106 protein-coding genes and 2 pseudogenes (2 of these 108 running past the window's edge) are annotated in these 114601 nt (G+C 58.1%); 65 read left to right on the top strand and 43 right to left on the bottom strand.

The features are described from left to right. From hrpA to POR16_RS06185, 3 genes are all read right to left on the bottom strand, one after another. Positions 1–574, bottom strand: the 5' portion of a protein-coding gene (gene hrpA, locus POR16_RS06200; RefSeq protein WP_122381069.1) for an ATP-dependent RNA helicase HrpA. 3338 nt of this gene lie to the left of the window's left edge; the window shows 574 of its 3912 coding nt (coding positions 1–574); the start codon lies at positions 572–574; its stop codon lies off the left edge, out of view. 291 nt (positions 575–865) lie between these two features. After that, positions 866–2557 (bottom strand): long-chain-fatty-acid--CoA ligase FadD1, encoded by a 1692-nt coding sequence (gene fadD1, locus POR16_RS06190; protein ID WP_024669274.1) that lies wholly within the window; start codon positions 2555–2557, stop codon positions 866–868. 366 nt (positions 2558–2923) lie between these two features. Next, positions 2924–4612 (bottom strand): long-chain-fatty-acid--CoA ligase, encoded by a 1689-nt coding sequence (locus tag POR16_RS06185; RefSeq protein ID WP_122381068.1) that lies wholly within the window; start codon positions 4610–4612, stop codon positions 2924–2926. A 403-nt stretch (positions 4613–5015) separates the two neighbouring features. On the opposite strand from POR16_RS06185, the gene POR16_RS06180 reads away from it, so the two are divergent. Then, positions 5016–5486 carry a MaoC family dehydratase gene (locus POR16_RS06180; protein ID WP_005889461.1) on the top strand — a complete coding sequence of 157 codons (471 nt, stop codon included), beginning with the start codon at positions 5016–5018 and terminating at the stop codon, positions 5484–5486. 173 nt (positions 5487–5659) lie between these two features. Continuing rightward, on the top strand, positions 5660–7258 hold the full coding sequence (locus POR16_RS06175) for a pectate lyase family protein (RefSeq protein WP_005889459.1): 1599 nt from the start codon (positions 5660–5662) through the stop codon (positions 7256–7258). Between the two features lie 232 nt (positions 7259–7490). Here POR16_RS06175 and POR16_RS26245 read toward each other — a convergent pair whose 3' ends face one another. Next, positions 7491–7646, bottom strand: a complete 156-nt coding sequence (locus tag POR16_RS26245) for a hypothetical protein (protein WP_005889457.1) — start codon at positions 7644–7646, stop codon at positions 7491–7493. An 87-nt stretch (positions 7647–7733) separates the two neighbouring features. After that, positions 7734–8072, bottom strand: coding sequence for a hypothetical protein (locus tag POR16_RS06165; RefSeq protein ID WP_005889456.1), 339 nt, complete (start codon positions 8070–8072; stop codon positions 7734–7736). A gap of 231 nt (positions 8073–8303) precedes the next feature. Here POR16_RS06165 and rapA point away from each other — a divergent pair, with 231 nt between their 5' ends. Further along, the gene (gene rapA, locus POR16_RS06160; RefSeq protein WP_005889454.1) at positions 8304–11150 is read left to right on the top strand and encodes an RNA polymerase-associated protein RapA; all 2847 of its coding nucleotides are present in this window, start codon (positions 8304–8306) and stop codon (positions 11148–11150) included. Positions 11151–11445: 295 nt separating this feature from the next. Next, complete coding sequence (locus tag POR16_RS06155; protein ID WP_122381067.1) at positions 11446–13728, top strand: putative bifunctional diguanylate cyclase/phosphodiesterase; 2283 nt, start codon at positions 11446–11448, stop codon at positions 13726–13728. Between the two features lie 143 nt (positions 13729–13871). Here POR16_RS06155 and POR16_RS06150 read toward each other — a convergent pair whose 3' ends face one another. Then, entirely contained in the window at positions 13872–14177 is a 306-nt protein-coding gene (locus POR16_RS06150; RefSeq protein ID WP_005889449.1) for a DUF2288 domain-containing protein, read from the bottom strand. Between the two features lie 326 nt (positions 14178–14503). Here POR16_RS06150 and POR16_RS06145 point away from each other — a divergent pair, with 326 nt between their 5' ends. From POR16_RS06145 to POR16_RS06115, 7 genes are all read left to right on the top strand, one after another. Further along, complete coding sequence (locus POR16_RS06145; RefSeq protein WP_122381066.1) at positions 14504–15628, top strand: branched-chain amino acid ABC transporter substrate-binding protein; 1125 nt, start codon at positions 14504–14506, stop codon at positions 15626–15628. Between the two features lie 223 nt (positions 15629–15851). After that, positions 15852–16775 (top strand): high-affinity branched-chain amino acid ABC transporter permease LivH, encoded by a 924-nt coding sequence (gene livH, locus POR16_RS06140; protein WP_005889445.1) that lies wholly within the window; start codon positions 15852–15854, stop codon positions 16773–16775. Continuing rightward, positions 16772–18037, top strand: coding sequence for a high-affinity branched-chain amino acid ABC transporter permease LivM (locus POR16_RS06135; protein WP_005889444.1), 1266 nt, complete (start codon positions 16772–16774; stop codon positions 18035–18037). Before livH ends, POR16_RS06135 begins: the two co-directional genes overlap by 4 nt. Further along, entirely contained in the window at positions 18034–18801 is a 768-nt protein-coding gene (gene livG, locus POR16_RS06130; RefSeq protein WP_005889442.1) for a high-affinity branched-chain amino acid ABC transporter ATP-binding protein LivG, read from the top strand. The genes POR16_RS06135 and livG overlap by 4 nt, the downstream gene beginning before the upstream one ends. Next, a complete protein-coding gene (locus POR16_RS06125; protein ID WP_024690233.1) occupies positions 18802–19503 on the top strand; it encodes an ABC transporter ATP-binding protein in 702 nt (233 codons plus the stop codon). Positions 19504–19726: 223 nt separating this feature from the next. Next, a complete protein-coding gene (locus POR16_RS06120) occupies positions 19727–20407 on the top strand; it encodes a COG3650 family protein (protein ID WP_005889438.1) in 681 nt (226 codons plus the stop codon). Between the two features lie 95 nt (positions 20408–20502). After that, complete coding sequence (locus POR16_RS06115; protein WP_005889437.1) at positions 20503–22116, top strand: NAD(P)/FAD-dependent oxidoreductase; 1614 nt, start codon at positions 20503–20505, stop codon at positions 22114–22116. Positions 22117–22398: 282 nt separating this feature from the next. Here the strand turns inward: POR16_RS06115 and POR16_RS06110 are convergent, their stop codons facing one another. The 5 genes from POR16_RS06110 to dinG all read right to left on the bottom strand — a co-directional run bounded on the left by POR16_RS06110 (position 22399) and on the right by dinG (position 28627). Further along, positions 22399–22863, bottom strand: a complete 465-nt coding sequence (locus POR16_RS06110) for an outer membrane lipoprotein (protein WP_024669263.1) — start codon at positions 22861–22863, stop codon at positions 22399–22401. Positions 22864–23010: 147 nt separating this feature from the next. Then, positions 23011–23658 carry a pyridoxamine 5'-phosphate oxidase gene (gene pdxH / locus POR16_RS06105; RefSeq protein ID WP_005889435.1) on the bottom strand — a complete coding sequence of 216 codons (648 nt, stop codon included), beginning with the start codon at positions 23656–23658 and terminating at the stop codon, positions 23011–23013. Positions 23659–23900: 242 nt separating this feature from the next. Further along, complete coding sequence (locus POR16_RS06100; protein WP_005889433.1) at positions 23901–25070, bottom strand: OmpA family protein; 1170 nt, start codon at positions 25068–25070, stop codon at positions 23901–23903. Positions 25071–25223: 153 nt separating this feature from the next. Beyond that, positions 25224–26372: an EstA family serine hydrolase gene (locus POR16_RS06090; RefSeq protein ID WP_005889431.1), complete on the bottom strand. Its 1149-nt coding sequence runs from the start codon at positions 26370–26372 to the stop codon at positions 25224–25226. Between the two features lie 110 nt (positions 26373–26482). After that, positions 26483–28627 carry an ATP-dependent DNA helicase DinG gene (dinG, locus tag POR16_RS06085; RefSeq protein WP_024669259.1) on the bottom strand — a complete coding sequence of 715 codons (2145 nt, stop codon included), beginning with the start codon at positions 28625–28627 and terminating at the stop codon, positions 26483–26485. A 107-nt stretch (positions 28628–28734) separates the two neighbouring features. Between dinG and POR16_RS06080 the strand changes: the two genes are divergently transcribed. The 3 genes from POR16_RS06080 to POR16_RS06070 all read left to right on the top strand — a co-directional run bounded on the left by POR16_RS06080 (position 28735) and on the right by POR16_RS06070 (position 31402). Next, a complete protein-coding gene (locus tag POR16_RS06080; protein ID WP_005889425.1) occupies positions 28735–29199 on the top strand; it encodes a CopD family protein in 465 nt (154 codons plus the stop codon). Between the two features lie 194 nt (positions 29200–29393). Beyond that, complete coding sequence (locus POR16_RS06075) at positions 29394–30353, top strand: nucleoside-specific channel-forming protein Tsx (protein WP_005889423.1); 960 nt, start codon at positions 29394–29396, stop codon at positions 30351–30353. A 26-nt stretch (positions 30354–30379) separates the two neighbouring features. Then, positions 30380–31402: a purine-nucleoside phosphorylase gene (locus POR16_RS06070; protein ID WP_005889421.1), complete on the top strand. Its 1023-nt coding sequence runs from the start codon at positions 30380–30382 to the stop codon at positions 31400–31402. A gap of 66 nt (positions 31403–31468) precedes the next feature. On the opposite strand, the gene POR16_RS06065 is transcribed toward POR16_RS06070, so the two are convergent. Next, positions 31469–32227: a hypothetical protein gene (locus tag POR16_RS06065; RefSeq protein ID WP_005889419.1), complete on the bottom strand. Its 759-nt coding sequence runs from the start codon at positions 32225–32227 to the stop codon at positions 31469–31471. Continuing rightward, on the bottom strand, positions 32220–32495 hold the full coding sequence (locus POR16_RS06060; protein ID WP_005889417.1) for a DUF1145 domain-containing protein: 276 nt from the start codon (positions 32493–32495) through the stop codon (positions 32220–32222). Before POR16_RS06060 ends, POR16_RS06065 begins: the two co-directional genes overlap by 8 nt. Positions 32496–32712: 217 nt before the next feature. Between POR16_RS06060 and POR16_RS06055 the strand changes: the two genes are divergently transcribed. The 3 genes from POR16_RS06055 (at position 32713) to POR16_RS26985 (ending at position 34966) form a co-directional block, all read left to right on the top strand. Next, a complete protein-coding gene (locus POR16_RS06055; protein WP_005889415.1) occupies positions 32713–33210 on the top strand; it encodes a DUF6231 family protein in 498 nt (165 codons plus the stop codon). A gap of 227 nt (positions 33211–33437) precedes the next feature. Beyond that, the gene (locus POR16_RS06050) at positions 33438–34703 is read left to right on the top strand and encodes a site-specific integrase (protein ID WP_005889405.1); all 1266 of its coding nucleotides are present in this window, start codon (positions 33438–33440) and stop codon (positions 34701–34703) included. Further along, positions 34700–34966 carry a Rha family transcriptional regulator gene (locus POR16_RS26985; protein ID WP_081023803.1) on the top strand — a complete coding sequence of 89 codons (267 nt, stop codon included), beginning with the start codon at positions 34700–34702 and terminating at the stop codon, positions 34964–34966. Before POR16_RS06050 ends, POR16_RS26985 begins: the two co-directional genes overlap by 4 nt. On the opposite strand, the gene POR16_RS06040 is transcribed toward POR16_RS26985, so the two are convergent. After that, a complete protein-coding gene (locus POR16_RS06040) occupies positions 34959–35153 on the bottom strand; it encodes a hypothetical protein (protein WP_005889403.1) in 195 nt (64 codons plus the stop codon). The two genes, POR16_RS26985 and POR16_RS06040, sit on opposite strands and share 8 nt — an antisense overlap. Positions 35154–35270: 117 nt before the next feature. Between POR16_RS06040 and POR16_RS06035 the strand changes: the two genes are divergently transcribed. The 6 genes from POR16_RS06035 (at position 35271) to POR16_RS06010 (ending at position 40160) form a co-directional block, all read left to right on the top strand. Further along, entirely contained in the window at positions 35271–35870 is a 600-nt protein-coding gene (locus POR16_RS06035; protein ID WP_005889401.1) for a hypothetical protein, read from the top strand. A gap of 165 nt (positions 35871–36035) precedes the next feature. Next, the gene (locus tag POR16_RS06030; protein ID WP_005889398.1) at positions 36036–36359 is read left to right on the top strand and encodes a hypothetical protein; all 324 of its coding nucleotides are present in this window, start codon (positions 36036–36038) and stop codon (positions 36357–36359) included. A 285-nt stretch (positions 36360–36644) separates the two neighbouring features. Beyond that, positions 36645–37043, top strand: a complete 399-nt coding sequence (locus tag POR16_RS06025) for a hypothetical protein (protein ID WP_005889397.1) — start codon at positions 36645–36647, stop codon at positions 37041–37043. A 42-nt stretch (positions 37044–37085) separates the two neighbouring features. Further along, positions 37086–38354, top strand: coding sequence for an Ig-like domain-containing protein (locus POR16_RS06020; protein ID WP_005889396.1), 1269 nt, complete (start codon positions 37086–37088; stop codon positions 38352–38354). A 198-nt stretch (positions 38355–38552) separates the two neighbouring features. After that, positions 38553–39287: a hypothetical protein gene (locus POR16_RS06015; protein ID WP_005889395.1), complete on the top strand. Its 735-nt coding sequence runs from the start codon at positions 38553–38555 to the stop codon at positions 39285–39287. A 399-nt stretch (positions 39288–39686) separates the two neighbouring features. Beyond that, positions 39687–40160, top strand: coding sequence for a YchJ family protein (locus POR16_RS06010; RefSeq protein WP_005889394.1), 474 nt, complete (start codon positions 39687–39689; stop codon positions 40158–40160). 45 nt (positions 40161–40205) lie between these two features. Here the strand turns inward: POR16_RS06010 and POR16_RS06005 are convergent, their stop codons facing one another. Then, complete coding sequence (locus tag POR16_RS06005) at positions 40206–40757, bottom strand: hypothetical protein (RefSeq protein WP_005889393.1); 552 nt, start codon at positions 40755–40757, stop codon at positions 40206–40208. Between the two features lie 113 nt (positions 40758–40870). Between POR16_RS06005 and POR16_RS06000 the strand changes: the two genes are divergently transcribed. Next, positions 40871–41365: an LEA/WHy family protein gene (locus POR16_RS06000; RefSeq protein ID WP_005889392.1), complete on the top strand. Its 495-nt coding sequence runs from the start codon at positions 40871–40873 to the stop codon at positions 41363–41365. Positions 41366–41373: 8 nt separating this feature from the next. Here POR16_RS06000 and POR16_RS05995 read toward each other — a convergent pair whose 3' ends face one another. From POR16_RS05995 to POR16_RS05985, 3 genes are all read right to left on the bottom strand, one after another. Continuing rightward, complete coding sequence (locus POR16_RS05995) at positions 41374–41703, bottom strand: hypothetical protein (RefSeq protein ID WP_005889391.1); 330 nt, start codon at positions 41701–41703, stop codon at positions 41374–41376. A gap of 290 nt (positions 41704–41993) precedes the next feature. Continuing rightward, on the bottom strand, positions 41994–42245 hold the full coding sequence (locus POR16_RS05990; protein ID WP_005889390.1) for a DUF1654 domain-containing protein: 252 nt from the start codon (positions 42243–42245) through the stop codon (positions 41994–41996). Between the two features lie 129 nt (positions 42246–42374). Then, complete coding sequence (locus POR16_RS05985; protein WP_005889388.1) at positions 42375–43028, bottom strand: LexA family protein; 654 nt, start codon at positions 43026–43028, stop codon at positions 42375–42377. 174 nt (positions 43029–43202) lie between these two features. On the opposite strand from POR16_RS05985, the gene POR16_RS05980 reads away from it, so the two are divergent. The 11 genes from POR16_RS05980 to pdeM all read left to right on the top strand — a co-directional run bounded on the left by POR16_RS05980 (position 43203) and on the right by pdeM (position 57160). Further along, positions 43203–43409: an SEC-C metal-binding domain-containing protein gene (locus POR16_RS05980; protein ID WP_032618888.1), complete on the top strand. Its 207-nt coding sequence runs from the start codon at positions 43203–43205 to the stop codon at positions 43407–43409. A gap of 241 nt (positions 43410–43650) precedes the next feature. After that, positions 43651–46125: a penicillin acylase family protein gene (locus tag POR16_RS05975; RefSeq protein WP_005889383.1), complete on the top strand. Its 2475-nt coding sequence runs from the start codon at positions 43651–43653 to the stop codon at positions 46123–46125. 264 nt (positions 46126–46389) lie between these two features. Next, entirely contained in the window at positions 46390–47436 is a 1047-nt protein-coding gene (locus POR16_RS05965) for a ligase-associated DNA damage response exonuclease (RefSeq protein WP_005889381.1), read from the top strand. Then, complete coding sequence (locus tag POR16_RS05960) at positions 47433–49148, top strand: ATP-dependent DNA ligase (RefSeq protein WP_005889379.1); 1716 nt, start codon at positions 47433–47435, stop codon at positions 49146–49148. Before POR16_RS05965 ends, POR16_RS05960 begins: the two co-directional genes overlap by 4 nt. A gap of 344 nt (positions 49149–49492) precedes the next feature. After that, the gene (locus POR16_RS05955; protein WP_005889377.1) at positions 49493–50275 is read left to right on the top strand and encodes a transporter substrate-binding domain-containing protein; all 783 of its coding nucleotides are present in this window, start codon (positions 49493–49495) and stop codon (positions 50273–50275) included. A gap of 79 nt (positions 50276–50354) precedes the next feature. Further along, positions 50355–51083 (top strand): ABC transporter permease, encoded by a 729-nt coding sequence (locus POR16_RS05950; protein ID WP_005889375.1) that lies wholly within the window; start codon positions 50355–50357, stop codon positions 51081–51083. Beyond that, positions 51080–51790: an ABC transporter permease gene (locus POR16_RS05945; protein ID WP_005889373.1), complete on the top strand. Its 711-nt coding sequence runs from the start codon at positions 51080–51082 to the stop codon at positions 51788–51790. Before POR16_RS05950 ends, POR16_RS05945 begins: the two co-directional genes overlap by 4 nt. Positions 51791–51802: 12 nt before the next feature. Beyond that, positions 51803–52921: a succinylglutamate desuccinylase/aspartoacylase family protein gene (locus tag POR16_RS05940; RefSeq protein WP_122381065.1), complete on the top strand. Its 1119-nt coding sequence runs from the start codon at positions 51803–51805 to the stop codon at positions 52919–52921. A gap of 9 nt (positions 52922–52930) precedes the next feature. After that, the gene (locus POR16_RS05935) at positions 52931–53695 is read left to right on the top strand and encodes an ABC transporter ATP-binding protein (protein ID WP_002554833.1); all 765 of its coding nucleotides are present in this window, start codon (positions 52931–52933) and stop codon (positions 53693–53695) included. Positions 53696–54014: 319 nt separating this feature from the next. Continuing rightward, the gene (locus POR16_RS05930; protein WP_005889368.1) at positions 54015–56507 is read left to right on the top strand and encodes a ligase-associated DNA damage response DEXH box helicase; all 2493 of its coding nucleotides are present in this window, start codon (positions 54015–54017) and stop codon (positions 56505–56507) included. Further along, positions 56504–57160, top strand: a complete 657-nt coding sequence (pdeM, locus tag POR16_RS05925; protein ID WP_005889367.1) for a ligase-associated DNA damage response endonuclease PdeM — start codon at positions 56504–56506, stop codon at positions 57158–57160. The genes POR16_RS05930 and pdeM overlap by 4 nt, the downstream gene beginning before the upstream one ends. Before the next feature lie 75 nt (positions 57161–57235). Here pdeM and POR16_RS05920 read toward each other — a convergent pair whose 3' ends face one another. Further along, the gene (locus tag POR16_RS05920; RefSeq protein WP_005889366.1) at positions 57236–57460 is read right to left on the bottom strand and encodes a hypothetical protein; all 225 of its coding nucleotides are present in this window, start codon (positions 57458–57460) and stop codon (positions 57236–57238) included. Between the two features lie 112 nt (positions 57461–57572). Next, positions 57573–58139, bottom strand: coding sequence for a dCTP deaminase (gene dcd / locus POR16_RS05915; RefSeq protein WP_005889365.1), 567 nt, complete (start codon positions 58137–58139; stop codon positions 57573–57575). A 319-nt stretch (positions 58140–58458) separates the two neighbouring features. Between dcd and POR16_RS05910 the strand changes: the two genes are divergently transcribed. After that, positions 58459–58668 carry a cold-shock protein gene (locus POR16_RS05910; RefSeq protein ID WP_002554837.1) on the top strand — a complete coding sequence of 70 codons (210 nt, stop codon included), beginning with the start codon at positions 58459–58461 and terminating at the stop codon, positions 58666–58668. A gap of 141 nt (positions 58669–58809) precedes the next feature. On the opposite strand, the gene apbC is transcribed toward POR16_RS05910, so the two are convergent. Further along, positions 58810–59904, bottom strand: coding sequence for an iron-sulfur cluster carrier protein ApbC (gene apbC, locus POR16_RS05905; protein WP_005889364.1), 1095 nt, complete (start codon positions 59902–59904; stop codon positions 58810–58812). Between the two features lie 174 nt (positions 59905–60078). On the opposite strand from apbC, the gene metG reads away from it, so the two are divergent. From metG to POR16_RS05885, 4 genes are all read left to right on the top strand, one after another. After that, a complete protein-coding gene (metG, locus tag POR16_RS05900; RefSeq protein ID WP_122381064.1) occupies positions 60079–62127 on the top strand; it encodes a methionine--tRNA ligase in 2049 nt (682 codons plus the stop codon). A 124-nt stretch (positions 62128–62251) separates the two neighbouring features. Further along, positions 62252–63127 carry an electron transport complex subunit RsxB gene (gene rsxB, locus POR16_RS05895; protein ID WP_005889360.1) on the top strand — a complete coding sequence of 292 codons (876 nt, stop codon included), beginning with the start codon at positions 62252–62254 and terminating at the stop codon, positions 63125–63127. After that, positions 63124–63762 carry an endonuclease III gene (nth, locus tag POR16_RS05890; protein ID WP_005889358.1) on the top strand — a complete coding sequence of 213 codons (639 nt, stop codon included), beginning with the start codon at positions 63124–63126 and terminating at the stop codon, positions 63760–63762. The genes rsxB and nth overlap by 4 nt, the downstream gene beginning before the upstream one ends. A gap of 108 nt (positions 63763–63870) precedes the next feature. Then, entirely contained in the window at positions 63871–64053 is a 183-nt protein-coding gene (locus POR16_RS05885; protein WP_005889356.1) for a PA3496 family putative envelope integrity protein, read from the top strand. A 125-nt stretch (positions 64054–64178) separates the two neighbouring features. On the opposite strand, the gene POR16_RS05880 is transcribed toward POR16_RS05885, so the two are convergent. Then, positions 64179–64805, bottom strand: a complete 627-nt coding sequence (locus tag POR16_RS05880) for a response regulator transcription factor (RefSeq protein ID WP_005889354.1) — start codon at positions 64803–64805, stop codon at positions 64179–64181. Positions 64806–66077: 1272 nt separating this feature from the next. On the opposite strand from POR16_RS05880, the gene POR16_RS05875 reads away from it, so the two are divergent. Next, complete coding sequence (locus POR16_RS05875) at positions 66078–66638, top strand: hypothetical protein (RefSeq protein WP_080267873.1); 561 nt, start codon at positions 66078–66080, stop codon at positions 66636–66638. Positions 66639–67061: 423 nt separating this feature from the next. Here the strand turns inward: POR16_RS05875 and POR16_RS05870 are convergent, their stop codons facing one another. Together POR16_RS05870 and POR16_RS05865 are read right to left on the bottom strand one after the other, a co-directional pair. Next, positions 67062–68279 (bottom strand): argininosuccinate synthase, encoded by a 1218-nt coding sequence (locus POR16_RS05870; RefSeq protein WP_003412906.1) that lies wholly within the window; start codon positions 68277–68279, stop codon positions 67062–67064. Between the two features lie 118 nt (positions 68280–68397). Beyond that, entirely contained in the window at positions 68398–69303 is a 906-nt protein-coding gene (locus tag POR16_RS05865) for a flagellar protein MotY (RefSeq protein ID WP_024671652.1), read from the bottom strand. 149 nt (positions 69304–69452) lie between these two features. On the opposite strand from POR16_RS05865, the gene pyrC reads away from it, so the two are divergent. From pyrC to bfr, 4 genes are all read left to right on the top strand, one after another. Next, positions 69453–70496, top strand: a complete 1044-nt coding sequence (gene pyrC / locus POR16_RS05860; protein ID WP_005889346.1) for a dihydroorotase — start codon at positions 69453–69455, stop codon at positions 70494–70496. Next, positions 70493–71170, top strand: a complete 678-nt coding sequence (gene rnt / locus POR16_RS05855) for a ribonuclease T (protein ID WP_005889345.1) — start codon at positions 70493–70495, stop codon at positions 71168–71170. The genes pyrC and rnt overlap by 4 nt, the downstream gene beginning before the upstream one ends. A gap of 204 nt (positions 71171–71374) precedes the next feature. Then, positions 71375–71593 carry a bacterioferritin-associated ferredoxin gene (locus POR16_RS05850; RefSeq protein WP_005889343.1) on the top strand — a complete coding sequence of 73 codons (219 nt, stop codon included), beginning with the start codon at positions 71375–71377 and terminating at the stop codon, positions 71591–71593. A gap of 200 nt (positions 71594–71793) precedes the next feature. Further along, positions 71794–72264: a bacterioferritin gene (bfr, locus tag POR16_RS05845; protein WP_005889341.1), complete on the top strand. Its 471-nt coding sequence runs from the start codon at positions 71794–71796 to the stop codon at positions 72262–72264. Between the two features lie 207 nt (positions 72265–72471). Here bfr and grxD read toward each other — a convergent pair whose 3' ends face one another. The 3 genes from grxD to POR16_RS05830 all read right to left on the bottom strand — a co-directional run bounded on the left by grxD (position 72472) and on the right by POR16_RS05830 (position 75433). Beyond that, positions 72472–72810: a Grx4 family monothiol glutaredoxin gene (gene grxD, locus POR16_RS05840; RefSeq protein WP_005889339.1), complete on the bottom strand. Its 339-nt coding sequence runs from the start codon at positions 72808–72810 to the stop codon at positions 72472–72474. Between the two features lie 88 nt (positions 72811–72898). Next, positions 72899–75007 (bottom strand): molybdopterin oxidoreductase family protein, encoded by a 2109-nt coding sequence (locus tag POR16_RS05835; protein ID WP_005889337.1) that lies wholly within the window; start codon positions 75005–75007, stop codon positions 72899–72901. A gap of 132 nt (positions 75008–75139) precedes the next feature. Then, positions 75140–75433, bottom strand: coding sequence for a hypothetical protein (locus tag POR16_RS05830; protein WP_005889335.1), 294 nt, complete (start codon positions 75431–75433; stop codon positions 75140–75142). 449 nt (positions 75434–75882) lie between these two features. On the opposite strand from POR16_RS05830, the gene argF reads away from it, so the two are divergent. Further along, positions 75883–76803, top strand: a complete 921-nt coding sequence (argF, locus tag POR16_RS05825; protein WP_005889333.1) for an ornithine carbamoyltransferase — start codon at positions 75883–75885, stop codon at positions 76801–76803. Then, positions 76800–77873, top strand: a complete 1074-nt coding sequence (locus tag POR16_RS05820) for an ABC transporter ATP-binding protein (RefSeq protein ID WP_005889331.1) — start codon at positions 76800–76802, stop codon at positions 77871–77873. Before argF ends, POR16_RS05820 begins: the two co-directional genes overlap by 4 nt. A 9-nt stretch (positions 77874–77882) precedes the next feature. Here POR16_RS05820 and ybaK read toward each other — a convergent pair whose 3' ends face one another. Further along, entirely contained in the window at positions 77883–78353 is a 471-nt protein-coding gene (gene ybaK, locus POR16_RS05815; protein WP_005889329.1) for a Cys-tRNA(Pro) deacylase, read from the bottom strand. Between the two features lie 351 nt (positions 78354–78704). Here ybaK and POR16_RS05810 point away from each other — a divergent pair, with 351 nt between their 5' ends. The 10 genes from POR16_RS05810 to aauR all read left to right on the top strand — a co-directional run bounded on the left by POR16_RS05810 (position 78705) and on the right by aauR (position 90722). Next, complete coding sequence (locus POR16_RS05810; RefSeq protein WP_024671656.1) at positions 78705–79562, top strand: MIP/aquaporin family protein; 858 nt, start codon at positions 78705–78707, stop codon at positions 79560–79562. 46 nt (positions 79563–79608) lie between these two features. After that, entirely contained in the window at positions 79609–81114 is a 1506-nt protein-coding gene (glpK, locus tag POR16_RS05805; protein WP_005889324.1) for a glycerol kinase GlpK, read from the top strand. A 100-nt stretch (positions 81115–81214) separates the two neighbouring features. Beyond that, positions 81215–81970 (top strand): DeoR/GlpR family transcriptional regulator, encoded by a 756-nt coding sequence (locus POR16_RS05800; RefSeq protein WP_005889322.1) that lies wholly within the window; start codon positions 81215–81217, stop codon positions 81968–81970. Positions 81971–82301: 331 nt separating this feature from the next. Continuing rightward, positions 82302–83840, top strand: a complete 1539-nt coding sequence (gene glpD, locus POR16_RS05795; protein ID WP_005889320.1) for a glycerol-3-phosphate dehydrogenase — start codon at positions 82302–82304, stop codon at positions 83838–83840. 377 nt (positions 83841–84217) lie between these two features. Beyond that, on the top strand, positions 84218–85144 hold the full coding sequence (locus POR16_RS05790; protein WP_005889318.1) for a glutamate/aspartate ABC transporter substrate-binding protein: 927 nt from the start codon (positions 84218–84220) through the stop codon (positions 85142–85144). A 118-nt stretch (positions 85145–85262) separates the two neighbouring features. After that, on the top strand, positions 85263–86009 hold the full coding sequence (locus tag POR16_RS05785; RefSeq protein WP_005889317.1) for an amino acid ABC transporter permease: 747 nt from the start codon (positions 85263–85265) through the stop codon (positions 86007–86009). After that, a complete protein-coding gene (locus POR16_RS05780) occupies positions 86006–86674 on the top strand; it encodes an amino acid ABC transporter permease (protein WP_172678951.1) in 669 nt (222 codons plus the stop codon). The genes POR16_RS05785 and POR16_RS05780 overlap by 4 nt, the downstream gene beginning before the upstream one ends. Beyond that, positions 86671–87405 (top strand): amino acid ABC transporter ATP-binding protein, encoded by a 735-nt coding sequence (locus POR16_RS05775; protein WP_005889315.1) that lies wholly within the window; start codon positions 86671–86673, stop codon positions 87403–87405. Before POR16_RS05780 ends, POR16_RS05775 begins: the two co-directional genes overlap by 4 nt. A 61-nt stretch (positions 87406–87466) precedes the next feature. Further along, positions 87467–89383, top strand: coding sequence for a two-component sensor histidine kinase AauS (gene aauS, locus POR16_RS05770; protein WP_005889314.1), 1917 nt, complete (start codon positions 87467–87469; stop codon positions 89381–89383). Between the two features lie 10 nt (positions 89384–89393). Next, entirely contained in the window at positions 89394–90722 is a 1329-nt protein-coding gene (gene aauR / locus POR16_RS05765) for a two-component response regulator AauR (protein ID WP_005889313.1), read from the top strand. A 158-nt stretch (positions 90723–90880) separates the two neighbouring features. Here aauR and POR16_RS05760 read toward each other — a convergent pair whose 3' ends face one another. The 3 genes from POR16_RS05760 to POR16_RS05750 form a co-directional block, all read right to left on the bottom strand. Beyond that, a complete protein-coding gene (locus POR16_RS05760) occupies positions 90881–91528 on the bottom strand; it encodes a DsbA family oxidoreductase (RefSeq protein ID WP_005889312.1) in 648 nt (215 codons plus the stop codon). 69 nt (positions 91529–91597) lie between these two features. Then, positions 91598–92590 (bottom strand): alpha/beta fold hydrolase, encoded by a 993-nt coding sequence (locus tag POR16_RS05755; protein WP_080267872.1) that lies wholly within the window; start codon positions 92588–92590, stop codon positions 91598–91600. Positions 92591–92712: 122 nt separating this feature from the next. After that, complete coding sequence (locus POR16_RS05750; protein WP_005889308.1) at positions 92713–93474, bottom strand: uroporphyrinogen decarboxylase/cobalamine-independent methonine synthase family protein; 762 nt, start codon at positions 93472–93474, stop codon at positions 92713–92715. A gap of 106 nt (positions 93475–93580) precedes the next feature. Between POR16_RS05750 and metR the strand changes: the two genes are divergently transcribed. Further along, positions 93581–94498, top strand: coding sequence for a transcriptional regulator MetR (gene metR, locus POR16_RS05745; protein WP_005889306.1), 918 nt, complete (start codon positions 93581–93583; stop codon positions 94496–94498). A 37-nt stretch (positions 94499–94535) separates the two neighbouring features. Here the strand turns inward: metR and POR16_RS05740 are convergent, their stop codons facing one another. From POR16_RS05740 to POR16_RS05730, 3 genes are all read right to left on the bottom strand, one after another. Then, positions 94536–94946, bottom strand: coding sequence for an NUDIX hydrolase (locus POR16_RS05740; RefSeq protein WP_005889303.1), 411 nt, complete (start codon positions 94944–94946; stop codon positions 94536–94538). Then, a complete protein-coding gene (gene ddlA, locus POR16_RS05735; RefSeq protein ID WP_005889301.1) occupies positions 94943–96034 on the bottom strand; it encodes a D-alanine--D-alanine ligase in 1092 nt (363 codons plus the stop codon). The genes POR16_RS05740 and ddlA overlap by 4 nt, the downstream gene beginning before the upstream one ends. Positions 96035–96185: 151 nt before the next feature. Beyond that, positions 96186–96467: a type B 50S ribosomal protein L31 gene (locus POR16_RS05730; protein WP_005889299.1), complete on the bottom strand. Its 282-nt coding sequence runs from the start codon at positions 96465–96467 to the stop codon at positions 96186–96188. A gap of 293 nt (positions 96468–96760) precedes the next feature. Here POR16_RS05730 and POR16_RS05725 point away from each other — a divergent pair, with 293 nt between their 5' ends. The 3 genes and pseudogenes from POR16_RS05725 (at position 96761) to POR16_RS05715 (ending at position 99577) form a co-directional block, all read left to right on the top strand. After that, positions 96761–97891, top strand: a complete 1131-nt coding sequence (locus POR16_RS05725; RefSeq protein WP_005889297.1) for an OpgC domain-containing protein — start codon at positions 96761–96763, stop codon at positions 97889–97891. A 155-nt stretch (positions 97892–98046) separates the two neighbouring features. After that, a pseudogene (locus POR16_RS05720) lies at positions 98047–98666 on the top strand (hypothetical protein). A gap of 212 nt (positions 98667–98878) precedes the next feature. Then, positions 98879–99577 carry a hypothetical protein gene (locus POR16_RS05715; protein ID WP_162880321.1) on the top strand — a complete coding sequence of 233 codons (699 nt, stop codon included), beginning with the start codon at positions 98879–98881 and terminating at the stop codon, positions 99575–99577. A gap of 135 nt (positions 99578–99712) precedes the next feature. Here the strand turns inward: POR16_RS05715 and POR16_RS05710 are convergent. Continuing rightward, positions 99713–100614: pseudogene (locus POR16_RS05710) on the bottom strand (hypothetical protein). Between the two features lie 365 nt (positions 100615–100979). Between POR16_RS05710 and POR16_RS05705 the strand changes: the two are divergent. From POR16_RS05705 to POR16_RS05695, 3 genes are all read left to right on the top strand, one after another. After that, entirely contained in the window at positions 100980–104099 is a 3120-nt protein-coding gene (locus tag POR16_RS05705; protein WP_162010127.1) for a transglycosylase domain-containing protein, read from the top strand. A gap of 77 nt (positions 104100–104176) precedes the next feature. After that, positions 104177–104776: a PadR family transcriptional regulator gene (locus POR16_RS05700; RefSeq protein ID WP_005889290.1), complete on the top strand. Its 600-nt coding sequence runs from the start codon at positions 104177–104179 to the stop codon at positions 104774–104776. After that, the gene (locus POR16_RS05695; protein ID WP_005889289.1) at positions 104773–105540 is read left to right on the top strand and encodes a siderophore-interacting protein; all 768 of its coding nucleotides are present in this window, start codon (positions 104773–104775) and stop codon (positions 105538–105540) included. The genes POR16_RS05700 and POR16_RS05695 overlap by 4 nt, the downstream gene beginning before the upstream one ends. A 16-nt stretch (positions 105541–105556) precedes the next feature. On the opposite strand, the gene POR16_RS05690 is transcribed toward POR16_RS05695, so the two are convergent. After that, a complete protein-coding gene (locus POR16_RS05690; RefSeq protein WP_005889288.1) occupies positions 105557–106216 on the bottom strand; it encodes a Pr6Pr family membrane protein in 660 nt (219 codons plus the stop codon). 55 nt (positions 106217–106271) lie between these two features. After that, positions 106272–106499 (bottom strand): VF530 family protein, encoded by a 228-nt coding sequence (locus tag POR16_RS05685; protein ID WP_004658220.1) that lies wholly within the window; start codon positions 106497–106499, stop codon positions 106272–106274. A gap of 456 nt (positions 106500–106955) precedes the next feature. On the opposite strand from POR16_RS05685, the gene POR16_RS05680 reads away from it, so the two are divergent. After that, positions 106956–109376 carry a glucose/quinate/shikimate family membrane-bound PQQ-dependent dehydrogenase gene (locus POR16_RS05680; protein ID WP_005889286.1) on the top strand — a complete coding sequence of 807 codons (2421 nt, stop codon included), beginning with the start codon at positions 106956–106958 and terminating at the stop codon, positions 109374–109376. A 214-nt stretch (positions 109377–109590) separates the two neighbouring features. Here POR16_RS05680 and POR16_RS05675 read toward each other — a convergent pair whose 3' ends face one another. The 6 genes in view from POR16_RS05675 to POR16_RS05650 are tightly spaced (at most 31 nt apart) and all read right to left on the bottom strand, a layout consistent with a single transcriptional unit that may run on beyond the window. Continuing rightward, positions 109591–110787 carry an ABC transporter substrate-binding protein gene (locus POR16_RS05675; RefSeq protein ID WP_024671670.1) on the bottom strand — a complete coding sequence of 399 codons (1197 nt, stop codon included), beginning with the start codon at positions 110785–110787 and terminating at the stop codon, positions 109591–109593. Beyond that, positions 110784–111791 (bottom strand): CobW family GTP-binding protein, encoded by a 1008-nt coding sequence (locus POR16_RS05670; RefSeq protein ID WP_005889281.1) that lies wholly within the window; start codon positions 111789–111791, stop codon positions 110784–110786. Before POR16_RS05670 ends, POR16_RS05675 begins: the two co-directional genes overlap by 4 nt. Beyond that, positions 111788–112087: a hypothetical protein gene (locus POR16_RS05665; protein ID WP_005889279.1), complete on the bottom strand. Its 300-nt coding sequence runs from the start codon at positions 112085–112087 to the stop codon at positions 111788–111790. The genes POR16_RS05670 and POR16_RS05665 overlap by 4 nt, the downstream gene beginning before the upstream one ends. A 22-nt stretch (positions 112088–112109) precedes the next feature. Further along, positions 112110–112859, bottom strand: a complete 750-nt coding sequence (locus POR16_RS05660; protein WP_005889278.1) for an SDR family NAD(P)-dependent oxidoreductase — start codon at positions 112857–112859, stop codon at positions 112110–112112. Positions 112860–112890: 31 nt separating this feature from the next. Then, the gene (locus POR16_RS05655; protein WP_005889277.1) at positions 112891–113652 is read right to left on the bottom strand and encodes an SDR family NAD(P)-dependent oxidoreductase; all 762 of its coding nucleotides are present in this window, start codon (positions 113650–113652) and stop codon (positions 112891–112893) included. Positions 113653–113663: 11 nt separating this feature from the next. After that, positions 113664–114601, bottom strand: the 3' portion of a protein-coding gene (locus POR16_RS05650) for an MFS transporter (RefSeq protein ID WP_005889276.1). It continues 403 nt past the right edge of the window; 938 of the gene's 1341 nt are visible here — the last part of the coding sequence; its start codon lies beyond the right edge, outside the window — the gene reads right to left on this strand; it ends in the stop codon at positions 113664–113666.

Genomic DNA, 114601 nt, shown 5'->3' with positions numbered 1-114601 from the left:
CGACGATGATCGTGTCGTAGCGCTCGAGGAAGCGGTCATGCTGGGTTTCGGCCAGCAGAATGCCGTCGGTCATCAGTTTGATCAGTGTGTTGCTGTCGCTCTGATCCTCGAAACGCACCTGGTAACCGACCAGCGCCCCCAGTGGCGTGCCGATTTCTTCGGCAACCCGGCTGGCTACGCTGCGCGCTGCAATCCGGCGCGGCTGTGTATGCCCGATCAGGCCATGCTGACCACGACCGATTTCCAGGCAGATCTTCGGCAACTGAGTGGTCTTGCCCGAGCCGGTTTCACCCGCAATGATCAGCACCTGATGCTTGAGCAACGCCTCTTTGATTTCGTCACGCTTGGCGGCAATCGGCAGGTTGTCGTCATAACGAATCGCCGGCACGCTCTCCCGCCGCGCCGTGGCCTGCGCGCACGACGCCTGAACCCGGGCAACCCATTGCGCGAGCTTCGCCTCGTCAGGCTTCTTGCGCAGCTCGTGCAACTGACGACGCAGGCGATGGCGTTCGCTGATCATCGCTTGGTCGAGGTTTTTCAGGAGTTGGTCGATAGAGGGCGATTCGTCGGTCATCAGGCGCGCAGGGTCTTTTTTCAAATGGCAGATGCGGATTGTCGCAGATTGCGGTGGGTCGTGACGAGACGCGGAGCATCGGCACAAGAATCGGCGGGGCTTGTGCATTGATGATCGCTCCCACGCTCAGCGTGGTAACGCCTTGGGTGACGCTCCGCGTCGAGGCACACTCAAGATCGGACGCGGAGCGTCCGGAAATGCATGCCCACGCTGGAGCATGGGCACGATAATCAGTTGGATGACGTGATGAATAAAGCGCGTGACGGCGAAGGCGGTTTCAGACCCACGACCTTACTTCTTCACACCCAGCTTTTTCAGTTCTTCATCACGCAACTCGCGACGCAGAATCTTGCCGACATTGGTGGTGGGCAGGATGTCGCGGAATTCGACACTGCGTGGCACTTTATAGCCGGTCAGGTTGGCGCGCATATGCTCCATGACCTTGTCCTTGGTCAGCGTGACGCCCGGTTTGGCGACGACAAAGACCTTGATGCTTTCACCCGACTTCTCGTCCGGCACGCCAATGGCCGCGCATTGCAGCACGCCGGGAAGTGTGGCGAGTACGTCTTCCAGTTCGTTGGGGTACACGTTGAAGCCGGAGATCAGGATCATGTCCTTCTTGCGGTCGACAATCCGGATATAGCCATCAGGCTGAATGATCGCGATGTCGCCGGTCTTGAGCCAGCCATCGCTGCCGATCATTTCATCGGTAGCATCCTGACGCTGCCAGTAGCCTTTCATGACCTGCGGGCCTTTGATGCACAGTTCGCCCGTCTCGCCAAACGCCAGCTCGTTGCCGGCATCATCGATGACCTTGCACAGCGTCGACGGCACAGGAATGCCGATAGTGCCCATCTGGATGTATTGAGAAGGATTGACCGTCGCCACCGGGCTGGTCTCGGTCATGCCATAGCCTTCACAGATGGGGCAGTCGGTAACCTGCTTCCAGCGCTCGGCGGCAGCCTGCTGCAAGGCCATGCCACCCGACAGAGTGACTTTCAGTGCCGAGAAGTCGAGGTTGCGAAAGTTCTCGTTATTGCACAACGCCACAAACAGGGTGTTGAGGCCGACAAAACCGCTGAACTTCCATTTCGACAACTCCTTGACCATCGCCGGCAGATCGCGCGGGTTGCTGATCAGGATGTTGTGATTGCCCAGCAGCATCATCGCCATGCAGTGAAAGGTGAACGCGTAGATGTGATACAGCGGCAGCGGCGTGATGAGGATTTCACAGCCCTCATCCAGGTTGGAAGCCATCAATGCCCGACATTGCAGCATGTTGGCGATGAGGTTGCGGTGGGTCAGCATGGCGCCCTTTGCTATACCGGTGGTGCCGCCGGTGTATTGCAGCACGGCAACATCGCTGCTGCCTGGCGCTACTTCGGTAACCGGCTGACCTCGGCCTTTGCCGAGCACTTCGTTGAACCTGATGGCGTGCGGCAGGTGATAGGCCGGGACCATTTTCTTCACGTACTTGATGACGCTGTTGATCACCAGCCTTTTGAGCGGCGACAACATATCGGCCACTTCAGTGACGATGACCTGCTGTATGTGGGTCTTGGGCACGACCTTTTCGGCCAGATGCGCCATGTTTGCCAGGCACACCAGCGCCTTGGCCCCGGAATCGTTGAACTGGTGTTCCATTTCCCGCGCGGTGTACAGCGGGTTGGTATTGACCACGATCAGGCCGGCGCGAATGGCACCGAAGACGGCGATCGGGTATTGCAGCACGTTGGGCAACTGCACGGCGATACGGTCGCCCGGCTGCAGATCGGTGTGCTGCTGGATCCAGGCGGCAAACGCACCGGACAGCTCGTACAGCTCGCCGTACGTGATCGTCTTGCCCAGATTGCTGAATGCCGGTTTGTCAGCGAAACGCTGGCAGGACTGTTTCAGAACCGCCTGGACGTTGGGGTACTCGTCGGGGTTGATATCGGCAGGAATGCCGGACGGGTACTTATCCTTCCAGAAGTTTTCAATCATTCAGCCAGCTCCGTAGCGATCGCGAATTCTACACACCGCTTCGAGCGATGATTTTCTTGTGTCTGGGCTAATCCAGTAGACGCTTTTGCGCTTTATGACTGATCAAAAAGCGCGCCGAGAGTAGCAGCTTTGTAAAAGGCCGCCTAGATGCAATAAAGGGCCTGACAGTCACTAAAAAGACCAGAAAATAAAATCCAGTCATTTTAGAGGCGTTAAGCCTGCGATGACTGATTGAGTGGAAACCCCCGGAGCAGAGGGTTTAGCGCCTTGCTCATGCCATTTGCGAGGCGCTGCCCCGTGCCTGTCGACACTCTAACGTCGCGTCGGAGGGTATAAACACCTTCAGAATAAGGACGATTCCTACGATCAAGCGAGATCTCTGAGCGCCCTTCGCAGTATCTTGCCTACCGGCGTCATGGGCAAAGAGTCACGCAGGACGATTTGCCTGGGGACCTTGTACGCCGTGAAGTTCTCTTTGCAGAAGGTCTTGAGTTCTTCGACACTCACTCCCCCGTCCAGCGGCACTACAAACAGCTTCACCGCCTCTCCGGAGCGCTCGTCCGGCACACCGATGCACGCACAACTGGCGACTTTCGGGTGAGTCATGACCACGTCTTCGATTTCGTTGGGATAGACGTTGAAACCCGACACGATGATCATGTCCTTCTTGCGATCGACGATGCTGACAAACCCGTCGGCTGCGATAACTGCAATGTCACCGGTCTTGAACCAGCCATCGGCATCCAGGCATTCGGCAGTGGCGTCCGGTCGGTTCCAGTAGCCTTTCATCACCTGCGGCCCCTTGATGCACAACTCGCCGCGTTCGCCGAATGGCAGCTCGGCGCCCTCATCGTCAATGATCTTCATGGCGGTGCCCGGCACCGGAATACCGACCGTGCCCAGGCGCGCGAGTGAGCCATATGGGTTGGCGCTGGCGACCGGAGACGTCTCGGTCAGGCCGTAACCCTCGACAATCGTGCAGCCGGTAATTTGTGCCCAGCGCTCGGCAGTCGTTTTGACCAGTGCAGTGCCACCGGAATTGGTGCTTTTCAGCGTCGAGAAATCCAGCTTGCTGAATGCCGGGTGGTTCATGAGCGCCACGAACAGGGTATTGAGGCCCACCATCGCGGTGAATTTCCACTTCCCCAGTTCTTTGATGAAGGCGCTGATATCACGAGGGTTGGTGATCAGGATGTTGTGGTTGCCGCTGAGCGTCATGCACATGCAGTGCGCTGTAAATGCGTAGATGTGATACAGCGGCAACGGCGCAATCATCACTTCGCAGCCCTCTTCAAACGCCAGACCGCCCTCGGGAAGTTGCTGGCGCATGCAGGCATACACCTGCTGCATGTTGGCGACCAGATTGCCGTGGGTGAGCATCGCGCCCTTGGCCAGCCCCGTAGTGCCACCGGTGTATTGCAGCACGGCAACATCGTCCAGCCCCTGCGGGACGACATTGATCGCGCTATTGCGTCCGAGGCGCAAGGCGCGTTTGAAGCCGACCGCCTGGGGCAACTGATAGTCGGGCACGAGCTTCTTGACCTTGTCGACGATGGTGTTGAACAACCACCCTTTAGCCGCCGACTGCATGTCACCCATTTTGACTTCGATCAGGTATTCGATAGCCGTGTCAGGAAGCACTTCCTGCACCAGCTTGCCGAACAGGTTGAGGTACACCAGCGCCCTGGCGCCCGAGTCCTGGAACTGATGGCGCATCTCGCGCGCGGTGTACAGGGGGTTGGTGTTGACCACTATCAGGCCGGCACGCATGGCCCCGAAGACTGCGATCGGGTATTGCAGAAGGTTGGGCATCTGCACCGCAATGCGGTCGCCAGGCAGCAACTGCGTATGCTGTTGAAGATACCCGGCAAATGCTGCGGAATGCCGATCCAGCTCAGCGTACGTCAGGGTTACGCCCATGTTGCTGAACGCGGGGCGATCCGCAAACTTGCGGCAGCTGCGCTCAAAAACATCGATGACCGATTGATAGGCTCGAAGATCCACATCGGCATCAACGCCAGCGGGCCGTTCGTCGGTCCAGAAATCAGCATTCATTATTTTTATCCTCTTCCCTGCATAGGCCTGGCCCGACGTTAGCAGTTAAAACGCATCAGGCAAATCGCCATCCGCGTGGTATCAGCAGCATGAATCTCGTCGCTGTTCAGGCTGCGATCAGCCGCTCGCTATACACTGGCGGGCGGACGCCCGGCAGTCACCATCGCCCCGTAACACTTCAACGCTTCGAGCGCCCTGTTTATCAGCCCGTGGCTTATTATTCACGGCGGATGTGATCCGATGAGTGTCGGCAAACGTCTGACTGATCTTGCCGGTGTATTGGCAGTAGTGAGTCATCAAGTGTTACAAAACACGGTCTATCAAAGACGCGACCCAAGGGCGCGGCTACGCAGGTCGAATCAACCGGCCAGTTTCAATTCTTTTTCATTGTCAGGACAGCCACATGACTCAAGTCACCAACACGCCATACGAAGCCCTTGAAGTCGGTCAGACCGCCAGCTACAGCAAGAAGGTGGAAGAGCGTGACATCCAGTTGTTCGCCGCCATGTCCGGTGACCACAACCCGGTTCATCTGGACGCCGAATACGCATCCAAGACCATGTTCAAGGAGCGTATCGCCCACGGCATGTTCAGTGGTGCGCTGATCAGCGCAGCGGTTGCGTGCGAGCTGCCTGGCCCCGGCACCATTTATATCGGTCAGCAGATGACCTTCCAGAAACCAGTGAAGCTGGGCGACACCCTGACTGTGCGCCTGGAAATTCTGGAAAAACTGCCTAAATTCCGCGTTCGTATCGCCACCCGTGTTTTCAATCAGAACGACGAGTTGGTAGTAGACGGCGAAGCTGAAATCCTCGCCCCTCGCAAACAGCAGACTGTCGACCTGACCGTGCTGCCAGAGATCACGTTCGGCTGATACTGAACGCGTGCGCGTGTCCGGATGGCACGCGCCCAAGGCTAGCTTTTCGCCTGAATACCAAAACTCATGATCCAGCCGGAACTCTTTTCCTGTGTCTTCCACTCAGGCAACGAGTACTACTTTGTTAGCCGGGATCAAGAATTTTTATTCCCACAGGCGGGAAACCAGTCATGAATATGATCAACAGAAACTATTATCCCGTCTCCGGACTGTCGAACCAAAGCATCACTCCAGAGACCGACGCTCACCCGCCAGCCGATCTGGAGCCCGGCCATACTGGCAATCAAGTCGATTTCAGCCCGCCGCAACGTGCAACGGCGTTGCAGTCACCACTTGATACAGCCAGCTCTCGCGCTAGACCGGCCTCTTCAAACACGCCAGAAAGCGCCACTGGCCTGTTACTGAACAAGCTCGTCGAAGCCATTCGCAACATTCTCAAAGACCTATTTCCAAAATCGTCGGCACATCCACAAGACGGCTCGACGCATTCGCCTGCGCAGTCACGAGGCGAACAGGCACCAAACGCTTCCCAACCGTCATCGTCGCCTTCGACAACGGCCCCCGCATCACCCTCAGCTGCCCAGGGCAAAACAGAAAAGCCTTTCGTGGTGCAGAACGACCCAACAGCGGACAAAACTGCGACGCTGCCTGAAAAAACCGCAGGGGCGCCTTCTGATACGTCGAATAGGCAACTCAAGGCTGCTGATAAAACGCAGGACACGCCTGATGCGTCGGAGACGTCAGCCACGGCACCCGCACAGCTGAAAACGTCAATGTCTGCCGTCGACAGACCTGACGCGGCAGAAAAGGTGGCAAGGCCCGCAACCTCTGCCGCTCATGGCCCTGGGGCGGATATGTCGGGCATGCTCGGTTTCGCCAAGGAAGCAAACACCACCGGCGGCAACAATGGCGAAGTCGTCACCGTCAATACCGTGGCGGACCTCAAGAAGAATATGGAAGACGACACCGCCCGCACTATTCGCCTCGGCGCCAACCTGACCGCCGACAGCAAAGTAACCATCAACTTCGGTGCCAATAAAACCCTGCTGGGCACCGACAAGGGCAACGGCCTGCATAACATCTATCTGGCCAGTGGCAAGAACGCAGGCAATGACATTTTTCAGAACCTGAACTTCACCCATGACAGCCGTTACCGTGAAAACGGCGACATGCAAATGTTCATCAGCAGTGGCCAGAAATACTGGATCGACCACAACACCTACACCGGCACCAAGGATCAGAACCCCAAAGGGTTGGACAAACTTCTGTACGTTGGCGGCAAGGCAGATAACGTCACCCTGACCAATTCGAAATTCCAGAACAACGAGTATGGCGCGATTTTCGGCCAGCCAGACGATTCGGCAGCTGCCAAGGCCGAGTACAAGGGTTACCCGCGAATGACCATCGCCGACAACGTTTTCAGCAACCTTGATGTTCGCGGACCCGGTCTGTTTCGTCAGGGAGAATTTGACGTATTCAACAACTCGATCGACAAATTCCACCTCGGTTTCACTGCAACCGGGAACGCGACCATCCTGTCGCAGGCCAACTATTTCAGCAACGGCGTCGATGTTTCTCACAAGGCAAGTAATCGCGGCGTGCTGGATGACTATGGCGATGCGCACTTTAAGGACATCGGCAGCAATGTCAGCTTCACTCAGAAATCATCTACGACCGAATGGACGCCGAGCTACAACCGCGACATCAAGACGGCGCAAGAAGCGAGAGCCTATGACCAGGCCAATGCAGGCGCCAAAGCTCTGAGCTGACGGTATCCGGAAATCAACGAGGCTTCCGGCACACAGACGAAAAAAAGGGCGACCGAAGTCGCCCCAAGTGCCTTGCGTGCCCATTGCTTGCCGACGCCTGCGTGGTCGCCGACGTTGTTTTCGATGGACTGAGAGTAAACCGGAATGTGCAGAGGCGAGTTGACCCAGGTCAGTTGTTCGCCTGTCAGGCGAGACCAGAGCACGGATCAGATAAAAAAGGACATAGACGGGGTCAGCGCTTTTTGGGCTTTTTCTTGGGTTTCTTGCTGCTCAACGGCATCGCCTGCTCGAAGGCGTTGCGCACTTCGTTGAGGCGCTTGTCGTTGAGATCGTGAACGCGCTTGGCGCGCTCGGTACCCAAGTCGATCAGTTTTTCATCGTCGTTCATGGTTTGCCGCTCTCGAACACGGGAATCAGCACCAATAATGCTTAATCGCATCGGGCATGACCAGCGCAGATCCGGCGATTATCGCGATCAGACCTGAATATCGACCCATATGCCCTGGCGTGGCTCGTCATCGATGAGCGGTACGACAGGCACGGTGTTGTCGGCATTCAGCGAATCGCCAGGAACCACAAGCCCTTCATAAGCCTCAGGTTCTTCATGACTGCGACCATGCTGCTGTTGCTGACGCTGCTGCTCTTCACGCAACAGCAATGCACTGCGTTCAGTATCTTCATTGTGCAGGTCGATGGAGGTCTCGTTGGAACTCTCCTGTACCGGCGCGACAGGCGGGATGTCCGGCATGCGCTTGGCCGGGTCCAGCTGTGATGTCACGGGCACCACACTTAACGGAAGCATAGGTTGCAGCATGGTTTATATCCTCTTATCGGGGTTTCGGCCGTGCGCAGGGCAACTTGAACCGACATGAAACAGGTTGCATTAATTTATGGTCTTTTTGGACTGCCATAAGTGAAATAAGTGTCATGGAACTTAAAATCAGGTAGCGGCCGGCCGACAACCCGAGGTTTTTTCACGCCACCTTTGGTCTTCGGGGCGCGTTCCGTTAACATAGTCAGCTTTTTCAAGCGGGAGACAGGCAGCATGGCGCAGCAGTATCAACCGGGGCAACGCTGGATTAGCGACAGCGAAGCCGAGCTGGGTTTGGGCACCGTTCTGGCACAGGACGGCCGCTTGTTGACCGTGCTCTATCCGGCCACTGGCGAGACTCGCCAGTACGCACTGCGTAATGCACCGTTGACGCGTGTGCGTTTCTCACCGGGCGATGTGATCACGCACTTCGAAAACTGGAAAATGACCGTTCGCGAAGTCGACGACGTCGATGGCCTGTTGGTCTATCACGGCCTGAACGCGCAAAACGAAGTGGTCACGCTGCCAGAAACCCAGTTGTCGAACTTCATCCAGTTCCGCCTGGCGACCGACCGTCTGTTCGCGGGCCAGATCGACCAGCTGTCCTGGTTTTCGCTGCGTTACAACACACTCGAGCACACCAGCCGCCAGTTGCAGTCCTCGCTCTGGGGCCTTGGCGGGGTGCGGGCTCAACCTATCGCGCACCAGTTGCACATCGCCCGGGAAGTCGCCGACCGCATTGCGCCGCGCGTATTGCTGGCCGACGAAGTGGGCCTTGGCAAGACCATCGAAGCCGGTCTGGTCATTCATCGCCAATTGCTGTCGGGGCGCGCCAACCGTGTGCTGATTCTGGTTCCGGAAAACCTTCAGCATCAATGGCTGGTGGAGATGCGCCGCCGCTTCAACCTGCAAGTTGCATTGTTCGACGCCGAGCGCTTTATGGAAAGCGATGCCGGCAATCCGTTCGAAGACACCCAACTGGCGCTGGTTGCGCTGGAGTGGCTTGTCGAGGACGAAAAGGCTCAGGACGCTCTGTTCGCGGCTGGCTGGGACCTGATGGTGGTCGACGAAGCGCATCACCTGGTCTGGCACGAAGACAAGGCCAGTCGCGAATATTCGCTGGTCGAGCAACTGGCCGAAGTCATTGCCGGCGTGCTGCTGCTGACCGCAACCCCTGAACAACTGGGTCAGGACAGCCACTTCGCACGTCTGCGCCTGCTCGACCCCAACCGTTTCCACGACCTTAAAGCCTTCCGTGCCGAGAGCGAAAACTATCGCCCGGTGGCCCAGGCCGTCCAGGAACTGCTCGACAAGGGCAAATTGTCTCCGCAAGCCCAGACCACCATTCATGGCTTCCTCGGTGCTGAAGGCGATGCCTTGCTGGCCGCAGTCAATGACGGCGACGACGAAGCCAAGTCGCGCCTGATTCGCGAGCTGCTCGATCGTCACGGCACCGGCCGCGTGCTGTTCCGCAACACGCGTGCCGCCGTGCAGGGCTTTCCGGAGCGCAAGCTGCACGAATACCCACTGCCCTGCCCGGTCGAATACCTGGAGTTGCCGGTGGGCGAACACGCCGACCTTTACCCTGAGGTAAGCTTCCAGGCGCATTCGGAGGTCAGCGAAGAAGAACGCTGGTGGCGTTTTGACCCGCGCGTCGACTGGCTGATCGATACCCTGAAGATGCTCAAGCGCGTCAAGGTACTGGTCATCTGTGCCCACGCCGAAACCGCGATGGATCTGGAAGACGCGCTGCGTGTGCGCTCCGGTATTCCGGCCACGGTGTTCCACGAAGGCATGAACATCCTCGAACGCGACCGTGCCGCTGCCTACTTCGCAGACGAAGAATTCGGCGCTCAGGTACTGATCTGCTCGGAAATCGGCAGTGAAGGCCGCAACTTCCAGTTCTCCCATCACCTGGTTCTGTTCGACCTGCCGTCCCACCCGGATTTGCTGGAGCAGCGCATCGGTCGTCTGGACCGGATCGGCCAGAAGCACACCATTGAACTGCACGTGCCGTTCCTCGAAACCAGCCCACAGGCGCGCCTGTTCCAGTGGTATCACGAAGCGCTCAACGCCTTCCTCAACACATGCCCGACCGGCAACGCCTTGCAGCACCAGTTCGGCTCGCGCCTGCTGCCCCTGCTGGAAAGCGGTGACGATGACGAATGGCAAAAGCTGATCAATGAAGCACGTGCCGAGCGCGAGCGTCTCGAGAGCGAGCTGCACACCGGCCGCGACCGCCTGCTGGAACTCAACTCGGGCGGCGCCGGTGAGGGCGAAGCGCTGGTCGAAGCGATTCTCGACCAGGACGATCAGTTCAGCCTGCCTATCTACATGGAAACCCTGTTCGACGCGTTCGGCATCGACAGCGAGGACCATTCGGAAAACGCCCTGATCCTCAAACCGAGCGAAAAAATGCTCGACGCCAGCTTCCCGCTGGGCGACGACGAAGGTGTGACCATCACCTACGATCGCAACCAGGCGCTGTCCCGCGAGGACATGCAGTTCATCACCTGGGAGCACCCGATGGTTCAGGGTGGCATGGACCTCGTGCTGTCCGGTTCGATGGGCAACACGGCCGTCGCACTGATCAAGAACAAGGCGCTCAAGCCGGGCACCGTACTGCTGGAGCTCATCTACGTCAGCGAAGTGGTCGCGCCGCGCTCATTGCAGTTGGGCCGTTACCTGCCTCCTGCTGCCCTTCGCTGCCTGCTTGATCCAAACGGCAATGATCTGTCGAGCCGCGTGTCGTTCAACACCCTGAACGACCAGCTCGAAAGCGTGCCTCGCGCCAGCGCGAACAAGTTCATTCAGGCACAACGCGACCTGCTGACCCCGAGAATCAACGCGGGCGAAGAGAAAATCACACCGAAACACGCTGAGCGTGTGGCCGAAGCGCAGCGCCGTCTGGCAGCCGACACTGAAGAGGAGCTGGCCCGTCTGACAGCCTTGCAAGCGGTCAACCCGACCGTGCGCGACAGCGAACTGGTTGCCTTGCGCGCCCAGCGTGAACAGGGCCTGGCCATGCTTGAGAAAGCTGCACTGCGTTTGGAGGCGATTCGGGTACTGGTCGCAGGTTGAGGCCTAATAACCCATCGCCAGGCCGACACAAAGGCCGAGCTTTCAGGACAGGGCTCGTTCACGAGCCCGTTTGTCCCTTTCTCGTTGTTTACGTAAGCAGGACGCCGAAATGCTATCTGCCTGTAAACGTTGGTAAAAACAGCGAACAAGTGATGGCCTTTTATAACTATTCGTTATTGAAGACATATCAAAATGACAGCTCATTTGGCTGGCAGGTTGCAAACAGGCTCTATACTCACCCGGAATCGCCAGGCCTTCAGCCTTGGCGCCCTGGTAGTGAACAATAGGGCACGCTATGGAGTGGCTGGGTTTGAACATGTTCGCCGGCCTGCCGGCTGACGGACAAGTACTGATTGATTGCAGTCATAATATGTTCCTCGTGGCACTGGCCTATGGCGTGGCCTGTGCTGCCTGTTTTGCGACGCTCGACATCGCCGACCGCGTTATCCAGGTCGAGGCCGTAAGAAGCCGTCGCCTCTGGAAGGCGCTCGGTGCGCTGTGCCTTGCGGGCGGTGTGTGGGCCATGCACTTCATCAGCATGCTTGCATTTCAGGCGCCGCTGACCATTGCCTATGACCTGACCGTCACCCTGATGTCACTGCTGGTAGTGCTGGTCACTGCCCTGGTCGCGATCAAAGCCCTGACGGTCCCTACGCTCACCACCCAACGCTGCCTGCTCAGCGCGGTGGTCATGGGCATCGGCATTGCCATCATGCATTACCTGGGCATGTCAGCCATGCGGTCCGCCGCTACCCAGCACTACGAACCGAAGATGTTCGCGCTGTCCATTCTGGTAGCCATTCTGTCCAGCGTGGCGTTGCTGACCTTGTCCCGTCACCTGCGCCAGCACAGCGGCATGTTCCACCAGATGTTCCGTTACGGGGTCAGCCTTCTGCTGGGCGCGGGCCTGCTGACCATGCACCTGATGGGCATGCGGGCGTTGCGGCTGGTCATGCCTGAAGGGGCGCCGCTGCACATTCCAAGCACTGAAAACAGCCAGCAACTGGGGCTTACCATCGCGGTCATCACGCTGTTGATCATCGCAGGGAGCATCAGCGCGGCGATGGCCGACAAGAAGCTGCAAGGCAAGGACCACGACCTGAAGCGGGTCAATGCACTGCTCAGCCAACTGGATCAGGCGCGCGTCTCGCTGCAGCAGGTGGCGCACTACGATCCTTTGACCAACCTGATCAACCGACGCGGTTTCAATCAGATATTTGCCGAAAAACTGCTGGAGCATGCCCATACCAGCGTCCTGCTGGCGGTGATGTTTCTGGACATAGACCACTTCAAGCGCATCAACGACAGCCTGGGCCACGACGCCGGGGACGAACTGCTCAAGGTGATTGCGGAGCGCATCCGCAGCGCAACCCGGGTTCAAGACGTGGTCGCGCGTTTCGGTGGTGACGAGTTCTGCATCCTGTTGAGCGTTCCGGACTACGAAGAGGCTCGGCATCTGGCTCATCGGGTCATGCACCGGATGAAAGACCCTATCGGCCTGGCGGGACGGCGCATGGTGATGACCACCAGCATCGGCATCGCCGTGTTCCCGCGTGACGGGTCATCCTGTGACGAATTGCTCAAGCATGCCGACCTGGCGCTCTATCAATCCAAGGGCAACGGGCGCAACAGGGTCAATTTCTTCAGTCCGGCACTCAAGACCAAAGCCAGCCTGGAGCTGCACCTTGAGGAAGAGCTGCGCAACGCCTTGCGCGAAGAGGCGGGTCTGCAGGTCTACTACCAGCCGATCATCGACCTGCAAACCGGCCACGTCGCCAAGCTGGAAGCCCTGGTGCGCTGGAATCACCCGCAACACGGTCTGCTGACGCCTGATCGCTTCATCAGCATTGCCGAGGCCAACGGCCTGATTGCCGAACTCGACAACTGGGTGCTTCGCCGTGCCTGCCATGACCTCGGCACATTGCGTAGCGAGGGGCTGGACCCGGTGATCATTACCGTCAACTGCTCGGCGCTCAACCTGAGCCGTGACGAACTGGTAGACGAAGTCCGGAAGGCGCTGGCCGACGCGAATGCAGCACCGGGACGGCTCGAACTGGAGGTCACCGAAAACGCCCTAATGGGCAACATCAGCAACACCATCCTGTTGCTCAAGCAGATTCGCAGCCTGGGGGTATCGTTGTCGATTGACGATTTTGGCACGGGCTATTCATCACTGGCTTACCTCAAGCGTCTGCCGCTGGACACGCTGAAGATCGACCGGTCCTTCATTGTCGATATCCCCGAGTCTCCTCAGGACATGGAGATTGTGCAGGCCATTATCGTCATGGCGCATACACTGCGCCTCAAAGTCGTCACAGAAGGCGTTGAATCCCAGGCGCAATTGGATTTTCTCAGCCAGTTCGGCAGCGATTACGTGCAGGGCTATCTGTTCAGCAGGCCGCAGCCACTGGAACGAATCATCCCTTTCGTCAAACAGATGAATGAGCGCGAACCCGCCAGCCGATGGCCGACGCTGCCCATGCCGCAACAGGATGGCGAGCATCCGAAAGGCCTGGACGCAGTTACCGACCTTTCCGATTCAGATGACTTTTCAAACCGCGGACAGATTCGTCACTGAATGTTCCCAACAGGCGGCCTGAGCACCCTGATCGAGACCACCGCACCTGCGTCAGATGATGTGGCTTTATGCTACGCAGGTGTACCTGCAGTTACCTTCCCACCCACTCAGCAAGAGGCATGCGCACTTTATTGGTGCAGCGATCAATCTGTCGCCCTGTTCTGGATCAATATCCAAGGGGCCACTACTACCGCCCAGAGCAACGGATCGGTCTCTACCAGCTCAAGCGCCTTGGTTTCAGACACCTTGCCAACCCGCCCGTCAGTCAGCCACGCAGACACCCTGGCTGCATCATTTTCGGCCACGGCTTCTGCGACTTCGATCAGATCCAGAGGCCGCTCGACCCACAACAAAGTGCCCTTGGCAAAGAATGGTTGCAATTCAGTCCAGGTGATTGAGGCGGTTTCGCCAAGCAGTTTGGCATAGAGGGTGCTAGGTTCTTGCGTCATGGGTTTCACCAGAAAGAAAATCGGTGCAATGATACCGCCGACTTTCCCACCGGCAAGCCCAGATGAAGGTGACGGGTTGCAACGAAATGCAGCTAACCCGATGGTTCTGAAATGATTTCAGGCACTTGATCGGTTGGATTGTGTAACTTTCTTTCGATTACGCGACACGCATCGGTTTGTCCCCAAATGCCTGACTATCCAAGCCAACGAGCAGCGCTCTAAACTGTTCCGGTACAGTTGGCGGCGTGGGAAAACCGGTGATCGAATCCGGTCCTGGAGCCTTGGCCATCAGGATTATAAAAACTACAACGCAAGAGTGGAGCATCATGACTAAGGGTACCAATAAGCTTTCCAGGCTGTTTGCCGCACTGGTTATGGCGGGGGTTGCCAGCCATTCGTTCGCAGCTGACACCATCAAGATCGGCATCGCCGGCCCCAAGACCGGCCCTGTTGCCGAATACGGCACCATGCAGTTCAATGGCGCCAAGATGGCCATCGAACAGATCAACGCCAAGGGTGGCGTGGATGGCAAGCAGCTTGAGGCAGTCGAGTACGACGATGCCTGCGACCCGAAACAGGCCGTTGCAGTTGCCAACAAAGTCGTCAACGACGGCGTGAAGTTCGTTGTCGGCCACCTCTGCTCCAGCTCCGCCCAGCCAGCGTCCGATGTTTACGAAGACGAAGGCATCATCATGGTCACCCCGGCCGCTACCAGCCCGGACCTCACCGCCCGTGGCTACAAGCTGGTGTTCCGCACCATCGGCCTGGACAGCGCCCAGGGCCCTGCCGCCGGCAACTACATTGCCAAGGTCGCCAAGCCGAAAATCGTTGCCGTCATTCACGACAAGCAGCAATACGGTGAAGGTATTGCCACCGCCGTCAAACAGACGCTCGAAAAAGACGGCGTAAAAGTCGCACTCTTCGAAGGCATCAATGCTGGCGACAAAGACTTCTCGTCGCTGATCGCCAAGCTCAAGCAGGCCAACGTCGACTTCGTTTACTACGGCGGCTACCACCCTGAGCTGGGCCAGATCCTGCGCCAGGCCAAGGAAAAAGGTCTGAACGCCAAGTTCATGGGCCCTGAAGGCGTGGGCAACGATTCCATCTCGCAGATCGCTGGCGATGCATCCGAAGGCCTGCTGGTCACCCTGCCGAAATCCTTTGATCAAGACCCGGTCAACCAGGCGCTGACCGAAGCATTCAAGGCCAAGACACAGGACCCGAGCGGCCCGTTCGTGTACCCGTCCTACTCCGCAGTCCAGGTGATTGCCGACGGTATCACCGCTGCCAAGTCCGAAGACACCACCAAAGTGGCAGCGGCCATCCATGCCGGCACGTTCAAGACGCCGATGGGCGAACTGAGCTACGACGAGAAAGGCGACCTGAAGAACTTCCAGTTCGTGGTCTACGAGTGGCACTTCGGCAAGCCGAAGACCGAAGCCACTCAGTAAGCTGCCTGCATCAACCCTCAAAGCCCACTGCCAGCGCAGTGGGCTTTGTTTTACGAATCCAGGCCCGTTCGCACCTTCTGTGAAGAGAGTTGCGCACGAAGCCACCTGAACATCTTAAAACCGTCACCAGCGGTTCTCTGCCAGCGTCATGAACAACGCATCGACAGAATGCGACACAGTTCACCCCAGAGAAATGCAGATCAGGTTTTTAGGAGCGCGGTAAATGCCCGAGTTATTCCACTACATGCAGCAACTGGTCAATGGCCTGACCATTGGCAGTACGTATGCATTGATCGCCATCGGCTACACGATGGTGTACGGCATCATCGGAATGATCAACTTCGCCCACGGCGAGGTGTACATGATCGGTTCCTATGTTGCTTTCATGGCGCTTGCCGGCCTGGCGATGCTGGGTATCCACAGCCTGCCGTTGCTGATGATTGCCGGCTTTGCCGCGTCCATCATCGTGACCAGTGCCTACGGCTACAGCATCGAGCGTGTGGCTTACCGCCCGTTGCGCAACAGCAACCGTCTGATTCCACTGATTTCTGCGATCGGCATGTCGATCTTCCTGCAGAACTCGGTTCAGCTTTCCCAGGGCTCTGGCAACTTCGCCATACCCAACCTGTTCCCCGGCAGCCTTTCGTTCGGTCCGGGTGGCGCGCAGGAAGTGTTGATTTCCTACATGCAGATCGTGGTATTCGTCGTCACCCTGCTAGCCATGACCGGCCTGACCCTGTTCATTTCCCGCTCGCGAATGGGCCGCGCCTGCCGCGCCTGCGCCGAGGACATGAAAATGGCCAACCTGTTGGGCATCAACACCAACAACATAATCGCCCTGACCTTCGTCGTCGGCGCAGCACTGGCTGCCGTAGCGGCCATGTTGCTGAGCATGCAGTACGGCGTGATCAACCCCAGCGCCGGCTTCCTGGTCGGCCTGAAAGCATTCACTGCCGCAGTGCTGGGCGGGATCGGCTCCATTCCCGGCGCAGTGCTGGGTGGCTTGGTGCTGGGCGTCGCCGAGGCCTTCGGTGCCGACATTTTTGGTGATCAGTACAAGGACGTTGTGGCTTTCGGCCTGCTGGTCCTGGTGCTGCTGTTCCGACCGACCGGTATTCTGGGTCGTCCGGAGGTTGAGAAAGTATGAGCAAGTCTTTCAAACAGGCGCTGTTCAGTGCCGCCCTGGTCTGGGCCGTGGCATACCCGGTATTCGGTCTGAAACTGGCCTTCTCCGGCGTTACTCTGCAAGTGCAGAATGCCAGCCCGCTGACCCTGACCATCATTGCAGTGTGTTCGGTCCTGCTGTTTTTGCGGGTGCTGTTTGCCGAGCAGATCAGCGGCATGCGTCGCGGCTCCGACAAACCGCTGATCCCACAGAAGACCAGCGACTTTCTTACACAGCCAGGCACCCAGCGCTGGGGCTTGGCTGCATTGATCGTGCTGGCGTTCATCTGGCCGTTCTTCGGTTCGCGTGGCGCGGTAGACATCGCCACGCTGATCCTGATCTACGTCATGCTCGGCCTTGGCCTGAACATCGTGGTCGGGCTGGCGGGCCTGCTTGACCTGGGCTATGTCGGTTTCTATGCAGTCGGCGCCTACAGCTATGCCCTGCTCTCGCACTACTACGGGCTTGGCTTCTGGATCTGCCTGCCGATTGCGGGCTTGATGGCGGCGCTATTCGGGTTCCTGCTCGGGTTCCCGGTATTGCGCCTGCGCGGTGACTATCTGGCCATCGTGACGCTGGGGTTCGGTGAGATCATCCGCATATTCCTGCGCAACCTCACCGACATCACTGGCGGTCCGAACGGCATCAGCAATATCGAAAAACCGACCCTCTTCGGCCTGACCTTCGAGCGCAAGGCGGCTGAGGGCATGCAGACGTTCCACGAGTTCTTCGGCCTGCCGTACAACTCGATCAACAAGGTCATTTTTCTCTACCTGATAGCCCTGCTGCTTGCACTGGCGGCCCTGTTCGTCATCAACCGTCTGCTACGCATGCCGATTGGCCGCGCCTGGGAAGCGCTGCGCGAAGACGAAATCGCCTGTCGCGCACTGGGGTTGAACCCGACCGTGATCAAGCTCTCGGCCTTTACGCTCGGCGCAGCGTTTGCCGGTTTCGCTGGCAGCTTCTTCGCCGCGCGGCAGGGTCTGATTACCCCGGAATCCTTCACCTTCATCGAGTCGGCAATCATTCTGGCCATCGTCGTGCTGGGCGGCATGGGCTCGCAACTGGGCGTGATTCTTGCGGCCATCGTGATGATTCTGCTGCCTGAACTGATGCGAGAGTTCAGTGACTACCGCATGCTGATGTTCGGCGCACTGATGGTGCTGATGATGATCTGGCGTCCTCAAGGCTTCCTGCCGATGCAACGCCCTGAAATGAAATTGAAAGCGGAGCTGCCGAAATGAGCCGCCCATTGCTGCAAGCCACAGACCTGAGCATGCGTTTCGGCGGCCTGCTGGCGGTCAACGGCGTGGCCCTGACAGTCAACAAAGGCCAGGTCGTGTCGATGATTGGCCCTAACGGCGCCGGCAAGACCACGGTGTTCAACTGCCTGACCGGCTTCTACAAACCCAGCGCTGGCACCATCCTGCTGGATGGTGAGCCGATTCAAGGCCTTGCCGGTCACCAGATTGCCCGCAAAGGCGTGGTGCGGACCTTTCAGAACGTTCGTCTGTTCAAGGAAATGACCGCTGTGGAAAACCTGCTGGTTGCCCAGCATCGGCATCTGAATACCAATTTCCTGGCGGGTCTGTTCAAGACCCCGGCCTTCCGCCGCAGCGAGCGCGAAGCGATGGAGTACGCCGAGCACTGGCTCGAAGCAGTCAACCTCAGGGAGTTCGCAAACCGACCTGCCGGCACGCTGGCCTACGGTCAGCAACGTCGTCTGGAAATCGCCCGCTGCATGATGACCCGTCCGCGCATCCTGATGCTCGACGAGCCAGCAGCCGGGCTGAACCCTCGTGAAACCGACGACCTCAAAGCGCTGATCGGCGTGCTGCGTAGCGAGCATGACGCGACCGTCCTGCTGATCGAACACGACATGAAACTGGTTATGAGCATTTCCGACCACATCGTGGTGATCAATCAGGGCACGCCTCTGGCAGACGGCACACCGGAACAGATTCGCGACAATCCTGACGTGATTAAAGCCTACCTGGGGGAAGCGTAAATGTTGCAGTTTGAAAACGTCTCCACCTTCTACGGCAAGATCCAGGCACTGCACAGCATCAACGTGGAGGTACGTCAGGGCGAGATCGTCACCCTGATCGGCGCCAACGGCGCTGGCAAATCCACCCTGCTGATGACCCTGTGCGGATCGCCTCGCGCTCACAGCGGCAGCATTCGTTATATGGGCGAAGAGCTGGTCGGTCAGGAATCGTCAGTCATCATGCGCAAGAGCATCGCCGTGGTGCCGGAAGGCCGCCGTGTGTTTGCGCGCCTGACAGTCGAAGAAAACCTGGCAATGGGTGGCTTTTTCACGGAAAAGGCTGACTATCAGGAACAGATGGACAAGGTCCTGCAGCTCTTCCCGCGCCTCAAGGAGCGCTTCAATCAACGTGGCGGCACCATGTCCGGTGGCGAACAGCAGATGCTCGCCATCGGCCGTGCGTTGATGAGCAAACCCAAGTTGCTGTTGCTCGACGAGCCATCGCTGGGTCTGGCACCGATCATCATCCAGCAGATTTTCGAGATCGTCGAACAACTGCGTCGCGATGGCGTGACTGTGTTTCTGGTAGAGCAGAACGCCAACCAGGCCCTGAAAGTCGCCGATCGCGCCTATGTACTGGAAAACGGCCGCGTGGTCATGCAAGGCACCGGTGAAGAACTGCTGGTCGATCCGAAGGTGCGGGATGCGTATCTGGGCGGGTAAGCGCATTAACGTTCAGAAACAGGATGGGCCACGATAATTATCGTTACCACGCTGCGCGTGGTAACGCCTTTCCTGACGCTGCGCGTCGCACTGCGGCCCTGCGATGTCATTGATGTCTGCTTCCGCTCAGGTCAGCGCTTCGTAGTGACCCGAGCAGGTATGCCCCCCTTGTGATGCACCTCCAGTCTGAGTAACGTGGCGGCACTTGTCTGGAGATCACACCATGTTTGCTGCCCGTTCCGTCCTCGTATTTGCCCTTCTACCGCTATTCGCCGGGTGCCAGTTGCTCGGCAGACAGGCCGATGAGCCGAAGGTCTCCACGGCAGGCATGCTCCGTATGCAGGGCGATCTGACGGGCGATGGTGGCCAGTTACTGTTCAAACCATGCAACGAGCAGCGCCGCTACGTGGTCAAGGATCGAGGCAATACCGGCGTGTTGCAGGAAGCCGCTTCACTGGCCGACACTCAGGGCAAGGCGTTTGCCGACCTGCGCGGCAACTTTACCGCGAGTAAGGCAGGCAACAGCGACGGGCTGCTGGACCTGCACCAACTGTATCGTGTCGAGCGCCCCGGCCAAGGCTGTGAAGACCCTAATTTCAAACGCCTGACACTGCACGCCAGTGGCAATAAACCAGCGTGGAACGTCAACGTCAGCGGCAAGGGCATGGTGCTGGAACGTGAAGGTGCCGAGGCACTGGCGGTGCCGTATGTCGAAGAGAAGCTACCCGATGGCAGCTTCAGCATCAGCAGCGAGGCCAACCATCAGCGTATCGAGCTCTGGGTTGCGCCGCAGCGTTGCGTAGACAGCGTGAACGGCTCGGTGCAACACCTGACCGCCGAGCTGCGCATCAACGGCCAGGCCCAGCGTGGCTGCGGTTATTACGGCGGTTCGCGCGACGACTGACCAGCAGACTCGCCGCCAAAGGGGTTCAGCGCTTATAATCGTCGGTCTTGTAGTGCTGTCGGGCTGAACCTGCGGCCCGAAAACTGGACCCCTTAATGTTACGAATCACCGAACTCAAGCTGCCGATCGATCACCCGGAAGAAGACCTGCGCGTTGCGCTCCTGCAGCACCTAAGCATCGACAGCAGCGAACTGCTGGACTTCACCCTCTTCAAGCGCAGTTACGATGCGCGCAAAAAGTCCTCCGAGCTGTGCTTTATCTACACCATCGACTTTCAGGTCAGGGATGAAGAGGCACTGCTGCGCAAGCTGTCCAATGACAGCCACGTGGGCCCTGCGCCCGACGTCAGCTACAAGGTGGTCGGTCATGCTCCCGAAGGCCTGACCGAACGTCCGATCGTGGTCGGTTTTGGCCCGTGCGGTATCTTCGCCGGGCTTTTGCTGGCGCAGATGGGCTTCAAGCCGATCATCCTCGAGCGCGGCACCGAAGTACGTCAGCGCACCAAGGATACTTGGGGCCTGTGGCGCAAAAACGTCCTCAAACCCGAGTCCAATGTGCAGTTTGGCGAAGGTGGTGCCGGGACATTTTCGGACGGCAAGCTCTACAGCCAGATCAAGGACCCGAAATTCATCGGTCGCAAAGTGCTGCACGAGTTCGTGAAAGCCGGTGCGCCGGAAGAAATCCTTTACGTCAGCAAACCGCACATCGGCACGTTTCGCCTTACAGGCGTTGTCGAAAACATGCGTCACCAGATCGTGGCAATGGGCGGTGAAGTGCGCTTTCAGCAGCGCGTGACCGACCTGATGATTGAAGATGGCCAACTATTGGGCGTTCAGCTGGACAGCGGTGAGCAGATTGAGTCCCGGCACGTAATTTTGGCGCTGGGCCACAGCGCTCGCGACACATTCCGCATGCTGCACAGTCGTGGCGTGTACATGGAAGCCAAGCCCTTCTCGGTGGGCTTTCGTATCGAGCACCCGCAATCATTGATCGACCGGGCTCGCCTGGGCAAGTACGCCGGCCACCCGAAACTGGGCGCAGCCGACTACAAGCTGGTACACCACGCCAGCAACGGCCGCTCGGTCTACAGCTTCTGCATGTGCCCTGGCGGGACCGTGGTTGCCGCAACTTCGGAGCCAGGCCGAGTGGTGACCAACGGCATGAGTCAGTACTCGCGCAACGAGCGCAATGCCAATTCGGGCATCGTGGTCGGTATCTCTCCAGAGCAGGACTACCCTGGCAGCCCGCTGGCCGGTATCGAGTTGCAGGAACGCCTGGAATCCCACGCTTACCTGCTCGGCGGCAGCAGTTATGAAGCCCCGGCGCAACTGGTCGGCGACTTTATCGCAGGCCGCGCGTCGACCGCATTGGGCAGCGTCGAGCCTTCGTACAAGCCAGGCGTGAAGCTGGTGGACCTGGCTGACGCCCTGCCCTCCTTCGCCATCGAAGCCATTCGTGAGGCACTGCCCGCGTTCGACAAGCAGATCAAAGGCTTCTCGCTGCATGACGCAGTGCTGACCGGAATCGAAACCCGTACCTCGGCGCCGTTGCGCATCACCCGAGGCCCGACCCTGCAAAGCCTGAACACCAAAGGCCTGTACCCAGCTGGTGAAGGCGCAGGCTATGCGGGCGGCATCCTGTCGGCAGGCGTGGACGGCATACGGATTGCGGAAGCACTGGTGCGAGACATGCTGGGAATCGAAGGCTGACTCAAGCCTGTTATCGCACTGCTGCTCACAGGCGCGACAGTCGAGATTATCGTTCCTCACGCTTCAGCGTGGGGAATGCCTTGCGTGATACAAAAAGCCACAAAGAGGACGCAGAGCGTCCAGAGCTGCATGCCGACGCTGAGCATCGGCACGATAGTCATAGTTGAGATCATCGTGCCCTACGCTCCAGAGTAGGAACGCTTTGCATGGCAACCCATCCCAGACATAAAACAAAAAACCCCGAGCATTTCGGCTCGGGGTTCTGATGTACATCGCTACAGATCAGTGAGTGACGCGGCTGGTACCGTTGACGCTCATGATGCGAACGCGTTCGCCGACCCGGAAAATCTCGTTTTCCTGCACCTGCTGAACATAGGCACGCATGCTGCCGTCGTCCTCGCGCACGGTGATTTCAACACCCTGTGTGCGGGTCAGGCCTTCTTCGGTCGCTGACCCCAGCAGACCACCGGCCACAGCGCCTATGACTGCTGCCACGATGCTGCCGCGACCGCCGCCGATCGCACTGCCGCCTACGCCGCCGACAACAGCGCCCGCAGCGCCGCCGATAGGCGTCTTGGTGCCTTCGATCTTGACCGGGCGCAAGGACTCGATGGTCCCCATGCGAACAGTCTGTACGGTCCTGGCCTCGTCACGGGAATAGGAATCACCGGTCAGGTTCGAAGTACAGCCGCCCAGCATCAGCGCCATCGCAGTGAATGAAGCAACCAGAAAAGCAGACTTGCGCATAAAGGGTATCTCCAGGGGGACCAGTGGCCATTAGACTACCCGACAAAGGCGCTGTCACGATCACCGATCCGCAAATTAAGTTCATTCAGGCGTCATACAGCGAGCGACTGTACAAAGCTCAGACGATTCGGCAAGCGATTAATTCAATCACGGAGCCAGACGTTCGCGTGCCCACTTGCCGTTGATCAAACGATAGTTCAAACGGTCGTGAAGGCGACTGGATCTTCCCTGCCAGAACTCGATCCGCTCGGGCAGCAGACGGTAGCCGCCCCAGTGCTCCGGGCAGTGTGGCTGGGCGTCTGCGAAACGCTGTTCGGTTTGTCTGATCAAGCCTTCCAGTTCGTCACGATCGGCAATTACCTGACTTTGCGGAGACGCCCAAGCGCCAAGACGGCTGCCCAACGGCCGAACCTGGTAATACGCATCGGATTCCTGCGCGCTGACTTTCTCGACCCGACCTTCGATGCGCACCTGACGCTCCAGCGTCGGCCAGAAAAAGGTCATGGCCGCGAATGGACGTGCAGCCAGTTGCTGGCCCTTGGCGCTGTCATAGTTGGTAAAGAAGGTAAAGCCCTGGGCATCAAGGCCCTTGAGCAGTAATACACGGCAATGCGGACGCCCGTCTTCATCGACGGTAGCCAGGGTCATGGCATTGGCCTCGACCGGTGGCTGTTCGGTTTTTACGGCTTCCTCGAACCACTGGTGGTACAGCGCAAAGGGCTCGTCCGGCGCCTGCGCTTCGGTCAATCCGTCACGCGTGTAGTCACGGCGCATGTCAGCCAGCGTCTGGGTCATGGTTTCATTCCTGCGCAGATATCATGAACGTTAGCTAACTCTCGTTACCAGGCCCGGCGCTCGCCGTTATCACATATTCTTTTTTGATTCTGGCCGAAGCCAGTGGGAGCGAACCGGACGACGCTTCGCTCCCACGGCCTTCAGGCAGGAGCCTGAACAGCCTCAATTCTCAGGCTGTTCAGGACTTGTGTATAACGCAACGCGCGGAGCGTGGAGACGAGAGTCGTTGAGGTAATCGGGCCTCAGTTGTTGGCCTGGCCGTCATCTTTCTTGGCTGGCGTTGCTGTCTTGGCCGGGGCTTTTGCAGCAGCTTTGGTCGCTGCCGGCTTCTTCGCCGCTGCGGTTTTGGCTGGCGCGGCTTTCTTGGCAGTACTGGCCTTGGCCGGAGCCGCTTTCTTGGCGGTGTCTTTCTTCGCAACGACGGCTTTTTTTGCTGGCGCGGCGGCTGGTGCCGGAGCGGCAGGCTTGACGTCCTGCGCTGCAATCATGGTCGGTGCAACAGGCGGCAATGCGTAGCGGGCCATCAACACGCGCATGGTGTCCTGCGGCGTCATGAGGATCTCGACACGGCGGTTGAGCGCGCGGCCTTGCAGGCTGTCGTTGGCAGCACGCGGCATTACCGCGCCCATGCCACGCAGGCTCAGTCGGTTACGTTCCAGACCGCTCAGGCGGAAGATCGCTGCAACAGACTGCGCGCGCTCCTGGCTGATTTTCTGGTTGGCTTCGGTCGGGCCGGAGGTGTCACCGTGGCCGAGAACCAGCACGGCAGTTTTCTGGTCGCCTTCGACCACTTTAGCCAGACGGGTGATCGGGCCAAGTGTGTTGGGCAGCAGCATGGCCGGGCGATCAGGGTTGAACGAGCTGTCTACCGGCGCGGTGATCGCCAGCAGGTCTTCGCGACGCTCCAACTGGAACGGGCTGTCCTTGATAGCAGCGCGCAGACGCGGTTCGTACTCGTCCAGCCAGGCCTGGGTCACTTTCGGATCAGGCGTCGGCAGCGCTTTGGGTTGGTCCGTCTTGTCTGCACTGCCGAACGGCCACCACCACTTACTGTCGGTTTCCGACTTGGCAATCAGCGGCGCGGCCGGTTTGTCGGCAGGCTTGCTGGCAACCGCGTCAGGCTTTGCCTGGGCGTTGTCGTTCGAGCCAAACGGCCAGTACCAAGGCGCGCTGCTTTCAGCACCCGCCGCAGGTGCCGGTGCCGCAGCAGCCTTGGCCACAGGTGCCGGAGCCGGAGCCGGAGCCGGGCTCGGCGCAGGAGCGTTTGCAGCAGCGCCTGTATCGGAAGACTCGCTGCCAGAACCGAACTGCCACCAATGGCCTCCGGATGCAGCAGAGTCGGACTGAGGGGTTTGAGCACAGCCGGTAACGGCGATACACAGGGCAAGAACGAGGCTTTTATTGGACGACATGGTTGACCCGCAACGGTTTTGATCAGACAGAAGGACGTGACTACGCCGGTATAACATGCATAAAGATGCAGTTGGAAAAAGAAACCGTCGTACGGTTCCTGTTACAGCGATTTAACTGACAGTCGGTATGAAACAAGCACTTATGACCGATACTTACTGCAAACACTCACGCAATACTCCAACCAGTTTCTGAGCGCGCGGGTCCATCAGGATGTAGGGCCCTAGCGTGTTGGTGACAAAGCCGAATGCCACTTCGTAGTCCGGGTCGGCAAAACCGACGGAACCGCCAGCACCCGGATGACCGAAAGCCTTGGGGCCCAGGCCGAACGTGGCGTTGGGCACTGTCGGCTGATCGAGCATGCAGCCCAGCCCGAGGCGGGTCGATGTCAGCAGGGTCTTGTCCTGGCCGATACTGTGCTCACGGGTCAGCTCGTTGAGCAGATCGGCCTCGAGCAGGCTACCGTCGAGCAAGCCGTTATAGAAGCCTGCCAGACTACGTGCATTGCCGTGACCATTGGCTGCCGGTTGCTGCATGCGACGCCACTCAGGCTTATTGGTGCTGGTCATGATCGAGGGTGGGTTGGTGAAGGCTTTGGCAGTGATGGACGCAGGCTCGCGCATGGTCGCTTGCAGCACGCGCTGAGCGGCAGCATCGCCCGCATTGCCTTTACCGCGAGCGATATGTGCTACCCGGTAAAACTGGTCATCGGCCAGCCCTACATGGAAATCCAGCCCCAGCGGACGTGAGATTCGCGCAGCAATGGACTCGCCCGGGCCACGACCGTCGGCGCGACGCAGCATCTCGCCCACCAGCCAGCCATAGGTGATCGCGGCATAACCGTGGCCCTGCCCTGGCGTCCACCAGGGTTGTTCGGCGGCCAGCGCCGCCGTCATGGTGGTCCACTCATACAGCGCTTCGGCAGGCAGTTGCTCGCGCAACGCAGGTAGCCCCGCCTGATGGCAGAGCAATTGACGCAAAGTGATCGACGCCTTGCCGGCCGCGGCAAATTCAGGCCAGAGCCTGGCGACGGGTTCGTCCAGCTTCAGCTTGCCTTCTTCGACCAGTTGCAGCACTGCCACGCTGGTGAACGTCTTGGTGCAGGAAAACAGGTTAGCGAGGGTATCCGTGTGCCAGGCTTCGGCACCGTCCTTGTCGGCCGTACCGGCCCACAGGTCAACGACCGTCTGGCCGCCGATCTGCACGCACAGGGCGGCGCCGCGCTCTTGAGGATCCTCAAAAAGCGCCGCAAAGGCTTCACGCACTGCTTCGAATTGAAGTTCGTAATGACCCTGAATCTGCAACGGCTGACTCCTGCTGGCGTTACCGAGCCTTATGACAGGCGTAATGGGCGCGTATTGTTCCAGCGATCAAGCGCTTTGGGAACAGACGTGAAACCCTCTTCATCTTTGACTCAGGAAATCTCGCGGCGAAACGGCGGTAGTGCATTGAGAATCGCCTTGCCGTAACGCTGAGTGACGACGCGGCGGTCCAGCAGGGTAATGGTGCCGCGATCCTCTTCGGTACGCAGCAACCGGCCACAGGCCTGAACCAGACGCAACGATGCATCGGGCACGGCGATCTCCATGAACGGATTGCCACCGCGCGCCTCGATCCACTCGGCCAGCGCGGCCTCGACCGGATCGTCCGGCACGGCGAAGGGAATCTTGGCAATCACCACGTGCTCGCAGTACGCACCGGGCAAGTCGACGCCCTCGGCAAAGCTGGCCAGCCCGAACAACACGCTGGACTCGCCGCTGTCGACGCGTGCTTTGTGCTTGTTGAGGGTTTCCTGTTTGGACAGGTTGCCCTGAATGAACACCTGCTTGCGCCAGTCACGGTCCAGGCCATCGAACACGTCCTGCATCTGCTTGCGCGACGAGTACAGCACCAGCGTGCCCCGCGAGCCTTCCACCAGACCGGGCAGGTCACGAATGATCGCCGCTGTGTGGGCCACCGAGTCACGCGGATCGGCCTTGAGGTCCGGTACGCGCAATACGCCCGCATCGGCGTGATGGAACGGGCTGGGCACCACCGCAGTAACAGCACATTTCGGCAGGCCGGCGCGCATGCGATAGCGATCGAACTTGCCCAGCGCGGTCAGGGTGGCCGAGGTCACCAGCGCGCCATAGGCGATGTTCCACAAATTGCGGCGCAACATTTCAGCCGCCAGAATCGGGCTGGCATTGACCTCGATATCGAACAGCGCACCGCTGTCGGCCAGGGTCAGCCAGCGGGCCATTGGCGGACTGTCTTCCGGGTCTTCGGCGGTAAACGCCGTCCACAACTCCCAGTTGCCGTGAGCACGGGCCAGCAGACTGCCGAACAGCGGATACCACTCTTCGGCCTGATGGCTGGCGATGCCGATGTTGACTTCGCCGTCCATGCCTTCTTTAAGCAGTTCAGTCAGGCGCGTGAACAGATCGTCCAGACGCGCAAAACCTTTTTTCAGTTCGATGCCCATCTCGCGGATGTGCTCGGGGATAACACCGCCGACAAACCGGTGACGTGGACGCTCGCGGCCCTGCATGTCCTCACCGGGACGGAAATCTGCCAGTTGCTCGCAGGCGCCGAACATGAACTGCTGGTGGCCCTTAATCTCGCGGGCCAGCTCAGGAACCTGTTCTATCAGCTTGCCCAGATCGCCGGGCAACGGATGCTGGGCCAGTAGCTTGGCGAGGTTCTTGGCGGTCTGCTCCAGCCAGTCAGCGGTAGATTTCAATCGGGTGTAGTGGGCAAAGTGGCCGATGGCTTTGTCTGGCAGGTGATGGCCTTCGTCAAACACGTACAGCGTGTCACGCGGATCGGGCAACACTGCCCCGCCACCCAGCGCCAGATCGGCCAGTACCATGTCATGGTTGGTGACGATTACGTCGACCTTGCCCATCCCTTCGCGCGCTTTATAGAAGGCGCACTGCTGGAAATTGGGACAGTGACGATTGGTGCACTGGCTGTGATCGGTGGTCAGCCGCGCCCAGTCCTGATCGGCCAGTTCTTGCGGCCAGCTGTCGCGGTCGCCGTCCCACTTATTGCCGGCCAGCTTTTGCAACATACTGGTGAACAGCTTCTGACTGGCCTCATCGACCTCGATCTTGAAGCCTTCTTCCTCGAACAACTGCGCAGTAGCGTTAGTTGCGTCACTTTCCTGGAGCAGCATGTCGAGTTTGGACAGACACATGTAACGACCGCGTCCCTTGGCCAGAGCGAAGGTGAAGTTCAGACCGCTGTTGCGCATCAGGTCCGGGAGGTCCTTGTAGACGATCTGTTCCTGCAGCGCGACGGTTGCCGTGGCAATTACCAGGCGCTTGCCCGCCGCCTTGGCGGTCGGAATCGCGGCGATGGCGTAGGCCACGGTCTTGCCGGTGCCAGTACCCGCCTCGACCGCCACTACCGCAGGATCGCCCGAACGACGGCCCTCTTCATCGGTGTCGATGTCCCCCAGCACTTTGGCGACTTCAGCGATCATCAATCGCTGGCCATAGCGCGGCTTGAGGCTCTTGGCTTCGAGGAAACGCGAGTAGGCGCCCTGAATCTGGGTTTTGAGTTCGGTACTGATCATTGGCTTCGGTTCGGGGGCACGACTATAAAGGCTGGATAAATTCTCAGTGGTTCTGAGTCGGCGCTATGATAGCGCGCTAAATCCATCCGCGCAGAACGGAGTGTCCGATGACCGCTTTTTCTACTGTTTATACGCTGCATGTGCTGGCTGCCCTGATCTGGGTTGGCGGCATGTTTTTCGCCTGGATGGTATTGCGCCCAGCAGTCATTGCAGCACTTGAAGGCCCGGCCCGCTTGAAACTGTGGGTCCAGGTGTTTCCGCGCTTCTTCATGTGGGTCTGGGCAACCATCGTAGTATTGCCGATCACCGGTATCGGCATGATCCAGCTCAACTTCACCGGCTTTGAAACCGCGCCGCGCTATGTGCAACTCATGATGGGGTTGTACGTCGTGATGGTCGCGCTGTTTCTTCGGATCCACTCATTGCAGTTGCCGGAACTGCGTCGGGCCGTGGAAGCGGAGCAATGGCCAGAAGGTGCAGCGGCACTGGGCAATATCCGCAGGCTGGTCGCTATCAACCTGACCATAGGCCTGGCGGTTGTCGCGCTTGCTGCTGCTCGTCCGGGCTTCTGAGACGAAACGGAACATCACGGGGCACTGGAGGTGACATCGCGCACAGCTTGCGAGCAGTTTCCTGGCCGTTCGGTCATCTTCTCGGGCTGATAATCAGCACATTCAACATCTTGAAACACTTTGGCATGAGCTGTGCAAACGTTTGCGATCAGCAGTACGCGGCCAGCAGTACGTGATCATAAAAAGGAGCTTCAATGCCAAAGCAGTTTTTCATCCAGCCCGCAGCACCCTGCAACATCCTGACGCCCCTGCTGCTCGCGGCAGCCGCCACATTGCTCTGTTCCGCTGCACAGGCTCAGCCTGCGGCGCCGGAAGACTCCGCTCAGGGCGAGGCGCTGAGCCCGCCAGCCTCGCCCAAGGAAGGCAAAGGCGCGTACTTTTCAGACTGGTTCAATCAGGACCTGACGCTGATCGGAAGCAAGGACATCAGCTTCGGCCCCAAGCCCAACGATGACATCTATCTGGAATACGAGTACTTCGGCCGCAAGGGGCCGTTTGAACTGTACGGCTATGTGGACGTGCCGAAGATCCTCGGCATCGGCAATGATAATGACAAAGGCGTCTGGGATCATGGCTCGCCGCTGTTCATGGAACACGAACCGCGCATCTCCATCGACTACCTGGCAGGACGCAGCCTGGCCGTAGGGCCGTTCAAGGAATGGTACGTTGCGTTCGACTGGATCTACGACCACGGCAGCAACTCGGCCAACCGTGCGAACACGCTGTACAGCGGTTTCGGTACTGACATCGACACGCACTCGCGGGTCAATCTGTCGGCCAACCTGTACGGTCGCTACCAGTGGGAAAACTATGGCGCCAGCAATGAATATTCGTGGGACGGCTATCGTGCCCAGCTCAAATACATTGTGCCGATCAGCAAGTTCGACAACGGCGCTTCGCTGACCTACATAGGCTTCACCAATTTCGACTTCGGCTCGGACCTCAAGAACGATCCGGCTCGTACAGGCAATTCAACGGTGGCCACCAACGTGCTGCTCTACGCTTTCACTCACCTTCGCTTCACGCTGGTAGGGCGTTATTTCCATAACGGCGGCAATTGGGAAGACGGTAGCGAACTTAACTTCGGCGAAGGCAACTTCCGCGCCCGCTCGGACGGCTGGGGTTACTACGCTGGCGTGGGCTATCAGTTCTGATCATGACTTTGACGACAGGAGTTTTCATGAAACACATCACCCGTAATGCACTCTGCGCCACGCTGGCCCTGCTCAGCCCTGGCATCTGGGCGGCCGCCGCCCCCGTTACGCCCAAGGTCATGCTGGTAGCCATGTTCGCCCCCGAGGCGCAGAACTGGATTGATCGCCTGCACCTGACCAAGGAAATCCAGGTGCCGGGCCTTGCCGCCGAATACCCGGCCATCCGCTGCAACGATCAGGATGTCTGCCTGCTGGTCACCGGCATGGGCCAGACCAACGCCGCCGCCTCGACTCTGGCGCTGGCGCTGTCACCGCAGTTCGACCTGCGCAAAACCTACTTCATCGTCGCCGGTATTGCCGGGATCAACCCGCATTACGGCTCTCTGGGCACCACCGCCTGGGCGCATTACCTGGTGGAGTTCGGCACCCAATGGGAAATCGATTCGCGCGACGTGCCCAAGGACTGGCCGACCGGCTACCTGGGCATCAACACCAAAGGCCCGAACGAGAAACCACCGCTGGATTACAAGACCGAAGTCTTCGAACTGAACCCAAAGCTTCAGGCCAAGGCGTTCGCGCTGTCGCAAAAGGTTGCACTCAGCGAGAGCAAGGAATCGGCGGCGTGGCGCGTCAAATACCCCTACGCACCGGCCAATCAGCCGCCACAGGTTACCCAATGTGACACCGTGGCCGGCAATACCTGGTTTTCAGGGACGCGCTTGAGCGAGCGGGCAGAGGTCTGGACCAAACTGCTGACAGACGGCAAAGGTGAGTACTGCACCACCCAGCAGGAGGACAACTCCACGTACGAAGCGCTATTGCGAGCCAGCAAGGCTGGCAAGGTCGACGTCAGCCGCCTGGCGGTGGTGCGCGCCGGCTCCGACTTCGATCGTCCGTATCCGGGTTACAGCGAAGTGGACAACCTGCTCAAGTACGCCGATCAGGGTGCATTCGTGCCAGCACTGGAAAACCTGTACCGCACCGGCAACCCGCTGGTGCAGGCAATTGTCGGCGACTGGAAGAATTGGGAAAAAGGCGTACCGCAGTAAAACCGTTATGCAATGACGACTGTTCGGAGCACAGCCTTGCGCCAGCTCCGGACGGTGCATAGAGGTTTACAGGCGCTGCAGAAGCAACGAGCCCGCAGGACCGGCAACGCCCGGCTGGCCAGGCTCGCCTTCTTTACCCGCCTTGCCGCCATCTGCGCGGTAAACGAAGCAGCCCTTGGACGCACCGCCTTTGCCGGCCTTGCCACCCTCGCCGCCTTTGCCCGGCGCGCCGCCCGCCACATTCACCTTGATGCGATCAGCCGGAAAGCTCTGCGGCAACTCCAGTCGGACCTGAGCGCCAGCGGCCCCGTCACGGCCAGTGCTACCGTTTTGACCGTCATGACCACGCCCGGCCTGACCCCAGGTGCAACCCGGTGCTTCGCCGGTGCCGCCATCAAGACCGACATACCCCGGGCTGCCCGCTCCGCCGCGCGCGTCGATCGATAATTCTTCCGCATCCAGGTTTTGCAGCCGCAGCGTCAGGTTGCGTCCAGGCAGCGCCGGTTTTTCGAACGTGCCCGGTGCGCCGCGCGCCGTGATCTGGCTGCCGGTGCCGAAGTTGCCGCGTACCACCACCAGATTAAAGGCCTGCACACCAGGAACGATGGCAATGCGCGCTTCGTGCCCCAATACCAGCTCGCCGATCTTCACATCGTCGATATTGGCCGGGATCAGCAAGGTGCCGTAATCGGACACCTCAAGACGATCCAGCTGCAGAACACTGCTGTTGCCGGGCAAACGCATGAGCGAGTGCGGCGCAACAATGATTGCCTGGGCCATCGCCAGAGGGCTGAACAGTGCCGCGAGCAGAACGAGATTACGCATGAGAGTGCCCCGAAGCCGAACGGCTGATGGATTGCAGATGGAAGATGCCGAACAGAATGATTTTGCCTCGGTCCCGCCACGGGTGCCTGCGACCGCGCAGGCTGCCGTTGAACAGAATCAGTTCCAGCAGATGAGTCAGCAGCAGGACCGCGCCCGCCATGTCGATCATCACGCCGAACGGGCTGGGCGCTTCAAACAGCGCATTGGCCAGTACCACCAGCCAGAAGCCCAGCATCAACAGCTTTCCCAGCCCCCAAAACACCTTCATCGCCTGCCCCTTGTCATGATCCGTTCCGAAAGCAAAGTCTGCGCACGCTTTTCGTCGCCGCACAGTAGACGTGCTGTTCAGCGAATATGCCAGCAGTGTATTGAAAAAGATCGAGCATGGAGCATTCTCATTGTTCAGGGAGCGTCAGGCCTTATGCCGGCGGCTGTTCAGAGGCGGTCCGGCAGGCTAGTCTTGTCAACCAACCAGAGGACTTTCGATGACCGTCGGCTATTCCACTCGCACCCCACAGCAAGCGCTGGCCGCCCTGCTCGACCGGTACGCGCCAGAGCGTCTGCTGCTGATCGGAACGCAGGCATTTCCTGCACTGCAGGCCTTTCAGGAGGCGCATCCGCAGACCGAAGTGTCGCTGGCCGAACCTGGCACGCTGCCTGCGCACCTTGCCGCGCAGCGTTTTGACCTGGCACTGGTGGTCGATTGTCTTGAGCATATTCCCAAGCAGACCGGGCTGGAACTGCTGGGCGGTATCCGCAACCTGAACGCCAGCCGCATCGCGGTTCTGGCAGACCTGAAGGCCTGCGGCTGGCGGGAGACCGACTTCTATGCGCTGGCCCTGCAGTCCAGCGAGTGCTTCGCCCGCGATGATCAGGTGCTGAACCTGTTCACCTACGACCTGCGCGAATATAAACAGGTGCCCGATTGGCTGAACGCAAAATTCTGGGCCAACCCGGAAATGTTCGGGAAGTACTGGTGGTAAACCCTTGAATATCAAGAGCTTACCTAACCATGATTACCAGCGTCAATACGCCCGTGCAGGGCCAACTGTCACCAACCTGTCACCAGCCTTGTCACCAACGACCAGACCAGCACCTTTCCATCTGGCATTACCGGCGTTCAGGGATCTACTACCTAAGGGTGCGTCCAAGGGGTTGCTCTACCCGTAGCCTTACCATCTCTCTTAGATCTACCGATAGGCAGACCGCTATGCAGTTCTCCAAGGACATCCTCAAGACATTGGCTGTGTTCCACCTCGACCAGCCTGAGGCTTCATGGGACAACCTCAGGGAACGCCTGAAGGAGATCGCGGAGGATGCACTACAAGGCCATAGCGAGGACTCAAGGGGCCTCTACATGGAACTCTATGACCAGATGAGCAACCATCTTGCTGAAGCTACCTCGCTTGGTCGATTCAATGCGAACCAGCAACGAGCCATAGGCACAGGCCAGAGAGTGCTGAGAGCTGCTCAGGAGCGTCTCGAAGGTCGCCCCGAGGAACTCACAGGGATCATTGGGGAGCTATCTTGTAGCACGTCTGTAGCCCCATCTCCGTCCCTATCTGTATTACGCTCCGATGAGCCGATGACCTTTGAGACCCTCTCAGGGCTATATCTGGTCGAACGAACAGGCAACGTCACCGCGACTACCCATAAGTCTGTTACGTCTGCCTGCCGAACCCTCAGTGGGTTACTTGGAGATTTGAACATCAAGACTCACACGAGGGCGGATATGGTCGCCCTTAAGGAAAAAGTCTTAAAGGGCCGCAAGCCTCTGACGTCCAATAAGCTTCTGACCCAGCTATCAACTGTCATGGGCTGGGCGGTAAACAACGGCTATCTCGATAGGTCATTCGACAAGGGACTGAAGATCGAGAAAGGCGCTGAGAGTACCCGTAAGCCGCTCACTCAAGATCAAGTGGTCAAGATCATGGATCACGCCAATGACCTGGCTGAAGACGACTGGAAGCGTTGGGCCTTGTCTATCGGGGTTCTAACAGGTGCCCGCATAGGCGAGATCTACCAGTTGACCAAGGAAGACATCAAGCAAGTCGATGGCATCACGGTCATTGATATTAACAAGGATGAGAATGGTGGTAAGACCCTGAAGAATAGCTTCTCTGTGAGGCAGGTGCCGCTCGTCGATGGAGCCTACGGGTTTTCCCTTGAGGTATTCCTTGAGTGGATCGACGCCAATGAAGGCCGACTGTTCAAGGTAAAGGAACACTCATTCAATAAGCCACTCAATGAGGCTCTCAGGAAGCCCTTGGGGTTGGCTTCTGGTGGCAATCAATCTTTCCACTCGCTACGGCACTCCATTACGGGTCTCATGAAGGCCGCTGTGATTCCTGAAGGTATCGCGCAGGCAATCACCGGGCATAGCTCAGGGACGATTACTTATGACCTGTATGCAGGGTCTCAGAAGCTGCCTGTGAGGACGCTCCATGAGGCTCTCGTGAAAGCGTTCGGGGCTTGAGACCGGCTGGATTTTCAGCCGATTACAAAGACCAAGGAGGACGCACCTATCCGTGCTTCAATCTGGACCGACACCACACCGAATGTCTCCTCACAGGCTACAGTGCCAAGATGCGCATGGCCGTGATCAAACGCTGGCATGAGCTGGAGGAAATGGGAGATGCTACTGGGCTGGAATTACAGCCGAGTTCAAATGAGGCCATCGTTAGGTCCATCTCAGGTCTCCAAGCGGAAGTGATGAGCCTGAGGGATCTGATTACTTGAGCATTTTGAAAATGTCCCAAGCGATAGCACCTATGAGTGCAAAGCCAGTGAGCGCCCAAAGAGCCTTCATGAAACCACGTCTTGCTCCATTTATTGAAGGTCGCATGCCTGACGTGATAACTGCTCCAAAGAAATTGATTATCAACTGCGCGCCCATCAGCTTAAGGATGAGGATTGTGTAGGGCATAGTGCCTCCTTGCAGACACTCCGGCTCGAAAGTCATTGTGCCACCACTCAGCGATTGGTGTCGCTAAAACCCCTCACTGTTGCCACAGCGTCGTGGCGATAAGATGAGGGCCACACCATGCGTTCCAAGTATCACCGCCACCTCGACTTCGAAGCCAAAACCATCTTCCACGTTGATCCAGCCACAGGCGAAGTCATCAACCACAATGAAATGACGCTGCCCAAGAATCCCGAGGAAGAGTTACAAGTATGGGCTGCCGAGCGCAGAGCCGACCCAGTTCTCTCCAAGGACACCCACACGGCTCTCACAAATCTCCCAGCTCTGACCACCAGCACCCAAGCCAGCCCAAGTGATTCTTGCAAGGCAACCCGAGGACGCCCAAGGACTGCTTACCCGAACCCAGCCGCTGCCTATATGTACCTTTTTGCGATTCCCGATCCGTTGCCGTGGGTAGACGACATTGTTACTGGGTCGATCATCACCAGTGCCGGGGTCACCAACGGAAAGATCAACGTCAAGCGCCGAGCGGTTATTAATGCGTTGTTCCTTTCGGAGATCACAGCGGAAGCCTGCAAGACCGATGAGATGACTTTGCGAACTGCCCAGCGTATCGCCAAGGCTGCTCGACATGCTGCTCATGGGATCGCTTCTTACGTGGAGAGGCACCCAAGAATCAAGGCAGAGATCGACGTGGAAGCTCTATTCCGGGCTTCTTAGAGATAGCGACGGATAATAGAAAGAAAACTATTAGGGCAACATCCATCTTAAAGATCCCTTCCAGCTTATCGACACCTGATCGACCAGTTCTGATGAGGAGGGGTAATTAATAATTAAAACCCCTTCTTTTCATTTATCTCTAAGAAATCTTTAAGGAGGACTCACATGAACACCTATCCAGCAAAGGAATTGCTTAAAGAACATGACCTGATTGCTTTGTCTCGGGTCTTCCCGCCAGCCTCAAGGGGTCAATTGATCATTGTAAAGAATCTACTCACCGATCATAGAGCAAACTTCAGAAGCTATGAAAACGGAATGGTCTCCTTTGATATCGACGCTCTGGTTCGTGAAGCATCCTTAAAGGGCTCTTACAAGACTGGCGAAAGGATCATTGAACTGGTCTCGGCTGGACTCAATCTACAGGCACTTGCAAAGACGCCTTTGAAAATCCCAATGGTCGGCAAAGAGCCAATTTCGATCAGACTTTGAAGTATCAGTCAAGGTGTCGTTTAAACCCCTCACTATTGGGACAGACACCAAACCCAATAAAAATATTCTCTATCCCAGCTACAGCGACCGTCGCCACGGTTGTCCATAAAGATGCCCTTTCAGGTTCCGCCATTTCCTGTTAGATCATCTGCAACAACCCAAACCCCAGAATCTATTAGTCAGCTTTAGTTGAGGCCTCGTGGTCTTCTCTCCTTGGCCGTCTGGTCGTGTGCCTCAATGGCGCTAAGGCTGACTAATGGATCAACTCATAGGAGATCCAAACAAATGAAAATCACAATCACAGAAGTCCTGAAGAATGAAGTAACTGTGTCGGGGCAAGTCCTGAACCGTGAGTACGTAGAAAACATCATGCTGCCTATGTTGGTCGCTCAATGTGGCACCGTTAAGAGTCGCCAATTCGAGATCGTCCAAGTGTTTGATGAGGCCGGTCTTTCGCTCAAAGCGATTCCTGATGTTGCCCGCGAGTACCACGGAGACAAAGCCGCAAAGGCATCTGAGCGAGCGCGTCAACAACGTGAAGCCGATGCCCATGCCGAGCGCTGCCGTGAGTGGACGCCTCGTGAACTGGCTCAGGCCAAAGCTGACAAGGAAGCCCGCGCCGCTGCCATTCGTGATCAGGGTGCCCGTGTCCGTGCGGCATCCCGTGGTAACTCCGGCTGGTAAACCAAGACCGAACTTCAATCATCTAATTCAGGAGAAAATTCTATGAAACCTAATCAGTACGTAGCACCACATGTAGACACCGTTAAATGGAACATCAACGCCATTGACGATAACAACGCATCAATCCACTTCAGCACTTCCGATGTACGAGCAGAGACACTTGCAAGCACCGATCCATCGGTCTATGTGCAAGCTCTTGTGGAAGCCGCTGAGGACTTCTTGAATGGCGATGAGTGGCGCGAAGCTGCTATGGAGAGAACCCCTTGCGAATTCCGCCCTGCGGGTGCTGAGGCTACCGGCCAACAAGTCATCACTATGGCTGATCGCTCCGTCAAGTTCGACCCTCGCAAGAACTGGGATAACCAAACCATTAGCAAGGGCGAAGTATTGGCCGGGTCGATCATCTTTACGGAACCTACCGATTCCGCTTTGGTTATCAGTCACCGTGTGACGATCCTCGACCATAACTTGATTGCTGGTTTTACTGAAGCGTCGATGGCTCAAACCGCTGACAAGATCTTGCGTGACATTGAGTTAAGCGCAGCGGGTAAAATCGCTGGCATCCTTTCGACCGCTCCAAGCACCGAGGTTTTCTCTGAAGTTAAGCCAACAGGCAAGCCTGTAGAAATCGCGGAGGATCTTATTGACCTCCTAACGATGCACATCAATCAGACCGTGGGCACCTCTTTGTCTGACTTCGTGGTGTTGCTGCCTGTGTCGATGGTGGCTGTACTTGAGCGTGCTGCCCAGCGTGCTGGTGTGGGTGAAATCGAGAACCTTATTGGCGCGTCTGTGCAGCCTTATAGTGGTACTGACTACGGCCTGTTCTTGCTGCCGAAGATGTTCACCTCTCTGAGCTACCGTGAGAACCGTGAGGGCGACATTTGGAAAATCCTTGCGACCCGTAACGGCAATGCCCAGGCGTGGGACATTGAGATTATGACAACTGTAGACATCGTGGCTAACGGCAAGGTCAAGGTGAAGCTGACCGAAGATGGTCTTCAGACTGAAACTGTAGCGTTCCCGATGATCACCAACGTGAAGCTGTTCACTCCGGTGTCGGGCGTATCCCTCAAGGTCTCCTCTAAGGACCTCGCCGTGGGTGCTTCATACTCAAACGCTGCCACTGTGTCCCCTGCAAATGCCACCAATCAGAGCATCACATGGACCACATCTGATTCGTCAGTAGCAACGGTATCCCCAACGGGTTCTGTAAAGGGTCTCAAAGTGGGTAAGGCGACAATCAAGGTAACGACTGCTGATGGTGGGTTCTCGGCGTCCTACACCGTGAATGTAACTGCCGCTGCTTAACAAAGTTTGAAAGATGACCCGTAAGACCGGCCCGAGAGGGATCGGCAGGGTCACCGCTACACCTGCCCGTCGCTGGGCAATCAACCAATCCAGTCTTTCTGGTAGTGCCTTTCATGCCACGCCGGGTCCCTTTGTCGGGGGCTGGATGCTCGGCTGTGGGTGCGACCTGAAGGGCACTACCAAAAGGAAATCGACACTATGAACATGATCAACAACACCGACACGCCGCTGCCTATCGTTATCGAGGGGCACACCTTCAAGCCAAACGCTGAGGGCCTGTGGAGCATTACGGAAATCCATCAGACCTTGGACCTTCCCGAGTCGAAGCGACCGGGCCAATGGGACAATGAGGTTTCCAACCGCCTGCTGTCTTGTGGAAATTTCCACAAGGTGGACAAGGTGGGCTCCTTCGCTGATGAACTGGGGACCATCGCCTACGCAATGTGGGTCTCGACAGACTTTTATCTAATGGTCGCCCGTGCATTCGTGGCAGTGCGTAACCATGCTGTCCGCGAGCTACGCAATAAGGACGCCCTGTTAGACGCCAACATGCCCAAGGCTTCGACCCTTGACATGAAAGCCCGTGGCGCTGGTCTGACATGGACTGAGGCTTGCCGTGTGGCTGGTATACAACAACCACGCCTTGCCCTTGAAGCTCTGGTCTCTGTGAAGGTCTTTGTATACCCAGTAGACAACTTCGGGACTCGTGAGGGGGCGCCACGACCGCCTAAGTCTGGCTTCGATTCTGGTGCTTTCGTTAGGGTCTCATCTGACTTCGGAAACCGTGAAGGCTGGAGAGTAAAGACAGCCGGTCTTGATTGGCTCCGTAGCAAAGCAGAGAAGATCAACCTGACAGTGGCCGAAACGAAGGCCGCGAAGGCCAGAGCCCAGTCCAAAGACAAGACCGACCGCTGGGGCCGAATCGCCAAGTAACCTCAAGGAGAACCTCATGGACACGCTACAGGCTGCCTACTGGGTCTGTCTGGTTGTCCGGCTGCTCTTCTGGCTGTGGGCGCACAGGCCACCGTAAAGACCTTTCGCGTTTTGCCACAAAAATCTGAATGACCACCTCTCATAGACAGACCCAGCGGTTACCCCCGTAGGCCCTCGCGCAGGTCGTTAGCTCAGAGCCGCACGGGCGCGGTAAGGACCCCATTGCGATGACACTCAATGGGCACCTCAGAGGCTCGCCAACTGTCACCAACGCTGTCACCATGTTGTCACCAGAAACGCTTGAGGTCCGCTATGAAGCCCGCTACGCTTGGCCTGCCATCAGTAGCCTCTCAGTTCTGGGCCAACCCGGAAAATTTTGGAAAATACTGGTGGTGAATCATGAGTAGTGCTATTTGCCCATGCGGCAGCGGCGATCTGTTGCTGGCCTGTTGTGGCCACCATCACGCGGGTCAGCCTGCGCCAAGCGCGGAAAAACTGATGCGCTCACGCTACAGTGCCTATGTGCTGGGGCTTACCGATTATCTGGTGCAGACCACCCTGCCAGTACAACAAGCCGCGCTGGACCGCGAAGCCATCGCTCAATGGAGTGCACAAAGCACCTGGCTGGGGCTTGAGGTGGAAAGTGCAGAGGTATTTGGCGGCAAGCCGGAACACGCATTCGTGACCTTCACAGCCCGCTGGCACGATGGCAATGGCGAGCACAGCCATAAGGAGCGCTCGTCATTTGTACAGAATCAGGGCCGTTGGTACTTCATCGACTCAACAGTCCCGCTCAACGCCAGCCGCAACGACGCCTGCCCGTGCGGCAGTGAACAGAAATTCAAGAAATGCTGCTCGGCCTACGTGGCGTGATCTGCACAGCGGGCCGGGTTCATTGGTTGGTGCAAGGAACAGAGGTCATTCCGGGATAATGCGCAGGTGCGAGGTGTCAGGGGCGGCGTCAGGCTCGGGCGTGTCGGCCTGCCCCATGTCGCTGCCCACCGGGGCCAGACTCAACCGGGAAAGGTCCAGCGAGGGTCCAGCCGGCTGCAGCTTTGCAGGCAGCAGATCGACCCCGGCCTCGGCCACCGAATAATCAGGGGCATCGACGTCTGCAAACGCCGCCATGTAAACATCCCGCGGCTTGATCTGCAGGCGCGCCTGAGTGACCGTAGACTTGCGCAGCCAGGTAGGCGCATCAGGCGGCGGCGCCAGCTCGACCTCTTCCATCGGCGGCAGAGCATTCATTTCCAGAACGTAGACCCGCGCACCGGCACGTTCCAGGGTGGCGCGGTATTTTTCGGCGGTCGCCGCATCGAGGTTGTTTTTCAACACCAGTCGACGTCCCGAAAACAGCAATTCCAGGCGTTCGGCGTCCGCCTGAAACAGCTTGGCGAGGTTGGCCCTGACCTTCTCGGGCTGGGCTCCAGCGACCAGTTCAGCGCTGAAGACTATTTCGTAGGCATTCATGGAGACACCGATAAGCACGTCAATAAAAGTATGGCGTAGCGTCAGAGCACGCAACAAGCGCGTTACCCGTGAGCGTCGAGTTGTTAGACTCGGGCTTCAAACGGAGCACATCCATGTTTTTTCAGGCGCACATTACAAGAATCCTGAGCCTTGCGCTGGTCATGTTCAGCTTGAGCGGATGCTCGTTACTGAGCTTTGACAGTCTCAAGGACCCGGAAGTGCATCTGGTGAAAGTCGAGGTCATAAAGGCCAGGCTGACGCATCAGGATTTCAGGCTGTACTTTGAGGTCGACAACCCGAATGACTCGCGTCTGCTGGTGCGAGGGCTCAATTATAAGATCATGCTGAACGAGGCGATGCTGGCCGAGGGCAAATCCAGCGACTGGTTTTTCGTGGAAGGCGACAGCCGCAAAACTCTGTTGATCTCGGTGCGGACCAACCTGTGGCAGCACGCCAGGTACATCGCAAAGTTGCTGAAAAAACCTGATCAGCCCATCCATTATCAGCTTGAGGGCAAACTCAAGACCGGTATTCTGTTTCACAACAATGTGCGCATCTTGCGCTCGGGCGACGTCATTCCCGGCGACCTGATCAAGGATCGCCGCTGACTGGCTCATCACCCGCCCAGTCGGCCCTTGATCAGCTCCATCAGGAACTTCCAGAAATCCGCCGCCCACAACGCCCGGTTGATTGCGCTGATCAATGCCCCACCGAACGAGCCCAGCAGAAAACCCACGCCGGTGATATTGCGCGGCTCTGCGACGCCGAGGTAGTCGCTGGCAATGCCGGTCAGGAACACCGCACAGGCAACGCCCGTTAGCAGGAAAACCATCCAGGCACGCCAGTCGAGCAAGCCTGCCTTGTGCCACCAGCCAGAGATGATCGCGCCCACCAGGCCGGCCACCAGCCATTCGCCACGGTCTACAAAACCATTCAAGAGATCCATCAGCCTGCCTCCGCAAGAGATAACAGCCGTTCAAGAACACAGAAACCCGGGTATATGGGCCTGACGAGCAACCGACAGGACCGTGGGGAATGGAGATCGTCCGGTCTGAAACGTGGGCCGCCCTGACCCGGGTCGCTTCCTTGCGAGAGGTGTGATCGATAATGGGCAGGGTAACGCAGGAATGAGTATATTTAAGCATACTTAAATTATTGATCAATTGCAGCCCGCTGAACGGTCACTGCGCCCTCGGACTCAATGACGCAAGCAAGGGTCACGTCAGGGCGCCTGCCTCAATTGTCGAGGTAGCGCTGCCAGCCAATCCTCACGGAACCGTCCGCCTGACGGTCTACCTGAATACCGGCGGTTTCCTCGATTTCCTGAAGTACGCGTTCCCAGCTCTCCTGTGGTTCGTCATCGCGACGAGTCACGATGACCCACTGGATCTTCTGTACATCAGGCGCCGAAACCAGCCGCTGTATCCGCCTGCCGATCATTTCATAGGCGCGCGACGTGCCTGGCACTGGATTATTGCTGTCCACCATGACATGAAACTCCCGCATAACTGTATATAAATACAGTATTCCGACTACGGGCTATGGGCAAGCGCAATACAGGACGAGTTTAGGGAGCGGCTTCTTCAGAGACACGCTGAAGGCCTTGTTCCGCAAAGCTCACAGCCTGCCGGTCATCCTGACAGCGACACCGATAATGCGACAGTCGGCACCGCACTCGATCATTTTGTACGCCGGGTTGAGCGGTTTCAGGTAGCGAGTGCCACCGTCTTCCACCAGCTTCTTGAACGTCGCCTCGTTGCTGGCGGGCAGCTTGGCGATCACCAGCTTGCCGGGCTGAACATCGGCTTCCGTGTCCACCAGGATCATCATTCCTTCTGGCACGCTGACACCGGTGGGCGCAGTCATGGAATCGCCTTTGACCTCAAGCCAGAATGCTGGCCCCTTGGAGTCGTAGTCGGAAATTTCATAGCGGTCGGAGAACCCGTCAGGGTAAGGCTGCACCGCCTCTTCCCAGGACCCGGCGGAGACCCAACTGATGACCGGATAACGAAACGACATTTTCGGCTGATCGATCATCGCCACGTTGGCGTCGAACTCCTCTTTTTCAGGGCCTTCACCGATTGCCAGCCATTCGGCCCTGAAGCCGGTCGCCCTGGAAAGTGCATAGAGGTTTTCGGGACGCAGGCTTTTGCTCTCGCCGCTGATCCATTGCGTGACGGCAGAATTGGCAACCCCGCAGTACGCGGCAATCTCCCCCTTTCTCATCCCACTGGCGGCAATGGCCTTGGCGATGCGTTCCTGTCTGGTCATGCGATGGGGCTCCAGCGCTGGAAAAATACATGGACGCTGAAATCGTCCGCCTGAAACTAAGCATACTTAAAAAAAACCGTTCAGCGCGAAAAAGATCGCCCCCTTACTGCTTCGCTTCGATTTGCGGGATAATGCGCGCCAGATTGACTGCAGATTTAACAGTGGAGTACCCCGATGAACCAGCAAGCCCATGTTCATGGCCCAGATTGCAACCACGATCACGACCATGATCATCATGACCACCAGCACGCCCACGTTCATGGTCCGAACTGCGGTCACGCTCACCAGGACCCGGTGCGCAATGCCCTGAAGGATGTGGGTCGCAACGATCCATGCCCATGCGGCAGCGACAAGAAATTCAAGAAATGCCACGGCGCATGATGCGCTGAGCGCTTCGACATCGGCCTGCCCCTGCAGGCCGTTTTACTTTGTGACGCACGTCAGCCCGACCGACTTTCGAAGCTGTGGCCCATGGCGGCGTGAGAAACGCAAGGTGACGGGATATGCACACTGCGTCTACTCCTGCAAAATCCTGAAATAAACTAAGCCTTGCCGCTTGCGTGCTGCCTGACTGCTCTCTAACGTAGCGGCTTTTGTACGTGACCCCTTCAGGAGTTTGCTCATGGCCTCGCCAGCCCTTCGTCATTTTCTACCCCGATTCGGCGCTGCCGCCGCTGCGGCGAGTTTCCTGAGCCTTGCCGGCTGCCAGTTGGGCAGCGGTGATCCTGATACCGTACTGCCTGTTTCCGGCACGTTTCCCGTCAAAGGGCTCGCGCAGAACGTTTCAGTGCGCCGCAACAACATGGGCATGCCGCTGATTGAAAGCAGCACTTACCATGACGCACTGTTTACTCTGGGTTACGTACATGCGGGTGATCGCATCAGCCAGATGCTCGGCATGCGCCTGCTGGCGCAGGGCCGTCTGTCGGAAATGGCCGGCCCGGATGCGCTGGACGTCGACCGCCTGATGCGCTCGGTCAACCTCAAACAGAATGCCAGCGATCTGTACAACGCGGCCTCGCCTCGCCTCAAACGCTTCTTCGATGTCTACGCGCGCGGCGTCAACGCGTACCTGTTCCGTTATCGCGACAAGCTGCCAGCCGACATCGCCAGCTCGGGCTACAAACCCGAGTACTGGAAACCCGAGGACTCGGCGCTGATCTTCAGCCTGCTCAACTTCAGCCTGTCGGTAAACCTTCAGGAAGAGCTGTCGTCGCTGGTGCTGGCGCAGAAAGTCGGGGCCGACAAACTCGCCTGGCTGCTGCCAACCTACCCTGACGAAGAGCTGCCGTTTGCCGAGGCCGACAAGCTCAAGGGCCTAAACCTGAATAATCAGATCTCCGACCTTAACGATCTGAGCCGGATTGCCTTGCAGCTTTCCGACCTGAACATGCTTGGCGTCGCGGCTTCGAGCAACTGGGCCATCGCGCCGCAGCGCAGCCGTAACGGCAAGAGCCTGCTGGCCAGCGACATGCAATTGCCTGCAGGGCTCAACTCTGCGTGGAGCTTCGTGCAGATCCGTGCGCCTAAATATCAGGTGTCCGGCGTATCCATTGCGGGCCTGCCTTTGGTCCTCAGTGGCTTCAACGGCAAGCTGGCGTGGAGCATGAGCAACGTCAAAGGCGACAATCAGGACCTGTTTCTGGAGAAGATCAAGCGCGAAGGCAATCGTGTCTCCTACATAGCTGATGGCAAATGGGTGCCTGCCACCGCGCATCAAGAGACCTTTATGGTCAAAGGCGGCAGCCCGCTTCGCGAAACCGTGTACGAAACCCGTCACGGCGCACTGCTCAATGCCAGCGCAACGCAACCCGGCAATGGCCTGAGCCTGGCGCTGCAGGTGCCGAGTTTCAAGGACGACAAGAGCCTGGATGCCTTCTTTGATCTGTCACGCGCACCCAATGTGGAAAAAGCGTTCGACACCAGTCGCGAAATTCGCGCCATCACCCTGAACATGATCTTCGCCGATGCCTCGAACATTGGCTGGCAAGTGACGGGCCGCTTCCCGAATCGTCGTGAAGGCCAGGGCCTGCTGCCTTCGCCAGGCTGGGATGGCAAATACGACTGGGACGGTTTCGCCGACTCAATGCTGCATCCGTATGATCAGGACCCGCGTCAGGGCTGGCTCGCGGCGGCCAACCAGCGCACGATTCCCAAAGGCTATGGCATGCAGCTGTCCAACTCGTGGGGCTACCCGGAACGCGCCGAGCGGATTGCCGAGCTAGCCAACGGCGGCAAACAGGACCTGCGCAGCACCATCGCCATGCAATACGACCAGACCACGACCTTTGCGGCAAAACTCAAGACCATGTTCCAGGCGCCTGGCATGAGCAAGCCACTCAAGCAGGCCATCGACGCCCTGCCGGAAGCCGACCGCAACAAGGCTCGCGAAGCATTCACGCGCCTGATGGCGTTCGACGGCAAGCTCAGCGCCACCTCCGCCGATGCAGCGCTTTACGAGCTGTTTCTGCAGGAAAGCAGCAAACAGATCTTTCTTGATGAACTGGGTCCGGAAACCAGCCCTGCCTGGCAGGCATTGGTAGCCAACGCCAGCTCATCGTACTCGCCGCAGGCCGACCACTTGTTGGGACGCGACGACAGCCCATACTGGGACGACGTCAAAACTCCGCAAAAAGAAGACAAGCCAGCCATCCTGGCACGCAGTCTGGCGGCCGCCATCACCACCGGCGACAGCTTGTTGGGCAGCGATCACAAAGCCTGGCAGTGGGGCAAACTGCATCGCGACAACTGGGCGTCCAGCAACCCGCTGGCCAGGCAACTGGGTGGCGGCGAGTTCAACCGTGGCGCCACGCCAGCGGGCGGTGATCACACCACCTTGAACGTTTCCGGCTTCGAGTGGGGCAAAGGCTTCGACACACGCGTAGCACCCGGCCTGCGCATGATCGTCGACTTCAGTCTGGTCGAACCCATGACCGGCATGATCAACACCGGCCAGTCCGGCAACACGGCCAGCCCGTATTACGCCAACAGCATCGAGCCGTGGCAGAAAGCGCAATACATGTCGATCCCGGTGCAGCAACAGAACTACGAAAAAGGCTATGGCAAACAACGCCTGACACTGACGCCGGGCAAGTAAAGCTCTGCGCCAACGATCAGACGCAGAGCGCCCAGAAATGCGTCCCCACGCTGGAGCGTGGGGACGATAGCGTCTACTCGAGCGCCTATAGTGTTCATTCGGACACATATCGTTGCGCACGCTCCAGCGTGGGAATGCCTTGTGTGATGCTTGGCGTCACAGATCTGTGGCTCGCTGCGTACTCGGGCCTGAACGCGCAAACTCCCCGAACTTTCCCTCCCCGCACCGGCTCATAGCTAACAAGCCCATCCATACGGTTGCCCCATGGATCTTGTCGTTGCTCGTCCTGAAGGTTTGTATTGCCCACCCGGCGATTTCTATATCGATCCGTGGCGTGCGGTGGAGCGAGCGGTCATTACCCATGCTCATGGTGATCACGCCCGCACCGGCAATCAGCATTACCTGTCAGCCGCCAGCGGCGAAGGGATTCTGCGTTCGCGCCTGGGTCAGGACATCAACCTGCAAACCCTTGAGTACGGCGAAACCATCACCCACCACGGCGTAAAACTGAGCCTGCATCCGGCAGGTCATGTACTGGGTTCAGCGCAAGTGCGTCTGGAATACCAAGGTGAGGTCTGGGTTGCTTCAGGAGATTACAAAGTCGAACCGGATGGCACCTGCGCGGCGTTCGAACCGGTGCGCTGCCACACCTTTATCACTGAATCGACCTTCGGCCTGCCGATCTATCGCTGGGCACCACAGGCGCAGATTTTCGACGGCATCAACGAGTGGTGGCGAGGCAATGCGGCTCAAGGCAAAGCCAGCGTGCTGTTTGCCTACTCCTTCGGCAAGGCCCAGCGCATCCTGCACGGCATCGACTCACAGATCGGGCCGATTCTGGTCCATGGTGCCGTCGAGCCCCTGAACCGTGTGTATCGCGAAGGCGGTATCCGTATCCCGGAAACCCAATACGCCGGCGACTTCAAGAAGACCGACCCGGCTCTGCGCCAGGCACTGATCCTAGCTCCGCCCTCCGCCGGGGGCAGCAGCTGGATGAAGCGCTTCGGCGAGTACAGCGATGCGTTTGCCAGCGGGTGGATGATGCTGCGCGGCACTCGACGTCGGCGCGGCGTAGACCGTGGTTTTGTGCTGTCCGATCACGCTGACTGGCCAGGCCTGTTGTGGGCCATCGAGCAGACCGGGGCCGAACGGGTCATGGTCACGCATGGTTCGGTCGGAATACTGGTGCGCTATCTGCGTGAACTGGGGCTGGATGCTCAGGGCTTTAGCACTGAATACGGCGATGAGGAAGACAGCAATCCGGCCACCGCCGAGCCTGAAGTGCCAGGCACTGGCGAGGCGCAGTCATGAGAGCCTTTGCCGAACTGTATTCCCGGCTGGACGCCACTACCTCAAGCAACGCCAAGCTGGCGGCGATGCATGACTATTTTGCAAGCGCCGCCCCTGAGGATGCTGCGTGGGCGGTGTACTTTCTGTCAGGTGGACGTCCGCGCCAGCTGGTGCCGACCCGCGTGCTGCGTGAACAGGCAATGACGCTGGCCAGTCTGCCGGAATGGCTGTTCGAAGAAAGCTATCAGGCCGTTGGCGACCTGGCGGAAACCCTGTCATTGCTGCTGCCGCAGGCCGACCACAGCAACGACGAAGGCCTGGCCACGTGGATGGAGGACAAGCTGTTGCCATTGCGCGGCCTGCCGCCCGAAGAGCTGGCCGCGCGCCTGCCCATGTTCTGGTCGCAACTGGACCGCATCAGTCTGATGGTCTGCATCAAGTTGATCACCGGCAGCTTCCGGGTCGGCGTGTCCAAGCTGCTGGTCACCCGTGCGCTGGCTGCATTGGCCAATATCGACAGCAAGCGTGTGGCACAGCGACTGGTCGGCTATACCGACCTGTCGCATAGACCCAGCGCCGAACGCTATTTGAAACTGATTGCGCCCGAATCGGAGGATGAGCACGCTCAGCGCGGCGGCCAGCCTTATCCGTTTTTTCTCGCACACTCACTGCAACAGCCTGCCGATCAGTTCGAAACGCTGTTGGGTGCTGCCGAAAACTGGCAGGTGGAATGGAAGTGGGACGGGATCAGAGCCCAATTGGTCAAACGTGACGGCAGACTGTGGATATGGTCGCGCGGTGAGGAACTGGTCACTGATCGCTTTCCCGAACTGCACACGCTGGTGCAGTGTCTGCCGGACGGCACAGTGATCGACGGCGAAATCGTAGTCTGGAAGGCACCTGATACCAGCCCTGAATCCACTCCTGACAGTGGCACCGCGTTCGCTCTGGACAGTGGAGCCCTGCAGGCGGCGCCCTCGGTTCAACCTTTTGCATTGCTGCAGCAGCGCATTGGCCGCAAGACCCTGGGCAAGAAGATTCTCGCGGATGTGCCGGTCGTTGTGCTCGCTTATGACCTGCTGGAATGGCAAGGCGACGACTGGCGCAGCAGGCCCCAGCACGAACGTCGCACCCAACTGGAAACCCTGATCGAAAGCTGCCAAAGCGAGGTACTGATGCCCTCCCCGGTGCTCACCGGCAAAGACTGGCTCGATCTGGCCACCCAGCGCGAGGCCTCTCGCAGCCTGGGCGTCGAAGGCATGATGCTCAAGGCCCGCGACTCGTTGTATGGCGTCGGCCGTACCAAGGACATGGGCGTCTGGTGGAAGTGGAAGATCGACCCGTTCAGTGTCGATGCCGTATTGATTTATGCGCAACGGGGTCATGGGAGGCGCGCCAGCCTTTACAGCGATTACACCTTCGCGGTCTGGGACGGCCCGCCTGATGCCAGCGAGCGTACGCTGGTTCCGTTCGCCAAGGCTTACTCGGGGCTGACTGATGAAGAAATGCGCAAAGTGGACGCCATTGTCCGCAAGACCACCGTCGAGAAATTCGGGCCGGTCAGCAGCGTGACACCCACGTTGGTGTTCGAACTCGGTTTCGAGGGTATAGCGTTGTCAAAACGGCACAAGAGCGGTATCGCAGTGCGCTTCCCGCGCATGTTGCGTTGGCGACAGGACAAACCGGTTGCCGAAGCTGACAGTCTGGCGACGCTTCAGGACCTGCTGAACTGACGCACCAGAAAAGTGCGCGCCATATTGCGCGCACCTTTTTGAAACACCCATTACCTCTCTCGTTTGCCCACGCGCTGAAAACCTTCTCCATTCGTTACTAATCTGCCTCCCCGCCTCGACCGCTGCAGCACTTACCTCCACAGCAGGCGCCTGTTAACTGCTCTGGAAACGTGCAAAGGCGGCAGATTGCCAGCCGTTTATATGAAATAGCGACAACGCCTTACATTTCAAACGCATGTTCGTCTCTGTGGTTCGGAAATTGCTATCTTCTGTGTGTCTGGCACTTGCCGGTAGCAAGCTTCGCGTGTTCCCAACGCCCCATTTAAGGTTTTAAGGACTGAACAATGAAAAAAGCATGGCTCACTCTTTCTGCACTGGCTCTGTGCCTCGCCGCCGGTAACTCGATGGCCAAGGAGTACAAGGAACTGCGCTTCGGCGTCGACCCTTCCTACGCGCCGTTCGAATCCAAAGCCGCTGACGGCAGCCTGGTCGGCTTCGATATCGACTTGGGCAACGCTATCTGTAAAGAGCTGAAAGTCACCTGCAAATGGGTTGAAAGCGACTTCGACGGCATGATCCCAGGCCTCAAGGCCCGTAAATTCGATGGCGTTATTTCTTCGATGACCGTGACCCCGGCCCGCGAGAAAGTCATCGACTTCTCCAATGAACTGTTCTCCGGCCCGACCTCGCTGGTGTTCAAGAAAGGTGCAGGCCTGACCGCTGACCCGGCCAGCCTCAAAGGCAAGACCGTGGGCTATGAGCAGGGCACCATTCAGGAAGCCTATGCCAAGGCCGTACTGGACAAGGCAGGCGTATCCACAAAGGCCTACGCCAACCAGGATCAGGTCTACGCCGACCTGACTTCGGGTCGTCTGGACGCCTCGATCCAGGACATGCTGCAAGCCGAACTGGGTTTCCTGAAGTCGCCAGCCGGCGCTGACTACGAAGTCAGCAAGCCTGTCGACAACGAACTGCTGCCAGCCAAGACCGCCATCGGCATCGCCAAGGGCAACAAAGAGCTGAAAGCGCTGCTGGATAAAGGCATCAAGGCAATGCACGATGACGGCACCTACGCCGAAATCCAGAAAAAACACTTCGGCGACCTGAACCTGTACAGCGGAAAATAACACACCGACGCCCATCGATTTCGGCGATGATTCGCCGCCCTGTCGGTGGGCGTTTTTGTCAGCAATGCAAGGCCTATCCATGTTCGATGCACTCATGCAAAACCTGGGACTCTCGGCGCTCAGCCTGAAGGGCTTTGGCCCGCTGTTGCTGGAAGGCACCTGGATGACCATCAAACTGGCTGTTCTGTCGCTCGCGCTGAGTATCGTGCTCGGGCTGATTGGAGCCACGGCCAAACTGTCGAGTTCTGCGCTGTTGCGCATACCGGCGCAAATTTACACAACACTGATCCGCGGTGTACCGGACCTGGTGTTGATGCTACTGATTTTTTACAGCCTGCAAACCTGGCTGACCATGCTGACCGACGCCATGGAATGGGAATACATCGAGATCAACCCGTTCGGCGCAGGCGTCATCACCTTGGGTTTCATTTATGGGGCTTATTTTACCGAGACGTTTCGCGGCGCGATTCTGTCCGTGCCGCGCGGCCAGGTTGAAGCGGCAACTGCTTACGGGTTGAAACGTGGCCAGCGGTTTCGCTATGTCGTGTTCCCGCAAATGATGCGTTACGCGTTGCCGGGCATCGGCAATAACTGGCAAGTGCTGCTCAAGGCCACTGCGCTGGTGTCGATCATCGGTCTGGCCGATCTGGTCAAGGCTTCGCAGGATGCCGGTAAAAGTACCTATCAGCTGTTTTACTTTCTGATACTCGCAGCCTTGATTTACCTGATGATCACCAGCGCCTCGAACCTTGCCCTGCGTTGGGCTGAACGGCATTACGCCGCAGGCAGTCGGGAGGCACAGCGATGATCGAATTGCTTCAGGAATACTGGAAACCCTTCCTTTATACAGACGGCGTGAATGTCACCGGTCTGGCCATGACAATGTGGTTGCTCAGTGCGTCCATCGCTATCGGTTTCTGTGTGTCCATTCCACTGTCCATCGCCCGGGTGTCGACAAAGCGCTGGGTGCGTTGGCCGGTGCAGTTCTACACCTACCTGTTTCGCGGCACTCCGCTCTATATACAGCTGCTGATCTGCTACACCGGTATTTACAGCCTTGCCGCGGTACGCGAGCAACCGGTTCTGGATGCTTTTTTTCGTGATGCAATGAACTGCACCATTCTGGCGTTTGCGCTGAACACGTGCGCGTACACCACGGAAATCTTCGCCGGTGCGATCCGCAGCATGGCCCATGGCGAAGTAGAGGCTGCCAAGGCCTACGGTCTGACAGGCTGGAAACTCTACACCTACGTGATCATGCCTTCGGCACTGCGGCGCTCGCTGCCGTATTACAGCAACGAAGTGATCTTGATGCTGCACTCGACTACTGTGGCCTTCACCGCCACGGTGCCGGACATATTGAAGGTCGCGCGGGATGCCAACTCCGCAACATTCATGACCTTCCAGTCGTTCGGCATCGCCGCGGCCATGTACCTGACCGTGACGTTCATTCTGGTCGGGCTGTTCCGCCTTGCCGAGCGCCGCTGGCTGGCCTTTCTCGGCCCGGCCCATTAATCAGGACTGAACATGCGTCATCACACTCATGAGCTGCTGTCGCCGGTACCTGGTACGGGTCGGCAGATCCACAGCTTTCATTACGGGCCGCGCCAGGGTTCGGGCAAGGTCTATATCCAGGCCTCGCTGCACGCCGACGAGCTGCCGGGAATGCTGGTTGCCTGGTACCTGAAACAGCGTCTGGCCGAGCTGGAAAATGCCGGGCGCCTGCTGGGGGAGATCGTCGTGGTGCCCGTCGCCAACCCGATCGGCCTGGAACAGGTGCTGATGGACACGCCGCTGGGCCGTTACGAGCTGGAGAGCGGGCAGAATTTCAATCGCGGCTTCAGCGACCTTGGCGCGCAGGTCGGTGATGATATCGAAGCCCGACTGACCGCCGACGCAGGGCAGAACCTTACCCTTGTACGTGAAAGCCTGCTGACGGCCTTGAATGCTCTGACCCCGGCAACTCAGCTGGAATCGCTACGCCTGACACTGCAAAGGCTGGCTTGCGACGCTGACGTGGTGCTCGACCTGCACTGTGATTTCGAATCGGTGGAGCACCTGTACACCACGCCCGAGGCTTGGCCGAAAGTCGAGGCGCTGTCGCGTTATCTGGGCGCGCAAGCCAGTCTGCTGGCCACCGACTCGGGTGGTCAGTCGTTCGACGAATGCTTCACGCTGGTCTGGTGGCAACTGCAGCAACGTTTTGGCGAACGGTTTCCAATACCAATGGGCAGTTTTTCGGTGACGCTGGAGCTACGCGGCCAGGGCGATGTCAGCCATGCCCTCGCCAGCCGCGACTGTCAGGCGATCATTCATTACCTGATCGACGCGGGTGTCATCGACGGCGAGCCCTCGCCACTTCCTGAATTGCTTTACCCTGCGACGCCCCTGGCAGCGGTCGAACCGGTCGCCACGCCGGTGGGCGGCCTGCTGGTGTTCTGCGCGTTACCCGGCGAATACGTCGAGGCCGGCCAGTTGATTGCCGAGGTCATCGACCCGATCAGCGACGCCGTGACCAGCATTCGGGCCCTGAACGCTGGCCTGCTGTATGCACGCTCGATACGTCGCATGGCGACGGCGGGCATGGTCATCGCGCACATCGCTGGCACCCGGGCCTATCGCAGCGGCTACCTACTTTCTCCTTGAGGACCTGTCATGTACAAACTGACCATCGATGGCCTGCACAAAAGCTATGGCGACAACAAAGTGCTCAAAGGCGTATCGCTCAAGGCCAGCAGCGGTGACGTGATCTGTCTGATCGGGGCCAGCGGCTCGGGCAAGAGCACGTTTTTGCGCTGTATCAACTTTCTTGAACAGCCCAACGACGGGGCCATGAGCCTGGATGGCAAGCAAGTGCGCATGGTCAGCGACAAGGACGGCATGCGCGTGGCCGACGCGGATGAATTGCAACGTATCCGTACGCGTCTGGCGATGGTGTTTCAGCACTTCAACCTGTGGGCGCACATGACCGTGCTGGAAAACATCACCATGGCGCCGCGCCGGGTGCTGGGCGTACCCAAGGCCGAAGCCGAAGCCCGCGCGCGTAAGTACTTGGAAAAAGTCGGCCTGCCAGAGCGTGTTGCCGATCAATACCCGGCGTTCCTGTCCGGCGGTCAGCAACAGCGCGTGGCCATTGCCCGTGCACTGGCGATGGAACCGGAAATAATGCTGTTCGACGAACCGACTTCGGCGCTTGATCCGGAATTGGTCGGTGAAGTGCTGAAAGTCATTCAAGGCCTGGCCGAAGAAGGCCGGACCATGATTCTGGTCACCCACGAGATGGGCTTTGCGCGCAAGGTCGCCAGTCAGGTGGTGTTCCTGCATCAGGGTCAGATCGAAGAATCCGGCCACCCGGACGAGGTGCTCAACAACCCGAAAAGCGAGCGTCTGCAGCAGTTTTTGAGTGGCAATCTGAAATAACGCGGGTTGTTGTGTAAAGCGCCAAGAGCAAGAAACACGAGCTTCTGCCCGCAGGGCGTAGGAGCGGACTTGTCCGCGATGGGCTGCGAAGCCGCCCTGAAACCTGCTACCTCGACCGTGTCTGGTACACCAAGGCGGCTGGTTTTACTGCCGGTTCCCTGCAGTTCGCGGACAAGTCCGCTCCCACATTAAATATCGCGGACAGGCGAAGCGTCGCCTGGTCCGCGCCTGCATCCTGGGAGAGCCCCATAACCATTTAAAACTATTACCCTTTCTTAGCTGTCTCTGACTTAACGCCACTCAGAGCACACGCAAACGGATGAGCAGACCCACCGATTTCGCCAAACGATGGTTTCTCGGCCGAGGCTGGAAGCCGTTCGCGTTTCAGAAGGAAGTCTGGGCGGCGGTGAAGAAGGGAGAGTCCGGCCTGTTGCATGCCAGCACGGGCTCGGGCAAGACCTACGCTGCGTGGTTTGCTGCCCTCAATCGATTTGCCAAAGCCAATACCCTTACCGCCGATAAAATACCCCGCAAACGCAAACCGCCCGCCGCCCCTCTGAGCGTCATGTGGATAACACCCATGCGTGCGCTGGCAGCCGATACCGCCCGCGCCCTTGAGGCGCCCCTGGCCGAGCTGGATATTCCGTGGTCGGTGGGGCTGCGAACCGGCGACACCAGCGGCAGCGAGCGCGCTCGTCAGAGCCGACGCCTGCCCTCGGCACTGATTACCACGCCAGAAAGCCTGACGCTGTTGCTCACCCGCGCCGATGCGCAGGCCGCCCTGTCGACGCTGAAAATGGTGGTGGTGGACGAATGGCACGAACTCATCGGTAACAAGCGCGGCGTCCAGTTACAACTGGCGCTGGCCCGCTTGCGCCATTGGAACCCGCAACTGATTGTCTGGGGTATTTCCGCCACGCTGGGCAACCAGGAGCATGCGCAACAGGTGCTGATCGGCGAAGGCGGCATGACCGTGCAAGGCAAGATCGTCAAGGACTTACAGGTCGATACGCTGTTGCCGCCCTCCATCGAACGCTTCCCGTGGGCCGGGCACATGGGCCTGCGCATGTTGCCGCAAGTCGTCGCGGAGGTGGACAGCAGCGCCAGTTGCCTGGTCTTCACCAATACCCGCGCGCAATCGGAAATCTGGTATCAGGCGCTGCTCGAAGCACGTCCCGACTGGGCTGGGCTGATAGCTCTGCATCATGGGTCGCTGGCCCGGGAAGTCCGTGACTGGGTCGAGCGCGCCTTGAAAGAAGGTGCGCTCAAGGCCGTGGTGTGTACCTCCAGCCTGGACCTTGGCGTGGATTTTCTGCCGGTCGAGCGTGTGCTGCAGATCGGCTCACCCAAAGGTGTCGCGCGCCTGATGCAGCGTGCCGGACGCTCGGGCCATGCGCCAGGTCGCCCTTCTCGCGTGACGCTGGTGCCGACGCACAGCCTGGAACTGGTCGAAGCCGCTGCCGCCCATGATGCGGTCGCCGCCAGAATGATCGAGCCGCGCGAGTCGCCACACCAACCGCTGGACGTGTTGGTCCAGCACCTGGTCAGCATCGCGCTGGGCGGTGGCTTCCTTCCCGATGATTTGCTGGCCGAGGTGCGCAGCGCCTGGGCTTACCGCGACCTGAGCGACGAGCAATGGCAGTGGGCGCTGGCATTCGTGCGCAACGGCGGTCACTCCCTCACCGCCTACCCCGACTACCGCCGCACCGAACCGGACGAGCTCGGTATCTGGCGAGTGCCGGATGCACGCCTGGCGCGCCGCCATCGCATGAGCGTCGGGACAATTGTCAGCGAAGCCACTGTAAACCTGAAGTACTGGAAAAAAGGCGGCGGTGGCGGCTCGCTGGGCAGCGTGGAGGAAGGCTTTATCGCCAGGCTCAAACCCGGTGACGGATTTCTGTTTGGCGGCCGCCTGCTGGAGTTGGTCCGCGTGGAAAACATGACCGCGTACGTCAAAAAGGCCACTGGCAAGAAAGCCGCCGTACCTCGCTGGAATGGCGGACGAATGCCCCTGTCCAGCGAGCTGGCGGATGCGGTGGTGGAAAAATTCGATGCCGCCGCCCATGGCGATTTCAACAGCCCGGAAATGCAGGCCATCAAACCGCTGCTGGAGGTGCAGCAGCAGTGGTCCGGCCTGCCGCGACGCGACACATTGCTGGCCGAAACGCTGAAGTCTCGCGAAGGCTGGCACCTTTTTCTGTACCCGTTCGCTGGCCGACATGTTCATCTGGGGTTGGGCAGCCTGCTGGCATGGCGCTTGAGTCGCCATCGACCACTGACCTTTTCCATCGCGGTCAACGACTACGGCCTGGAACTGCTCAGTGCCAGCGAGATTGACTGGGCCGAAGCATTACAGGCCGACCTGTTTAGCGAAAAGGACCTGCTGGCCGACATCATTGCCAGCCTGAATGCGGGCGAACTGGCGTTGCGGCGGTTTCGCGAAATCGCCCGGATCTCGGGCCTGGTGTTTTCCGGTTATCCCGGTGCAGCCAAAAGCAATCGTCAGCTTCAGGCATCCAGCGGGCTGTTTTTTGAGGTCTTCAAGCAATACGACGCTGACAATATGCTGTTGACTCAGGCCGAGCAGGAAGTGCTGCGCCAGGAACTGGATCTGCAACGCCTTGAACTGACGCTGCGCCAGATCAATAGCCGCAGGCTGGACCTGCATGCGATCAAGCGCGCCACGCCTCTGGCCTTTCCGCTGCTGGTCGAACGTTTTCGCGAAAGTCTCAGCTCGGAAAAACTTGCCGACCGCATCGCACGTATGGTCCGCGACCTTGAAAAAGCCGCAGGCCCGGAGCATGAGCAATGAAGCCTTATCTGCCTGTCACGTTGGCAGGAGAAGAACTATGGCTGCTGGCTGACAAGGCCATTTACTACCCCGCCGAGCGAACGCTGCTGATCGCCGACGCGCACTTCGGTAAAGCGGCGGCCTACCGCAAGCTGGGTCAGCCAGTGCCGCATGGCACCACACAGACCAACCTGCGGCGGCTGGACACCCTGCTGAACACCTACGCCTGTGATCAGCTGATTTTTCTCGGAGACTTCCTGCACGCCCCGGAATCACACGCTGCCGGCACACTCGCCGCACTGGAGCAATGGCGCGCAGAGCGCTCGACGTTGAAGATCACCCTGATTCGCGGCAACCATGACAAACGGGCAGGAGATCCACCGGCTTACCTGGGGATAAATGTGGTCGCCGACCCCTTGGTACTCGGTCCTTTTGCGCTGCAGCATGAACCTGACCCGCATCCCACGCTTCACGTGCTGGCTGGCCACGTTCATCCCGTCTACCGGTTACATGGTCGAGGCCGACAAAGCCTGCGCCTGGCGTGCTTCTACCTCGGTCAACGCGTCAGCCTGTTGCCCGCCTTTGGCGAGTTCACCGGCGGGTTTCGTATTCAGCCGATAGAAAACACCCAAGTCTATGTCACCGGTGGCGATGCGGTGTGGCGCGTGGTCTGACTGCCGTTGGGCCAAAGCACAGAAAGCAGACGTGAAAACGCCCGCTCCCCGAAACAGGAAGCGGGCGATGATGAATCAGGCAACAGGCGCAGGCGGTGGATCGTCCGGCAAGGTAGGGCCACCCGGCTCAGTGGGCTCCGGGGGAGGGGTATCAGGATCCGGATTACCCGGAATGCCGCCGCCAACCATATTCAGCTCCGGAAGCAAGTCCGAATGAGCCATGAGTGACCAGGCCAGCAGCCCGATCTCATTAAGCGGAGGAGATTGAGCCTGTTCAGAGATTTTGAAAGTAGTCTTCATAGGGCACTCCAGATCAAAAGCCTTCGCGCATAACGATTATGCGAAAGCATGTGATCAGATAGAGTGCGAAATAGAGTATTAATTCAATTCCACTAGTCGCCTGACCTGCAACTCAGGTGCGCGGCAGGGTGACGCCACGCTGGCCTTGGTACTTGCCGCCTCTATCCTTGTAAGACACTTCGCACTCCTCATCGGACTCCAGAAACAGCATCTGGGCCACGCCTTCATTGGCGTAGATCTTGGCCGGCAATGTAGTGGTGTTGGAAAACTCCAGCGTTACGTGGCCTTCCCACTCAGGTTCGAGCGGCGTCACGTTGACGATGATGCCGCAGCGCGCGTAAGTGCTTTTGCCCAGGCAGATGGTCAGGACATTACGCGGAATGCGGAAGTACTCCACGGTGCGCGCCAGCGCGAAGGAGTTCGGCGGGATGATGCACACGTCGCTTTTGATATCGACAAAACTTTTTTCATCGAAGTTTTTCGGATCGACCGTGGCCGAATTGATGTTGGTGAATACCTTGAATTCGTCTGCGCAGCGAACGTCGTAACCATAGCTGGACACGCCATACGAGATCACACGGTCGGCACCTTCACCTCGCACCTGACGCTCCACGAAGGGCTCGATCATCCCTTGTTCCTGCGCCATGCGGCGAATCCACTTGTCCGATTTGATGCTCATGGCGATGTCCTGAATAGCGAGGTAAAAAAGTTATCCGGCATCTTACCGGGGTGGGGCCGACGGTTCAAAGACAACAGAGAGAGAGTTTGGACGGAGCGCGGCGCCGATCGGCTGCGAATGGAAATAATCATCAACAGACCATTGGCACGTTCGGAAAAAAGGGTTAAGGTGGCGTCACTGTGTTGCTTGTGTCACTGAGAATCTCTACACGATGTTGAATTTCGATCCAACCATCTCCATGAATTTTCCAGCTCTTTGCACTCAGTCTCGGCCAGGGCTCTTCCTACGCCGCAGTTAACTTTGTCCAAGGAGATATACTATGTCCAATCGCCAAACTGGTACCGTTAAGTGGTTCAACGATGAAAAAGGCTTCGGCTTCATCACTCCACAATCCGGTGACGACCTGTTCGTGCACTTCAAAGCTATCCAATCCGACGGCTTCAAAAGCCTGAAAGAAGGCCAACAGGTTTCTTTCATCGCTACCCGCGGTCAGAAAGGCATGCAAGCTGAAGAAGTTCAAGTTATCTAACTTGTACTGATTCGCTTAAAAACCCCGCCCTCAAAAGCGGGGTTTTTTATTGCCCGCCATTTGAGTAATCGCGCATGATCCCAGACGGATCAAGGGAGACAAAACTGCTACCGCCTCCCCCGCCGAAAAATCGTTACACCATCAGTCGTCGCTGACAGAAATGGTCGGCATCGCCGGGCTCGCTGCTTCCTGCAGCACGATTCGCGCGCCGACGTGACGCGCCAGTTCCTGATAGACCATCGCAATCTGGCTTTCCGGTTCGGCAATAGCCGTCGGCTTGCCACCATCTGCCTGCTCGCGAATCAGCATCGACAACGGCAATGACGCCAACAGCTCGACATCGTATTGCGACGCCAGCTTCTCACCGCCGCCTTCACCAAACAGATGCTCGGCGTGACCGCAGTTCGAACAGATGTGTACCGCCATGTTTTCCACAACGCCCAGCACCGGAATACTGACCTTGCGGAACATCTCGACACCTTTCCTGGCATCCAGCAACGCCAGATCCTGAGGCGTGGTAACGATCACAGCACCCGCGACCGGGACCTTCTGCGCCAGCGTCAGCTGGATATCTCCCGTACCAGGCGGCATATCGATGACCAGATAATCCAGATCATTCCATGCAGTCTGCGTGACCAGTTGCAGCAATGCGCCTGAAACCATCGGCCCGCGCCACACCATCGGCGTATTGTCGTCGGTCAGAAAGGCCATCGACATCACTTCGATACCGTGCGCCTCGATCGGCACGAACCATTTCTGATCCTTGATCTTTGGCCGCGTGCCTTCAGGGATGCCAAACATCACCCCCTGACTTGGCCCATAAATATCCGCGTCGAGAATCCCGACCCGTGCACCTTCGCGAGATAACGCCAATGCCAGATTGGCAGCTGTCGTGGATTTGCCGACACCGCCTTTGCCGGATGCGACGGCGACGATATTCTTCACATTGGCCAGGCCCGGGATCTGGCTCTGTGCCTTATGCGCGCTGATCACGCTTTTTATGTCGACGCTGGCTGACAGCACGCCATCGAGGTTTTCGATAGCGGTCTTGAGAACTTGCGCCCAGCCATTTCTGAACAGGTCAGCGGCATAACCCAGCTCGAGCTGCACGCTGACGCGAGCGTCCTGAATCTCAATGGACCTGACACAACCGGCACTGACCGGGTCCAGGTTCAGGTAGGGGTCGGTGTACTGGCGAAGAATCGTCTCCACCGCTGCGCGATTGACTGCGCTCATGGGCTTACTCCGAAAAAGACTGACTGAAACAGGCGGCTATCGTACCTGTTCTGCCAGGCAGCCACATGATTTCAACCCAGTGACAGGAGCATTCCCACAGCCACGCGGGGTGAAAAAAATTGCTCAGACCTTTATAGTGGCCGACCTCCGTTTCACTTCAAGTAGCCGAGCCCCATGTCCGAGCCACGCAAGATTCTCGTTACCAGCGCCCTGCCCTATGCCAATGGTCCCGTTCACCTTGGCCACATGCTCGAGTACATCCAGACCGACATGTGGGTGCGCTTCCAGAAGCACCGCGGCAACCAGTGCATTTATGTTTGTGCGGACGACGCTCACGGTTCGGCAATCATGCTGCGCGCTGAAAAGGAAGGCATCACCCCTGAACAGTTGATCGACAACGTCAAGGCTGAACACAGCGCCGACTTCGACGACTTCCTGGTGGACTTCGATAATTTCCACTCGACACACTCGGATGAAAACCGCGAACTGTCGAGCATGATCTACAAGCGGTTGCGCGATGCCGGTCATATCGCCACGCGTTCGGTGACGCAGTATTTCGACCCTGAAAAGAACATGTTTCTGGCCGACCGCTTCATCAAGGGCACTTGCCCGAAATGTGCGGCCGAAGACCAGTACGGCGACAACTGCGAGAAGTGCGGTGCGACCTACGCGCCGACTGATCTGAAGAACCCCAAGTCAGCGATTTCCGGTGCGACGCCTGTCCTGAAGGATTCGAAACACTTCTTCTTCGATCTGCCAGCCTTCGACACCCTGCTCAAAAGCTGGACGCGCAGCGGCACCCTGCAAGACGCGGTTGCCAACAAGATCGCCGAATGGCTGGACAGCGGCCTGCAGCAATGGGACATCTCCCGCGATGCGCCGTATTTCGGTTTCGAGATTCCGGATGAGCCCGGCAAATATTTCTACGTATGGCTCGATGCCCCCATCGGGTACATGGCCAGCTTCAAGAACCTGTGTGCGCGTCGTCCGGACCTGGACTTCGATGCGTACTGGGGCAAGGACGCGACCACCGAGCTTTACCACTTCATCGGCAAGGACATCGTCAACTTCCACGCCCTGTTCTGGCCTGCCATGCTCGAAGGCGCGAACCTGCGCAAACCGACCGCCATCAACGTTCACGGTTACCTGACCGTCAATGGCCAGAAAATGTCGAAGTCGCGCGGCACTTTTATCAAGGCGCGCACTTACCTCGATCATCTGTCGCCCGAGTACCTGCGCTATTACTATGCGTCGAAGCTGGGCCGTGGCGTCGATGACCTGGACCTGAACCTCGAAGACTTCGTACAGAAGGTCAACTCCGACCTGATCGGCAAGGTCGTGAACATTGCCAGCCGTTGCGCCGGGTTCATCCACAAAGGCAATGCCGGTGTGATGGTCCAGGCCAATGCCGCGCCTGAACTCACCGATGCATTTCTGGCAGCTGCGCCAGGCATTGCCGACGCTTACGAAGCCCGCGACTTTGCCCGCGCCATGCGCGAAACCATGGCACTGGCCGATCGCGCCAATGCCTACATCGCAGAAAAAGCACCTTGGGCGCTGGCCAAACAGGAAGGCAAACAGGACGAGGTCCAGGCTGTCTGCGCACTGGGCATCAACCTGTTCCGCCAACTGGTCATTTTCCTCAAGCCGGTACTGCCGAACCTGGCCGCCGACGCAGAGCAGTTCCTCAACGTCGCGCCATTGACCTGGGAAGATCACAAGACCTTGCTGGTCAACCATCAGCTCAATCCGTTCTCGGCACTGATGACCCGGATCGACCCGGCCAAGGTAGAAGCAATGGCCACTGCATCCAGAGAAGACCTGACCGCTACGCAGACCGATACTGTTGCAGCGCCGGTCGGCAATGGCGAACTGACCAAGGAACCGCTGTCTTCGGAAATCGATTTCGACACCTTTGCAGCCGTCGACCTGCGCGTGGCGCTGATTCTCAAGGCCGAGCATGTCGAGGGCGCCGACAAGCTGTTACGCCTGACGCTGGATATCGGCGACGAGCAGCGCAATGTTTTCTCCGGAATCAAGAGCGCCTATCCGAACCCGTCCGAGCTCGAAGGTCGCCTGACCATGATGATCGCCAACCTCAAGCCTCGCAAAATGCGTTTTGGCATTTCCGAAGGCATGGTGATGGCGGCAGGCCCTGGCGGTGAAGAAATCTACCTGCTCAGCCCGGACAGCGGTGCCAAACCTGGTCAACGCATCAAGTAACCCGGACAAGGCCCGGTATCCGCTCAACAGCGGGTATCGGGGCTTCGTGCATTCGCAAGCACCTTGATATGGCCGATAATGCGCCTTTCGAAAGACATACCTGCTGTCGCTACCTGGCGCGATCATGACTGAATCGATTCGCATACTTCCCGACGTGGAACTGATACGGAGTATCGACGCGCTGCTGCCCCAGACTCAGTGTGGCAAGTGCGGACATTCCGGCTGCCAGCCCTATGCGGAAGGGATTGCGGGCGGTGAAGCCATCAACAAATGCCCGCCAGGTGGTGAAGAAACCATCATTCAACTGGCAGAGCTGCTGGCTGTGCCGGCATTGCCTCTGGATACGGCGCGCGGAGCGGCACCTGCCCAGGTCGCCTTTATTCGCGAGGCCGAGTGTATCGGCTGTACCAAATGCATCCAGGCCTGCCCGGTAGACGCCATTGTCGGGGCAGCGAAATTGATGCACACCGTGATCATTGAGGAATGCACAGGTTGCGACCTGTGCGTCGCACCGTGCCCGGTGGACTGCATTGAAATGCATCCGCTACCCTCTGCAGCGGTCATACCGATCGTGGGCGGACTGGCACCGACCTGTGACTTGCAAATCGCCCGGCAGCACAAGCGCACTCATGCACGGCGGCGTTTCGACTCCAGAAACGCCAGGCTGCGCAGCGAACAGCAGGCTCGACTGGCAGAACGTATTGCCCGCTCGCAACGAATGGAATCACTTCGTGAAGCAGCACCTCGAACTGCCGCAAACACTGAACAGAACCAGAGGCCTGGCGCCGCGGACGAAGCCTTGAAAAAAGCCAGGATTGCGCTGGCGATGAGTCGTGCCCAGCTCAACAAGTCGCTCAAGGCCTTTGGTCATCCGCCCATTGCGGAGCAAGCAGCGCAGCTGGTGACGCTGCAACGCCACTACGAGGCCGCCGAACAGGCACTGCAGGCGCTGCTATCAGCGTCTGCAACGATCAATTCCGAGGAAACGCTTCGTCCATGAATGCTGCAAAACGTCAGGAAATATTCCGCAGGCTGCATGAGGACAATCCGGACCCTAAAACCGAGCTGGCCTACACCACGCCTTTTGAATTGCTCATCGCGGTGATCCTCTCCGCGCAGGCCACCGACGTGAGCGTCAACAAGGCGACCGCCAGGCTCTATCCAGTGGCCAATACGCCACAAGCAATCTACGACCTCGGCGTTGAAGGGCTTTCCGGGTACATCAAGACAATCGGCCTTTACAACAGCAAAGCCAAAAACGTGATTGAAACCTGCCGGATGCTGATCGAGCTGCACAATGGCGAAGTGCCGCAGACCCGTGAAGCCCTTGAGGCGTTACCAGGGGTGGGACGCAAGACCGCCAACGTTGTACTCAACACCGCGTTTCGCCAGATAGCGATGGCCGTAGACACGCATATCTTTCGCGTAAGCAACCGAACAGGCATCGCCCCCGGGAAAAACGTGGTGGAGGTAGAGAAGCAGTTGATGAAATTTGTGCCGAAAAATTATCTGCTCGATGCGCATCACTGGCTGATCCTGCATGGACGCTACGTTTGCCAGGCCCGCAAGCCACGCTGTGGCAGTTGTCGCATAGAGGACCTGTGCGATTACAAGCACAAGACATCAGACGATTGAGGCCGACGGGCGGTTGCCACTTTATCGATTGAAAAAATCTTTTTTACCCGCCTGCGGATTGTCGATATAAGAAGCGCCAGAGAAAGTCCAAGCCCTGGAGTCAACTTCATGAGTACTGGCAATGAGCAGCTGGATGTAGACGATGAGATCGTCGTCGTTGAAACTGACGAAATCGAACCTGTGGTTGTGGAGCCGGCGAAGACAAACCTGAGCAAGCGCCGGACCATCGATAACCTGCTTGAAGAGCGGCGCTTGCAAAGACAACTGGCCGATTACGACTTCGACTTTTAGGCGCAGCGCCTGGCGAGACGCCAGACATATTGCGTGCCAGAGCCGAGCCCTGGAAGCAGCTCTAAAGAGAGACGCTCCCAGGCACTGGGCACGGCTTACTGATTGCCGAATATGACCTGCCCGCCTCAGACAAGCCCGTTACGCTGGGCAAGCTCAATCAGATCAACCAGCGAATGTGCATTGAGCTTGAGTAATAACCGGGTTTTATAAGTGCTGACGGTCTTGTTGCTCAAAAACATGCCGTCTGCGATCTCCTTGTTGGTCTTGCCTCTGGCCAACTGTTGCAGAACCATCATTTCCCTGCCGGAAAGACGGTCTACCATATCCGATTCGCTCGCGTTTCCCATGCTGGAGCGAACAGTGTGCAGCGCCTGGTTGGGGAAATAGCTGTAGCCTGAAAGCACCGCCTTGATTGCACTCAGCAGCTCGGTCAGATCCTGTTGCTTGCAAACATACCCCGCAGCACCTGCCTGCATGCAACGCATGGAGAAGTGACCTGGCGCCTGAGAAGTCAGAATCAGAACCTTGAATGGCAATGTCATGGCTGACAGACGAGCGATTACTTCCAGGCCGTCGAGCTTGGGGATACCGATGTCGAGGATCACGATATCAGGAAGATGCTCGCGCGCCATCTGCAATGCGTCCACACCGTTATCAGTCTCCGCGACGACCTCATAGCCATGACGCTCCATCAGCATGCGTACAGCAAGGCGAATGACAGGATGATCATCCACGATCAGCACTTTATTCATGGGCAGTCCATTTTTCGCTATTCGAATTTTCAGAGCCAGCACAATAACTTAGTCGTTTAGTGCTTTGCATTGCGCTCACCCTTAAGGACTGACAGCCAAAGACCATTCCTACAAGTACAGCAGAAACTTCCTACAAAACTCGGCACTAACGTACATTTTTTATTAATTTTCACAGAGCCTTCCTTTTCGGAACCTGTTGAATTATTGCTGGAGCGGCGGCGTAAGCATCGCGACTCCAGTCGATAGATGAACATGACCAGACGTTTCATCGTCAAAAATGATCTTGTCGGGCCTGTTAAAAACTTTGTAAAACCGTCTTTTTATCAGCATCGAAACAAATTGACGCATGGCGCATAGCCAGCAAAGTGAAAAAAACCTCCTGTCCGCCTGAATACTCCTGAAGCAAAACGCCCGGGCGTCATGGCCGAATTTCAAGATGCTGATGACACGACAGTTCTTGATACTCAGGCATCTACATGACAGAGACGCGCAGAACGTGGCGATTGAAATAGTGCGGTCCTGTCAAGATAAGCGCCTCTTTCCTGGCACCGACGCCTGCACGCCACACGGGGCGACTGATAGCGATCACTCACACCGTACATACGTAAACCACGAGTAAAAATTACACATTGAATACAGAATATTGTACAAATATTTATTTAAGGAAACGTCCTATATAACTTAAGGAAATCTCCTACAACAGAACGCCAGGCTGAGCACTCGACACATCGTTAGCGCTCAGGCCTCACGGCATTATGATTTAACCGCACGAGCCTGTGCTGAAGCAATATCTTACAGACACCTTAGCATGAGCCTACGTCATTCAAGACTAAAAGCAGCTCATTCGACAAGTAGCAAATACCAAATCTCATTTCAGATCCAGCCATGGTCAGCCGAATAGGAAACGTACTACAAAAATCAGGGACGCAAAAATAAAACATGTAAGACCTTTTAAATACTTTCAAATCAATTCCATCCAAGCACCATTTTCTCCTTGCAAATTCTATTACCAGTCGTTACTTTTTTGGCATTAACACCGTTATTTATTGCCATTGAATACGCTTCTCAAGAGGCTATATCAATGCGTATTTCACTCACGTACTTCATGAGCAACAGTAGTTAGACGAGCTCGGTCTATCACACCGGCCGGATGGATTCGGGTACTGCATACATGGCCGGTCGGGCACCTCTGCCTGATGACAAGACCTCAAAGTGTCTGCCAACTCTTTTGAATGGGCCATGTGTATAACCATGTTCAAAAAGGGACCTATCATGGACAATAAATACGTTCGTTCGCCTTCACCGCCCCGTACCGCTCTGGAACTGGCCACTGCCATAGAGCGGTTCGTCGCCACCGGCGGGGTTATTGCCGTCATACCGGAGGGAGAAACAGCGGGTTCATCGAATCCGACACCCACCGATAATACCTCTGCCCTGGAACTCACAGGCAAAGTGGAATTACTGAAGTGCCTTGTTGCAAAGGGCGCGGGGGTCAACGCCCTGCAGTACTCATTGCGTATGACCAAGAAGGATGTTCGCCAACTGGCAACGGAACATAAAGTGAGGATACATTTCAGCCAGCCTGTGCGTAGCCTCAGGAGAGAAGCACGCAATGATACTGCTGATGTCGATGATGTCGTTGCGGGCCACGCCATGCACTATTCGGCCCTCGGCTACGCTGCTTCTGAAATCGCTCAGTTGCTCGACCTCAGCGTTCGCCAGATCTGGAACATCGGCAAGGCCTATCGATATGAGTTCAGGCAACAGCGAGAAAGCGATACGCCTAAGCAGCCTGACTCGGCGCCAGGTACTGCTGACCCGCACACTCAATAAAGCCGTTGCGTTGAAATAGCCGCCGTGTGCGAAGAGTGCCGGATACGCGACTGAAAAACTCGGTTATAGCGTCCTTAACAACGACAGTCTGTGTAGGAAAACATGGCAAAGCCTATGCCTGTTTCTTTTCCTGTCGAAAGCAGGCCTTCATCAATACACACTGCAGACCGTATTTGATTCATCAAAACAATACCGCGACGTTAAAACGCGTAGAACGCCCAGCGGTATCCGCGTTGATGAACTCAACAGCAATGATCAAAGTGTCAGGAAACTTTAGTCAAAGACGTGACCTGCGCTGGTCCAGGAAAGGAGCCGCGCCCTGCAGGTCATACGAAGCGTTGAAACTTGAAGCGCTTTACGCGTCAGCCAGATCATCAAGTGCAGCCCTGCGAGGGGCTGCACTTGCCAAACCACCTGCTATCTTCAGAACAGCTTGCGGCCCTTGTTTGCGGCAATCCGCATGCGCAGTGCGTTCAGCTTGATGAAGCCTGCAGCGTCGGCCTGGTCGTAAGCGCCAGCATCGTCTTCGAAGGTCGCGATATTGGCATCGAACAGCGAGTCATCGGACTTGCGGCCAGTCACAATCACGTTGCCCTTGTACAGCTTCAGACGTACCACGCCGTTCACGTGAGCCTGAGACGCGTCGATCATCTGTTGCAGCATCAGACGCTCAGGGCTCCACCAGTAACCGGTGTAGATCAGGCTGGCGTATTTGGCCATCAACTCATCCTTCAGGTGAGCGACTTCACGGTCCAGGGTGATCGATTCGATTGCGCGGTGGGCACGCAGCATGATGGTGCCGCCCGGGGTTTCGTAGCAGCCACGGGACTTCATGCCCACGTAACGGTTTTCCACGATATCCAGACGCCCGATACCATTCTCGCCGCCGATGCGGTTCAGGGTTGCCAGAACAGTGGCAGGGGTCATCTCGACACCATCCAGCGCAACGATATCGCCATTGCGATAGGTCAGCTCAAGATAGGTCGCCACGTTTGGCGCGTCCTCGGGGGACTTGGTCCAGCGCCACATGTCTTCTTCGTGCTCGGTCCAGGTGTCTTCCAGGACGCCGCCTTCATAGGAAATGTGTAGCAGGTTGGCGTCCATCGAGTACGGGGATTTCTTCTTGCCGTGACGCTCGATCGGGATGTTGTGCTTTTCGGCGTAATCCATCAGCTTTTCACGCGACAGCAAATCCCACTCACGCCACGGAGCAATCACCTTGACGCCAGGCTTGAGCGCGTAGGCACCCAGTTCGAAACGCACCTGGTCGTTGCCTTTGCCGGTTGCGCCGTGGGAGATGGCGTCAGCGCCGGTTTCATTGGCGATTTCGATCAGACGCTTGGCGATCAATGGACGAGCGATGGAGGTACCCAGCAGGTACTCGCCTTCGTAGACAGTGTTGGCACGGAACATCGGGAACACGAAATCGCGCACGAACTCTTCGCGCAGGTCATCGATGTAGATTTCTTTCACGCCCATGGCCTGAGCCTTGGCGCGTGCCGGTTCGACCTCTTCACCCTGACCCAGGTCAGCGGTAAAGGTCACCACTTCGCAGTTGTACGTATCTTGCAGCCACTTGAGGATCACCGAAGTGTCCAGGCCACCGGAATACGCGAGAACTACCTTGTTTACGTCCGCCATGCCATCACTCCACCGGGTTGTACGGAAAACCGTGGATTCTACCGTTCAAGCCAGCAGATTTACAGGGGCGCGACAGCTTGTGACGACAAGGCGACGTATCCAGCAGCCTGACGAGGGCTCAGGACGTGTGTGCGGCGCTTGCCGAGGAGGCAACAGGCACCGGGCGCTCATCGGGCGCTACGCGCTCAAGGTGTACGTTCACCCGACGGTTGCGCGCGCGGTTGGCTTCGTTGGTGTTGGGCGCCAGCGGGTAGCGCTCACCGTGGAAGCGCAAGGTGATCTGCTGCTCCGGGATACCCTGAGCCTTGAGATAATCCATGACTGCCAGCGCCCGGCGGCGAGACAAGTCACGGTTGGTAAGGCGATTGCCGCTGTTGTCCGAATGGCCATCAAGCTCGACGCGGTTGACGGTCGGATCAGCCTTCAAGTAGGCAACCATGTTGTCCAGACGCGCTTTTGCACGGGCATCCAGCTCGATACCACCGCCAGGAAAACCCACTTCAGCCTGTTTGATCTGATCGAAATTCATCGGCAACAGCTTGGCGGTACAAGCCTGATATTCACTGAACGCCTTGCTGAATTTGACAGGTAGCAAGCGTATTTCCATCAGACCGCCGTCGCGGTTGTAGTGACGAATCAGCGGGCTGCGCCCGTCCATCAGGCCGCTGATCAGCCGCCCTGCCTGCGCTTGGGAAGTGTTGAACGGAATGTCGCCATTCATGACGCGCACTGAACCCAGGTTGATATCACCACGCCCAGGCTGCCAGGGCGCGGCGGCGGCCAGCAATGTCGCAGAGCCATTGCCCAGCATGTTATAGGACGCCTTGAGGCGAAATGTCGCCTGCTCTCCCGCACGGCGCACGAACTCGCCCGCACCGAAATCGGTGATCGGCTGAGTCAGGCGGCATTCGAACTGATCGCCTTCGACCTTCCACTCGATGCTCTCCAGACGCGTCTGGAAACTGATAGCCATCGCCGGAAGGCTGGCAAACATGCTGAGCAGGGCTAAATATCGCTGGCGCACGGGAGGCTCCACTGGAAATGAACGCGAAACAGAAAAATGCTGACTGACAAGGGAGCTATCGGTAACTTCATGCAAAACTTGATAGCGGATGCCTGAGAGAGGCTTTTCCGGTAGCATTCCCAACGAGTTTGACCCGCCTGGAATCCCCAATGTCTGACCGCCTGACCCTTCTGCGTCCCGACGACTGGCATATTCACCTCCGTGACGGAGCTGTCTTGCCTCATACCGTTGCCGACGTAGCGCGAACTTTTGGCCGCGCAATCATCATGCCCAACCTCGTACCTCCGGTTCGCAACGCGCAACAAGCCGACGCTTATCGCCAGCGCATTCTGGCCGCACGTCCGGCAGCCAGCCGCTTCGAACCGTTGATGGTGCTTTACCTCACCGACCAGACCACACCCGAAGACATCCGCACAGCCAAGGCCAGCGGCTTTGTCTACGCTGCCAAACTGTATCCGGCCGGGGCGACCACCAACTCGGATTCCGGTGTCACCAGCATCGACAAGATCTTCCCGGCCCTGGAGGCAATGGCCGAAGTCGGCATGTTGCTGTTGGTACACGGGGAAGTGACACGCGGCGAGATTGATGTCTTCGATCGCGAAAAAGTGTTCATCGACGAACATCTGCGTCGTGTGGTCGAACGCTTTCCGACCCTCAAAGTGGTGTTCGAACACATCACCACCGGCGAGGCCGTGCAGTTCGTCAACGAAGCCTCGGCCAATGTGGCGGCGACCATCACTGCGCACCACCTGCTGTACAACCGCAACCACATGCTGGTCGGCGGGATTCGTCCGCACTTCTATTGCCTGCCGATTCTCAAGCGCAATACGCATCAGGCTTCGTTGCTCGACGCGGCCACCAGCGGCAGCAACAAGTTTTTCCTGGGCACCGACTCGGCACCGCATGCTCAGCATGCCAAGGAAAACGCGTGCGGTTGTGCCGGTTGCTACACGGCCTACGCAGCGATCGAGCTGTACGCGGAAGCGTTCGAACAGCGTAACGCGCTGGACAGGCTGGAGGGCTTCGCCAGCCTTCACGGTCCGGCGTTCTATGGCCTGCCTGCCAATCAGGACACCATCACGCTGGTGCGTGACGAGTGGACCGCCCCTGCCAGCCTGCCGTTTGGCGAGTTGACCGTTATCCCGCTGCGCGCTGGTGAAACACTGCGCTGGCGTCTGGAGGAACACGCGTGAGTGAAGATCATTTTGACGAAGAACACGAAGGCCACGGCGGTGGCGGCGTTTCCCGTCACCCGATGGCAGCGCGATTTCGCGGCTACCTGCCGGTAGTCGTCGACGTCGAGACCGGTGGTTTCAACTCCGCCACCGATGCCCTGCTGGAAATTGCCGCTGTCACCATCGGCATGGATGAAAAAGGCTTTGTGTTTCCCGAGCACACCTATTTCTTCCGCGTCGAGCCCTTCGAGGGCGCCAACATCGAGGCGGCTGCGCTGGAGTTCACCGGCATCAAGCTCGATCACCCGTTGCGCATGGCGGTCAGCGAAGAGACCGCAATTAACGATATCTTCCGCGGCGTGCGCAAGGCGCTTAAAGCCAATGGCTGCAAACGCGCGGTACTGGTCGGTCACAACGCCAGCTTCGACCTCGGTTTCGTCAACGCGGCTGTCGCCCGGATGGACATGAAGCGCAACCCGTTTCACCCGTTCTCCAGCTTCGACACGGCCACGCTTGCCGGCCTCGCCTACGGCCAGACCGTATTGGCCAAAGCCTGCCAGGCCGCCGGAATCGACTTCGACGGCCGTGAAGCTCACTCGGCACGCTACGACACCGAAAAGACCGCTGAGCTGTTCTGCGGCATCGTCAACCGCTGGAAAGAAATGGGCGGCTGGCAAGACTTCGACGACTGAGGTCGACAGTTCAGTGAACAGACCGGCCTTGCGCCGGTTTTTTCATGTCTGCCAAAAAGTGGCGGGCATTCTTCGCGCTACGCAATCAACCCGCCGACCACTCATCGCCCTACCTGAATCGAACCCAAAACAGTTTTGACAAGCATTCTCATTAGCATTAGTCTCCTTCACATCAAGCAATAAACCAGCGACGGTCCATAGCTTATGTATGTTTGCCTCTGCCAAGGTGTCACAGACGGTCAAATCCGGGATGCAATTCTGGAAGGCTGCTGCAGTTATCGTGAAGTCCGCGAAACGCTGGGCGTCGCGAGTAAATGTGGAAAATGCGCCTGCCTGGCGAAAGAAGTGGTGCGTGACACCCTGACCGAACTGCAAAGCAGTCATGCGGCGCTGGCCTATCCCGCAAAATTTTCAGCTGCCTGAATACCCCGTTTTCAAGAACCGGACGCCATGTCCGGTTTTTTTATGCCTGTAATTCAAGCGCTTAGCGTCAAGATGCGGAACTCAAACATTCTTATTCCTATTTAAATTCACTTATTATTCAAACACTTAGGTTTGACAGACGACGGAGCGCAGCTCACACTCGCAGCTTATCGACACCATCCATCGGCAGGACCTCGAACATGAAAGGCGACATTACAGTCATCCAGCATCTCAACAAGATCCTCGGAAACGAGCTGGTCGCTATCAATCAGTACTTTTTGCATGCACGTATGTACGAAGACTGGGGCCTGAAAAAGCTCGGCGGGCATGAGTACCACGAGTCCATCCATGCGATGAAGTACGCAGACAAGCTGATCAAGCGCACACTGTTTCTTGAAGGGCTGCCAAATCTGCAGGACCTCGGCAAGATCCTGATCGGCGAGCACACCAAGGAAATGCTGGAGTGCGACCTGAAGATCGAGCAGAAAGGTCTGGCTGATCTGAAAGCGGCCATTGCTCATTTCGAGACAGTCGGCGACTTTGGCAGCCGTGAGTTGCTCGAAGACATCCTTGAGCCTAAGGAAGAGCAAATCGACTGGCTGGAGACTCAGCTTGGTCTGATCGTCAAAGTTGGCATAGAGAACTACCTGCAGTCGCAAATGGGTGACTGATTCACCCGACGCGCTGCAATGAAAAAGCCCGCCTCTGTCGAGAGCGGGCTTTTTCTTGTCTGTAAAACCACACTGCTACAAACGCTTGCGACGCAGAGCGTCGTGAAAGGCATTCCCACGCTGAAGCGCAGGGAGCGATAACCTCGACTATCGTGCGACGCTCTGCGTCCTCCAGGTGACATACACGCCACGCTGGAGCGTAAGGTTTTACTCGGCTTTGGCAGGTGCTGCCTTGGCAGATGCATCCTTGACCAGCGTCTGCAGCGAACCGTCAGCCATCATTTCGCTGATGATGTCGCTACCGCCAACCAGCTCACCGGCAACCCACAGCTGCGGGAAAGTCGGCCAGTTGGCGTACTTTGGCAGGTTGGTGCGGATTTCAGGGTTTTGCAGGATGTCGACGTAGGCAAACTTTTCGCCACAGGCCATCAACGCCTGGGAGGCCTTGGCCGAAAAGCCGCATTGTGGGGCGTTTGGAGCGCCTTTCATGTAAAGCAGAATGGTGTTGTTGGCAATCTGCTCTTTGATCGTTTCGATGATATCCATGATGCACCTCGGCTGAAATATCCGACTCAGTTGTCGGCACGGTGGCGCATTGTAACGAAAACCCGAGCATGACGCTCTGTCTTGCGCCTTAACAAGACACCACCTGCACCGGAACGCCGTTCAGCACAGCGTTGCCGGACAGAACATCGAGTTGCCGTTCGTCCGTCAGGTCGTTGGCACTCACGCCGGGCTGGCTCCGGGCGATCTCCATTTTCACGCCGGCCCGCGAATGTCCCCAGCCATGCGGCAGGCTGACGACACCCGGCATCATGTCCAGACTGCTCAATACCTGGACTTCTATCACACCTACCCGCGAGCTGACCCTGACTTGCTGCCCGTCACTCAAGCCACGCCGCTGCAGATCCTCAGGGTGCATCAACAGCTGATGCCGAGGCTTGCCTTTCACCAGCCGGTGGTAGTTGTGCATCCACGAATTGTTGCTGCGTACATGCCTGCGGCCAATCAGCAGCAACTCACCCGCCTGCGGACCAGGATCGGCAGCAAAGCGTGCGAGATCAGCCATGATCACCTCTGGCGCAGCCTGGATGCTGCCATTGGCGGTTTTCAGGCGGCTTGCCAGGTTTGACTTCAGTGCGCCCAGATCCAGGCCGTGGGGGTGGCCTGCCAGTGTCTGAAGAGACAGATTGTGGGCCGATGCCTCGCCATAGCGCCCCGCACGCAAACCGCGATCAATCATCTGCGCGGGTGGCAGGGTTGGCTTCAGCTCACGCGCAGCCTTGGCTGCAAATGCCTTGGCCAGGCCGACAAATATCTCCCAATCGTGCAATGCGCCCTCGGGCCTTTCGAAGATCGCGCGATTGAAGCGCGTGACGTTACGGATCGCCAGGGTGTTGAACGTGGTGTCGTAATGATCGTTCTCCAGCGCCGACGTGGACGGTAGGATCAGGTCGGCATGGCGAGTGGTCTCGTTGATGTACAGATCGATGCTGACCATGAATTCCAGACCCTTCAGCGCCTGATCCAGCTGGCGTCCGTTGGGCGTCGACAACACCGGGTTGCCCGCGACCGTCACCAGCGCGCGAACCTGCCCCTCCCCTTCCACGAGCATTTCTTCGGCAAGCGCCGAGACCGGCAACTCGCCACCGTACTCCGGGAGCCCTGACACGCGGCTTTGCCACAGATTGAAATGCCCGCCCGATGTCGAGCTGACAAGGTCGATGGCGGGCTCAGTGCACAGCGCGCCGCCGACACGGTCGAGATTGCCTGTCACCAGATTGATCAACTGTGTCAGCCAATGGCACAGCGTGCCGAACGCCTGAGTGGAAACGCCCATGCGTCCGTAACACACCGCCTGGTCGGCGGCTGCAAAATCGCGGGCCAATTGCCGAATCTGCCCTGCAGCGATGCCGCAGCGCGGGCTCATCGCTTCGGCATTGAAGTCGCCAATCGCTTTTCGCACCTCTTCCAGCCCGTCGACCGGCAGATGGCTCTGGCGAGTCAGCCCCTCTTCGAACAACGTATTGAGCAACCCGAACAGCAGCGCCGCATCGCCGCCAGGACGAACGAACAGGTGCTGATCGGCAATAGCAGCGGTTTCGCTGCGGCGCGGATCAATGACCACCAGCTTGCCGCCGCGTTGCTGAATGGCCTTCAGGCGTTTCTCGACATCCGGAACGGTCATGATGCTGCCATTAGAAGCCAACGGATTGCCTCCCAGAATCAGCATGAAGTCGGTGTGATCAATGTCCGGAATCGGCAGCAACATGCCGTGGCCGTACATCAGAAAGCTGGTCAGATGATGCGGCAACTGATCGACCGACGTCGCTGAAAAACGGTTACGGGTCTTGAGCAGGCCAAGAAAATAATTGCTGTGGGTCATCAGCCCGTAGTTGTGGACGCTGGGGTTGCCCTGATAGATCGCCACCGCATTCTGCCCGTGACGTTGCTGAATGGCATGAAGCCGCTCGGCAACCCGATCGAACGCGTCTTGCCAGGTGATCGGCTGCCACTGCTCCCCGTTGCGCAACATCGGTTGGCGCAAGCGGTCAGGGTCGTTCTGAATGTCCTGCAGCGCAACGGCCTTGGGGCAGATGTGACCACGGCTGAAGGTGTCCAGTGGGTCGCCTTTGATCGAGGTGATTCGTGGGGCAGATTCCGGCCCGGCCTCGGTCTCGATGGCAAGGCCGCAGATAGCCTCGCACAAATGGCAGGCGCGGTAATGTTCGGTCCGGGTCATCGCAGCCTCGGTTCTTGTCATGGCAATCAGACTGATTGCTTAACAGTCACTATGGTGCGTGCCGATGAGCTGCGCCACTGACGTCAGCATTGTGAATCGGAAAGCATCAGGCGCGCCGATGAGTAGACCGGGTCAGCCGCCCAGAGGTGTGACGACCTTGTGCTGAAGCTGGATTTCGGTGACGGTTTCGATCTGCTCCTGGGCCAGGTGAACACCGGTCAGATCGCCGATCAGACGCCAGTGTTCGTCGAGCCCCGAACTGATGGTCGCCATTCGGTCGATCATGCGACGTCCCGCATTGCGCGTCACCTCGTCCTCGCTGCGCAGCAACTCAAAGGACATCGAGGTCATTGAAGCAGTCAGATGGGTGAGCGTACGGGCGGTCAGCCCCAGTAACTCCGTTAATTGACGCTCTTTTGAGTCCATTCCCCACCCCTCGATCAGTAAATGTTTCGGCAACGCTTTATAACCTGTGACCGGCATTAAAGAAACGGTCCCTGATTCAAGTCCGTGAAGCGCGTCGCATAAGCACGGCTGCGGAAAAGTGGACTGTTGCAGGATTGGTACTAATTGCCAAGCGCTATTTGAGCAGTGTACAAATGCTGCCTTCGGAAAAAGCAGAGAACGCCATTCGCCTTCTCAGCGTAGCCAGTTTTTAGCCTGTCAATGAAGTATTACAGCGCGCCTTTAATGGGCAGCGTCGAGGCTTCGGCTTTTCTGAAACACGCTTGCTATTGGTAAGACGCGACATTTTTTTATACTATCGCGCCTTCCTTATTCGTCGCTCCGTGCGGCCTCCGCCGCAGGTCTGCCCGTTTTCCCGATAAAAACCGGCTTTGATAACCTGCGGTCTGTTGCAAAAAAGGTAGTTAATCATGAATGCCAGGCACTTTCTCTCGATGATGGATTACACCCCGGACGAACTTCTGGGCATGATCCGTCGTGGCGTAGAGCTCAAAGACCTGCGAAATCGCGGCGTACTTTTCGAGCCGCTGAAGAACCGGGTACTCGGGATGATTTTCGAAAAATCCTCGACACGTACCCGTCTTTCTTTTGAAGCAGGGATGATTCAACTGGGTGGCCAGGCCATCTTTTTGTCGCATCGAGATACCCAGTTGGGCCGTGGCGAGCCAATTGCCGACAGCGCAAAGGTCATGTCACGGATGCTGGATGCGGTCATGATCCGCACTTATGCGCACAGCAACCTGACCGAGTTCGCTGCTAATTCCCGCGTGCCGGTGATCAACGGTCTGTCAGACGACCTGCATCCCTGCCAGTTGCTGGCCGACATGCAGACCTTCCTGGAGCATCGCGGCTCGATCAAAGGCAAGACGGTTGCCTGGATTGGCGACGGCAACAACATGTGCAACAGCTATATAGAAGCGGCAATTCAGTTCGACTTCCAGCTACGCGTTGCCTGCCCTGCCGGTTACGAGCCCAGCCCGCAATTTCTGGCCTTGGCCGGAGACCGCGTCACCGTGGTTCGTGATCCGAAAGCCGCCGTGACCGGCGCTCACCTGGTCAGCACCGACGTCTGGACCTCTATGGGTCAGGAAGAAGAAACCGCACGCCGCAAGGCGCTGTTTGCCCCGTTTCAGGTCACCCGCGCCCTGCTCGATCTGGCCGCCAGCGACGTCTTGTTCATGCATTGCCTGCCGGCTCACCGCGGCGAAGAAATCAGTGCCGATTTGCTGGACGACTCGCGCTCGGTCGCTTGGGATCAGGCCGAAAATCGCCTGCACGCACAGAAGGCGCTGCTGGAATTTCTCGTCGCGCCGTCCTGCAAGCCCGCATGAGCGAGTTGCTGCTGAACCTGCGTGACCTGGCCTGCGGCTACCAAAACCAGCGCGTGGTGCAGGACCTCAACCTGCACCTTAATGCGGGTGATATTGGCTGCCTGCTGGGTTCGTCGGGCTGCGGCAAAACCACTACATTGCGCGCCATTGCCGGCTTCGAACCGATCCATTCGGGAGAAATCACGTTGGCTGGCGAGGTCATATCCCGTCCCGGATGGACGCTTGCGCCGGAAAAACGCCGAATCGGCATGGTGTTTCAGGACTACGCGCTGTTCCCGCACCTGAGCGTCGCCGAAAACATTGCCTTCGGCATTCGCAACCACCCGCGCCTCGATCAGGTAATCGCTGAATTGCTGGAGCTGGTCAACCTCGGCGAATTGGGTAAGCGCTACCCACACGAATTGTCCGGCGGCCAGCAGCAACGCGTCGCGCTGGCCAGGGCGCTCGCGCCTGAGCCACAGTTATTGCTGCTCGACGAGCCGTTCTCCAATCTGGATGGCGAGTTGCGTCGGCGGCTGAGCCATGAGGTGCGCGACATTCTCAAGGCACGGGGCACCAGTGCCATTCTGGTGACTCATGATCAGGAAGAGGCCTTTGCCGTCAGCGACCATGTCGGCGTATTCAAGGAAGGACGTCTGGAACAGTGGGACACGCCTTACAACCTGTATCACGAGCCGCTGACGCCTTTTGTTGCAAGCTTCATCGGGCAGGGCTACTTCATTCGCGGTCAGATGCTTGACCCGAAATTGGTGAACACCGAACTCGGCGTGCTGCGTGGCAATCGGGCTTACCCCGGCATCAGCGGCAGTGCCGTGGATGTCCTGCTGCGGCCGGACGACATCGTCTATGCACCGGACAGCCGTTTGCAGGCGCGGGTCATCGGTCGGACATTCCAGGGCGCCTCGACCCTGTATCGCCTGCAACTGCCCGCAGGCAGCCAGCTGGAAGCGATTTTCCCCAGCCATGCCGACCACCGGCAGGGTGACAATGTGGGCATTCGTGTAGCAGCCGATCATCTGGTGTTATTCGCAGCATCTGGCAACGTTGCGACGCGAACGCTGAACACCTGAGCGCCAGATTTATTCCCGACCGATAGGCGCGAACCTGGCCTGGGTATGCTCCGCGAGCATGTCCGCCGACAGCTCGACCTCAAGCCCCCGCCTTCCTGCGCTGACATATATGCTTTTAAAAAGCTGCGCAGTTTCATCAATGAACGTGCGCAAACGTCTCTTCTGCCCCAGCGGACTGATCCCTCCCAGCAAGTAACCAGTAGAACGCTGAGCCGCCGCCGGGTCGGCCATTTCGGTTTTCTTAGCCCCGCAGGCGTGCGCCAGAGCCTTCAGATCAAGCGTTCCGACGACCGGCACCACAGCGACCAGCAATTCTCCTTTTTCAGTACTTGCCAACAGCGTCTTGAAAACCCGGGCAGGCTCCAGCCCCAGTTTTTCTGCTGCCTCCAGCCCATACGACGCGGCTTTGGGATCGTGTTCGTAGCTGTGAATACGGTGCTCGACGCGGTTTTTCTTCAGCAAATCCAGTGCGGGTGTCATGCAGCGCTCCAAAGGGGTCGAGACGACGATCACTTTAAGCGAAGTAAAGTGAACATGCCTTGATTCACGCGACCTGTAACAATGATGGCCTTTTGAAAACTGCTCGAATGCCCCGGTGTACAGCCTGCTGAAACGCCTGTGCGGTGTGTCGCAGATTTGCTGACCGTTCGGTTCCGACCTTTGACAGGGGGGATTCTTGCCTATATTTTTTCGTTTACGAATATTATCGAAAGCGCTTTTTCGGTATAACTCGCACCAGCGATCAGAAATGGGGTTTTTCTGATACGCATGAATAACGAGCACCCATGCCTGTCTCAGGGTGCCGAGACAAAAACAAAAAATGAGGTATCCATGACCATCGCACTAAAACAACCAACGCTCTCCGGGCAATGTGTAGCTGAATTTCTGGGCACAGCGCTGATGATTTTTTTCGGCACTGGATGCGTTGCAGCGCTCAAGGTCGGGGGGGCCACTTTCGGCCTTTGGGAAATCTGCATCATCTGGGGCATGGCCGTCAGCATGGGCATCTACCTCAGCGCAGGTATTTCAGGTGCTCACCTCAACCCTGCAGTCAGCATCGCGCTGAGTCTGTTTGCAGGTTTCGAAAAACGTAAATTGCCGTTTTACATCTGCGCACAGATCGCAGGTGCATTTTGCGGTGCAGGTCTTGTGTACCTGTTGTACGTCAGCCTTTTTTTCGATTTCGAACATACCCACAACATCATCCGCGGCAGCCAGCAGAGTCTCGAGCTTGCGTCGGTGTTCTCGACCTACCCTAACCCTGCCATTTCCGTGGGTCAGGCATTTCTGGTCGAAGTGGTCATCACCACTATTCTCATGGGTGTCATCATGGCCTTGGGCGATGACAACAACGGCCTGCCCCGCGGCGCGCTGGCCCCTTTGCTGATCGGTCTGCTGGTAGCCGTGATCGGCAGCGCAATGGGCCCTCTGACCGGCTTCGCCATGAACCCGGCACGCGACTTCGGTCCGAAACTGATGACGTTTTTCGCTGGCTGGGGTGAAATAGCCTTTACCGGTGGTCGCGACATTCCTTATTTCCTGGTCCCGATTTTTGCGCCCATTCTGGGTGCCTGTCTGGGTGCTGCAGGCTATCGCACGCTGATTGCGCGTCATCTGCCGAGCGCCGTTTCTGCCGAACACGAAAAAGAAACACCCGTGGTTCGCGGCAAAGTTCAGGCTTCGTCCTGAACCCCATACAACGTTGAATCCCACCCAACAATGCAAGGCAATCGACATGACTGACAAACAGAACAAGAATTACATCATTGCTCTTGACCAGGGCACCACCAGCTCGCGAGCCATCATTTTCGACCGCGACGCCAACGTGGTGAGCACTGCCCAAAGCGAATTCGTGCAGCACTATCCGCAGGCTGGCTGGGTCGAGCATGACCCGATGGAAATCTTTGCTACCCAGACTGCATGCATGACCAAAGCGCTGGCGCAGGCAGACCTGCACCACGACCAGATCGCCGCCATCGGCATCACCAACCAGCGTGAAACCACCGTTATCTGGGAACGTGAAACCGGCCGCCCGATCTACAACGCGATCGTCTGGCAGTGCCGCCGCAGCACCGAAATCTGCCAGCAGCTCAAGCGCGACGGCATGGAGGAGTACATCAAGGACACCACCGGGCTGGTGATCGACCCTTACTTCTCAGGTTCCAAGGTCAAGTGGATTCTCGACAACGTCGAAGGCAGTCGCGAGCGCGCCCGAAAAGGCGAGTTGATGTTCGGCACCATCGATACCTGGCTGATCTGGAAATTCACTGGCGGCAAGGTTCACGTGACGGACTACACCAACGCCTCGCGGACCATGCTGTTCAACATCCATACGCTGGAATGGGATCAGCGCATGCTTGATGTACTGGATATCCCGCGCGAGATCCTGCCCGAGGTCAAAAGCTCCTCCGAGGTCTATGGCCACAGCAAGAGCGGCATTCCTATTGCCGGTATTGCAGGCGACCAGCAAGCGGCGCTGTTCGGCCAGATGTGCGTAGAACCGGGTCAGGCGAAAAACACCTATGGCACCGGTTGCTTCCTGCTGATGAACACCGGCAAGAAAGCCGTGAAGTCTGCCCATGGCATGCTAACCACCATCGGTTGCGGCCCGCGTGGCGAAGTGGCCTATGCGCTGGAAGGCGCGGTGTTCAACGGCGGCTCTACCGTACAGTGGCTGCGCGATGAACTGAAACTCATCAACGACGCGCTGGACACCGAATACTTCGCCGGCAAAGTGAAGGACAGCAACGGTGTTTATCTGGTGCCTGCGTTCACCGGCCTGGGCGCGCCCTACTGGGACCCGTATGCCCGTGGCGCGCTGTTCGGCCTGACACGTGGCGTGAAGGTCGACCACATCATCCGGGCGGCGCTGGAATCCATCGCCTACCAGACCCGCGACGTGCTCGACGCCATGCAGCAGGACTCTGGCGAACGCCTCAAGTCGCTACGCGTAGACGGCGGCGCGGTGGCCAACAACTTCCTGATGCAGTTCCAGGCGGACATTCTCGGCACTCACGTCGAACGTCCGCAAATGCGTGAAACCACGGCGCTGGGCGCAGCCTTCCTGGCGGGTCTGGCAATCGGTTTCTGGAGCAGCCTGGACGAGTTGCGCAACAAGGCAGTCATCGAACGCGTCTTCGAACCTACCTGCGAAGAGGCGCATCGCGAGAAGCTGTACGCTGGCTGGCAGAAAGCAGTAGCGCGCACCCGTGACTGGGAACCGCACGAAAACCAAGAGTGATAAACGCTGTTGTGTAAAGGGGAGCAGGATTCCGGCTGACAGGTCACACGTGCCTGCGGCATGATGGGCGCCATTTGTAGAGGGCGCTCAAGGAAAAACAATGAACCTGCCTCCCCGCCAACAACAGATACTCGAACTGGTCCGCGACCGCGGTTACGTCAGCATCGAGGAAATGGCGACGCTGTTCGTCGTGACCCCACAAACCATCCGCCGCGATATCAATCAACTGGCGGAAATGAATCTGCTGCGTCGCTACCACGGCGGCGCGGCTTATGACTCAAGCATCGAAAACACCGCCTACGCCATGCGTGCGGATCAGATGCGCGATGAAAAACAGCGGATCGCCGAGGCCATTGCTGCGCAGATCCCGGACAACGCTTCGTTGTTCATCAATATCGGTACCACCACCGAATCCATTGCCCGCGCCCTGCTCAACCACAACAACCTGAAGATCATCACCAATAACCTGCATGTGGCGTCGATTCTCAGTACCAAGGACGATTTCGAGGTCTTGATCGCAGGCGGCAATGTTCGTCGTGACGGCGGTGTGGTCGGCCAGGGCAGTATCGATTTCATCAGCCAGTTCAAGGTGGACTTCGCGCTGGTCGGCATCAGCGGTATAGATGAAGACGGCAGCCTGCTGGACTTCGATTATCAGGAAGTACGGGTTTCCCAGGCGATCATCGCCAACGCGCGCAAAGTGCTGCTGGCGGCTGACTCCAGCAAGTTCGGACGCAACGCAATGGTACGACTTGGGCCGATCACCCTGATCGACTGCCTGGTTACCGACCAGCCTCCGGTGCCTGCGCTTCAACAACTGCTGACACAGCACAAGATTCGTCTGGAAGTGGTTTGATTGTGAACACCGGTTTCCGACCAGCACGCGAGTAACAAGAGGCGTCCGGAACAACGTCACCGCTGTCGTGCGATGTTCCGCGCCGGCATGCTGTTCCGAACTGCATGCCGGCCCAAGGCGTGTGCACGGAGAAGTGCGGAAGTACGATCTTCCCCGCTTCACATCTAGCCCTACAATGTTCATTTTTGTTCTTTTTGACTTCCATCATCAGTATTTTCAATCGATACCGACTGGCAAGGGTCATTTTATTGAGCTATGATTTTCGAAAGTGAACATTAATGTTCAGATTCGCCTTTCGAGCTGCGCTCAAGAATTGTCCAGGAGGCCACCAATGCCCCACACCAACGTGCCAACCCCGCCCCTCTCAGAGGTTTACGACATTGCCGTTATTGGCGGAGGCATCAACGGTGTCGGGATCGCAGCGGATGCTTCGGGTCGCGGCCTTTCGGTTTTTCTCTGCGAGAAAGATGACTTGGCCAGCCACACATCGTCGGCAAGCAGCAAGCTGATCCACGGCGGCCTGCGCTATCTGGAACACTACGAATTTCGCCTGGTGCGTGAGGCGCTTGCCGAACGTGAAGTGCTGCTCGCCAAGGCACCGCACATCGTCAAACCGATGCGCTTTGTCTTGCCTCACCGTCCGCATCTGCGCCCGGCCTGGATGATTCGTGCGGGGATGTTCCTTTATGACAACCTCGGCAAGCGCGAAAAACTGCCAGCCTCGCGAACCATCAAGTTCGGTGCGGACAGCCCGCTCAACCCAAGCATCACTCGCGGCTTCGAATACTCGGATTGCTGGGTGGACGATGCTCGTCTGGTGGTGCTCAATGCGATGGCTGCCCGTGAAAACGGTGCGCACATCCACACTCAGACCCGTTGTGTCAGCGCGCGCCGTATCAAAGGCATGTGGCATCTGCATCTGGAGCGCAGCGACGGCAGCCTGTTTTCGATCCACGCCAAGGCGCTGGTCAACGCTGCCGGCCCTTGGGTCGCCAAATTCATTCGCGAAGACCTCAAGCTCGACTCGGCGTATGGCATTCGCCTGATTCAAGGCAGCCACTTGATCGTGCCCAAGCTGTACGAAGGCGAGCATGCGTTTATTCTGCAGAACGAAGACAAACGCATCGTGTTCACGATTCCGTACATGGAGCATTTCACCATCGTCGGCACCACTGACCGTGAATATCAGGGTGATCCGAACAAGGTGGATATCACTGAAGGCGAGATGGACTACGTGCTCAAAGTGGCCAACGACCACTTCAAGAAGCAATTGAGTCGTACCGATGTGCTGCACACCTTTTCCGGTGTACGCCCGCTGTGCAACGACGAGTCCGACAATCCGTCAGCTATCACCCGCGATTACACGCTGTCGCTGTCGGGCGGAGCTGAAGAAGCGCCGATTTTGTCGGTATTTGGTGGCAAGCTGACCACTTATCGCAAGCTCGCCGAATCAGCGATGACCCAGCTGGCGCCGTTTTTCAAACACATGAAACCAAGCTGGACAGCCAAGTCTGCCCTGCCCGGCGGTGAAGACATGACCACCCCGGAAGCGTTGACGGCAGAAATGACCCGACGCTTCAGCTGGTTGCCTGAGCCTATCGCCAAACGCTGGTCGATCACTTACGGCAGCCGCAGCTGGCGCCTGCTGGAAGGTGCGCAGAGCCTGGACGATCTGGGCCAGCATCTGGGCGCAGGGCTGTACACGCGTGAGGTCGATTACCTGTGCGATCAAGAATGGGCTACCAGTATCGAGGACATCCTGTGGCGTCGCACCAAGCTGGGTCTGTTTACCACTCCTGAAGAGCAGGCCGGAGTACGCAGCTATCTGGAAACCGTAGTGCGCAACAAGGCTGACATCGAAGCCGCCTGATCCACCATGCGCTCACCTGTTCATCCTTCCCAGGATGAACAGGCTCCCCCGCTCGACACCTTTCTCATTCGACACCCTCCTCGCATCGAATCCCTGCTTCACTGCCAACTTCCTGCAATATTCGGTTTTCCGAACATCCTGACTCGTCACGTTCGGACTTCCGTACATAGCGACTTGCGCGCCTCCACGATCATCATAAAAAGTCCTTTACTATCATGGCTCTAGGAGAATTGCCAAGTTTGGCACGAGTCCTGCTCTCTCTATCGACAGCTTCGACACATGCGTGTGTCTCAAAGGACGCGGTTGAAGCATTCGTCATAAGTGGGCCGCCTTCCCAGCGTCCCTATCAATAAGAAATGAAATAGAGGATTCAACCGATGCGTATCGCTCCCCATGTTCTGGGCGCCGCAATCTCCGCCGCACTGGCCGCCGCCCTGATCAGCACTCCGGTTCTGGCAGAAGAGCTCACCGGTACCCTGAAGAAGATCAAGGAATCCGGCACCATCACACTTGGTCACCGTGACGCCTCTATCCCCTTCTCCTACATCGCTGACGCATCAGGCGTGCCGATGGGCTACTCCCATGACATACAGCTGAAAATCGTCGAAGCCATCAAGAAAGACCTCGACATGCCTGCACTCAAGGTCAAGTACAACCTGGTGACGTCCCAGACACGTATCCCGCTGGTTCAGAACGGCACCGTCGATGTGGAATGCGGTTCGACCACCAACAACGTTGAACGCCAGAAACAGGTTGACTTCTCCACGGGTATCTTCGAAGTAGGCACCCGCCTTCTGTCCAAAAAAGACTCAAGCTACAAGGACTTCGATGACCTGAAAGGCAAGAACGTCGTTACCACCGCGGGTACCACCTCCGAGCGCATTATCAAGGCGATGAACGCCGACAAGCAGATGGGCATGAACGTGATCTCCGCCAAGGACCACGGCGAATCCTTCCAGATGCTCGAGTCGGGCCGTGCAGTCGCTTTCATGATGGACGACGCGCTGCTGGCTGGTGAAATGGCCAAAGCCAAGAAGCCTGACGATTGGGCAGTGACCGGTACTGCGCAATCCTACGAGATTTACGGCTGTATGGTTCGCAAGGGCGACGCCCCGTTCAAGAAAGCGGTGGATGACGCCATTGTCGCGACGTTCAAATCCGGCGACATCAATGCCATCTACAGCAAGTGGTTCATGTCTCCGGTCCCTCCTAAAGGTCTGAATCTGAATTTCCCGATGAGCGAAAAACTCAAGGAACTGATTCAGAACCCGACCGATAAAGCTGCAGACGACAAGAAAGCCTGAGCAGCCGGTTCAGGACCGGGTCCCGAACGGGCAAGACCTTTCGGGACCGGTACAGCGCGCTCGACTTCCGCCAGCACGTGCATCTCGATAGCCATATAAAAAAGAGGGGTAGACCCTGATGAATTACAACTGGGACTGGGGAGTGTTCTTCAATTCCACCGGCGTCGGCAGCGAGACTTATCTGGACTGGTTCATCTCCGGTCTGGGCTGGACTGTCGCCATTGCTGTCGTTGCCTGGATCATCGCCCTGATACTCGGCTCGGTACTGGGTGTCATGCGCACTGTACCAAGCCGTCTGGTGTCGGGGATCGCCACGGTATACGTGGAAATCTTCCGTAATGTGCCCCTGCTGGTGCAGCTGTTCATCTGGTACTTCCTGGTGCCCGACCTGCTGCCTGAAAACCTGCAGGAGTGGTACAAGCAGGACCTCAACCCGACCACTTCGGCGTTCCTGAGCGTCGTGGTCTGCCTGGGCCTGTTTACCGCTGCGCGGGTCTGCGAACAGGTACGTACCGGCATCGAAGCGCTGCCGAAGGGCCAGGAATCGGCCGCTCGCGCAATGGGCTTCAAGCTGCCGCAGATTTACTGGAACGTGCTGTTGCCGCAAGCCTATCGCATCATCATTCCACCGCTCACCTCCGAATTCCTGAACGTGTTCAAGAACTCCTCGGTTGCGTCGCTGATCGGCCTGATGGAGTTGCTCGCACAGACCAAACAGACCGCCGAGTTTTCCGCGAACCTGTTCGAAGCCTTCACCCTCGCAACGCTCATCTATTTCACGCTTAACATGGGCCTGATGCTGCTGATGCGCGTGATCGAGAAGAAAGTCGCGGTGCCCGGCCTGATCTCCCTGGGGGGTAAATAATGGACTTTACTGGAATCGTTCCGGCCATTCCCGGCCTTTGGAACGGCATGGTCATGACCCTCAAGCTGATGGCGATGGGGGTTGTCGGCGGCCTGGTGCTGGGTACTGCTCTGGCCCTGATGCGTCTGTCGTCGAACAAACTGCTGGCCAATGTGGCTGGCGCCTACGTTAACTACTTTCGCTCGATCCCGCTGCTGCTGGTAATCACCTGGTTCTACCTGGCGGTGCCATTCGTGCTGCGCTGGATCACTGGTGAAGACACCCCGATCGGTGCATTCGCCTCATGCGTCGTGGCGTTCATGATGTTCGAAGCCGCCTACTTCTGCGAAATCGTCCGGGCCGGTGTGCAGTCCATCTCCAAGGGCCAGATGGGCGCGGCGCAGGCACTGGGCATGAACTACTCGCAGATGATGCGACTGATCATCCTGCCCCAGGCATTTCGCAAGATGACCCCGTTGTTGCTGCAGCAGAGCATCATTCTGTTTCAAGACACCTCTCTGGTGTACACCGTAGGCCTCGTGGACTTTCTCAACGCATCGCGCTCCAGCGGCGACATCATCGGTCGCGCAAACGAGTTCCTGATCATTGCCGGTCTGGTGTACTTCACGATCAGCTTTGCCGCCTCCGTGCTGGTAAAGCGTCTGCAAAAAAGGTTTGCCGTATGATTTCCATCAAGAACGTCAACAAGTGGTACGGAGACTTTCAGGTGCTGACCGATTGCAGCACCGAGGTCAGCAAGGGCGAAGTGGTCGTGGTGTGCGGGCCATCCGGCTCGGGCAAATCGACCCTGATCAAGTGCGTCAATGCACTGGAACCGTTTCAGAAAGGCGAAATCGTGGTCGATGGCACGTCGATCTCCGATGCCAAGACCAACCTGCCGAAACTGCGCTCGCGAGTCGGCATGGTGTTTCAGCACTTCGAACTGTTTCCGCACCTGAGCATTGTTGAAAACCTGACCATCGCGCAGATCAAGGTACTGGGCCGCAGTAAGGCCGAGGCCACGGAAAAAGGCTTGAAACTGCTGGAACGAGTCGGTCTGTCGGAACATGCGCACAAGCATCCGGGCCAGCTTTCCGGCGGACAGCAACAGCGTGTTGCCATTGCCCGCGCTTTGGCGATGGACCCGGTGGTCATGCTGTTTGACGAACCCACTTCGGCACTGGACCCGGAAATGGTCAACGAGGTGCTCGACGTAATGGTGCAACTGGCCCACGAAGGCATGACCATGATGTGCGTGACCCACGAAATGGGTTTCGCTCGCAAAGTCGCCGACCGGGTGATTTTCATGGACAAGGGCCAGATCGTCGAGGACTGCGCGAAGGAAGAATTCTTCGGCGATGTCAACGCACGCTCCGGGCGCGCCCAACAGTTCCTCGCCAAGATTCTCCAGCACTAGGCAGTGCATCTCGCGGCTGTCCGCACTTTCGCGGACAGCTGTTCGGTTCAGGACGACTGTGATGAAATGCGACCCCACTCTTTATCGCGCAGCGCCGCCATCACTCGCCGTGAAACCTCGCCTGATCCGCCAACTGTTTCTGCCACCGCTGATCCTCTTGTTGATGATCGGTCTGGGTTACGTTGCCTACCTGGTCAGCGAACACAATGGCATCAAGAGCCTGCGCGAAAGCGGCGAACGCCAGCTGGAGCTGCATGCACGCACGGTTGAAAGCGAAATCAGCAAATACACCTACCTGCCCAGCGTTCTGGAGCTAGAGTCCAGCGTGTCGCAATTGCTGAACAAACCGGGGCCGGAGCTTCAGCAGCAGGTCAATCGCTACCTCGAAGGTTTGAACCGACGCAGCCGCAGCCGTGCCATTTATGTGATGGACACGACTGGCCGGGTACTCGCCACCAGCAACTGGCGCGACTCCGACAGCTTTCAAGGCGAAGACCTCTCCTTTCGAGCCTATTTTCAGGACGCCGTGCGCGGCTTGCCAGGGCGCTTTTATGGGATCGGCACCACCAACGGTGAATCCGGTTACTACCTGGCTCATGGCCTGGAAGACAAAGGCCGGATTATCGGCGTGGCAGTTATCAAGGTCAGCCTCGAAGCACTCGAAGAGCGCTGGCAGCGGGCGCGCCTGGAGGCCTTCGTCAGCGACGAGAACGGCATCATCATTCTGTCCAGCGACCCGGCCAGACGTCTGAAGTCAGTGCGCCCGCTCACGCCGGAACTCAAGGAGCGCCTGGCCCGCAGCCTGCAATACTATTGGTGGCCGCTCGACGAGCTGGTGCCGCTTGAACGCGAGAACCTGTCTGACAGTGTCGAGAAACTTGTTTTCCCGGCCAACGTCAGTGTCGACCGGGAGCATAATCAGGTCAGCTATCTGGCCCAGACCCGGCCGTTGAACGACACCGCCTGGCACCTGACGCTGCTGACGCCGCTGGAAGACCTGCGCAGTGAAGCGGCAAGTCGCGGCATGCTGGTCGCAGTGGCCTGCGCGCTGGTGACGTTCCTGCTGATTGCCTGGAACGAGCGCCGCAAGGTGATTTCGACCCGGCTGGCTGCCAGAGAAGCGCTGCAGGCAGCAAACAATGAGCTGGAACGCAAGATCGCCGAGCGGACCGAACACCTGCGGGCCAGCAATGAACGCCTCAAGGCGCAGATTCGTGAACGAAGGCAGGCCGAGGACACATTGCGCAAGGCGCAGGATGAACTGGTACAGGCTGGCAAGCTGGCAGCTATCGGTCAGATGTCGACCAGCATCGCGCATGAGCTGAACCAGCCTCTGGCTGCCCTGCGCACCTTGTCCGGCAACACGGTGCGTTTTCTGGAACGTGGCGCACTGGACACCGCCAGCACCAACCTGCGAACCATCAACGATCTGGTCGACCGCATGGGCCGCATCACCGCCAGCCTGCGAGCCTTCGCCCGACGCGGCGATGATCAGGGTCAGGCGCAGTTGAGCAAGGCGGTCGATGCAGCTTTACAGTTGCTGGGCGTACGTCTGGAGCACTCCGGCCTGGTTCTGCACCGCGAATTCAGCGACGCCACCCTGACAATCGACCAGACCCGGCTCGAGCAGATTCTGGTCAACCTGATCGGCAACGCACTGGATGCCATGTTCGCCCAGCCACAGCCAGAGCTGTGGCTTGAAGGCTCGATCATCGACGGCCGTTACCGTTTGCAGGTGCGTGATAATGGCCACGGCATCGACGATGAAACACGCAAGCACCTGTTCGAACCGTTTTTCACCACCAAGCCTGGCGAGCAAGGACTGGGGCTTGGACTAACGCTGTCGGCAAGCCTTGCCGCTGCCGCAGGAGGCAGCCTTGGCGCAGAACCGGTGGGCGAAGCCGGCACGACCTTTGTTCTGTGCCTGCCGTTCATTTCGAACACCCCGACCGATTCTCGCCGGGGCGAGCCTGTATGAGGGAACATCCATGAGCATCAACAGCGACCTGACCGTCCTGATCGTCGAAGACGACCCGCACGTATTGCTGGGCTGCCAGCAGGCACTGGCGCTGGAAGATATCAGCAGCGAAGGCGTGTCGAGCGCCGAGGAGGCGCTAACGCGTATCGGCGATAATTTCGCCGGCATCGTCATCAGCGACATTCGCTTGCCGGGCATGGACGGTCTGGAGCTGTTGAGCCGTCTGAAGACCCGTGACAATAGTCTGCCGGTGGTACTGATTACCGGCCACGGCGATATCACCATGGCCGTCAATGCGATGCGTGACGGCGCATATGACTTCATGGAGAAGCCCTTCTCGCCCGAGCGTCTGGTCGACGTCACGCGCCGTGCCCTGGAACAACGCGGGCTGGCCCGGGAAGTCTGGGCATTGCGCAAGCGACTGGCCGAACGCGACTCGCTGGAAGGCAGGATCATCGGACGCTCTGCGGCGATGCAGAACCTGCGTGCATTGATTGCCAACGTTGCCGATACCTCGGCCAACATCCTGATCGAAGGCGAGACCGGGACAGGCAAGGAACTGGTCGCCCGCTGTCTGCATGATTTCAGTCGACGCAAGGACCACCCGTTTGTCGCCCTCAATTGTGGAGGGCTGGCGGAGAGCCTGTTCGAATCCGAGATTTTCGGTCACGAAGCCAATGCCTTTACCGGCGCAGGCAAACGGCGCATCGGCAAGATCGAGCACGCACACAACGGCACGTTGTTTCTCGATGAAGTCGAGAGCATGCCGATCAACCTGCAGATCAAGCTGTTGCGTGTCCTTCAGGAGCGAACTCTGGAGCGTCTGGGTTCAAACCAGAGCGTTGCAGTAGATTGCAGGGTGATTTCAGCAACCAAGTCCGACCTGAACGCACTGGGCAAGACCAATCAGTTTCGCAGCGACCTGTACTACCGCCTCAACGTCGTTACCCTTGAATTACCGCCTTTGCGCGAGCGCCGCGAAGACATTCTGCAACTGTTCGAACACTTCCTGCAGCTGTCATCATTGCGTTTCGACCGCGAGCCGCCGACGCTGGATCGTCAGACCAGCTCAAGCCTGATGAGTCACGACTGGCCAGGTAACGTGCGGGAGTTGCGCAACGTCGCAGAACGTTTCGCACTCGGTCTGCCTGCGTTCAAACAGACCGGCACGGTAAGCGAAAATCAAAGCCTGGGGTTCGCCGAAGCGGTGGAAGCTTTTGAAAGATCGCTGCTCGGCGAAGCACTGCAACGCAGCGGGGGCAACCTCAGCCAGGCCAGTCAGGAACTGGGCATGGCCAAGACCACTTTGTTTGACAAGGTCAAGAAGTACGGGCTTTGAAATGCACATGGCCCTGGCCTTGTGTGAGCTTGCCCACCAAAGCAGTGGTCCGAACGCCCGGCTTTGGGGCTCATACCAGAGCGTGAGGAACGATGATCTCGACTATCGTGCGACGCTCTGCCGGGTAGCGCCGCTCTGCGTCCAAGCCGGGCGTCGAGTTATTTCGAATCGCTGACAATCTGCCGGATCGCGCTCACAAACACGTCGACCGGCTGCCCACCCGAAACTGCGTACTGGTCATTGAAGACCATGGTTGGCACCGACGTGATGCCACGTGAAGTCCAGAGCTGTTCGGCCTCACGGACTTGCGCAGCATATTCATCACTGTCCAGAATGGCCTGTGCCCGCAAACGGTCCAGACCAACCTTCTGCGCAGTGTCTGCCAGGGCCTTATGATTGGAGGGGTCTTTCAGGTCACTGAAATAGGCTTCGAACAGCGCCTCTTTCAAGGCGTGTTGCTTGCCTTCCTGTTCCGCCCAGTGCAGCAGACGATGCGCATCGAACGTGTTGTAGATGCGCCGCTCCCCCTTGGCAAATTCAAAACCCAGCTCGGCACCGCGCTCACGGATCGTGTCGTGAATACCTTCGATCTGCTCAGGCGTAGAGCCATACTTCTCGGCAATGTGCTCTTTGATATCTTGCCCTTCGGCAGGCATGTTCGGGTTCAGTTCGAATGGCTGAAAATGGATCTGCGCCTGCACTTCATCACCTAGCGCGTCCAGCGCCTGATCAAGTGCGCGCAGGCCGATGACGCACCAGGGGCAGGAAACATCGGAAATGAAATCGATCTTCAGTGCAGTTGTCATGATGGCCCCTTTTCAATAAGCAAAGGCCACACGATACACCTCTGTCTGTGCCTGACAACCGGGCAGGCTTCACAACTGGGCCAGGCTGCGGCCATCTTCATGCTGCGCTTTCAGGTACGGCAGCACTGCGCCCAGCAATGGCGCTTTAAAGGCTTCCTGAAAACGATGCGCCAACCCTGGAATCAGGCGTAGCTCACTGCCCTGGATGTGCGCAGCAACATGAATACCGTGCATGACCGGCAGCAACGGATCGGCCGTGCCATGCACCACCAGTACCGGCAAACGCAGGCGGTTGAGCAACTCGACCCGGCTGGGCTCGGCAAGAATCGCCATGATCTGACGCTTGACGCCTTCGGGATTGAACGCCCGATCATAAGAAACCGCAGCCTGATGCAGCAACTGCTCACGATCATCCTTGACCTGCGGGCTGCCCAGGGCAGCCAGCAGGTCAGCCTGCTGCTCGATGGCCACTTCCCGGTTCGGTGCGCCGCGACGTGCCAACAGTTGCATCAATGCCGCACTGGGCATCGGCAAGCCCTGGGCACCGGAACTGGTCATGATCAGCGTCATGCTCTCGACCCGCGATGGCGCCAGATCGGCCAGGTGCTGGGCAATCATGCCGCCCATGCTCGCACCCAGTACGTGAAACTGGCGTATCTGCATCGCGTCCATAAGGCCCAACGCATCGTCGGCCATGTCGGTGAGTGAGTAAGGTGCCGAAACGGGCAAGCCGAGCTTGTAGCGCAACACTTCGAAGGTCAGATTCGCATCGGCCGGCTGCTGCACCCAAGTCGACAGACCGACATCGCGGTTGTCATAGCGAATCACCCGATACCCCTGCTGGCAGAGCGCAACGACGACTTCGTCCGGCCAATGGATCAGTTGCCCACCCAGCCCCATGACCAGCAGCAAGGCAGGGTCGGACTCGCTGCCAATACTTTGGTAGGCGATTCGTACTTCCTTGAGGTCAGCAAACTGTACAGGAGCATTGACATCACAACGATCGGCCGCAAAAGACGGCAAGCCGCACAGAAGCGCGGCCAGAAAAATTAAAACCCGCATGAAAAACACCAAAAAACAGATCCCCAGTAGGCCGCGAGTCTGATGATGTTTTTCCAGGCGCGCTGCCACAGTTGCGTGACAGTTTGATGAATGGCGCCGAGCGGTCGTTAAACCGTTTTGCTCTAGGCAGCTTCCTGATCGGCCACAATCAGGTTTTCGCCGAAACGGGCACGTGCTTCCAGCAACGATTCGTGACGCCAGCCTTCATGCTGATCGCACTCGCCCAAGGACAACACTTTGTAAGTAGGCAGGCGGTCGAACACCGAAGCCAGCTGCTCCGGCACACTGACGCTGTCCAGATGCAGGCCGGCAACCGGCAACAATGCCGCAACGCCGAGGTTGCAGCGCAGGTCGCCGTGATACGTGGCAACCAGCTTCTTGAGCGGCGAATATTGAAGAATGTGGTAGGCGCGCTCGAATGCGTTGGTCCATGCCAGCGGCAGGTCGAGGGTGAGGATCGGTTCGTCGATCTGCACCCACTCGACGCCGCGTGCCGCCAGACGCCCGAAGATCTCGCCATAAACAGGCAGAAGCTGCTCCAGCCATTCAAGGCGATCAATGTCATTGCCCTGATGCTCGCGGTTCTGAATATCGCTCAACCAGAGCAGTGTCAGCGGACCTATCAACGCAGGTTTGCGACCGTGCTCACAAGCGTCGCTGGCGTCTGCCAGCAGTGGCTGCCAGTCTGGCTGGAAGCGCAGGTCATGCTTGAGTTGCGGCACCAGCTCCGGATGATGCGTGCGTAACCAGGTGCGCAATGCGCAACCTGAGGCCTCACCAATGGCCGCCCCACCCTGATCGTCTTTCCAGAAAGCCTGAAGGGCCTGCTGCAGTTCACGATCTGCGCCGATGCGCAGGCATTCAAGGTGTGGGGTCTGGGCCATGGTGCGTCCTCCATAAAAGATGGCGCTATTGTCGACAGCCGACGCAACATGAGACAAACTCATTTTTTTCGCGTTGATCACAAATACTTTTCATGGAGCCGTGACGGTGCTTGAAATACGCCACCTCAAAACCCTGCACGCCTTGCGTGAGGCCGACAGCCTTGTAGAAGCCGCCGAACGCCTGCACCTGACGCAGTCAGCCTTGTCCCATCAGTTCAAGGAACTGGAAGAGCGCATGGGCATGCCGCTGTTCGTGCGCAAGACCAAGCCGGTGCGCTTCACCAGTGCAGGTCTGCGCCTGCTGCAACTGGCCGACGCGCTGCTACCGCAACTGCGCAGTGCCGAGCGCGATATTGCTCGTCTGGCTGGCGGTACGGCGGGACGCCTGCACATGGCAATCGAGTGTCACAGCTGTTTTCAGTGGCTGATGCCGACCATCGACCAGTTTCGTGACGCCTGGCCGGAAGTCGAGCTGGACCTGTCTTCCGGCTTCTCGTTCGCGCCATTGCCCGCGCTGGCGAGAGGCGATCTGGACCTTGTAGTGACGTCCGATCCGTTGGAATTGCCCGGCATCACCTACGTGCCGCTGTTCACGTATGAAGCAATGCTCGCGGTGGCCAATCAGCACGCACTGGCCAGCAAGGCGTATATCGTTCCCGAAGATTTGCTCACTGAAACGCTCATCACCTACCCGGTGGAGCGCGACCGACTGGACATCTTCACGCGTTTTCTGGAGCCCGCCGACATCGAGCCCGCCCAAGTGCGGACCTCGGAACTGACAGTGATGATGATGCAACTGGTCGCCAGCGGACGCGGGGTCTGCGGCATGCCCCATTGGGCGCTGCATGAATACAGCTCACGGGGCTATGTGAAGGCCAAGCGACTGGGAGACAAAGGGCTGTTCGCGACGCTGTACGCGGCTATTCGCACCGACATGCTCGACGCGCCGTACATGCGCGATTTTCTGCTGACCGCCAAAGACACCTCGTTCTCGACCCTGGACGGCGTGAGCGCGGTTCGCTGACGGCGCCGTCCTGCGCGAGGCCCAGGACGGCGAATTTTCAGATGTTGTCTACCTGCCGCTGGCGATACAACGGCAGGATGAAATCGCGGGTCAACGGTGCCAGATGCAGATCCGGAAGGCGGTCTGCGCCGACCCAGATCGCTTCTTCGATCTCGGCGGCGGGCTTTACTTCGGCATCCGTCCTGACCTCGTAAAGCTGACAACGAACCTCAAAACCCGGCTCGTTGGCAGCAGGTGCCGCAAACTCCCCCAGAAACGCGGCCTGTCGTGGATCAATGACCAGCCCGAGTTCTTCTTCAAGCTCTCTGGCCAGTGCCAACGGTGCCGGTTCGTCAGGCTCTATCTTGCCGCCCGGCTGCATGAACGCCTGAGTACCGCGCTTGCGTACCAGTAAGGTCCGGCCATCCGCGCCGATCAACAGCGCTGCCGCAATGCTGATGACCTTCATGCGAATATCTCGGTCTTGAGCAGCCGCGCCTGCTCTGCCCTCTCGAGAGCCAGCACGATCAGCCGATGGATCAGCTCGGCGTAAGTAAGGCCGCTGGCCTGCCAGAGCTTGGGGTACATGCTGATCGACGTGAAACCGGGCAGCGTGTTGACCTCATTGATGATGATCTGACGCGCCTCGGTGACGAAGAAATCGACCCTTGAAAGCCCGGCGCAACCCAGCACTTTATAAGCCTGAAGTGCGACGTCACGTACCTGGTCGCTCAGATCGACAGGCATGTCGGCAGGGATGGCAATGCGCGCCTGGTCACCGTTCAGGTATTTCGTGTCGTAGGCGTAGAACTCGTCGTTGGCGATGACTTCGCCGCAGACGCTGACCTGCGGTTCAAAATTGCCCAGCACTGCGCATTCCACTTCCCGGCCAACGATGCCCTGCTCTATCAACAACTTGTGATCGAACTCGAACCCCAGCGCCAGTGCGCCGGCAAAACCCGCCTCGTCAGACACTTTGCTGACACCTACCGAAGAGCCCTGATTGGCGGGTTTGACAAACATCGGCAAGCCCAGTTGTGCGGCCGCATCGGCGAAGTCGATCGTCTGACCACGGGTCAGCACCAAAAACGGTGCAACGTCGATGCCTGCGTCGCGCAGCAGGCGCTTGGTCACGTCTTTGTCCATGCACGCTGCCGATGAGAGAACATCTGCGCCTACGAACGGAATGGCCAGCATCCGCAGTAACCCTTGCAATGCACCGTCTTCACCGAATGCGCCGTGGATCAGCGGGAACACTACGTCGATCGCTGGCAGCGGCTGGCCCGTCTCGACCTCGACAAACTGCCCGCCGGTGCGGCCTGGCAGCAAAGAAAGTTGCTTGCCCGATGCGCTCAGCCTGATTCGCGCGGGATCATCGGCGTTGATCAGGTAATCGGCTTCCTCGAAGCGCAACCAACGGCCCAGCTTGTCGACGCCGATCAGGGTCAGCGCATAGCGCTCACGATCAATCGCATTGATCACGTTGCGTGCCGATTGCAACGAAACCTCATGCTCGCTGGATTGCCCACCGAAAACGATGGCGACTGACTTTTTCAAAGCGGCTACTCCTGTTTTTCAGGCCGCGAAGATAAAAGCAATGTCGGCCGTTAGTCCAGTAGATGATGAGCCATCCACCTGAAATTCAGACAAAAAAATCCCGGTCATGGGTAATTCACTCGAAATGCCCATGACCGGGAGGTCAGACGACTCATTGAGCCTCTGCAGCTTCTTTCTTGCTACCAGAGCCGAAAGCGGCGAAACGCTTGTTGAAACCTGCGATACGGCCTTCGGTGGTGGTCTTGCGCTGCTGCCCGGTGTACATCGGGTGTGAGGCGCTGGAGACGTCGAGCGCGACATAAGGGTAAGTCGTGCCGTCGGTGTGCTTCTGCGTCCGGTCGGTGTCCACGGTCGAGCCGATCAGGAAGTAAGCGTCGGCAGCGGTATCGTGGAACAGCACGGTACGGTACGCGGGATGGATATCGGGTTTCATGGCTGTTTCTCCAGTGAGTTGACTGCAATCGTTATACAGTAACATATCACCAGATGAGAATGATTGCTGTTGATTGCTGACATTATCGAGTGTGATCGGACATCCGGGCGGGCCGGATGTCGCCCGGAACCATTGAGACACAAGCGCTGGAGACATTCTGTAATAGCCCGCTTTTGCAATTTTCGGCGTATGGCGGCACCCTGCCGCGCCGCCGAACGTCACTGGTCGCTGGCCCGGAACCTGAGCCCGTGTGGCCGATCTCTACTCATTAGCACTTTCAAGAGTCCACCGTTATGACTAACGGACGCGATCATCGAATCGACTTCTTTCGCGGCCTGGCGCTGATCTTCATCTTTTGGGATCACGTGCCGGACAACCCCTTGGCGCAACTGACCTTGCGCAACTTCGGCTTCAGCGACGCTGCGGAAGTCTTCGTGTTCCTCGCCGGCTACGCAGCGGTCATGGCCTATGGGCGCGTTGCCCGGCGCGATGGCATGCTGGTGGCCGGGGTGCGCATATTGCGTCGCACCTGGGTGCTGTACGTGGTGCATATCTTTCTGCTGACCTTGCTGATGGGCATCGTCTTTGTTGCCAATAATCATGTCGAGACCCGAGACATGGTCCAGCAAATGGGCCTCGAATACTTCGTCGGTAACCCGCAACAGGCGCTGGCCGATGAACTGCTGTTGCGCTTCAAACCCAACCTGACCGACCCCTTGCCGCTGTACATCGTCCTGCTGCTGACCTTGCCCCTGACCTTGCCGTTGATGCTGCGCAATCTCGAAGTCGCGGTCGGCCTGTCGATTGCCCTGTACCTGATGGTGCCGTTGTTTGGCTGGAACCTGCGCGCCTATGAAGGCGGTGGTGTGTGGTACTTCAACCCGGTGGCCTGGCAGCTGCTGTTCATTCTCGGCGGGGCCTGCGCACTGCGCAGCGAAACATCGACAACAGTCATACGCCCTCCTTTGCGCCGACAGCCTCTTTTCCTGATGGCTGCCGTCTATGTACTGATCGCCGGAGTCCTCACCTTCAGCGAAAAATGGCCAGATCTGCACGCCGCCCTGGTAACGACCCTGCGCCTCGACGCCCTGTACCCGATCAGCAAGACCGACCTGGCACCTGCGCGCCTGCTGCACTTCCTTGCTTTGGTCTACGTAGTCGCCCGGCTGTTGCCAACTTCAAACACCTGGCTGGAAAACTGGCCGGCCCGCCAGACCTGTCGCATGGGTCGTTACTCGCTGGAAGTCTTCTGCCTGGGCGTCCTGCTCGCACCACTGGCAGATATGGCGAACGCGCTGGGCGGAGATACCCGGCCAATTCAAGTCACCACTGCGATTGTGGGGCTGGGCTTGATGATGCTCATGGCCAATGGGCTGGAATTGAATAAACACTTGGGAAAATCACCCCGCCTGTTGATTACTTGAGAACAGCATCACGTTTGTAAGCCCTCTCGGAAATGTCCTACTGGTTTATCAGGCCAAGTTTTTCAGAAATAGGCCGCTATCCGTCTAGAGACTAAACGGAGGGCAACGTCTTGAACATCAATGGAGTCCCGAACCAGGCAAGTACCCTGCAACTGATGACGCAGCCATACGGCGCCAGTAAGGCAGAACCGACAGAAGAGGTCGGCACGAAGGACATCCTTGCATCCGAAGCAAAACTGACGAAAGAAAAAAAGTTTTACGAACAGCAGAAGGAGCCGTGGTTGTTGGAGCCCGTCAGCGAGCATATAAAAAACCGGCTTGACTACGTAGCCGAAAAGAAACTAATAGAGATCCTGGACCTCGCTTTGATGGAGATCACTTACAGCAGCTTTCAAGAGTAACTGAAGGAACTCTATCCTGAAATTGCAAGTAAAAAATTTAGCTTCACTCTGGATGCAAGTGCGTCAATAAAGATAATTGATTACGACAATAGCCTGACTGAAAATGATAAATCGGTCCTCACACGCTCTATTAATGAGTTCAGAGAATTCAAAGAGCAAGTCAGCATCACGCAAAAATCATAATGACCTTGGTGGACCATAATCACGAGACGTTCGGCGGCCGGTACAATCTGGACATCAGTAATTTCCAGGACGTTATCAACCATGGAAAGATCATGAACACCAGCGAAAAAAACAGACACAACGAATGGGTACAACAAGTTCAAAGCAACGCTGAAAAACGAGATTTCTCTTATATTTCTTTGGCTGTCTGATGAAGCAGCCTGGCGAGACAAAAGCCTCGCCACACCATAAATTGACCTGATAGAGCGCCGGACATCTAGTCAACCGCTGCATAAAACCCAAGGAATCTTCCTACAAAAAACACCCCCTGCTAACTAAGGAAAAATCCTACAAGCTTATCAGGCAAAGTTTTCCGGCGTAATGCCGTTAGAGAGTTATCACTAACAGCGAAGGGCGTTTCAAAATGAATATTAGCTCCCCCACCAGCAGTACTCATAAGCAGCCACTTTTACGACAAACCACCGCACCAGACAAGAATCCCGAAAAAGCGGCTCAACCGGTTGAGAAACAACGCAACCCCAATGAAGAGTTCTACCGATATGAGGACGCTCCTTGGCTCACAAAAAACTCAAAAGGTGAAATCGCTTCATTCTACAAAATGCTCTCCGAAGAAAATCTTGCTGACCTAAAAGATAAATACCTAAGGGAGCTCATCAAAACAACGAACGCTGAAATGTGCAGCATGTATGATGACTACCACGAATTCAAACAGCAGCTTCCTTACCTGAATCTTGAACTGTCAAATAAGCAGTTTGGCTTCACACTGAATTTCAACGAGAGCATCCAGGTCACCGACCCTGGTAACGTACTTACCCCTGCAGAATTCAGCTACCTGACCGAGAAATTGAACGAGCGTCAGTCGTTGAAAGACAGCTTGAGCAAGAACGCCAAAAGCATTATGGAGTTCGTCGACCACCACACGGAAAAACCAGACAAGCAGCACACGCTCAATCTAGAGAATTACAGCAAAATAATTGACTACGGACAGGTATTCGGCCGCAACCACATCGGGAATTTCATCAACACAATTCTTTATCAAGTGGAGCGCAATACGCCGGCACGTGAGGATGAGCGCACGCCTGTCATTGACACTCATGCTTGATTTATCAAAGCCAGGGTTTTTACGAGCCCTGATCTATCAGCACTAGAAAAAGGATTTTTTTGACACACCGGCCTTGCTTACAAAAATAGAAAACGCCCTGCCTGGGTCCTCCAAGGCAGAGCGTTTAAACCTGAATCAGTTCCTGGACCAATTAGTCAACCAGCGCTTGCAAACATGGCCAAAATTATACGTGTGCGGCTTATCTGCCAACTGCTCCGGCAGTACATTATTCGCCCTATAGCTTTTTACCTGATAGCGCGTACTCAAGGTCTCTCTACCGTTCTCGCTATAATATGTGAAGTTGTCAGCGAGTTTTCCACCTTCACATCGGCCAAACTTTATCAGTTGCATGATCTTCCCCGAGCTGTCCGATGTGTACGTCATGTCGCCATCATTTTCGACTTCAAGAAAAAACCCCATCACTCCACCTTCCAATGGAAAAGCTTTGCTGTCTGTAAAGGTCGATTCCAGCATCGCCTCCGTGAGCGCCTGAGTCGCTAGAAAAGGAGGATCGGTAAACCATACGAAATCAACCTGAAACCCGCCTCATGATGCAAATCATAGTTCAAATGAGGAAAAGAACCGAACACCACTCTATAGCCGGTGCTATCAAACACGGCACCATCTGTAGCAAGAATACGTACACTGACCTGGGTCCCGGCATTCAACCCAGTGACTTTCTCCGCACCATTATGTCGCTTGGGCTGCCACTCCCCACCCTCCACCTGATACTCCAACTTCCATTTCTGGTTATAGTCGCTGTCCGGGGCAGTGATCAGTACATTCTGTCCACGCAAAGCAGTAAAATCATACTGATGAACTGCGGTAGTACTTTCCAGAGAGTTGTTGATCTGATGAAGCTTATCCGACAGCATGACAGGAGTAGAACCATTTGCATCAGGAACGGCCTGACGCAGTTGTGGAGGCTGCTCGATGCTGGCAGAGATTCCATATACTTCCGCTATCGCATGCCAGGAAATTGCCAATAGCAGTCCGGACAAAAGCACACTCCGCGCTTTGTTTTTCTTATTCTTCATCTTATTAATCTCAATAGTATTGATTGATTACGCAGGGCATCATTGCCACTAACAAACCCGGACGTAATCAGCTGTTTTAATCGAGATCAAGCGACAGAAACACTTATCAGAAACCTCCTACAAAATAACTAATTGAGCGTTTGACTACTATCATTGATTGAGGGACAAGCTGTTACACAAACGGCTGTCAACGAACAAATGCGTTGCAGCAGGCGCTTGACTTAGACAAAAAAAGCACCCGAATCACGTCCCTCTGCGTAGCCCCCTCAATCAAGTGCGAAAACCACCAGACAATTTTCCCCATAACCTCAACCAGCGTCTAAGCTGAGATCAGGTGCGTTTACAGGATGACCGGACGATCGACTATGGGCGTATTTCGGCATTCCGATAGCAAGCAAGACATGATGTCCGCCGACCGTGAGGACGATCCGCGAACGCCGAAGCGGCCGCGTCGCAGGCGATACGGCTGGTGGGTGTTCTGGGGGATTTTAGTGTTGGCCGGGCTGGCGCTGAGCGTCGCTGTGGCAATGGAGAGCCGTAGCTCCAGATTACAAGCGCGGGAGTTCAGCCGATTTGCGGCGAGCCTGAGCTATTCGATGCAAACGGGGCCAGGCAACGAGGTGATCTACCCCGGTGACGGGCCGTTCGACAAGCGTCTCGGCTACTCATCGCTGGATGAGTTTCTGCCGCGCCTGCTCAAGCGTGACTACGTGATTACGCGCCAGACGCGCTTTTCCCCCGAACTGCGTCGCTATGTGCAGCGCGGTTTCTTTGTTCCCTATGAGGAAAAAATTCAGGCCGGGCTGTCGATCACCGATTGCCGCGGTGCACCACTGTATGAATACAGGTATCCGCAACAGCTTTACCCGACTTTCGCCGACATTCCACCGCTGGTGGTTCACAGCCTGCTGTTTATCGAGAACCGCGATCTGCTCGACCCGCAGCAGCCCTTGGCCAACCCGGCGGTGGACTGGCCGCGTTTTGCCAAGGCCGCATGGTCGCAAGTGGCGAAGATATTCGCCCTGCCCGGCCAATCTGCCGGCGGCAGCACGCTCGCGACCCAGCTGGAGAAATACCGTCACTCACCCGACGGGCTGACACAGTCTGGCTCGGAGAAACTGCGCCAGATGATTTCCGCCAGCGTGCGCGCCTATCAACCCGGCGAGCAGACCCTTGCAGTGCGCCAGCGGGTAGTACGTGATTACCTGAACAGCGTGCCGCTTTCTGCGGTGCCGGGCCACGGTGAAGTGCATGGTCTGGCCGAGGGGTTGCGGGTCTGGTTCGGCGTGGACTTCGCCAGAACCAATGAAGTGCTGGCGTCCAGCCCCACTGATCAAAAGGGCTTGGCTGAAAAAGCGCTGGCGTTGCGTGAGGTGCTATCACTGGTGATTGCCCAGCGCCGTCCGTCACACTATCTGGCCAAGGGTCGTACGGAGCTGGCAGAGCTGACCGACAGCCACATTCGCTTGCTGGCTCAGGCCAATGTCATTGATAAACCTCTGGCCGATGCCGCGTTGACAGCAACGGTGACCTACCGCGACTGGGCACAGCAGCCGACCATTCAACCGATTGAAACCAACAAGGGCATCAGTGTCGCCCGCACCCGGTTGTCTAACCTGCTCAACCGTCCGCTTTACGACCTTGACCGTCTGGACCTGTCTGCCACCAGCACCTTGCACGGCGAGTTGCAGCGCAGCGTCAGCCAGTACCTGCGTGATCTGGCCAACCCTGAGTTTGCCGCCAGGGTCGGTTTGATGGGCGAGCGTCTGCTGACCCCAGCCAGCACGACGCAGGTGCGCTACAGCTTTACCTTGTTCGAGCGCGGCGTAGACGGTTCGCGAGTCAGGGTGCAGACCGACAGCACCGATCAGCCTTTCGACATCAACGAAGGCAGCAAGCTGGAACTGGGCTCCACTGCCAAGATGCGCGTGCTGACGACCTACCTGGAAATCATCGCCGAACTACACGGGCGCTATGCAGGCATGAGCATGGCGCAGTTGAGAAAGGTCCCCGTCGAGGAGCCTGACCGGTTGACTCGCTGGGCTGTGGATTACCTGATGCAAAACACGGATCGCAACCTGGCGAAGATGCTTTCCTCGGCCTTGGACCGAACCTACTCGGCGAGCCCTGCCGAGGCCTTCTTTACCGGCGGCGGCATGCACCGTTTCAACAATTTTCGCCGTGAAGACAACGAGCGAATCCCGACCCTGCGAGAGTCGCTGCGTGAATCGATCAACCTGCCGTTCATTCGCCTGATGCGCGACGTCGTGCGCTACAGCACTTATCAGGCGCCTAATAACAGCGCTTCGCTGCTCAAGGATGATGACGATCCGCGCCGCCAGGAATACCTGAGCCAGTTTGCCGATCGGGAGGGCACGGTGTTCCTGCTGCGCTTCTGGAAACGCTACAAGAACAAGACCACGCAGGAGCGGCTCGACACTTTTCTGGACGGTATCCATCCGACTGCAATTCGCCTCGCCGCCGTGCATCGCTACCTGCTGCCGAGCGCCGATCAGGCCGCGTTCAATGCGTTTGTTCGCGCTCACCTGGAAGAAACCAGAGCGAGCTCGAAGCTGACCGACAAGCGCCTGGCGGATCTGTACACAAGCTACGGTCCGGGCACTTACAACCTGCCGGATCAAGGCTATATCGCAAGGGTTCACCCGCTGGATCTGTGGCTGGTGGGCTACCTGCTCAAGCATCCGGACGCACAATTCAAGGATGCAGCGGCGGCCAGTCGCTTCGAGCGTCAGGAAGTCTATGGCTGGCTGTTCAAAAGTCGCCACAAAGGCGCTCGCGACAGTCGTGTGCGGACCATGATGGAGGTCGAGGCGTTTCTGGATATCGAGCAGCGCTGGCAGCGCGTGGGGTATCCGTTTGATCACCTGGTGCCTTCGCTGGCAACGGCAATCGGCAGCTCGGGCGATCGTCCGGCGGCGCTGGCCGAGCTGATCGGCATCATTCAGAACGACGGCATTCGCCTGCCGCCGGTGCGCATCGACTCATTGCGTTTCGCCGCCGACACGCCATACGAAACGGACCTGACCATCAATCCGGAACTGGGTCAGCGTGTCTTACCTTCCGAAGTGGCGGCGGCAATGCGCGAAGCGTTGTCGCAGGTGGTCGACGGCGGTACCGCCAAACGCGTGCAAGGCACCTTCAAGATGCAGGACGGCAGTGTGTTGGCGATGGGAGGCAAGACCGGCACGGGGGACAATCGGATCGAAAGCATTGGTGCGGGTGGACGCATTCTCAGCTCCAGGGCGATCAACCGCACCGCGACCTTCGTGTTTTACATCGGCGACAACCACTTTGGCGCACTGACTGCCTTCGTGCCGGGGCGCGCTGCAGAGGGTTTTCGCTTCACCTCAGCCTTGCCAGTGCAGGTACTCAAAGGCATGGCGCCGATCCTGACGCCTTATCTGGAAAACCGCGGACAGGCCATGTGCAATAACCGACTACCTGATCCGCCCAAGGGTGCTTGACCCGGAAAACCGTTCGTCCCTGTCTCTTGCCAACACAATTAGATATATCTTAAGGTATATCTAACGTGTAACCAGAGATGAAAAAAATGCGTGAAGACAAACACCCTCCCCATCATCGTCCGCCCCACCTTCGTGAAGCAGGCGAGGACCGCGACGGTTTCGAAAAGCGCCCTGGCCGCGAACGCGGTGGACGCGGCCCGCGGGTCTTCGCCCCAGGGGACCTGAAATTATTGTTGCTGGCGCTGATCGCCGAGCAACCTGCTCACGGCTACGACCTGATCCGCAAGATCGAGGGTCTGTTCGACGGCGCCTATTGCCCGAGCCCTGGCGTCATCTACCCAACCCTGACCTTTCTTGAAGAAAGCGAAATGATTCTTGGCGACGCTCAGGCCGGCAAGAAGCTTTACACCGTCACTGAAGCTGGGCGCAGCTCGCTGCAGGACCAGGCCGTTGCCCTTGAGGGCGTGCGGACACGTATCGATGTCAGCAAGCGTTCGTTGCGCGGCCATGACCGTCCGCCCGAGATTCACGAAGCGGTACACAATTTGCGGCATGCCTTGCAAATGCACCACGGTCGCTGGAGCCCGGAAGAAATCCTCAGGGTCAGCGATTTGCTCAATACCACCGCCAAGGCCATTGTCGATGGGCCTCAGTCTGCCTCGGAGACAACCGAATGAATTCGCCACAATCGATCCATCGCGTCATGCATGAAATCAAGCGTCGCAAGCTGGAAGTGCTGCGGGTCACCGACCTGACCCCGCTAATGCGCCGCGTTACGCTGCACGGCCCTGATCTGGCGGGTTTTATCAGCTTGGGGACTGATGACCATGTGAAGCTGTTCTTCCCTCAAACCCCGGAACAACAGGCAGCTCTGGAAGACCTGACCCCTGCCGATGACAAGGACACGCCACGCCCGCCCATGCGTGATTACACGCCGCGACGCTACGACGAAACCAGAGGCGAGCTGGACATCGACTTCGTTCTGCATGGCGAAGGTCCGGCGGCGACCTGGGCCGCACAGGCAAAGCCGGGGCAATTCCTGCACATCGCCGGGCCAAAGGGTTCGATGGTAGTGCCGGACATGTTCGACAGCTATCTGTTGATCGGCGATGAAACGGCCATTCCAGCCATTGCCCGGCGTCTGGAGTCGCTGCCCGCCAGTCGTGCTGCACTGGTGGTGGTCGAGGTGGCCAATCAACAGGAACAACAGACTTTCCAGAGTGCGGCGCAGGTCGATGTGATCTGGATTGTGCGCGGCGAGCAAAGCCTGACAGACGTCGTTCGCCGCCTGGAGATGCCCGAGGGCAAGCTGTATGCGTGGGTTGCCACGGAATCCGGCCTGTCGCGCAAGTTGCGCCGGGTGCTGCTGGACGAACTCGGGCTGGAAGAAGATTTCGTCAAAGCCGCCGGCTACTGGAAGCTGGGCGACGACGACGCGTAAAACGACGCCGGGCGACTCACCCCTTGCGACGAGCCGCCCATGTGTCGACCGCCAGCAACAGCAGCGCAATCAACACGAACCCCAGCAGCACGCCCAATGCATTAACGAACGCTTTCAGAAAGCCGAGAGTGCCGACGTCAATGAACGGGTACATGTAGTCGCCAATCATGTTGCCGCGCAGCAGCACGTATGCGAAATACACCACCGGGTAAATCGCCCACAGCGCAACATGGCCCGGACGTAAATGCCCCTTGGGCACATACATCCACCAGTACACTACAAATGCCAGCGGCATGACGTCGTGCAGCAACTCGTCGGTGACCCACTGCCAGCCCTGCGGGTGCCACAAGTGGCGCAACAGGATGTTGTAGGCGATGCCGACCAGCGCAATGCTCACTGCGATACCTGCACACACGACCGGATGGCGAAAAAACCGATGCCCCGCCGATTGCCGCCCGGTCAGTGCGCAACTGAGTGCGACCGCTACAAGGGTGTTGGTGAGCACTGTGAAAAAACTGAAAAACCTTACCAGCCCGCCCAACAGACTGGCATGGTCGGCATAGCGCCCCATGAAGATCAGATAAAGCTGGATGACCAGCCCCGACCATCCCAGACAGGCCGCAACCAGAGCGTAATAGCGCTGTCCCTGCGCGGTGTGCGGGTGTTCGCTGTGCATCGATCTGTTTCCTTGAGTGCCAGCTTCCCTGCCGAACGTGTAGGGCTGAAGCGCTTTACCAGCCTTTGCCGCGATGCAGCTTCACATAAAGCGCCTCGACCTTTTCTCGTGCCCAGGGAGTCTTGCGCAGGAACGTGAGGCTGGACTTGATGCTCGGGTCGCTCTTGAAGCAGCGAATGTCGATTCGCTCGGCAAGGCCGGACCATTCGTAGTGCTCGACCAGAGCCCTGAGAATCTGCTCCAGCGTGACGCCGTGGAGCGGATCGGAATTGGGTGTCGTCATGATGAACCTTGCAACGGATGAGTAGAGAACCGACGCCGAATAGATCGCTGGCAGGCGCCGGGGTTCAGCAAAGTCGGCCATTGTAAGCGCCGCGCTTTGATAAAACACATCCGCCTTAATGCACTGTTGCGAGGCCCGCAATGATCCATGTCATGTTTAAAGCTTTTCGAGAAATCGTTAGGGCCCTATCATTGCCGGTTTAGGGATTGAAGATCCTTTCTTTCAGAGACTTCTTCCAGAGATTGCTGCGGATAAACGCAGATGCACGAACTCGGACAGCGGTGGTCTACGACTCAATGACCATCGCAGGTTGAGCGCACAAGCGCATTCTGCTCGACGGTTGAATTCAACTGTCAGTGATTCGTCTCATTAAGCAGCTTCAAGGAATGGCGCCAGGGTAGGCGATGCACACGAAAACAAGACACCAATCACTTACTTCTCGCGGAGATTCGCATTATGAGCACTGACGGTGCTTCAAACAGAAATCGCCTGTTACCGACCCTGCTCGGGCTGGTGATCCTGCTGATGGGGCTGGCGTTGCTGGTCGGCGGCGTCCGCCTGCTGCAACTGGACGGCTCTCTTTACTACCTGCTGGCGGGTATTGGTTTTGCCGTGACCGGCGTGTTGTTGCTCACCGGACGCGCGGCCGCGCTCGGGCTTTACGCGCTGCTGTTGTTCGCAAGCACCGTATGGTCGCTGTGGGAAGTCGGTCTGGACTGGTGGCAACTGGTGCCGCGTCTGGCGTTGTGGTTCGCACTCGGCATTGTCTTGCTGCTGCCCTGGTTCCGCCGTCCGCTGCTGCTCAACGGCCCGGCGCGCATGGGCACGGGTGCATTGAGTATCGCTGTGGTGCTGGCCGGTCTGACCGCGCTGGCCAGCCAGTTTACCAATCCTGGACGTATCGAAGGCCAACTGGACCGCGAAACTGCTGGCACCACCAATACCGCTCCGGCTATGCCCGACGGCGATTGGCAGTCGTATGGCCGTACGGCTTTCGGCGATCGCTATTCGCCACTGACGCAGATTACCCCGGAAAACGTGAACAAGCTGGAGCCGGCCTGGACTTATCGCACAGGCGATATTCCTGGCCCGAATGACCCAGGTGAAACCACAGCCGAGAACACCCCGCTGAAAGTCAACGGCATGCTCTACGTGTGTACGCCGCACAGCCAGGTGATCGCCCTTGATCCGGATTCAGGCAAGGAAATCTGGCGCTTCGATCCGAAGCTCAGCACTCAGAACGCAGCCAACTTCAAAGGCTGGGCACACATGACCTGCCGTGGCGTTTCCTACCACGACGATGCAGCGTATGCCGCCAGCGCTCCGGCACAAAGCCCGGCAGCCCCGGCAGCCGATAGCACGGCCACGGCAAGCGCGTGCCCACGCAGAATCTTTCTGCCGACGGCCGACACCCGTCTGATCGCCCTGAACGCCGACACCGGCAAGATGTGCGAAGACTTCGGCAACAAAGGCTCGGTTGATCTGACAGCCAACATGGGCACGTTCGCACCTGGCGGTTACTACTCCACATCGCCACCGGCAGTAACCAAAGACCTGGTGATCATCGGTGGTCACGTCACTGACAACGTGTCGATCGACGAGCCGTCCGGCGTGATCCGCGCCTACGACGTTCACACCGGTCGTCTGGTCTGGAACTGGGACAGTGGCAACCCGGAAGAAACCGCTCCGATTGCCGAAGGCAAGATCTACACCCGCAACTCGCCGAACATGTGGTCCATGTTCAGCGTCGATGAAAAACTCGGCCTGATCTACCTGCCGATGGGCAACCAGACGCCAGACCAGTGGGGCGGTGATCGTACGCCGGAGTCCGAGAAGTACAGCGCTGGTCTGGTTGCACTGGACATCGCTACCGGTCGCGTTCGTTGGGACTTCCAGTTCACCCACCATGACCTGTGGGACATGGACGTGGGCGGTCAACCGACCCTGCTGGACATGAAAACCGCCGATGGCGTGAAGCCAGCGGTATTGGCATCGACCAAGCAGGGCAGCATTTACGTTCTGGACCGCAGCACCGGCAAGCCAATCGTGCCGATCAACGAAGTGCCGGTCCCGCAAGGCGCTGTTGCAGGCGACCACACCTCGCCGACCCAACCGAAGTCCGACCTCAACTTCATGCCGCCGCCGCTCAAAGAGCGCGACATGTGGGGCGTGACTCCGTTTGACCAGATGATGTGCCGGATCGACTTCAAGTCGCTGCGCTACGACGGCCCGTTCACGCCGCCATCGTTGCAGGGCTCGATCGTTTATCCGGGTAACTTCGGTGTGTTCGACTGGGGCGGCATTGCAGTCGATCCGGTTCGCCAGATCGCCTTCGTCAACCCGAACTACATGGCGTTCCGATCCAAACTTGTACCTTCCGCAGAAGTTGAAGGCGGCCCGGGTCGCAAGAGCGAAACCGAAGGCGTGCAACCGAACAAAGGCGCGCCATACGGCGTGATCCTCGAAGCGCTGCTGTCGCCTATGGGCCTGCCCTGCCAGGCACCGGCGTGGGGTTATCTCGCGGCAGTCGACCTGACCACCCATAAAACCATCTGGAAGCACAAAAACGGCACTGTACGCGACAGCTCGCCGATTCCGCTTCCGCTGACCATGGGTGTTCCAAGCCTGGGAGGCCCGTTCATGACCGCCAGCGGCCTGGCATTCATGAGCGCTACGCTTGACCAGTATCTGCGCGCCTACGACGTACGCAATGGCAAGCAGCTGTGGGAAGCCCGTCTGCCAGCAGGCGCGCAAACCACCCCGATGACCTACACCGGCAAGGACGGCGAGCAGTACGTGCTGGTCGTGGCTGGCGGTCATGGTTCGCTGGGCACCAAGCAAGGTGACTACGTGATGGCGTTCAAACTGCCGAAGTAAGGTGGTGTTGAAGTAAATGAAAGGCGGCTACCGAGAGGTAGCCGCCTTTTTTTGTCGCCATTGAAACCTGGACCTCAGTTGCGTCTGCTATCGGACAAGACGTGGGAGCATTCGCACGATAGTGTTTTGCAGATCATCTATCGGTCCAACGCACCATTGCAGCAACGCTGTTCCGGACGCTATGCGTGCGCTCTTGAGGGGCCTCGATCAGTACCTACCGCGCTTTCGCGCTGCTCTTGCCGCCTGCACGCAGGATGTCGCCCCAGCGGCGCACCAGGTAGTTGTGCTCGTTCATGACCGAGTTCCACACGGCGATGTGGCCCATGCGTTCTTCGTACGAGCCGCCGTCGCGAATTTCTCCCGCGTCGATCAGGGGCAGACCGTCGCTGCCAAGCAGTTGTTCGCGGGCAGGCAGGCCGGCGTACCAGTAATCCCACTCTGCCGCGCTTAGGTGGTCGCGACTGCGCGCCGGGTTGCCGATGTAGTAGCCCTGTCGCGCCATCACCGCTCCCGGCCAGCCGGACAGCCACCAGTTGAGGTAGGCGTAGGCCGCATCCAGCACCGGGCCCTTGGCGTGACGTGACAGCGACAAACCGCCAAACCAGCCCCGATAGCCTTCTTTGGGCACCGCTACACGGTACTTCACACCCGCACGGTGGAGCCTGACGAGTGTCGGCGACCATAAGCTCTGAATGTCTATGGTCGGGCTGAGCATAAGTTCGGCGGCTTCTTCGTCGTCCGACCAGAACGCACCGAAATGCCCTTGCTGCTGTTTGCGCACCAGCACGTCGGCCAGCAGATCGATCTCTTCGATACTCATGTTGCCGATGTCGTTGAATGTCGCCAGTCCTGCGCCCTGCACCGCCAGCGCGGCATCCAGCGCGCCGATGGCCGCATCGCTCTGCAATGCAATCCGGCCACCCCACGCTGGGTCCAGCAACCAGCCCCAGCTTTCGTCCGCAGAACTCAGGCCGTCCGGCAATCGCTCGGGGCGGTAGGCAAAACTGTCCGCGTTGTGGGTCAACGGCAACATGCTGATGCGCTCGGTCACGGCGCTGCCCAAGCTGCCATCGTGCTGCACGAACAAACGCTCGCTGGGTACGCTGCCACTGCCCGGCTGATCGGTCGGCCGCAAGCGACCACGCTTGGGCAAATCGTTGATTTCATGCCACAGCGCAATACGCCGCGTATCAATGGGCTGGATGGCCCGCGCCGGCCAGACGAAGTCGACGTTATGAAACCACTGATCGTAAAGGTCGTAGCTGTCCGGCTGCATGACCGCAATACGTTGCGCAGTCTGCACATCATGAATCTGGTAAGTCAGCCTGATGCCGAGATCCTGCTCGGCACGCTCGCGCAGGGACTCGAGCAAGGTCACTGACGTGCCAAGCACACGCAGGGTAATGGTCATGCAACTGACTCGCTTGGCAGTGGCGCGAAGCTATGGGAGAAGACGTCAAACGAGCGACGCAGCAAGTCCGGGTCCAGCCCGCGCAGGATAAAAACCAGCCGCGACGTACAATCGTCACCGGGCCACGCGGCAAGATGCACCGGCGCATGCAAGCAATGCTGCACACCATGAATCACGATGGGACCCTGGTTATCATTCACGTTCAGCAGCCCTTTGACACGCAGGATTCGCTCGCCGTGGCATCTTAACAGCATCGACAACCACACCCCGAAACCGACCCAGTCCAGCGGGCGATCGAAGGTCAGGCAACACACCTGCGCGTCCCCGTGCCGTGCTGACGTCGACTCGACACGGTGCAATTGCCAGCGCGTCACCTCGATGGCAGGTTCGGCGCTGCGAACGCCTTCGCCGAGCAATAGCTGATCACCACTGTGGATCTGCGCGGTATCCAGCAACGGTGCAGAAAAATTGAGCGCCTGCAGACGGCCGCGCAACGCGTCGAGTGCGGGCTTGTCTACCAGATCGGTCTTGCTCAGCAACAGCCGGTCCGCCGCCGCTACCTGGGCCAGCCACTCCGGGTGCAGACGCTCTTGCAACTCGGCGTGGCAGGCATCCACCAGCGTAACGATCAAGCCGATGTGAAAGCGCCCGCGCAACTGCGGATCGTTGCTCAGGGTTGTGAGAATGGGGGCCGGGTCGGCGAGGCCCGTAGTCTCCAGAATTACCCGCCGGAATGCCGGAATGTCTCCGCGATTGCGGCGATCCAGCAAGCTCAGCAATGCGTCTTTCAGCTCACCCCGAACGGTGCAGCAGACACAACCGCTGGGCAGCAGCACGGTATCCGGCGCGACCTCTTCGACCAGCAGGTGATCAATGCCGACATCACCGAACTCGTTGATCAGCAGCGCGGTGTCGCCCATGTTCTCATCGGCCAGCAGACGCTTGAGCAAGGTGGTCTTGCCGCTGCCGAGAAAACCGGTAATCACATTCAGGGCAATGCTCATGATGACCTCTGCAAATGCTCGAGCAGGCTGGGGTCCAGCGGATCCAGTGGCCGACCGATCAACAATTCGGCCTTCTGCCACAGCTGCTCCAGACCGGTCGCCAGCTCCTGCTTGCCGGTGGCCCCCAGCAACAGATAGGAAACGCCCTGAAAGTCTTCGACCTTCAAACGAAACGGCGCAACCACTTTGTTGATCGCGGCAATACGCCGAAAGCGTTCACGGCGCCGAGGCAGCTCGGTCGCCAGCGGATCGCTCCAGTGCACATCTTCGCCCAGCAGGCCGCACAGTCCACACATCAGTTGCTCTCCAGCAGTTTGCTCATGGCATGACGTCGCCGGAATTGGGCCCAAGCGTCTGGCCGACGAAAAGATTACCGCCTGGCTCGCTGGCCAGCAGCACAGCGACCGGCGCGACCTCTTCGGCCAGACCGAAACGGCCCAGCGGCAGTTCGGCGGCCTTGGCGGTTTTCCAGGCACTGCTGATACCCGCGACCAGGGGCGTTTCGATAGGACCGGGCGCGATGGCGTTGACCAGCACGTTATCTTTGGCGACTTCCAGCGCCAGCGATTTGCTGAAACCGATCACCCCGGCCTTGGCGGCGGCGTAGTGGGTCAGTTCGGCTCCGCCCTTGATACCCAGTTGCGAGGCTACGTTGATGATGCGTCCCCAGCGCTGCGCGATCATGTGTGGCAAAGCACGCTGGCTGGCCACGAATACGCTGGTCAGGTCAATGCGCAGCATGTCGTTCCACATGTCTATGCTCAGGTCGACGCAGCGTGCCTGGGTGAGCATGCCGGCGTTATTGACCAGAATATCGATGCCGCCGAAATGCTTGACGCAGGCATCGACGCTGGCCTGCGCGCCCTCGACGCTGCCCACGTCGGCGACGCATTCATGCACCTGCGCGCCAAGCTCGCGGCACTGCGCGGCGACCTTTTCCAGGCTATCGGCGTCTCTATCGCCCAGCACCAGCCGCGCACCTTCCGTCGCATATGCACGGGCTATGGCTGCACCTATGCCACTGCCTGCACCCGTGATCACTGCGCGTTTTTGTTTGAGTTGTTGCATGGGTCGGGTTCCTCGGTTGAGTTTGCGCGATCTACTCCGGCCAGCGCACGGTCAGGCCGCCGTCGATCACGATGCTTTGCCCGGTCAGGTAACTGGCTTCGTCACTGCACAGAAAACGCACCAGCGAAGCCACTTCGTCAGCACGGCCAACACGGCCCAGCGGGATGGCCTTGGCCGCCTTCGCCAGCCCTTCAGGGCCTAGCGAGTTCTGGCTGTCCAGCGACTGCGGCGTCTCGATCAGGCCTGGAATTACGGCATTGCAGCGAATGCCTTTGGGTGCCAGTTCCACCGCCAGCGACCGGCACAGCCCTGGCACGCCAGCTTTGGCGGCGGCGTAATGGGAATGGTCCTGCCAGCCGTAGACGCCCCCGGCAATCGAAGAAATCGCCACCAGCGCCCCGCCCTCGCCCATATGCCGGACAGCAGCGCGAAAGGTGCGCATTACGCCGGTCAGGTCTACGTCGAGCATCGCGTTCCAGCGCTCGTCAGTCATTTCCAGTAACGGCGCGCGACGTAGCAACCCGGCATTGGCCACCGCGTAGTCGAGCCGACCAAACGTCTTGACTGCCTGCGCGGCCAGATCGTCGACGGACTCGGTGAAGGTTACATCCAGCGGCAGCATCAGGCATTCGCCGCCCGCCGCCTCCACCAACTGACGCGTGTGCTCCGGGTCGTGCGGGTCAGCCGGGTAGTACCCGCCTGCCACCGCAACACCCTGCCTGGCAAAGGCCACTGCCAGTGCCTGGCCGATGCCGCTGGCGGCACCGGTTATCACTGCAACTTTACGAACCATGTGCTTGCTCCTTATTTCACTGTTTCAGGCCGCACATGTTTGGCGGCAAACATCAACGCACCCGACAGGAAGCATGGCACTGCGCCGAAGTACAAGGCCGAGGTCTGCCAGTCACCGCCTGCGCTCAGTACCGATGTGGCACCGAAACCCGCAACCACAGCGCCGAGCGGGCCCATGGCATGGATGATTGCGCCGCCGGTAGCCCGAATGCTGGTTGGAAAACTTTCACTGATGAAAAACAGCGCTGCCGAGTAAGGGCCGATCAGAAAGAACAGGCCGAGGCTGTACAGACCGACGACTGTTACCATGTTGCTAGGCCCATACAGCATGCCGGCGAACGCCAGACCACCGAGCATCCAGCCAAGTCCGATGACGTTACGACGGCCGATTCGGTCGCCCATCCAGCCGTGGCACAGGTAACCGCAGTAGCCCACCAGGTTGGACAGCACCAGAATGATTAGCGAGTTTTCGAACGAGATGTGGTGAACGCTGACGATTACCGTCGTGCCCAGCACGCTGAACACCTGAATCGCCGCCCAGTTGAGCAGGATCGCCGCCCCGATCACAAGGGTGGCACGACGCGAAGAACCCCGGAAAGCGGCACCAATACCCGCCTTGCTGTGTTCGTCGTAGTCGACGCCGTAGGTTTGTGCAACGGCCTGCGCCTGGCTCACATCACCCTTCTTGCGCAGTTGAGTGATGCGTTGGTGGATCTGGAATTGCGGGCTTTCCTTGAGCTTGCGCGCCAGGATCGCAATGATGATGGCCGGAATAGCGGCGAATACGAAGCAGCCCTGCCAGCCGATGATCGGCAGCAAAACGGCTGTAAGCCCCGCCGCGATCAACGCACCGACCGGCCAGCCACCCTGCACCAGGCTGTAGATGAAGCCGCGACGTTTGGCCAGACGCGGATCATCGGAGGCCGCATAGATTTCGCTGAGGTAAGTCG

This window comes from Pseudomonas coronafaciens pv. oryzae str. 1_6, assembly GCF_000156995.2.
Classification (GTDB): domain Bacteria; phylum Pseudomonadota; class Gammaproteobacteria; order Pseudomonadales; family Pseudomonadaceae; genus Aquipseudomonas; species Aquipseudomonas tremae.
This window is presented reverse-complemented; position numbering and strand designations above follow the sequence as displayed.

What these genes read in the sequence shown, in the direction of transcription:
- fadD1 (WP_024669274.1), bottom strand. Translation starts at nt 2,557, where the DNA reads ATGATTGAAAACTTCTGGAAGGATAAGTACCCGTCCGGCATTCCTGCC.
- POR16_RS06185 (WP_122381068.1), bottom strand. Translation starts at nt 4,612, where the DNA reads ATGAATGCTGATTTCTGGACCGACGAACGGCCCGCTGGCGTTGATGCC.
- POR16_RS06180 (WP_005889461.1), top strand. Translation starts at nt 5,016, where the DNA reads ATGACTCAAGTCACCAACACGCCATACGAAGCCCTTGAAGTCGGTCAG.
- POR16_RS06175 (WP_005889459.1), top strand. Translation starts at nt 5,660, where the DNA reads ATGAATATGATCAACAGAAACTATTATCCCGTCTCCGGACTGTCGAAC.
- POR16_RS26245 (WP_005889457.1), bottom strand. Translation starts at nt 7,646, where the DNA reads ATGAACGACGATGAAAAACTGATCGACTTGGGTACCGAGCGCGCCAAG.
- POR16_RS06165 (WP_005889456.1), bottom strand. Translation starts at nt 8,072, where the DNA reads ATGCTGCAACCTATGCTTCCGTTAAGTGTGGTGCCCGTGACATCACAG.
- rapA (WP_005889454.1), top strand. Translation starts at nt 8,304, where the DNA reads ATGGCGCAGCAGTATCAACCGGGGCAACGCTGGATTAGCGACAGCGAA.
- POR16_RS06155 (WP_122381067.1), top strand. Translation starts at nt 11,446, where the DNA reads ATGGAGTGGCTGGGTTTGAACATGTTCGCCGGCCTGCCGGCTGACGGA.
- POR16_RS06150 (WP_005889449.1), bottom strand. Translation starts at nt 14,177, where the DNA reads ATGACGCAAGAACCTAGCACCCTCTATGCCAAACTGCTTGGCGAAACC.
- POR16_RS06145 (WP_122381066.1), top strand. Translation starts at nt 14,504, where the DNA reads ATGACTAAGGGTACCAATAAGCTTTCCAGGCTGTTTGCCGCACTGGTT.
- livH (WP_005889445.1), top strand. Translation starts at nt 15,852, where the DNA reads ATGCCCGAGTTATTCCACTACATGCAGCAACTGGTCAATGGCCTGACC.
- POR16_RS06135 (WP_005889444.1), top strand. Translation starts at nt 16,772, where the DNA reads ATGAGCAAGTCTTTCAAACAGGCGCTGTTCAGTGCCGCCCTGGTCTGG.
- livG (WP_005889442.1), top strand. Translation starts at nt 18,034, where the DNA reads ATGAGCCGCCCATTGCTGCAAGCCACAGACCTGAGCATGCGTTTCGGC.
- POR16_RS06125 (WP_024690233.1), top strand. Translation starts at nt 18,802, where the DNA reads ATGTTGCAGTTTGAAAACGTCTCCACCTTCTACGGCAAGATCCAGGCA.
- POR16_RS06120 (WP_005889438.1), top strand. Translation starts at nt 19,727, where the DNA reads ATGTTTGCTGCCCGTTCCGTCCTCGTATTTGCCCTTCTACCGCTATTC.
- POR16_RS06115 (WP_005889437.1), top strand. Translation starts at nt 20,503, where the DNA reads ATGTTACGAATCACCGAACTCAAGCTGCCGATCGATCACCCGGAAGAA.
- POR16_RS06110 (WP_024669263.1), bottom strand. Translation starts at nt 22,863, where the DNA reads ATGCGCAAGTCTGCTTTTCTGGTTGCTTCATTCACTGCGATGGCGCTG.
- pdxH (WP_005889435.1), bottom strand. Translation starts at nt 23,658, where the DNA reads ATGACCCAGACGCTGGCTGACATGCGCCGTGACTACACGCGTGACGGA.
- POR16_RS06100 (WP_005889433.1), bottom strand. Translation starts at nt 25,070, where the DNA reads ATGTCGTCCAATAAAAGCCTCGTTCTTGCCCTGTGTATCGCCGTTACC.
- dinG (WP_024669259.1), bottom strand. Translation starts at nt 28,627, where the DNA reads ATGATCAGTACCGAACTCAAAACCCAGATTCAGGGCGCCTACTCGCGT.
- POR16_RS06080 (WP_005889425.1), top strand. Translation starts at nt 28,735, where the DNA reads ATGACCGCTTTTTCTACTGTTTATACGCTGCATGTGCTGGCTGCCCTG.
- POR16_RS06075 (WP_005889423.1), top strand. Translation starts at nt 29,394, where the DNA reads ATGCCAAAGCAGTTTTTCATCCAGCCCGCAGCACCCTGCAACATCCTG.
- POR16_RS06070 (WP_005889421.1), top strand. Translation starts at nt 30,380, where the DNA reads ATGAAACACATCACCCGTAATGCACTCTGCGCCACGCTGGCCCTGCTC.
- POR16_RS06065 (WP_005889419.1), bottom strand. Translation starts at nt 32,227, where the DNA reads ATGCGTAATCTCGTTCTGCTCGCGGCACTGTTCAGCCCTCTGGCGATG.
- POR16_RS06060 (WP_005889417.1), bottom strand. Translation starts at nt 32,495, where the DNA reads ATGAAGGTGTTTTGGGGGCTGGGAAAGCTGTTGATGCTGGGCTTCTGG.
- POR16_RS06055 (WP_005889415.1), top strand. Translation starts at nt 32,713, where the DNA reads ATGACCGTCGGCTATTCCACTCGCACCCCACAGCAAGCGCTGGCCGCC.
- POR16_RS06050 (WP_005889405.1), top strand. Translation starts at nt 33,438, where the DNA reads ATGCAGTTCTCCAAGGACATCCTCAAGACATTGGCTGTGTTCCACCTC.
- POR16_RS06040 (WP_005889403.1), bottom strand. Translation starts at nt 35,153, where the DNA reads ATGCCCTACACAATCCTCATCCTTAAGCTGATGGGCGCGCAGTTGATA.
- POR16_RS06035 (WP_005889401.1), top strand. Translation starts at nt 35,271, where the DNA reads ATGCGTTCCAAGTATCACCGCCACCTCGACTTCGAAGCCAAAACCATC.
- POR16_RS06030 (WP_005889398.1), top strand. Translation starts at nt 36,036, where the DNA reads ATGAACACCTATCCAGCAAAGGAATTGCTTAAAGAACATGACCTGATT.
- POR16_RS06025 (WP_005889397.1), top strand. Translation starts at nt 36,645, where the DNA reads ATGAAAATCACAATCACAGAAGTCCTGAAGAATGAAGTAACTGTGTCG.
- POR16_RS06020 (WP_005889396.1), top strand. Translation starts at nt 37,086, where the DNA reads ATGAAACCTAATCAGTACGTAGCACCACATGTAGACACCGTTAAATGG.
- POR16_RS06015 (WP_005889395.1), top strand. Translation starts at nt 38,553, where the DNA reads ATGAACATGATCAACAACACCGACACGCCGCTGCCTATCGTTATCGAG.
- POR16_RS06010 (WP_005889394.1), top strand. Translation starts at nt 39,687, where the DNA reads ATGAGTAGTGCTATTTGCCCATGCGGCAGCGGCGATCTGTTGCTGGCC.
- POR16_RS06005 (WP_005889393.1), bottom strand. Translation starts at nt 40,757, where the DNA reads ATGAATGCCTACGAAATAGTCTTCAGCGCTGAACTGGTCGCTGGAGCC.
- POR16_RS06000 (WP_005889392.1), top strand. Translation starts at nt 40,871, where the DNA reads ATGTTTTTTCAGGCGCACATTACAAGAATCCTGAGCCTTGCGCTGGTC.
- POR16_RS05995 (WP_005889391.1), bottom strand. Translation starts at nt 41,703, where the DNA reads ATGGATCTCTTGAATGGTTTTGTAGACCGTGGCGAATGGCTGGTGGCC.
- POR16_RS05990 (WP_005889390.1), bottom strand. Translation starts at nt 42,245, where the DNA reads ATGGTGGACAGCAATAATCCAGTGCCAGGCACGTCGCGCGCCTATGAA.
- POR16_RS05985 (WP_005889388.1), bottom strand. Translation starts at nt 43,028, where the DNA reads ATGACCAGACAGGAACGCATCGCCAAGGCCATTGCCGCCAGTGGGATG.
- POR16_RS05980 (WP_032618888.1), top strand. Translation starts at nt 43,203, where the DNA reads ATGAACCAGCAAGCCCATGTTCATGGCCCAGATTGCAACCACGATCAC.
- POR16_RS05975 (WP_005889383.1), top strand. Translation starts at nt 43,651, where the DNA reads ATGGCCTCGCCAGCCCTTCGTCATTTTCTACCCCGATTCGGCGCTGCC.
- POR16_RS05965 (WP_005889381.1), top strand. Translation starts at nt 46,390, where the DNA reads ATGGATCTTGTCGTTGCTCGTCCTGAAGGTTTGTATTGCCCACCCGGC.
- POR16_RS05960 (WP_005889379.1), top strand. Translation starts at nt 47,433, where the DNA reads ATGAGAGCCTTTGCCGAACTGTATTCCCGGCTGGACGCCACTACCTCA.
- POR16_RS05955 (WP_005889377.1), top strand. Translation starts at nt 49,493, where the DNA reads ATGAAAAAAGCATGGCTCACTCTTTCTGCACTGGCTCTGTGCCTCGCC.
- POR16_RS05950 (WP_005889375.1), top strand. Translation starts at nt 50,355, where the DNA reads ATGTTCGATGCACTCATGCAAAACCTGGGACTCTCGGCGCTCAGCCTG.
- POR16_RS05945 (WP_005889373.1), top strand. Translation starts at nt 51,080, where the DNA reads ATGATCGAATTGCTTCAGGAATACTGGAAACCCTTCCTTTATACAGAC.
- POR16_RS05940 (WP_122381065.1), top strand. Translation starts at nt 51,803, where the DNA reads ATGCGTCATCACACTCATGAGCTGCTGTCGCCGGTACCTGGTACGGGT.
- POR16_RS05935 (WP_002554833.1), top strand. Translation starts at nt 52,931, where the DNA reads ATGTACAAACTGACCATCGATGGCCTGCACAAAAGCTATGGCGACAAC.
- POR16_RS05930 (WP_005889368.1), top strand. Translation starts at nt 54,015, where the DNA reads ATGAGCAGACCCACCGATTTCGCCAAACGATGGTTTCTCGGCCGAGGC.
- pdeM (WP_005889367.1), top strand. Translation starts at nt 56,504, where the DNA reads ATGAAGCCTTATCTGCCTGTCACGTTGGCAGGAGAAGAACTATGGCTG.
- POR16_RS05920 (WP_005889366.1), bottom strand. Translation starts at nt 57,460, where the DNA reads ATGAAGACTACTTTCAAAATCTCTGAACAGGCTCAATCTCCTCCGCTT.
- dcd (WP_005889365.1), bottom strand. Translation starts at nt 58,139, where the DNA reads ATGAGCATCAAATCGGACAAGTGGATTCGCCGCATGGCGCAGGAACAA.
- POR16_RS05910 (WP_002554837.1), top strand. Translation starts at nt 58,459, where the DNA reads ATGTCCAATCGCCAAACTGGTACCGTTAAGTGGTTCAACGATGAAAAA.
- apbC (WP_005889364.1), bottom strand. Translation starts at nt 59,904, where the DNA reads ATGAGCGCAGTCAATCGCGCAGCGGTGGAGACGATTCTTCGCCAGTAC.
- metG (WP_122381064.1), top strand. Translation starts at nt 60,079, where the DNA reads ATGTCCGAGCCACGCAAGATTCTCGTTACCAGCGCCCTGCCCTATGCC.
- rsxB (WP_005889360.1), top strand. Translation starts at nt 62,252, where the DNA reads ATGACTGAATCGATTCGCATACTTCCCGACGTGGAACTGATACGGAGT.
- nth (WP_005889358.1), top strand. Translation starts at nt 63,124, where the DNA reads ATGAATGCTGCAAAACGTCAGGAAATATTCCGCAGGCTGCATGAGGAC.
- POR16_RS05885 (WP_005889356.1), top strand. Translation starts at nt 63,871, where the DNA reads ATGAGTACTGGCAATGAGCAGCTGGATGTAGACGATGAGATCGTCGTC.
- POR16_RS05880 (WP_005889354.1), bottom strand. Translation starts at nt 64,805, where the DNA reads ATGAATAAAGTGCTGATCGTGGATGATCATCCTGTCATTCGCCTTGCT.
- POR16_RS05875 (WP_080267873.1), top strand. Translation starts at nt 66,078, where the DNA reads ATGGACAATAAATACGTTCGTTCGCCTTCACCGCCCCGTACCGCTCTG.
- POR16_RS05870 (WP_003412906.1), bottom strand. Translation starts at nt 68,279, where the DNA reads ATGGCGGACGTAAACAAGGTAGTTCTCGCGTATTCCGGTGGCCTGGAC.
- pyrC (WP_005889346.1), top strand. Translation starts at nt 69,453, where the DNA reads ATGTCTGACCGCCTGACCCTTCTGCGTCCCGACGACTGGCATATTCAC.
- POR16_RS05850 (WP_005889343.1), top strand. Translation starts at nt 71,375, where the DNA reads ATGTATGTTTGCCTCTGCCAAGGTGTCACAGACGGTCAAATCCGGGAT.
- bfr (WP_005889341.1), top strand. Translation starts at nt 71,794, where the DNA reads ATGAAAGGCGACATTACAGTCATCCAGCATCTCAACAAGATCCTCGGA.
- grxD (WP_005889339.1), bottom strand. Translation starts at nt 72,810, where the DNA reads ATGGATATCATCGAAACGATCAAAGAGCAGATTGCCAACAACACCATT.
- POR16_RS05835 (WP_005889337.1), bottom strand. Translation starts at nt 75,007, where the DNA reads ATGACCCGGACCGAACATTACCGCGCCTGCCATTTGTGCGAGGCTATC.
- POR16_RS05830 (WP_005889335.1), bottom strand. Translation starts at nt 75,433, where the DNA reads ATGGACTCAAAAGAGCGTCAATTAACGGAGTTACTGGGGCTGACCGCC.
- argF (WP_005889333.1), top strand. Translation starts at nt 75,883, where the DNA reads ATGAATGCCAGGCACTTTCTCTCGATGATGGATTACACCCCGGACGAA.
- POR16_RS05820 (WP_005889331.1), top strand. Translation starts at nt 76,800, where the DNA reads ATGAGCGAGTTGCTGCTGAACCTGCGTGACCTGGCCTGCGGCTACCAA.
- ybaK (WP_005889329.1), bottom strand. Translation starts at nt 78,353, where the DNA reads ATGACACCCGCACTGGATTTGCTGAAGAAAAACCGCGTCGAGCACCGT.
- POR16_RS05810 (WP_024671656.1), top strand. Translation starts at nt 78,705, where the DNA reads ATGACCATCGCACTAAAACAACCAACGCTCTCCGGGCAATGTGTAGCT.
- glpK (WP_005889324.1), top strand. Translation starts at nt 79,609, where the DNA reads ATGACTGACAAACAGAACAAGAATTACATCATTGCTCTTGACCAGGGC.
- POR16_RS05800 (WP_005889322.1), top strand. Translation starts at nt 81,215, where the DNA reads ATGAACCTGCCTCCCCGCCAACAACAGATACTCGAACTGGTCCGCGAC.
- glpD (WP_005889320.1), top strand. Translation starts at nt 82,302, where the DNA reads ATGCCCCACACCAACGTGCCAACCCCGCCCCTCTCAGAGGTTTACGAC.
- POR16_RS05790 (WP_005889318.1), top strand. Translation starts at nt 84,218, where the DNA reads ATGCGTATCGCTCCCCATGTTCTGGGCGCCGCAATCTCCGCCGCACTG.
- POR16_RS05785 (WP_005889317.1), top strand. Translation starts at nt 85,263, where the DNA reads ATGAATTACAACTGGGACTGGGGAGTGTTCTTCAATTCCACCGGCGTC.
- POR16_RS05775 (WP_005889315.1), top strand. Translation starts at nt 86,671, where the DNA reads ATGATTTCCATCAAGAACGTCAACAAGTGGTACGGAGACTTTCAGGTG.
- aauS (WP_005889314.1), top strand. Translation starts at nt 87,467, where the DNA reads ATGAAATGCGACCCCACTCTTTATCGCGCAGCGCCGCCATCACTCGCC.
- aauR (WP_005889313.1), top strand. Translation starts at nt 89,394, where the DNA reads ATGAGCATCAACAGCGACCTGACCGTCCTGATCGTCGAAGACGACCCG.
- POR16_RS05760 (WP_005889312.1), bottom strand. Translation starts at nt 91,528, where the DNA reads ATGACAACTGCACTGAAGATCGATTTCATTTCCGATGTTTCCTGCCCC.
- POR16_RS05755 (WP_080267872.1), bottom strand. Translation starts at nt 92,590, where the DNA reads ATGCGGGTTTTAATTTTTCTGGCCGCGCTTCTGTGCGGCTTGCCGTCT.
- POR16_RS05750 (WP_005889308.1), bottom strand. Translation starts at nt 93,474, where the DNA reads ATGGCCCAGACCCCACACCTTGAATGCCTGCGCATCGGCGCAGATCGT.
- POR16_RS05740 (WP_005889303.1), bottom strand. Translation starts at nt 94,946, where the DNA reads ATGAAGGTCATCAGCATTGCGGCAGCGCTGTTGATCGGCGCGGATGGC.
- POR16_RS05730 (WP_005889299.1), bottom strand. Translation starts at nt 96,467, where the DNA reads ATGAAACCCGATATCCATCCCGCGTACCGTACCGTGCTGTTCCACGAT.
- POR16_RS05725 (WP_005889297.1), top strand. Translation starts at nt 96,761, where the DNA reads ATGACTAACGGACGCGATCATCGAATCGACTTCTTTCGCGGCCTGGCG.
- POR16_RS05715 (WP_162880321.1), top strand. Translation starts at nt 98,879, where the DNA reads ATGAATATTAGCTCCCCCACCAGCAGTACTCATAAGCAGCCACTTTTA.
- POR16_RS05705 (WP_162010127.1), top strand. Translation starts at nt 100,980, where the DNA reads ATGGGCGTATTTCGGCATTCCGATAGCAAGCAAGACATGATGTCCGCC.
- POR16_RS05700 (WP_005889290.1), top strand. Translation starts at nt 104,177, where the DNA reads ATGAAAAAAATGCGTGAAGACAAACACCCTCCCCATCATCGTCCGCCC.
- POR16_RS05695 (WP_005889289.1), top strand. Translation starts at nt 104,773, where the DNA reads ATGAATTCGCCACAATCGATCCATCGCGTCATGCATGAAATCAAGCGT.
- POR16_RS05690 (WP_005889288.1), bottom strand. Translation starts at nt 106,216, where the DNA reads ATGCACAGCGAACACCCGCACACCGCGCAGGGACAGCGCTATTACGCT.
- POR16_RS05685 (WP_004658220.1), bottom strand. Translation starts at nt 106,499, where the DNA reads ATGACGACACCCAATTCCGATCCGCTCCACGGCGTCACGCTGGAGCAG.
- POR16_RS05680 (WP_005889286.1), top strand. Translation starts at nt 106,956, where the DNA reads ATGAGCACTGACGGTGCTTCAAACAGAAATCGCCTGTTACCGACCCTG.
- POR16_RS05675 (WP_024671670.1), bottom strand. Translation starts at nt 110,787, where the DNA reads ATGACCATTACCCTGCGTGTGCTTGGCACGTCAGTGACCTTGCTCGAG.
- POR16_RS05670 (WP_005889281.1), bottom strand. Translation starts at nt 111,791, where the DNA reads ATGAGCATTGCCCTGAATGTGATTACCGGTTTTCTCGGCAGCGGCAAG.
- POR16_RS05665 (WP_005889279.1), bottom strand. Translation starts at nt 112,087, where the DNA reads ATGTGTGGACTGTGCGGCCTGCTGGGCGAAGATGTGCACTGGAGCGAT.
- POR16_RS05660 (WP_005889278.1), bottom strand. Translation starts at nt 112,859, where the DNA reads ATGCAACAACTCAAACAAAAACGCGCAGTGATCACGGGTGCAGGCAGT.
- POR16_RS05655 (WP_005889277.1), bottom strand. Translation starts at nt 113,652, where the DNA reads ATGGTTCGTAAAGTTGCAGTGATAACCGGTGCCGCCAGCGGCATCGGC.